99 protein-coding genes and 1 riboswitch (1 of these 100 running past the window's edge) are annotated in these 111,579 nt (G+C 67.0%); of the genes, 56 read left to right on the forward strand and 43 right to left on the reverse strand.

What is annotated here, in order from left to right:
• From glmS to HB677_RS11835, 8 genes are all read left to right on the forward strand, one after another.
• Positions 1-701: the end of a glutamine--fructose-6-phosphate transaminase (isomerizing) gene (gene glmS / locus HB677_RS11800; protein WP_213815911.1), read on the forward strand. 1,150 nt of this gene lie to the left of the window's left edge; 701 of the gene's 1,851 nt are visible here — the last part of the coding sequence; its start codon lies beyond the left edge, outside the window; its stop codon occupies positions 699-701.
• Between the two features lie 9 nt (positions 702-710).
• Positions 711-1,076, forward strand: a complete 366-nt coding sequence (locus tag HB677_RS11805) for a holo-ACP synthase (RefSeq protein WP_213815912.1) — start codon at positions 711-713, stop codon at positions 1,074-1,076.
• The gene (gene alr, locus HB677_RS11810; protein WP_213815913.1) at positions 1,073-2,197 is read left to right on the forward strand and encodes an alanine racemase; all 1,125 of its coding nucleotides are present in this window, start codon (positions 1,073-1,075) and stop codon (positions 2,195-2,197) included. The genes HB677_RS11805 and alr overlap by 4 nt, the downstream gene beginning before the upstream one ends.
• On the forward strand, positions 2,194-2,682 hold the full coding sequence (gene tsaE / locus HB677_RS11815) for a tRNA (adenosine(37)-N6)-threonylcarbamoyltransferase complex ATPase subunit type 1 TsaE (protein WP_213815914.1): 489 nt from the start codon (positions 2,194-2,196) through the stop codon (positions 2,680-2,682). The genes alr and tsaE overlap by 4 nt, the downstream gene beginning before the upstream one ends.
• Complete coding sequence (gene tsaB, locus HB677_RS11820) at positions 2,666-3,283, forward strand: tRNA (adenosine(37)-N6)-threonylcarbamoyltransferase complex dimerization subunit type 1 TsaB (RefSeq protein WP_213815915.1); 618 nt, start codon at positions 2,666-2,668, stop codon at positions 3,281-3,283. The genes tsaE and tsaB overlap by 17 nt, the downstream gene beginning before the upstream one ends.
• Entirely contained in the window at positions 3,283-3,774 is a 492-nt protein-coding gene (rimI, locus tag HB677_RS11825) for a ribosomal protein S18-alanine N-acetyltransferase (RefSeq protein ID WP_213815916.1), read from the forward strand. Before tsaB ends, rimI begins: the two co-directional genes overlap by 1 nt.
• Positions 3,771-4,835, forward strand: coding sequence for a tRNA (adenosine(37)-N6)-threonylcarbamoyltransferase complex transferase subunit TsaD (tsaD, locus tag HB677_RS11830; protein WP_307852581.1), 1,065 nt, complete (start codon positions 3,771-3,773; stop codon positions 4,833-4,835). Before rimI ends, tsaD begins: the two co-directional genes overlap by 4 nt.
• A 95-nt stretch (positions 4,836-4,930) precedes the next feature.
• Positions 4,931-5,455, forward strand: coding sequence for a DUF4190 domain-containing protein (locus HB677_RS11835; protein ID WP_213815917.1), 525 nt, complete (start codon positions 4,931-4,933; stop codon positions 5,453-5,455).
• Between the two features lie 9 nt (positions 5,456-5,464).
• On the opposite strand, the gene HB677_RS11840 is transcribed toward HB677_RS11835, so the two are convergent.
• Entirely contained in the window at positions 5,465-6,646 is a 1,182-nt protein-coding gene (locus HB677_RS11840) for a class I SAM-dependent methyltransferase (RefSeq protein ID WP_213815918.1), read from the reverse strand.
• A 155-nt stretch (positions 6,647-6,801) separates the two neighbouring features.
• On the opposite strand from HB677_RS11840, the gene groES reads away from it, so the two are divergent.
• The 3 genes from groES (at position 6,802) to HB677_RS11855 (ending at position 9,634) form a co-directional block, all read left to right on the forward strand.
• A complete protein-coding gene (groES, locus tag HB677_RS11845; RefSeq protein ID WP_130981894.1) occupies positions 6,802-7,098 on the forward strand; it encodes a co-chaperone GroES in 297 nt (98 codons plus the stop codon).
• A 106-nt stretch (positions 7,099-7,204) separates the two neighbouring features.
• The gene (gene rarD / locus HB677_RS11850; RefSeq protein WP_374193818.1) at positions 7,205-8,158 is read left to right on the forward strand and encodes an EamA family transporter RarD; all 954 of its coding nucleotides are present in this window, start codon (positions 7,205-7,207) and stop codon (positions 8,156-8,158) included.
• Between the two features lie 177 nt (positions 8,159-8,335).
• Complete coding sequence (locus HB677_RS11855) at positions 8,336-9,634, forward strand: ABC transporter substrate-binding protein (protein ID WP_213815919.1); 1,299 nt, start codon at positions 8,336-8,338, stop codon at positions 9,632-9,634.
• 74 nt (positions 9,635-9,708) lie between these two features.
• On the opposite strand, the gene HB677_RS11860 is transcribed toward HB677_RS11855, so the two are convergent.
• The 5 genes from HB677_RS11860 to HB677_RS11880 form a co-directional block, all read right to left on the reverse strand.
• A complete protein-coding gene (locus HB677_RS11860) occupies positions 9,709-10,209 on the reverse strand; it encodes a GNAT family N-acetyltransferase (RefSeq protein WP_218624663.1) in 501 nt (166 codons plus the stop codon).
• 126 nt (positions 10,210-10,335) lie between these two features.
• The gene (locus HB677_RS11865; protein WP_213815920.1) at positions 10,336-11,103 is read right to left on the reverse strand and encodes an ABC transporter ATP-binding protein; all 768 of its coding nucleotides are present in this window, start codon (positions 11,101-11,103) and stop codon (positions 10,336-10,338) included.
• Complete coding sequence (locus HB677_RS11870) at positions 11,093-12,037, reverse strand: ABC transporter ATP-binding protein (RefSeq protein ID WP_374193819.1); 945 nt, start codon at positions 12,035-12,037, stop codon at positions 11,093-11,095. The genes HB677_RS11865 and HB677_RS11870 overlap by 11 nt, the downstream gene beginning before the upstream one ends.
• Positions 12,024-12,998, reverse strand: coding sequence for a branched-chain amino acid ABC transporter permease (locus HB677_RS11875; RefSeq protein ID WP_213815921.1), 975 nt, complete (start codon positions 12,996-12,998; stop codon positions 12,024-12,026). The genes HB677_RS11870 and HB677_RS11875 overlap by 14 nt, the downstream gene beginning before the upstream one ends.
• Positions 12,999-13,011: 13 nt before the next feature.
• The gene (locus tag HB677_RS11880; RefSeq protein ID WP_307852583.1) at positions 13,012-14,391 is read right to left on the reverse strand and encodes a branched-chain amino acid ABC transporter permease; all 1,380 of its coding nucleotides are present in this window, start codon (positions 14,389-14,391) and stop codon (positions 13,012-13,014) included.
• A 222-nt stretch (positions 14,392-14,613) separates the two neighbouring features.
• Here HB677_RS11880 and guaB point away from each other — a divergent pair, with 222 nt between their 5' ends.
• Together guaB and HB677_RS11890 are read left to right on the forward strand one after the other, a co-directional pair.
• On the forward strand, positions 14,614-16,116 hold the full coding sequence (gene guaB, locus HB677_RS11885) for an IMP dehydrogenase (RefSeq protein WP_213815922.1): 1,503 nt from the start codon (positions 14,614-14,616) through the stop codon (positions 16,114-16,116).
• A gap of 320 nt (positions 16,117-16,436) precedes the next feature.
• Positions 16,437-17,375, forward strand: a complete 939-nt coding sequence (locus tag HB677_RS11890) for a hypothetical protein (RefSeq protein ID WP_213815923.1) — start codon at positions 16,437-16,439, stop codon at positions 17,373-17,375.
• 133 nt (positions 17,376-17,508) lie between these two features.
• Here HB677_RS11890 and HB677_RS11895 read toward each other — a convergent pair whose 3' ends face one another.
• Positions 17,509-18,690 (reverse strand): MalY/PatB family protein, encoded by a 1,182-nt coding sequence (locus HB677_RS11895; protein WP_213815924.1) that lies wholly within the window; start codon positions 18,688-18,690, stop codon positions 17,509-17,511.
• A 97-nt stretch (positions 18,691-18,787) separates the two neighbouring features.
• On the opposite strand from HB677_RS11895, the gene HB677_RS11900 reads away from it, so the two are divergent.
• The 10 genes from HB677_RS11900 (at position 18,788) to guaA (ending at position 33,112) form a co-directional block, all read left to right on the forward strand.
• Entirely contained in the window at positions 18,788-19,909 is a 1,122-nt protein-coding gene (locus HB677_RS11900) for a GuaB3 family IMP dehydrogenase-related protein (protein ID WP_213815925.1), read from the forward strand.
• A gap of 26 nt (positions 19,910-19,935) precedes the next feature.
• The gene (locus HB677_RS11905; RefSeq protein ID WP_213815926.1) at positions 19,936-21,666 is read left to right on the forward strand and encodes a glycerol-3-phosphate dehydrogenase/oxidase; all 1,731 of its coding nucleotides are present in this window, start codon (positions 19,936-19,938) and stop codon (positions 21,664-21,666) included.
• A gap of 143 nt (positions 21,667-21,809) precedes the next feature.
• A complete protein-coding gene (locus HB677_RS11910; protein WP_213815927.1) occupies positions 21,810-22,340 on the forward strand; it encodes a cation:proton antiporter regulatory subunit in 531 nt (176 codons plus the stop codon).
• Between the two features lie 2 nt (positions 22,341-22,342).
• A complete protein-coding gene (locus HB677_RS11915) occupies positions 22,343-23,758 on the forward strand; it encodes a cation:proton antiporter (protein WP_213815928.1) in 1,416 nt (471 codons plus the stop codon).
• A gap of 44 nt (positions 23,759-23,802) precedes the next feature.
• Positions 23,803-24,597, forward strand: coding sequence for an SURF1 family cytochrome oxidase biogenesis protein (locus HB677_RS11920; RefSeq protein ID WP_255546563.1), 795 nt, complete (start codon positions 23,803-23,805; stop codon positions 24,595-24,597).
• A gap of 58 nt (positions 24,598-24,655) precedes the next feature.
• Positions 24,656-26,965, forward strand: a complete 2,310-nt coding sequence (locus HB677_RS18860; protein ID WP_213815930.1) for a hypothetical protein — start codon at positions 24,656-24,658, stop codon at positions 26,963-26,965.
• Positions 26,956-28,803 carry a polysaccharide pyruvyl transferase family protein gene (locus HB677_RS11930; protein WP_213815931.1) on the forward strand — a complete coding sequence of 616 codons (1,848 nt, stop codon included), beginning with the start codon at positions 26,956-26,958 and terminating at the stop codon, positions 28,801-28,803. The genes HB677_RS18860 and HB677_RS11930 overlap by 10 nt, the downstream gene beginning before the upstream one ends.
• Positions 28,800-31,049 (forward strand): glycosyltransferase, encoded by a 2,250-nt coding sequence (locus HB677_RS11935; RefSeq protein ID WP_213815932.1) that lies wholly within the window; start codon positions 28,800-28,802, stop codon positions 31,047-31,049. The genes HB677_RS11930 and HB677_RS11935 overlap by 4 nt, the downstream gene beginning before the upstream one ends.
• Positions 31,050-31,107: 58 nt before the next feature.
• Positions 31,108-31,542 (forward strand): DUF3817 domain-containing protein, encoded by a 435-nt coding sequence (locus HB677_RS11940; RefSeq protein WP_213815933.1) that lies wholly within the window; start codon positions 31,108-31,110, stop codon positions 31,540-31,542.
• On the forward strand, positions 31,538-33,112 hold the full coding sequence (guaA, locus tag HB677_RS11945) for a glutamine-hydrolyzing GMP synthase (protein WP_213816008.1): 1,575 nt from the start codon (positions 31,538-31,540) through the stop codon (positions 33,110-33,112). The genes HB677_RS11940 and guaA overlap by 5 nt, the downstream gene beginning before the upstream one ends.
• Before the next feature lie 23 nt (positions 33,113-33,135).
• On the opposite strand, the gene HB677_RS11950 is transcribed toward guaA, so the two are convergent.
• Positions 33,136-34,107 (reverse strand): hypothetical protein, encoded by a 972-nt coding sequence (locus HB677_RS11950; protein ID WP_213815934.1) that lies wholly within the window; start codon positions 34,105-34,107, stop codon positions 33,136-33,138.
• A 72-nt stretch (positions 34,108-34,179) separates the two neighbouring features.
• Positions 34,180-35,253: a hypothetical protein gene (locus tag HB677_RS11955; RefSeq protein WP_213815935.1), complete on the reverse strand. Its 1,074-nt coding sequence runs from the start codon at positions 35,251-35,253 to the stop codon at positions 34,180-34,182.
• A 177-nt stretch (positions 35,254-35,430) separates the two neighbouring features.
• On the opposite strand from HB677_RS11955, the gene HB677_RS18475 reads away from it, so the two are divergent.
• Positions 35,431-35,559 (forward strand): hypothetical protein, encoded by a 129-nt coding sequence (locus tag HB677_RS18475; RefSeq protein WP_255546564.1) that lies wholly within the window; start codon positions 35,431-35,433, stop codon positions 35,557-35,559.
• 87 nt (positions 35,560-35,646) lie between these two features.
• On the opposite strand, the gene HB677_RS11960 is transcribed toward HB677_RS18475, so the two are convergent.
• Both HB677_RS11960 and HB677_RS11965 read right to left on the reverse strand, forming a co-directional pair.
• The gene (locus tag HB677_RS11960) at positions 35,647-36,447 is read right to left on the reverse strand and encodes a Bax inhibitor-1/YccA family protein (RefSeq protein WP_213815936.1); all 801 of its coding nucleotides are present in this window, start codon (positions 36,445-36,447) and stop codon (positions 35,647-35,649) included.
• An 85-nt stretch (positions 36,448-36,532) separates the two neighbouring features.
• The gene (locus HB677_RS11965) at positions 36,533-37,063 is read right to left on the reverse strand and encodes a hypothetical protein (protein ID WP_213815937.1); all 531 of its coding nucleotides are present in this window, start codon (positions 37,061-37,063) and stop codon (positions 36,533-36,535) included.
• Between the two features lie 76 nt (positions 37,064-37,139).
• Here HB677_RS11965 and HB677_RS11970 point away from each other — a divergent pair, with 76 nt between their 5' ends.
• Both HB677_RS11970 and HB677_RS11975 read left to right on the forward strand, forming a co-directional pair.
• A complete protein-coding gene (locus tag HB677_RS11970) occupies positions 37,140-38,150 on the forward strand; it encodes a glycerophosphodiester phosphodiesterase family protein (RefSeq protein ID WP_213815938.1) in 1,011 nt (336 codons plus the stop codon).
• A gap of 13 nt (positions 38,151-38,163) precedes the next feature.
• Complete coding sequence (locus HB677_RS11975) at positions 38,164-40,668, forward strand: ATP-dependent helicase (RefSeq protein WP_213815939.1); 2,505 nt, start codon at positions 38,164-38,166, stop codon at positions 40,666-40,668.
• Here HB677_RS11975 and HB677_RS11980 read toward each other — a convergent pair.
• The 4 genes from HB677_RS11980 to HB677_RS18865 are packed head-to-tail and all read right to left on the reverse strand — an operon-like array spanning position 40,665 to position 46,235.
• Positions 40,665-41,453 carry a heme ABC transporter ATP-binding protein gene (locus HB677_RS11980; RefSeq protein ID WP_307852584.1) on the reverse strand — a complete coding sequence of 263 codons (789 nt, stop codon included), beginning with the start codon at positions 41,451-41,453 and terminating at the stop codon, positions 40,665-40,667. The genes HB677_RS11975 and HB677_RS11980 overlap by 4 nt on opposite strands.
• Positions 41,450-42,529 carry an iron ABC transporter permease gene (locus HB677_RS11985; protein WP_213815940.1) on the reverse strand — a complete coding sequence of 360 codons (1,080 nt, stop codon included), beginning with the start codon at positions 42,527-42,529 and terminating at the stop codon, positions 41,450-41,452. The genes HB677_RS11980 and HB677_RS11985 overlap by 4 nt, the downstream gene beginning before the upstream one ends.
• Positions 42,526-43,674 (reverse strand): hemin ABC transporter substrate-binding protein, encoded by a 1,149-nt coding sequence (locus HB677_RS11990; protein WP_213815941.1) that lies wholly within the window; start codon positions 43,672-43,674, stop codon positions 42,526-42,528. The genes HB677_RS11985 and HB677_RS11990 overlap by 4 nt, the downstream gene beginning before the upstream one ends.
• On the reverse strand, positions 43,671-46,235 hold the full coding sequence (locus HB677_RS18865) for an HtaA domain-containing protein (protein ID WP_213815942.1): 2,565 nt from the start codon (positions 46,233-46,235) through the stop codon (positions 43,671-43,673). Before HB677_RS18865 ends, HB677_RS11990 begins: the two co-directional genes overlap by 4 nt.
• Before the next feature lie 213 nt (positions 46,236-46,448).
• Between HB677_RS18865 and HB677_RS12000 the strand changes: the two genes are divergently transcribed.
• The gene (locus HB677_RS12000; protein ID WP_213815943.1) at positions 46,449-47,120 is read left to right on the forward strand and encodes a heme oxygenase (biliverdin-producing); all 672 of its coding nucleotides are present in this window, start codon (positions 46,449-46,451) and stop codon (positions 47,118-47,120) included.
• On the opposite strand, the gene HB677_RS12005 is transcribed toward HB677_RS12000, so the two are convergent.
• Positions 47,089-47,886, reverse strand: a complete 798-nt coding sequence (locus HB677_RS12005) for an oxygenase MpaB family protein (RefSeq protein ID WP_213815944.1) — start codon at positions 47,884-47,886, stop codon at positions 47,089-47,091. The genes HB677_RS12000 and HB677_RS12005 overlap by 32 nt on opposite strands.
• Before the next feature lie 209 nt (positions 47,887-48,095).
• Between HB677_RS12005 and sucC the strand changes: the two genes are divergently transcribed.
• Complete coding sequence (gene sucC / locus HB677_RS12010; protein WP_213815945.1) at positions 48,096-49,265, forward strand: ADP-forming succinate--CoA ligase subunit beta; 1,170 nt, start codon at positions 48,096-48,098, stop codon at positions 49,263-49,265.
• A 17-nt stretch (positions 49,266-49,282) separates the two neighbouring features.
• Positions 49,283-50,170 (forward strand): succinate--CoA ligase subunit alpha, encoded by an 888-nt coding sequence (gene sucD / locus HB677_RS12015; RefSeq protein WP_213815946.1) that lies wholly within the window; start codon positions 49,283-49,285, stop codon positions 50,168-50,170.
• Positions 50,171-50,195: 25 nt separating this feature from the next.
• Here the strand turns inward: sucD and HB677_RS12020 are convergent, their stop codons facing one another.
• The 3 genes from HB677_RS12020 to HB677_RS12030 are packed head-to-tail and all read right to left on the reverse strand — an operon-like array spanning position 50,196 to position 52,089.
• Positions 50,196-50,819 carry a DUF4166 domain-containing protein gene (locus HB677_RS12020; protein ID WP_213815947.1) on the reverse strand — a complete coding sequence of 208 codons (624 nt, stop codon included), beginning with the start codon at positions 50,817-50,819 and terminating at the stop codon, positions 50,196-50,198.
• Positions 50,816-51,484 (reverse strand): DUF4166 domain-containing protein, encoded by a 669-nt coding sequence (locus HB677_RS12025; protein ID WP_213815948.1) that lies wholly within the window; start codon positions 51,482-51,484, stop codon positions 50,816-50,818. Before HB677_RS12025 ends, HB677_RS12020 begins: the two co-directional genes overlap by 4 nt.
• On the reverse strand, positions 51,481-52,089 hold the full coding sequence (locus HB677_RS12030) for an SRPBCC family protein (protein WP_213815949.1): 609 nt from the start codon (positions 52,087-52,089) through the stop codon (positions 51,481-51,483). The genes HB677_RS12025 and HB677_RS12030 overlap by 4 nt, the downstream gene beginning before the upstream one ends.
• Before the next feature lie 71 nt (positions 52,090-52,160).
• Here HB677_RS12030 and HB677_RS12035 point away from each other — a divergent pair, with 71 nt between their 5' ends.
• Complete coding sequence (locus HB677_RS12035) at positions 52,161-53,537, forward strand: DUF6350 family protein (protein WP_213815950.1); 1,377 nt, start codon at positions 52,161-52,163, stop codon at positions 53,535-53,537.
• A 31-nt stretch (positions 53,538-53,568) separates the two neighbouring features.
• Here the strand turns inward: HB677_RS12035 and HB677_RS12040 are convergent, their stop codons facing one another.
• Positions 53,569-54,015, reverse strand: a complete 447-nt coding sequence (locus HB677_RS12040; protein WP_213815951.1) for a cytidine deaminase — start codon at positions 54,013-54,015, stop codon at positions 53,569-53,571.
• Positions 54,016-54,081: 66 nt separating this feature from the next.
• On the opposite strand from HB677_RS12040, the gene purN reads away from it, so the two are divergent.
• The 5 genes from purN (at position 54,082) to HB677_RS12065 (ending at position 61,646) form a co-directional block, all read left to right on the forward strand.
• Positions 54,082-54,675: a phosphoribosylglycinamide formyltransferase gene (gene purN, locus HB677_RS12045; RefSeq protein ID WP_213815952.1), complete on the forward strand. Its 594-nt coding sequence runs from the start codon at positions 54,082-54,084 to the stop codon at positions 54,673-54,675.
• Complete coding sequence (gene purH, locus HB677_RS12050) at positions 54,672-56,294, forward strand: bifunctional phosphoribosylaminoimidazolecarboxamide formyltransferase/IMP cyclohydrolase (protein ID WP_213815953.1); 1,623 nt, start codon at positions 54,672-54,674, stop codon at positions 56,292-56,294. The genes purN and purH overlap by 4 nt, the downstream gene beginning before the upstream one ends.
• Positions 56,295-56,336: 42 nt before the next feature.
• A complete protein-coding gene (gene ddaH / locus HB677_RS18680) occupies positions 56,337-57,572 on the forward strand; it encodes a dimethylargininase (protein WP_213815954.1) in 1,236 nt (411 codons plus the stop codon).
• 418 nt (positions 57,573-57,990) lie between these two features.
• A complete protein-coding gene (locus tag HB677_RS12060) occupies positions 57,991-59,835 on the forward strand; it encodes an ABC transporter ATP-binding protein (protein ID WP_213815955.1) in 1,845 nt (614 codons plus the stop codon).
• Positions 59,832-61,646, forward strand: coding sequence for an ABC transporter ATP-binding protein (locus tag HB677_RS12065; protein ID WP_213815956.1), 1,815 nt, complete (start codon positions 59,832-59,834; stop codon positions 61,644-61,646). Before HB677_RS12060 ends, HB677_RS12065 begins: the two co-directional genes overlap by 4 nt.
• Positions 61,647-61,670: 24 nt before the next feature.
• Here the strand turns inward: HB677_RS12065 and HB677_RS12070 are convergent, their stop codons facing one another.
• The gene (locus HB677_RS12070) at positions 61,671-62,705 is read right to left on the reverse strand and encodes a LacI family DNA-binding transcriptional regulator (protein WP_213815957.1); all 1,035 of its coding nucleotides are present in this window, start codon (positions 62,703-62,705) and stop codon (positions 61,671-61,673) included.
• A complete protein-coding gene (locus HB677_RS12075; protein WP_213815958.1) occupies positions 62,705-63,448 on the reverse strand; it encodes a creatininase family protein in 744 nt (247 codons plus the stop codon). The genes HB677_RS12070 and HB677_RS12075 overlap by 1 nt, the downstream gene beginning before the upstream one ends.
• A gap of 119 nt (positions 63,449-63,567) precedes the next feature.
• Between HB677_RS12075 and HB677_RS12080 the strand changes: the two genes are divergently transcribed.
• Positions 63,568-64,815, forward strand: coding sequence for an amidohydrolase family protein (locus HB677_RS12080; protein WP_213815959.1), 1,248 nt, complete (start codon positions 63,568-63,570; stop codon positions 64,813-64,815).
• Between the two features lie 24 nt (positions 64,816-64,839).
• On the opposite strand, the gene HB677_RS12085 is transcribed toward HB677_RS12080, so the two are convergent.
• The 3 genes from HB677_RS12085 to HB677_RS12095 form a co-directional block, all read right to left on the reverse strand.
• Positions 64,840-65,265, reverse strand: a complete 426-nt coding sequence (locus HB677_RS12085) for a hypothetical protein (RefSeq protein ID WP_213815960.1) — start codon at positions 65,263-65,265, stop codon at positions 64,840-64,842.
• 107 nt (positions 65,266-65,372) lie between these two features.
• Positions 65,373-65,753, reverse strand: a complete 381-nt coding sequence (locus tag HB677_RS12090; protein ID WP_213815961.1) for an MGMT family protein — start codon at positions 65,751-65,753, stop codon at positions 65,373-65,375.
• 4 nt (positions 65,754-65,757) lie between these two features.
• A complete protein-coding gene (locus HB677_RS12095) occupies positions 65,758-66,210 on the reverse strand; it encodes a GNAT family N-acetyltransferase (RefSeq protein WP_213815962.1) in 453 nt (150 codons plus the stop codon).
• 119 nt (positions 66,211-66,329) lie between these two features.
• Here HB677_RS12095 and HB677_RS12100 point away from each other — a divergent pair, with 119 nt between their 5' ends.
• Both HB677_RS12100 and HB677_RS12105 read left to right on the forward strand, forming a co-directional pair.
• Complete coding sequence (locus HB677_RS12100; RefSeq protein WP_213815963.1) at positions 66,330-67,544, forward strand: NADP-dependent isocitrate dehydrogenase; 1,215 nt, start codon at positions 66,330-66,332, stop codon at positions 67,542-67,544.
• A 249-nt stretch (positions 67,545-67,793) separates the two neighbouring features.
• On the forward strand, positions 67,794-71,507 hold the full coding sequence (locus tag HB677_RS12105; protein WP_213815964.1) for a S8 family serine peptidase: 3,714 nt from the start codon (positions 67,794-67,796) through the stop codon (positions 71,505-71,507).
• A gap of 127 nt (positions 71,508-71,634) precedes the next feature.
• Here the strand turns inward: HB677_RS12105 and HB677_RS12110 are convergent, their stop codons facing one another.
• Positions 71,635-73,188 (reverse strand): FAD-dependent oxidoreductase, encoded by a 1,554-nt coding sequence (locus HB677_RS12110; protein WP_213815965.1) that lies wholly within the window; start codon positions 73,186-73,188, stop codon positions 71,635-71,637.
• Positions 73,185-74,117 (reverse strand): FAD:protein FMN transferase, encoded by a 933-nt coding sequence (locus HB677_RS12115; RefSeq protein ID WP_213815966.1) that lies wholly within the window; start codon positions 74,115-74,117, stop codon positions 73,185-73,187. The genes HB677_RS12110 and HB677_RS12115 overlap by 4 nt, the downstream gene beginning before the upstream one ends.
• Positions 74,118-74,322: 205 nt before the next feature.
• Here HB677_RS12115 and HB677_RS12120 point away from each other — a divergent pair, with 205 nt between their 5' ends.
• The gene (locus tag HB677_RS12120) at positions 74,323-75,855 is read left to right on the forward strand and encodes a CoA-acylating methylmalonate-semialdehyde dehydrogenase (protein ID WP_213815967.1); all 1,533 of its coding nucleotides are present in this window, start codon (positions 74,323-74,325) and stop codon (positions 75,853-75,855) included.
• 668 nt (positions 75,856-76,523) lie between these two features.
• Here HB677_RS12120 and HB677_RS12125 read toward each other — a convergent pair.
• The 4 genes from HB677_RS12125 to purU all read right to left on the reverse strand — a co-directional run bounded on the left by HB677_RS12125 (position 76,524) and on the right by purU (position 79,945).
• Positions 76,524-76,994 carry a hypothetical protein gene (locus HB677_RS12125; RefSeq protein ID WP_213815968.1) on the reverse strand — a complete coding sequence of 157 codons (471 nt, stop codon included), beginning with the start codon at positions 76,992-76,994 and terminating at the stop codon, positions 76,524-76,526.
• Between the two features lie 177 nt (positions 76,995-77,171).
• Positions 77,172-77,807, reverse strand: coding sequence for a nucleoside deaminase (locus HB677_RS12130; RefSeq protein ID WP_213815969.1), 636 nt, complete (start codon positions 77,805-77,807; stop codon positions 77,172-77,174).
• A 13-nt stretch (positions 77,808-77,820) separates the two neighbouring features.
• Complete coding sequence (gene nagA / locus HB677_RS12135; RefSeq protein ID WP_213815970.1) at positions 77,821-79,029, reverse strand: N-acetylglucosamine-6-phosphate deacetylase; 1,209 nt, start codon at positions 79,027-79,029, stop codon at positions 77,821-77,823.
• Between the two features lie 58 nt (positions 79,030-79,087).
• On the reverse strand, positions 79,088-79,945 hold the full coding sequence (gene purU / locus HB677_RS12140) for a formyltetrahydrofolate deformylase (protein WP_213815971.1): 858 nt from the start codon (positions 79,943-79,945) through the stop codon (positions 79,088-79,090).
• A gap of 116 nt (positions 79,946-80,061) precedes the next feature.
• Between purU and HB677_RS12145 the strand changes: the two genes are divergently transcribed.
• On the forward strand, positions 80,062-81,321 hold the full coding sequence (locus HB677_RS12145) for an MFS transporter (RefSeq protein ID WP_213815972.1): 1,260 nt from the start codon (positions 80,062-80,064) through the stop codon (positions 81,319-81,321).
• A gap of 10 nt (positions 81,322-81,331) precedes the next feature.
• Here HB677_RS12145 and HB677_RS12150 read toward each other — a convergent pair whose 3' ends face one another.
• Positions 81,332-82,366 carry an aminotransferase class V-fold PLP-dependent enzyme gene (locus tag HB677_RS12150; protein WP_213815973.1) on the reverse strand — a complete coding sequence of 345 codons (1,035 nt, stop codon included), beginning with the start codon at positions 82,364-82,366 and terminating at the stop codon, positions 81,332-81,334.
• 70 nt (positions 82,367-82,436) lie between these two features.
• Between HB677_RS12150 and HB677_RS12155 the strand changes: the two genes are divergently transcribed.
• The 10 genes from HB677_RS12155 (at position 82,437) to HB677_RS12200 (ending at position 92,627) form a co-directional block, all read left to right on the forward strand.
• The gene (locus HB677_RS12155) at positions 82,437-83,366 is read left to right on the forward strand and encodes a LysR family transcriptional regulator (protein WP_213815974.1); all 930 of its coding nucleotides are present in this window, start codon (positions 82,437-82,439) and stop codon (positions 83,364-83,366) included.
• Positions 83,367-83,478: 112 nt separating this feature from the next.
• Positions 83,479-84,669, forward strand: a complete 1,191-nt coding sequence (locus HB677_RS12160; RefSeq protein WP_213815975.1) for an ROK family transcriptional regulator — start codon at positions 83,479-83,481, stop codon at positions 84,667-84,669.
• On the forward strand, positions 84,670-85,584 hold the full coding sequence (locus HB677_RS12165; protein WP_255546565.1) for an ROK family protein: 915 nt from the start codon (positions 84,670-84,672) through the stop codon (positions 85,582-85,584).
• A gap of 73 nt (positions 85,585-85,657) precedes the next feature.
• Positions 85,658-86,428, forward strand: coding sequence for a glucosamine-6-phosphate deaminase (locus HB677_RS12170; protein ID WP_213815976.1), 771 nt, complete (start codon positions 85,658-85,660; stop codon positions 86,426-86,428).
• Positions 86,429-86,735: 307 nt separating this feature from the next.
• Positions 86,736-87,995 carry an ABC transporter substrate-binding protein gene (locus HB677_RS12175; RefSeq protein WP_213815977.1) on the forward strand — a complete coding sequence of 420 codons (1,260 nt, stop codon included), beginning with the start codon at positions 86,736-86,738 and terminating at the stop codon, positions 87,993-87,995.
• Positions 87,996-87,999: 4 nt separating this feature from the next.
• Positions 88,000-88,941 carry a carbohydrate ABC transporter permease gene (locus HB677_RS12180; protein WP_255546567.1) on the forward strand — a complete coding sequence of 314 codons (942 nt, stop codon included), beginning with the start codon at positions 88,000-88,002 and terminating at the stop codon, positions 88,939-88,941.
• Positions 88,938-89,834: a carbohydrate ABC transporter permease gene (locus HB677_RS12185; protein ID WP_213815978.1), complete on the forward strand. Its 897-nt coding sequence runs from the start codon at positions 88,938-88,940 to the stop codon at positions 89,832-89,834. The genes HB677_RS12180 and HB677_RS12185 overlap by 4 nt, the downstream gene beginning before the upstream one ends.
• Positions 89,835-89,878: 44 nt before the next feature.
• Positions 89,879-89,961: riboswitch (ZMP/ZTP riboswitch) on the forward strand.
• Positions 89,962-90,016: 55 nt separating this feature from the next.
• Positions 90,017-91,303, forward strand: coding sequence for a serine hydroxymethyltransferase (glyA, locus tag HB677_RS12190; protein WP_213815979.1), 1,287 nt, complete (start codon positions 90,017-90,019; stop codon positions 91,301-91,303).
• Positions 91,304-91,315: 12 nt separating this feature from the next.
• On the forward strand, positions 91,316-92,191 hold the full coding sequence (locus HB677_RS12195; RefSeq protein ID WP_213815980.1) for a bifunctional methylenetetrahydrofolate dehydrogenase/methenyltetrahydrofolate cyclohydrolase: 876 nt from the start codon (positions 91,316-91,318) through the stop codon (positions 92,189-92,191).
• Between the two features lie 4 nt (positions 92,192-92,195).
• Entirely contained in the window at positions 92,196-92,627 is a 432-nt protein-coding gene (locus HB677_RS12200) for a CHY zinc finger protein (protein ID WP_213815981.1), read from the forward strand.
• Positions 92,628-92,660: 33 nt separating this feature from the next.
• On the opposite strand, the gene HB677_RS12205 is transcribed toward HB677_RS12200, so the two are convergent.
• The 5 genes from HB677_RS12205 to HB677_RS12225 form a co-directional block, all read right to left on the reverse strand.
• Positions 92,661-93,983, reverse strand: coding sequence for an NtaA/DmoA family FMN-dependent monooxygenase (locus tag HB677_RS12205; protein ID WP_213815982.1), 1,323 nt, complete (start codon positions 93,981-93,983; stop codon positions 92,661-92,663).
• Positions 93,984-94,026: 43 nt separating this feature from the next.
• Positions 94,027-95,589, reverse strand: a complete 1,563-nt coding sequence (locus tag HB677_RS12210; RefSeq protein ID WP_213815983.1) for an ABC transporter ATP-binding protein — start codon at positions 95,587-95,589, stop codon at positions 94,027-94,029.
• Positions 95,590-95,636: 47 nt separating this feature from the next.
• Positions 95,637-96,770 (reverse strand): BMP family protein, encoded by a 1,134-nt coding sequence (locus HB677_RS12215; protein ID WP_213815984.1) that lies wholly within the window; start codon positions 96,768-96,770, stop codon positions 95,637-95,639.
• A 95-nt stretch (positions 96,771-96,865) separates the two neighbouring features.
• Positions 96,866-97,783 (reverse strand): ABC transporter permease, encoded by a 918-nt coding sequence (locus HB677_RS12220; RefSeq protein WP_213815985.1) that lies wholly within the window; start codon positions 97,781-97,783, stop codon positions 96,866-96,868.
• Positions 97,780-98,805 (reverse strand): ABC transporter permease, encoded by a 1,026-nt coding sequence (locus HB677_RS12225; RefSeq protein ID WP_213815986.1) that lies wholly within the window; start codon positions 98,803-98,805, stop codon positions 97,780-97,782. The genes HB677_RS12220 and HB677_RS12225 overlap by 4 nt, the downstream gene beginning before the upstream one ends.
• A 185-nt stretch (positions 98,806-98,990) precedes the next feature.
• Between HB677_RS12225 and HB677_RS18870 the strand changes: the two genes are divergently transcribed.
• A complete protein-coding gene (locus HB677_RS18870; RefSeq protein WP_213815987.1) occupies positions 98,991-99,656 on the forward strand; it encodes a GntR family transcriptional regulator in 666 nt (221 codons plus the stop codon).
• 13 nt (positions 99,657-99,669) lie between these two features.
• Here the strand turns inward: HB677_RS18870 and HB677_RS12235 are convergent, their stop codons facing one another.
• Together HB677_RS12235 and HB677_RS12240 are read right to left on the reverse strand one after the other, a co-directional pair.
• Positions 99,670-100,206, reverse strand: a complete 537-nt coding sequence (locus HB677_RS12235; RefSeq protein ID WP_213815988.1) for a GNAT family N-acetyltransferase — start codon at positions 100,204-100,206, stop codon at positions 99,670-99,672.
• A gap of 6 nt (positions 100,207-100,212) precedes the next feature.
• Positions 100,213-101,178 carry a sugar-binding transcriptional regulator gene (locus HB677_RS12240; RefSeq protein WP_213815989.1) on the reverse strand — a complete coding sequence of 322 codons (966 nt, stop codon included), beginning with the start codon at positions 101,176-101,178 and terminating at the stop codon, positions 100,213-100,215.
• Between the two features lie 122 nt (positions 101,179-101,300).
• On the opposite strand from HB677_RS12240, the gene HB677_RS12245 reads away from it, so the two are divergent.
• On the forward strand, positions 101,301-103,034 hold the full coding sequence (locus tag HB677_RS12245; protein WP_213815990.1) for a glycerol-3-phosphate dehydrogenase/oxidase: 1,734 nt from the start codon (positions 101,301-101,303) through the stop codon (positions 103,032-103,034).
• 94 nt (positions 103,035-103,128) lie between these two features.
• A complete protein-coding gene (deoC, locus tag HB677_RS12250) occupies positions 103,129-103,839 on the forward strand; it encodes a deoxyribose-phosphate aldolase (protein ID WP_213815991.1) in 711 nt (236 codons plus the stop codon).
• Between the two features lie 24 nt (positions 103,840-103,863).
• Here the strand turns inward: deoC and HB677_RS12255 are convergent, their stop codons facing one another.
• The 3 genes from HB677_RS12255 to galT are packed head-to-tail and all read right to left on the reverse strand — an operon-like array spanning position 103,864 to position 108,288.
• Positions 103,864-105,972 carry a DUF2207 domain-containing protein gene (locus HB677_RS12255; protein WP_213815992.1) on the reverse strand — a complete coding sequence of 703 codons (2,109 nt, stop codon included), beginning with the start codon at positions 105,970-105,972 and terminating at the stop codon, positions 103,864-103,866.
• 49 nt (positions 105,973-106,021) lie between these two features.
• Positions 106,022-107,179: a galactokinase gene (gene galK, locus HB677_RS12260; RefSeq protein ID WP_213815993.1), complete on the reverse strand. Its 1,158-nt coding sequence runs from the start codon at positions 107,177-107,179 to the stop codon at positions 106,022-106,024.
• Positions 107,176-108,288: a galactose-1-phosphate uridylyltransferase gene (gene galT, locus HB677_RS12265; RefSeq protein WP_213815994.1), complete on the reverse strand. Its 1,113-nt coding sequence runs from the start codon at positions 108,286-108,288 to the stop codon at positions 107,176-107,178. The genes galK and galT overlap by 4 nt, the downstream gene beginning before the upstream one ends.
• Before the next feature lie 65 nt (positions 108,289-108,353).
• On the opposite strand from galT, the gene HB677_RS12270 reads away from it, so the two are divergent.
• The 3 genes from HB677_RS12270 to HB677_RS12280 are packed head-to-tail and all read left to right on the forward strand — an operon-like array spanning position 108,354 to position 110,595.
• On the forward strand, positions 108,354-109,178 hold the full coding sequence (locus HB677_RS12270) for a DeoR/GlpR family DNA-binding transcription regulator (protein WP_213815995.1): 825 nt from the start codon (positions 108,354-108,356) through the stop codon (positions 109,176-109,178).
• Between the two features lie 9 nt (positions 109,179-109,187).
• On the forward strand, positions 109,188-110,105 hold the full coding sequence (locus tag HB677_RS12275) for an aldose 1-epimerase family protein (protein WP_213815996.1): 918 nt from the start codon (positions 109,188-109,190) through the stop codon (positions 110,103-110,105).
• Between the two features lie 43 nt (positions 110,106-110,148).
• Entirely contained in the window at positions 110,149-110,595 is a 447-nt protein-coding gene (locus tag HB677_RS12280) for a pilus assembly protein CpaE (protein WP_213815997.1), read from the forward strand.
• Positions 110,596-110,610: 15 nt separating this feature from the next.
• On the opposite strand, the gene HB677_RS12285 is transcribed toward HB677_RS12280, so the two are convergent.
• Positions 110,611-111,300: a hypothetical protein gene (locus HB677_RS12285; protein ID WP_213815998.1), complete on the reverse strand. Its 690-nt coding sequence runs from the start codon at positions 111,298-111,300 to the stop codon at positions 110,611-110,613.
• Positions 111,301-111,579 lie beyond the last annotated feature (279 nt).

A 111,579-nucleotide genomic window follows, 5' to 3' on the forward strand; every position in this document is an offset into this window, starting at 1 on the left:
TCCCCCGCGAGTCGGAGGCGGTCATCTACACGCACGCGGGACCTGAGGTCGCCGTGGCATCCACCAAGGCATTCGTCGCCCAGATCACCGCCCTGTACCTGCTGGGATTGCACCTCGCCCAGGTGCGCGGAACCCTCAGCGCCGAAGCAATTGCCGAGAACGTCGAAGAACTGCGCGCCGTTCCGGAGAAGATCACCGAGGTGCTCGAGGTCTCCAAGTCCATCGGCCAGCTGGCCCACTGGATGACGGACACCCAGTCGGTGCTGTTCCTCGGTCGCCACGTCGGGTACCCCATCGCGATGGAGGGTGCGCTGAAGCTCAAGGAGCTCGCGTACATCCACGCCGAGGGTTTCGCCGCCGGCGAGCTCAAGCACGGCCCGATCGCGCTCATCGAGCCCGGCCAGATCGTCTTCGTGGTTGTGCCGTCGCCGCGCGACCCCTCGTCGCTGCACCCCAAGGTCGTCTCGAACATCCAGGAGATCCGCGCCCGCGGTGCCCGGGTGATCGCGATCGCCGAGCAGGGGGACGCCGCCGTGCTGCCCTTCGCCGACGAGGTCATCCCGATCCCGCTCGCCGGGTCGTTCTTCGAGCCCTTCCTCGCGGTCGTCCCGCTCCACATCTTCAGCATGGAACTCGCCATGGCCAAGGGACTCGACGTCGACCAGCCGCGGAACCTCGCCAAGTCCGTCACCGTCGAGTAGCAGCGGATCGTGATCGTCGGCATCGGCGTTGACGTGGTCGACCTCGCGAGGTTCGAGCGCGCGGTCGATCGCACCCCCGCGCTGCGTGAACGCCTGTTCGCCCCGGCCGAGCGTGGCCTTCCGCTGCGCTCGCTCGCGGGCAGGTTCGCCGCCAAGGAAGCTCTCATCAAGGCGATCGGCGACTCCACCGGTGTCACCTGGCAGGACATGGAGATCGTCTCCGATGGCCACCGCAACCCGTCGTTCCTTCTACATAACGCCGTGAAGCGCATCGTCGCCGAGCGCGGCATCACGACCGTTCACCTCTCGATGTCCCACGACGGCGGTATCGCGATCGCCTACGTGGTTGCAGAGCACGATGAGGAGAGCGGATGACCCGCCCGACGCGCGAGGCCCGCATAGATCTCTCGGCCATCCGGCACAACATCGCGTCACTTCGCTCGGCCACGGCCCCCGCGCGGGTCATGGTGGTGGTGAAGGCGGGCGCCTACGGACACGGCGCGATCGAGGTCGCCCGGGCCGCCGTCGACGCCGGAACCGACTGGCTCGGCGTCGTGGACGTGTCGGAGGCCCTCGCGCTGCGGGACGCCGGCATCACGGCTCCGGTGCTGGCGTGGCTGCACGGGACCGAGACCGACTTCGCCCCGGCAATCGCGGCGGGCATCGACATCGGTGTGAGCTCGCTCGGGCAGCTGGAGAGCGTCGCGGCCGCGGTCACCGACACCTCGGGGAACGCCCCGTTCGCCAGCGTGCACCTCAAGCTCGACACCGGGCTCGGACGCAACGGCATCGAGGAATCCCAGTGCGCCGCCGTCTTCGCCCGCGCTTACGAGCTCGAGCGCGAGGGGCGTGTGCGCATCCGTGGAATCTTCAGCCACCTCGCCAACGCCGGCGAGGACGAGGATCTCGAGCAGGTGCGTCGGTTCGAGGCCCTCGTCGACCAGGCCACAGCAGCCGGTCTCACCCCGGAGCTGCGCCACCTCGCCGCGACGGCCGGTGCCCTGCGGGTGCCGTCGAGCCGCTATGACCTCGTGCGCCTTGGCATCGGTGTGTATGGGCTGTCACCGTTCGACGACACCACCTCCGCCGCGCTCGGCCTCCGCCCGGTGATGGAGCTGAGCGCCGAAATCGTCTCGGTGAAGCGAGTCCCCGCCGGCAGTGGCGTGTCCTATGGCTTCACCTACCGCACCGACGCGGAAACCACGCTCGTGCTTGTGCCGCTTGGATACGCCGACGGGATACCCCGCCACGCGTCATCCCGCGGTCCCGTCTTCATCAACGGCAAGACCTACCGGGTGAGCGGTCGGATCGCCATGGACCAGTTCGTCGTCGACATCGGGCAGGACACCGCTGTCGTCGGTGATCGGGCTGTGCTGTTCGGCGACCCGGCGACCGGTGTTCCCGCGGCCGACGACTGGGCGACGGCGGCCGACACCATCAACTACGAGATTGTGACCCGCATCGGGCCGCGCGTGACCCGGACCTACACGTCATGATCCACCTGACGATCGCGACACCGGATGACATGGCGCTGTTCGGTGCCCGGCTCGCGGGGCAGCTGCGCGCCGGAGACCTCGTCACGCTGAACGGCGAGCTCGGGGCGGGAAAGACCACCCTCACCCGGGGGCTCGGCGAAGCGCTCGGTGTGCGTGGCGCGGTCACCAGCCCCACGTTTGTGCTCGCCCGGACGCACCCGCGGCTGGAGGAGGGGGCGGCCCCCCTCGTGCACGTCGATGCCTACCGCCTGTCGAGCGCGGTCGAGCTGGATGACCTGGATATCGATTTCGAACGCTCCATCGTTGTGGTCGAGTGGGGTGCCGGTCTGCTCGACGGCATCACCGACACCTGGCTCTCGATCGATATCGTGCGCCCGGTCGGGGGAGTGGAGACGGACGAGGGCGTCGAACCCCGCGAGGTGACCGTCACCGGCAACGGTGACCGGTGGAAAGACTTAGGGTGGGTCGGTGCTTCTAGCGATTGATACCTCCGCGGGAACCAGTGTCGCGGTCGTTGACCGTGATCTCGGGGTTCTCGCCGAGCTGACCGAATTGGACACCCGCCGGCACGCCGAGGTGATCGGCAGCATGATCGCCGAGGCGCTGCGGCTGTCGGGTGTGGCTGTAACCGACTTGAGCGGTGTCGCCGTGGGCATGGGACCCGGCCCGTTCACGGGCCTGCGCGTCGGGATCGCCGCCGCCCGCGCCTTCGCCTTCGGTGCGCACAAGCCCGTGGTTCCCGTGGTCAGCCACGACGCCATCGCGTTCGGGGCAACCGAGCCGATCCTCGTGGTGACGGACGCCCGTCGGCGCGAGGTGTACTGGTCCGCTTATTCTGGGTCGGATGAGCAGGGGCTACCCGTGCGCACGGCGGGACCGGGGCTCGTTCGTCCCGATGACCTGCCCGGCGCGGTGGCCGGGTATGAGGGGTACCGCCGGGTCGACGCGGAAAGCGTGTCCGGGGCATCCATTGGGCTGCTCGCCGAAGGGCTGTACCTGCACAAGCGTGCGTTCGCCGGCAACGATGCTCTGTACCTGCGCTCGCCGGATATCTATGTGTCCGCCGGCCCGAAGCGGGTCAGCTGATGGCCTGGCAGTTGCGTGTGGCGGGCGTCGCCGACCTCGATGACATCATGGCGATCGAGACGCCCACGTTTGGAACGGATGCCTGGTCCGCCTCGGCGATGGCGTCGGACCTGCAGAGCGCGCACACCTATTACCTCGTCGCCTTTCACCCCGAGACGCCGACCCTCGTCGAGGGATATGCGGGGCTGTTGGCGCCGCGGCGCAGTGCTGACGCGGACATCCAGACCATTGCCGTCGCTGCATCCGCCCGCCGTCAGGGTCTCGGCCGGGTGCTCATGCAGGCGCTCATTGCCGAGGCGCGGGACCGCGGAGCGCGCTCGGTGTTTCTCGAGGTGCGCGCGGACAACCCCGGTGCCCAGAAGCTGTACGACGAGCTCGGGTTTGAGCAGATCGCCGTGCGGCCCCAGTACTACCAGCCCGACGGAGTGGACGCCCACATCATGAAGTTGACAGTCACCCCCGCGAGCCTCAGCCCGGCGGTCGGCGCGTGACCGCCGGTACCGCCGCCGAGCGGCTGGTGCTCGGCATCGAGACCAGTTGCGACGAGACTGGCATCGGCATCGTGCGCGGGTCGACGCTGCTCGCCAACGTGATTTCGTCGTCCATGGAGGAGCACGCGCGATACGGCGGTGTCGTGCCCGAGGTTGCCGCCCGCGCCCACCTCGAAGCGCTCGAACCCGCGCTCCGCGCCGCGCTGACGGAAGCGGGCGTCACCCTCGAGGAGCTCGACGCGATCGCCGTCACGAGCGGGCCGGGGCTGTCCGGCGCGCTCATGGTCGGCGTCGGGGCTGCCAAGGCGCTCGCCGTGGCCACCGGCAAGCCGCTGTACGCCGTGAACCACCTCGTCGGCCACGTCGGCGCGGACGTGCTGCGTGCCGACGGCACCGAGATCGAACTTCCCACCGTCGCCCTCCTCGTGTCCGGCGGTCACACCTCCCTGCTCCTCGTGCGCGACCTCGTGTCGGACGTCGAGTTGCTCGGTGAGACCATCGACGACGCCGCGGGCGAAGCGTTTGACAAGGTCGCCCGCCTGCTCGGGCTTCCCTATCCCGGTGGCCCCGAGATCGACCGCGCCGCCGTCGGCGGGGATCCGAAAGCCATCCGCTTCCCGCGCGGTCTCAGCCTGCGGAAAGACATGGAGAAGCACCGCTACGACTTCTCGTTCTCCGGGCTGAAGACGGCCGTGGCGCGGTGGGTCGAGCAGAAGCGCGACTCCGGAGAGGAAGTGCCGGTGGCGGATGTCGCGGCGAGCTTCCGTGAAGCCGTTGCCGACATTCTGTTGACCAAGGCCCTTGCCGCGTGCGCCGACACCGGGGTGAAGCGGCTGCTGCTCGGCGGCGGCGTGGTCGCCAACGCCCGCATCCGACAGCTCGCCACGGAGCGGTGTGCCGCCGCGGGCATCGAACTGCGCATCCCGCCCCTCGATCTGTGCACGGACAACGGTGCGATGATCGCTGCCCTCGGCGCCCAGCTCATGCAGGCGGGCCATGCGCCGTCGGGCCTCGATTTCGGGGCAGACTCCACGCTGCCGGTCACGACCATCCAGGCGTAGCCTCACCGGTTACTGACAGGCACCACTCCGGCTTGGTACCGTGGCCTCAACGCTCGCTCACAGGGTGAGAGAGCAAATCGTAGGAGGGGTATCTGATGAGCCAAGAAAACCCGGGCAACACCGACGGCACCGAAAATGGGGGAGGGCCCGCCGAGGGCACGCCAGAGATTCCCGTTCCGCCCGTTGTTCCTCCCGCGGTCCCACCGGTTGAACCACCGGTCGACGGTCCTCCCGTGACGCCGCCGCTCGCGCCGCCGCCCGCCTACACGGCACCGTCGGCATACGGGCCCCCCGGTGCACCCATCGCGCCACCGCCATACGGCTACCCCACTGCCGCTCGGGCGCCGATCCTCAGCATCCTGTCGATGGTCGCCGGCATCATCTCCACCATCGGCCTCTGGGTCGTCTTCTTCCCCCTCGGCGGAATCCCGGGACTCCTGTTCCCGGTGGCGGCGCTGGTGCTCGGCTACCTGGGCAAGAAGCGCGAACCGCAGACGGCCCGGGGGTTTTGGCTTGCGGGCATCATCATGGGATACGTCGGAGTCGCCGCCGCCATCCTGTCGATCATCGGCTGGATCCTGCTCTTTGTAATCAGCGGCACGGACAGCACCTACAACTAACCCCGGCGCCTAGAACCGCACGCGCTCGCACAGCAGTGCGACGTGACGACCCGCGACCCTCGTGAGAACGAGGGTCGCGGCGTTAGCGCCCTTGAGCGCGAGCTTCTTGCGCAGCAGGGCGGGATCCACGTCCACACCCCGTTTTTTGATTTCGAGCGTGCCGATGGACCGCGCGCTCAGTTCTTTCCTGAGCTTCTTCTCATCGAAGGCAAAGGTCTCCACGACGCGGAAGCAGCTCGCGAATGGCGTCAACACCGCGTCATCCGCCGTCAGGTACGCAATCGAGTCGCTCAGCATCCGGGCGCCGAGGCTGCGGGCGAGATCGCCGATCAACCGTGCGCGGATCACGGATCCGTCCGGCTCGTACAGGAACTCGCCGAGTTCGTCGACCTCGGCATCCTCGCTGTCGCCGTCGGAGGTGAGCTCCGCCGAGCCGTGATCGCCGATGACGAGAGCCGCGCGGGTGATGCCCGGCCGGGCGAGCTCACCGAACCACAGCCCAAGTTCGACGACGTCGTGATCGACGGACACCCACTGCGCCTCCGCGCCGGCGGGAATCAGGTCGCGATCGATGCCAGGGCCCAGCTTGACGCCCGTCGGAAGCGTCGCCCCGATGCCAAACGCGAAGTCGAGCGACGGCGACCAGTCGGCGGGGTTGCTCAGCCGGCGTGACGCGTTGCGGCGGGCCGGATCGAGGTAGACACCGTCGATGCCGGCGAGGTCAAACTCGGTGACGTCGGCGTGCTCGACGCGTGCGCTCTCCCAGGGGGCAAGGTTGTAGGAGGCGATTGCTGCCGTGACTTCGTCGCGCTCGACGGCGGTCACGGCGATGTCCAGCGCGGCGATGGCCAGGGCGTCGGCACCGATGCCGCACCCGAGGTCGGCGATGTGCGTCAGTCCCGCCCGCTGAAAACGGCCTGCGTGCTGCGCGGCGACGGGGAGCCGTGTCGCCTGCTCGAGGCCAGCCTCGGTGAAGAGCATGCGCGAGGCGAACGGCCCGAACTTGCCGACCGCCTTCGCCCGCAGCCGTGACTGGCTGAGAACCGCGGCGACGAGTTCGGGCGAGTGTCCGGCCTTGCGCAGGTCGGCGACCGCGCGCACGGGGTCATCGCCCGCCTCATAGGTAGGGAGCGAATCGAGTAGCCGCAGTCCCTCCGGGGAAAGAAGCTGGAGAAGTTCTGCCGTGTGCATCCGCCAATCCTCCCGCACTATGGGCGGTTCAGGAGGCACGGATGCCTCGACAATTGGCACTCGGATTGAATGAGTGCCAACGTCCGGCGTATAGTTGCTCTGGCACTCTCATAGGGAGTGTGCCAACCAGTTCTTTAAGAAAGTAGAGGTCAACCGTGTCGGTCTCCATCAAGCCGCTCGAGGATCGCATCGTCATCAAGCAGGTCGAGGCAGAAACGACCACTGCTTCCGGACTTGTCATTCCTGACACCGCGAAGGAAAAGCCCCAGGAGGGCGAGGTTGTAGCTGTAGGCCCCGGCCGCATCGACGACAACGGTAACCGCATCCCCCTCGACATCGTCGTGGGCGACAAGGTCATTTACTCCAAGTACGGCGGAACCGAGGTCAAGTACGGCGGAGAGGACCTTCTCGTTCTCTCGGCTCGCGACGTCCTCGCGGTAGTCGTTCGCTAACACCCCCGCAGCCAAAGTCGTCCTCATCGACGACTTTCTGCCGAAAGGCCTCGTGGTTCTGCCACGGGGCCTTTCTCCGTTAAACACCGCCGCTAGGCTGGCGTTCGTGTCAGCTCCCGAGACCCCCACCGTGCCCGCCCGCTCCCGCGAAAGCCGCACCGGCGCGGGGATCGCGTACGCGGTCGGCGCCTACGGACTCTGGGGCCTCCTGCCCGCATTCTTCCTCCTGCTCGCGCCCGCCGGAGCGGCCGAGATCGTGGCCTGGCGCATCCTGTTCTCCCTCGTGTTCTGTGCGCTGCTGCTCACCGTCACCCGGGGATGGGGGCGATTCATCGCCATCCTCCGCGACCGCCGCACCCTGCTGACGCTCGGGCTCGCGGGCATCCTGATCCTCATCAACTGGTCGACCTATATCTTCGCGACACTGAACGGGCAGGTGGTCGAGGCGGCGCTCGGGTACTTCACCAATCCGATCGTGACGGTGCTGCTGGGCGTCTTCGTGCTGCGGGAGCGCCTGCGGGTGCTGCAGTGGACCTCGATCGTCATCAGTGCCGTCGCGGTCCTGGTGCTGGCGCTGAACTACGGCGCATTCCCGTGGGTGGCGCTGATCCTCGCGTTCTCCTTCGGTACCTACGGGCTGATCAAGAAGACCGTGGGCGGCCGTGTCGACGCGATCAGCGGCCTGACCATCGAAACTATGTGGCTTGCTCCCATCGCCGCCGCCGCTCTCATCGCCGTGTCGGTGACCACCGGCCTGACGATCGGCACCATCAGCGCCGGCCACACCCTTGCGCTGCTGAGCACCGGTGTCGTGACTGCTGTGCCACTACTGTTTTTTGCCGCGGCCGCCGGCCGACTTCCGCTGACCTACCTCGGGCTCACGCAGTACCTCGCACCGATCCTGCAGTTCCTCATCGGCGTATTCCTGCTGAAAGAAGACATGCCGCCTGCGCGCTGGGCGGGCTTCGCGCTCATCTGGGTGGCCCTTATCGTGCTCACGGTCGACATGTTCGTGTCATCTCGTGCATCGCGCCGGTTGACGCTCAATCCCGTTGCCTGAGATCGGATCCGCAACGATATCCGCAGGACTTTTGCAGCTAGATCACAGAATGTAACGATTGCGTCGCGTTACACGCCCGTAACACCGATGTATTGTGCCGGTTGTCTGGGCCGCCTAAGTTGGCAGCACGCACACAGCAAATCTGCGTGCCTTCCCTTTCACATTCCAAGGAGCAACATGGGTGCATTCTCCCGGACCAAGTCCGCCATTGGCGCACGGTCAGTCAAATCGGCAATCAGTGCCCTCGCCCTCGTCGGCGCCGGCGCACTGATCCTCAGCGGCTGCGCATCCACCCCGAGCGACTCGTCGAGCGGCGACGCCTCGAAGGACCTCACGCTGAAGCTCGGCACGATCCTGCCGCAGACCGGTTCCCTCGCAGTCCTCGGCCCGCCCGAGTTCGCGGGTGTAGACCTCGCCATCCAGGACATCAACGCTGCCAAGGCCGGCATCACCGTTGGCGTAACTCACACGGACTCCGGTGACACGAAGACCAACATCGCGACGCAGTCGGCGACCAAGCTCCTGAGCGAGGGCGTCAGCGCCATCATCGGTGCTGCATCGTCCAGCGTTTCGCTGACCTTCATCGACCAGGTCACCAAGGCCGGCGTTGTGCAGATCTCCCCGGCCAACACCTCGCCCGACTTCACGTCCTACAAGGACAACGGCTTCTACTGGCGCACCGCCCCCTCGGACGTTCTCCAGGGACGCGTTCTCGGCCAGAAGGTTCTCAAGGATGGCGCGCTCAACGTGTCGATCTTGTACCAGAACGACTCCTACGGACAGGGCCTCGACGACAACGTCAAGAAGGCACTGGAAGACGGCGGCGCTACCGTCGGCGAGAACGTCGCGTTCGACCCGGCTGCCACCAGCTTCGCCTCGGAGGTCACCTCGGTTCTCTCCTCGAAGCCCGACGCCCTCGTAGTCATCTCCTTCGACCAGCTGAAGGCCATCGCGCCTGAGCTCAAGAAGAACGGCTTCGACTTCAAGAAGTTCTACGGAACTGACGGAAACTACGGCGTCATCACCGACGCGTACACGGACGTCGACATCGCCGGCGCTCAGTTCACCAACCCCGGTGTCAACGCTTCGGCCGACTTCCAGACCAAGCTGCAGGCTCTCGTCAAGGAGCAGGGTAACCCCGCGCTCTCTGTCTTCAGCTACGCACCTGAGTCGTACGACGCCACCACGCTTGTTGCTCTCGCTGCCCTCGCCGGCGGCGCGACGGACGGCGCGACCATCAAGGCAAACCTGAAGGCTGTTTCCGAGGGCGGCACGAAGTGCGAGAGCTTCGCTGACTGCGCCAAGCTCCTCACGGACGACCCCAAGGCTGACATCAACTACGACGGACTCTCCGGTCCGATCACGTTCGATGACAATGGCGACCCGTCGCAGGCCTACATCTCGATCTACAAGTACCTCGCTGGTAACAAGACCGAGTACGAGTCCGCCGAGTTCGGTGACCTCTCCAACGGCTAATCCCCGTTACTAGAAAGACCCCGGTTCTCCTCGTGAGAACCGGGGTCTTTTTTGTTCGTCGGCGTAGTGAGGAATCAGGATGCCTCGAGCCGCAGCATCATCGCGTCTGAGCCGCCAACCCTCCCGACCACGATGAACCCGACCGACTCGTAGAGCCGGCGGGCGCGGGTGTTGCCGTCCTCCACGCTGAGGCTGACCGCCCGGAGTCCCCGGCTCGCGGCATCCGCTATCGACCGCTGCAGCAGCGTGCGGCCGACACCTGCTCCCTGGTGTCCGTCGTCGACTGCCAGGCCGAGCTCTGGCACATCGTCGCTGATGTAGCCGAAGCCCGGGTCTGACGCGGGGAGCTGACGAGCCCACACCGCTCCGATTGCGCGCTCGCCCTCGACGGCGATGGTGCCGAAGTCGCCGGGGCGCATCCAGCCATCGAGATAGTGCCAGATCTCGGGCATGCCGCGGATCTGGTCGAGCGTGTACGTGTCGGTGCCGCGCCAGTTCATCGTGGCGAGCAGCTGGCTCTCGAGAACGGGCAGGTCGCCCGCGGTGGCATCGCGGAAGGTGATGGGCGCAGTCATGACTTCGATACTGCCCGATGCGCGCGCGGCCGTATACGCGCCCCTGCCGCGGTGGCACAACGAAAAGGGGGTCCGGCCGAAGCCGAACCCCCTGGTGTCGTGGTGCCCCGCAGGGCGCCGCGGCGCTTAGCCGCCCTGGGTGGGCGTGCTGTGCGTCGCCGTGTGGTCGGTCGCGAGCGTACCGAGGTACAGCTCGATAACCTTCGGGTCGTTCATCAGCGTGCGGCCGGTGCCGCTGTAGGCGTCACGGCCCTGGTCGAGCACGTACCCGCGGTCACAAATCTGCAATGCGCGGCGGGCGTTCTGCTCGACGATCATCACCGAGACTCCGGCGCGGTTGATCTGCGCCACGTTGATGAAGGTCTCGTCCTGACGCACGGGGGACAGGCCGGCGCTCGGCTCATCCAGCAGCAGCACGGACGGGTCCATCATGAGCGCGCGCGACATGGCGACCATCTGGCGCTCGCCACCGGAGAGCGAACCCGCACGCTGCTTGAGGCGCTTGCCGAGCTCCGGGAAGAGGGACGTCACGAAATCGACGCGCTCCTTGAACTTCTTCGGCTTCTGGTACGCGCCCATCTGCAGGTTTTCCTCGATGGTGAGGCTGGGGAACACGTTGTTGTTTTGCGGCACCATGCCGACACCCTTGGAGACGAGCTTGTCGGCCTTGAGGCCGGTGATCTCTTCCCCACCGAGGATGACGGAGCCTTCGCGAATGTTCACCTGGCCGAAGATCGCCTTGAGCAGCGTGGACTTTCCCGCGCCGTTCGGACCAATGATGCCGACAAGTTCGCCCTTGGCGACGTAGACGTTGCACCCGTTGAGGATGTTGACGCCGGGCAGGTATCCCGCGACCAGGTCCTTGGTCTCGAGGACGATTTCGCTACTTGGCATCGGGGGTCTCCTCCGCGATTTCTTCGATGATGTCGCCCGTGAGGGGCGAGCCGATGTCTTCGGCAACCTCGAGCTGGCCGGTGAGCGAGCCGAGGTCGGTGTCGTGGTGGGCGCCGAGGTACGCGTCGATCACGGCGGGGTCAGCCATCACCGTGGCGGGGTAGCCCTCGGCAACGATCTTGCCTTCGGCCATCACGATGACCCAGTCGGCGATGGTCTGCACCATGTGCATGTCGTGCTCGACGAACAGAACCGTGGTTCCGTCGTTCTTGAGGTTCAGCACGTGCCCGAGGAGCGACTGCGTGAGGGCCGGGTTGACGCCGGCCATCGGTTCATCCAGCATCACCAGGCGCGGCTTGCTCATGAGGGCCCGCGCCATTTCCAGAAGCTTGCGCTGGCCGCCGGAGAGGCTTGCCGCGTAGTCATCCTTCTTGGTGTCGAGTTTGAACCGCGCGAGGAGCTCGAGCGCCTGGTCGGTGATCTCGGTCTCGCGCTTGCGCCAGAGACCGGTGATCAGCGCCGGAAGGAAGCGCTCTCCGCCCTGGCGGGTGGCTCCCAGCCGCATGTTCTCCATGACGGTGAGAAGGCTGAGGGCCTTCGTCAGCTGGAACGTGCGCACCATGCCGCGGCGCGCGACCTTGTAGGCGGGGACTCCGGAGAGGCTGTCGCCGTCAAGGGACCACGTGCCCGTGTCCGGCTTGTCGAATCCGGTGAGGAGGTTGAAGAACGTGGTCTTGCCGGCACCGTTGGGGCCGATGAGAGCCGTGATCTTTCCACGGGGAATCTCGACGTGCGCGACATCCACCGCCGTCATGCCACCGAAGGTGCGGGTGACGCTGTCGACGATAAGGATCGGGTCTTTCTTGGGAACACCGGGGCCGGGCTCGCCGACCTGCAGCTGCTCGACCTGTGTGGATGACTCAGGCACTGAAATGCGCCTCCCTCTTGTTGCCGAATATGCCCTGCGGACGGAAGATCACCAGGAGCATCAGGGCGATGCCGACGATGATGAATCGGATCGGACCCTGCTGGATCGAGGTGATCGGTATCAGGTGGTTGCTGACGAGGAGCGACAGAATGCCATCGGAGAGTGACAGCACCACCCAGAAGATGATCGAACCGACGATTGGACCGAGCACCGTTGTGGCGCCACCGAGCAGGATGATCGTATAGAGGAAGAACGTGGTCTGGGTGCCGTAGTTATCCGGCTGCAGCGACGTCGGGATGATGACGATGACGGTGGCAAGACCACCGAGCACACCACCAAGGATGAGCGACTGCATCTTGTACCAGGTGACGTTCTTGCCGAGCGAGCGCACGGCGTCCTCGTCTTCACGGATGCCCTTGACGATGCGACCCCAGGGGCTGCGCATCAGCTGGCGGATGACCAGCGCGGCAACGATAACCACGACCCATCCGACGATCCGGATCCACAGCTGTTCCTTGTTATAGGTACCGATGCCGAGGTGGTACTGGATGTCGGGCAGCGGGTTGAGCGCGTTGAAGGTGTCGGATGACCCGTTGATGCCGTCAGAACCACCGGTGATGGGGCTGATGTCCGGGGTCTTGACCGTGTATCTCACGATTTCTGCGGCCGCGATGGTCACGATGCTGAGGTAGTCAGCACGCAGTCGCAGCGTCGGGATACCGAGGATCAGCGCGAAGATGATCGACCCGACCACACAGGCGGCAAGGGCCGCCCAGAGGGGCCACCCAAACTGCGTGGTGGTGATGGCGAACGAGTAGCCACCGACGGCCATGAAGCCGGCCTGGCCGAAGTTCAGAAGACCGGTGAACCCGAAGTGCACGGCGAGGCCGAGCGCTGCGAGCGCGTATCCGATGGTCTGCGGCTCGAGAATCTGGCTGAGGGCCAGGGTGATGAAGTTGAAGTCCATAATCTAAACCGCCCTAACCGATTCTGCTCTTGCGACCGAGGATGCCCTGTGGTCTGAAGATCAGGATGATGATCATGACAAGGAGGGCCGCGACGAACTTCATGTTCGACGGGATGAAAATCGTCGACAGGTCAACGAGCAGACCAATGACGAGCGATCCGATGAGGGCACCGAACGTCGTGCCGAGACCACCGAGTGTCACCGCGGCGAAGATGAGCAGCAGGATGCTGGCGCCCGTCTCCCAGTTGACCGGCTGGTAGTACCCGATCAGCGCACCGGCAAGCCCGGCGAGTGCACCACCGGCGACCCAGACGATGCGGATGACCTGTTCGACGTTGATTCCCGATGCCGCGGCGAGCGAGCGGTTGTCGGCAACGGCGCGCGTTGCCTTTCCGATGCGCGTGCGGACGAGAAGGAAGGCCACGAGGAGCAGTACGAGGATGCAGATGATCGGGCTCGAGACATCCGTCGATCGCAAACTCACCGGACCCAGCTTCAGGAACGCGCTGCTGTCGTTCGGGGTGACCAGCAGGCCCGGTCCGAAGATGAACTGGTACAGGTAGCGCAGGGCCAGCGAGAGGCCGATGCTCACGATCATGAGCGGGATCAGGGCGACGCCGCGCTTGCGCAGCGGTTTCCAGAGGCCGAGATCCTGCACGTAGCCGAAGGCGCCACCGGCAAGCAGTGCGGCGATGATGCCGACCCAGCCCGGGAGGTGTGCGACGCCGGAGACCATGTAGCCAACGAGTCCACCGAAGGTCACAAGCTCGCCGTGGGCGAAGTTGTTGAGGCCGGTGGTGCCGTAGATCAGCGAGACGCCGATGGCGGCGAGCGCCAGCAGCAGACCGAAGATGAGGCCGGTGGCGACGCGGGGAAGGATGATCTCCGCGAGGGTGGGCCCGCCGTCGCTGTTGCTCGACTGGCCGGGGGAGTTGGTATCACCCGGGGTCGGCGTCGCGGCGACGTTGCTGAGGATGAAGTAGGCAGGCACTGCCTTGTTGTCGGCGCTCACCGCTACAACACGTGGGTTGACGCCCTTGAGGGCACCCTGTGCTGCGGGGATCGTTGCGACGTCCACCTCGACGGTGTAGCTGCCGGGGTTGGCGATCCCGACGAGCGCGTGCCCGTCGTCCCCGGTCGTCACGGTCTGGGAGAAGCCGCCGGGGCCGGTGACTGTCGCACCAATTCCAGCAACGTTGCTGCGATCTGCCTGTTGGCGGATCCAGATGTCGATGCTCTGTGGTGCGTCGGCGGGGCTCACCGCCGCTGCCGAGAGAGTTCCCGGGGTCGCGGACGCTGCTGACGCGCCCCCGATTACGAGAGCGCCTAAAACGAATCCGAACAGCGCGAGAAGCGCTGTCGCCCGTCGTGGTTTGTACCTGAGTGCCTTCACTATGGCAAACCTCCATGCCTGGACGAGTCACGGCGGGTGAGTTGCCTGGTCGTCGGTGATCACGCTACTAACCGTTTGTTGCCCTTTTGTTTCAGGAAAGACACCAAATGGTCTCGCTATTATGCGGGGCGGAATAGGTGGGCGTCGAATTGGTTAATATGTACTACCGGGATTCGACGCTGCATCCGGGCTCGATCTCGACGTATTTATCTAAGGGAAGTTATGGAACAGCCTGACCCGTTTGGCTTCATCGGACTCACGTATGACGACGTCATGCTGCTTCCGGGACACACCGATGTCATTCCCAGCGAGGCTGATACCTCGTCACGGTTGACCCGACGGATTACCGTCGCCTCCCCGTTGCTGTCCGCCGCGATGGACACGGTTACCGAGGCACGAATGGCAATCGCCATGGCCCGTAACGGCGGTATTGGCATCCTTCACCGCAATCTTTCGATCGAAGATCAGGCCGCACAGGTCGACAAGGTCAAGCGCTCGGAGTCGGGCATGATCACCAACCCCGTGACCACCACCCCCGACGCGACCGTTGCAGAGGTGGACGCCCTGTGCGGACAGTTCCGCGTTTCCGGCCTGCCCGTCATTGAAGCGGATGGCACGCTGGTCGGCATCATCACGAACCGTGACATGCGCTTCGTCTCCGACTTTGAGAAGAACACGCTGCTCGTGCGCGACGTCATGACGACGGACGGGCTGATCACTGCCCCCGTCGGCGTCAGCCCCGACGCGGCGATCGCGATCTTCGCGCAGCACAAGATCGAGAAGCTCCCCCTGGTGGACGAGAACGGGATTCTCCGCGGCCTCATCACCGTCAAGGACTTCGACAAGAGCGAGAAGTACCCCAACGCAACCAAGGACAGCGAGGGTCGCCTGCGTGTGGGCGCCGCGCTCGGATTCTTCGGAGACGCGTGGGACCGCGCCGTTGCCCTCAACGAGGCCGGCGTCGACGTACTCGTTGTCGACACCGCCAACGGTGACTCCGCCGGCGTGATCGACATCATCAAGCGTCTGAAGGCCGACCCCAGCTTCGACCACATCGACATCATCGGTGGCAACGTCGCGACGCGCTCCGGCGCGCAGGCGCTCATCGACGCAGGAGTCGACGCCGTCAAGGTCGGCGTCGGACCCGGATCGATCTGCACCACCCGCGTTGTTGCCGGAGTCGGCGTTCCGCAGGTGACCGCGGTCTACGAGGCATCCCTCGCCGCGCGCGAGCACGGCATCCCCGTGATCGCCGATGGTGGCCTGCAGTACTCCGGTGACATCGCGAAGGCACTCGTTGCCGGCGCGGACACCGTGATGCTGGGCTCCCTGCTCGCTGGCTGCGACGAGAGCCCCGGGGACCTCGTGTTCCTCAACGGCAAGCAGTTCAAGGCCTACCGCGGAATGGGTTCGCTCGGCGCACTCCAGACCCGTGGACAGAAGACCTCGTACTCGCGTGACCGCTACTTCCAGGCCGACGTCCCCAGCGATGAGGCACTGATCGCCGAGGGCATCGAGGGACAGGTTCCCTACCGCGGCCCGCTCGCGTCGGTCGCCTACCAGCTGCTCGGAGGACTGCGCCAGTCGATGTTCTACACCGGCGCGCGCACCATCGCGGAGCTCAAGCAGAAGGGCAAGTTCGTGCGCATCACGGCTGCCGGACTGAAGGAATCCCACCCGCACGACATTCAGATGGTCGTCGAGGCACCGAACTACCGCCGCTAACCAGCAGCGCTGCTCGTCTTTTCCGTTTGGCGGGAGAACGCGCAGGTTTTGGCGGGAAAAGCTGACAAGCGGCGGGAGCTATAGCTCCCGCCGCTTGCTTTTTTCTCCCGCCGCCCTGCTGGGCGGCGCCTGCAGGCGTAGTCCAGGCGCTGTAGCGGCGTGCCGGCGGCTCGTGGCCCGCTTCCTCGCTGCCCGCGCATCCGCAAGTCGCGGGCGCATTGTCTCCGGTAGCCGGGTCGTCCCGCCGTTCACAGGTGGGATCTCTCCACAGCCGTCGAATGTGCCAGCTCGCGAGGCATCCGTTCGCCCACTCTGGTCCTATGGACGATGCAGTCGATCACGGACTTATCTACGCGAGGAACCTCACGCGACTTATCGACGACCCACGCTCCCTCCGGCGGGATGTCGAACGCGGGCGCCTGGTACGCCTGAGGCGTGGGGTCTACGTGCCGCGCGAGCGGTGGGCGGCTTCCACATCGCGGGAGCAGCACATCATGCGTATTCACGCCGTCATCGCGTCGGCCGAGCGGCCGGTGCTGGTCGCCGGGCCGTCTGCGGCGGCGCTGTGGGGGATGCCGATAGCTGGAGCGTGGCCTCGGGATGTCACGGTGCTGGACCAATGGCGAGGAGGCGGCCGATCCGAACCGGGCGTTCGCCGGGTCACCTCCGGCCACGCCACCGCCGCGAGTGTGACTATCGGCGGCGTGGCTGCGACATCCCTTCCGCGGACTGCCCTGGACGTCGCGCGCCGCAAATCACTGGTGGACGCAATCGGTTCGGTTGACTGGGCGCTCTGGCGTAACAATCCTCACGCCGTCGATCGGGCCGACCTTCTGGAAGAGTGCGCCCGCGTGAGCGTGCACGCCGGACGTCGCGCGCTCGAATCAGTGGTGGCCTTCGCGACTCACCTTTCCGATTCGTTTGGGGAGTCTGCCAGTCGGGCGGCGATGCACGGGCTGGGATTCCAGATTCCGGAACTACAGGTCGTCTTTCGCGATGCGGAGGGCAAGATCATCCTCGACTACTACTGGCGGGGTGTGAACGTCGGGGGCGAGTTCGACGGCAAGGTCAAGTTCACGCGGAATGAGTTCACCGGGGGCGATCCGGGAGAGGTCGCGTGGCGGGAGAAAAAGCGGGAGGACCGGGTGCGACGCCAAGTGGCAGGGGTGGTGAGGATCCTCGACCACGATGTGCGCAATCCCCATCGGCTTGAGGCGCTGTTGCGGGAAGCGGGCATCCCGCGGGTTGACGGCAGGTAGACGGTCGTCGCAGCCGACCCGGATGGAGAAACTGGCAAGCGGCGGGAGACGTAACTCCCGCCGCTTGCTACGTTCCCCCGCCGAAACCTGCGTTTTCCCCCGCCGTGCGGAAATGCGGCAATTCGGGAGCGATCTACACCCGCACGGTCGTGGGGTTCCGCGCGTGCGTCGCGGCGACACCCGCCAGGCGGTCGATGGCCTCGGTGAGCACCTCGGGCGCGCAGGCGAAATTCAGCCGCACGAAGCCGCGACCCTGGGTGCCGAACGCCGGTCCCGGCATCAGGGCAACCCGTGCCGACTCGAGCGCTACGACGCTGGGGTCATCGCCCCAGCCGAGGGCGGAAAAGTCGAGCCAGGCGAGATAGCCGGCCTGCGGTTCGCGGTAGACCACGCCGGGTAGGCGATCGGCGAGCAGCGCGCGCAACAGGTCGCGATTGGACTCGAGCGCCGCGAGAACACCATCGAGCCACGGGCCGCCCTCGTCGTACGCCGCGACGCTGCCGTGCAGACCGAGAATGCTGGTGCGGAACCCGACCTCCTCCGACATCCCGTCGAGCACGTCACGGCCCCTGTCGCTGCCGGCGACCATGATCGCGCACTTCACGCCGGCGAGGTTCCACGCCTTGCTCGCCGAAGTGACGGTGATTCCCTGCTCCCGCGCGGCGTCCGACACGGCGAGGAACGGCGTAAACGTCACGCCTCCGTGCAGCAGCGGCGCGTGGATTTCGTCGCTCACCACGGTGACGTCGTACCGGGCCGCCAGTTCTGCGACGCGTTCGAGCGTGGAGAAATGGTGCACCAGACCCAGGGGGTTGTGCGGGCTGCACAGCAGCAGCGCCCGGGCGCCAGCAGCGAACGCCCGCTCCAGGCCATCGAGATCGAGAGAATACGACTGGCCGTCGTCGGTCAGGGGCACCTCGACGAGCGTCCCGCCCGCCTCACCGACCATCTCGAAGAAGGGAGGGTAAACCGGTGGCGTGATGACGACGCCGTCGCCGGGGCGGATGACCCGTCGCAGCGTCTCCACGATCGCGACACTCACATCGGTGGTGGTGCGAACCATCCCGGGGTCGACCGTCCAGCCCCACACGCGGGAGGCGTAGCTGGCAAACGCGGGGGCGAGCGGTCCCGGGTTGAGCACGTACCCCGTGTCGCTGACGCTGATGCGCCCGATCATGGCCGCGGCGACCGGCGGCGCGAGGGGATAGTCCATCTCGGCGACGAACAGCGGCAGCACATCGGGCGGGTAAGCAACCCATTTCTCGCTCGTTCGTGCGCGCAACAGGGCCAGGGGATCAGCGTGCACTTCAGGCATGAAACCAGAATGCCCGAGCAGCCCGGGTCAGCGCGACTTCCACGTGCGACCACAACCCCCGGGGGACTCAACCCGTGCCCAACGGTAGGCTGGTGCGGTGAGTGACATCGAGATCGGCCGTGCCAAGCGCGCCCGCCGCGCATACGCCTTTGACGACATAGCTATCGTGCCGAGCAGGCGCACGCGTGACCCACGGGACGTATCCGTCAGCTGGACCATCGACGCGTACACCTTCGAGATCCCCGTGATCGCCGCCCCCATGGACTCCGTGGTGAGCCCGGCAACCGCCATCGCAATGGGCAAGTTCGGCGGCCTCGGAGTGCTCGACCTCGAGGGCGTGTGGACGCGCTACGAGAACCCCGAGCCCCTGCTGCTCGAAATCCAGGGCCTCACGCCCGCCGAGGCCACCCGCCGCATGCAGGAGATCTACTCCGAGCCGATCAAGCCCGAGCTCATCACCGCCCGCCTCGCCGAGATTCGCGCGGCCGGCGTGCCCGTTGCCGGCGCCCTCAGCCCGCAGCGTACGCAGGAGTTCTACCAGACCGTCGTCGACGCCGGCGTGGACATGTTCGTGATCCGCGGCACCACCGTGAGCGCCGAGCACGTCTCCAAAAGCACCGAGCCCCTCAACCTCAAGAAGTTCATCTACGAACTCGACGTTCCCGTCATCGTCGGAGGCGCCGCCACCTACACGGCCGCCCTCCACCTCATGCGTACAGGCGCGGCCGGCGTGCTCGTGGGCTTCGGCGGCGGCGCTGCCTCCACCACCCGTGCAACGCTCGGCATCCATGCGCCGATGGCGACAGCGGTGTCGGATGTCGCGGCCGCACGTCGCGACTACATGGACGAGTCCGGCGGGCGGTACGTACACGTCATCGCCGACGGCGGCCTCGGAACCAGCGGTGACATCGTCAAGGCGATCTCCATGGGAGCGGACGCCGTGATGCTGGGAAGCACCCTCGCCCGCGCCACGGATGCGCCCGGTGGCGGATGGCACTGGGGCACAGAGGCCCACCACGGCGAGCTGCCCCGCGGACACCGTGTCGAGGTCGGCACGCTCGCACCGCTCGAGCAGATCCTCAACGGACCGTCCACGTCACCCGACGGCCGGGTCAACATCATCGGCGCTTTGCGCCGCTCGATGGCGACGACCGGCTACTCGGACCTCAAGGAGTTCCAGCGCGTCGAAGTAGTTGTCGCGCCGTATCACCAGGGGTAGCTTGGAGAGCCAAGGAGGCTCTTCCAATGACGCAGACCAACTCGGTAACCCGTTCCTCTAAGCTCGGCCCCGAGGAGCGTGCGGCGGCCATTACGGCGCTTCGCGACAAGGAGTTGGACATCCTCGTGGTCGGCGGCGGCATCGTCGGAACAGGCGCCGCGTTGGATGCCGTCACCCGGGGGCTCAGCGTCGGCATGGTCGAGGCCCGGGACTGGGCAAGTGGTACTTCGAGTCGCTCGTCGAAGCTCGTGCACGGAGGCATCCGCTACCTGGAGCAATTGGACTTCCGTCTCGTTCGCGAGGCACTCATCGAGCGCGGCCTGCTGCTGCAGCGCATCGCGCCCCATCTGGTCAAGCCGGTCAAGTTTCTCTACCCGCTGACCAAGGGCTTCATCGAGCGCTGCTACATCGGCGCCGGCATGATGCTCTACGACATCTTCAGCTACACGGGCGGCCGCCCTCCGGGGGTGCCGCACCACCGTCACATGACCAAGGGCCAGATCCAGCGCGCGATCCCGAGCCTCGCCAACGATGCCTTCACCGGGGGAATCGCCTACTACGACGCCCAGGTTGACGACGCCCGCTACGTGGCGAGCCTCGCGCGAACTGCCTCGTTCTACGGAGCGCACGTCGCGAGCCGGGTGCGCGTGGAGGGCTTCCTCAAGGTCGGCCAGCGCGTGGTGGGCGTCCACGCCCTCGACGTGGAGACCGGCGAACGGTTCGACATTCGCGCGCGCCAGGTGGTCAATGCCACGGGTGTGTGGACGGATGACACGCAGGCAATGGTCGGCGAACGCGGACAGTTCAAGGTGCGGGCGTCCAAGGGCGTACACCTCGTGGTGCCGCGCGACCGGTTCCAGTCGAAGATCGGCCTGCTGCTGCGCACCGAGAAGAGCGTGCTGTTCGTCATTCCCTGGGGACGGCACTGGCTGATCGGCACGACCGACACCGACTGGCACCTCGACAAGGCACACCCGGCCGCGACCGCCGCCGACATCGACTACATCCTCGAGCACGTGAACCAGGTGCTCGCGGTGCCGCTCACGCGGGACGACGTCGAGGGCGTCTACGCGGGACTGCGGCCCCTTCTCGCCGGGGAATCCGACCAGACGTCGAAGCTGAGCCGCGAGCACATCGTCGCGCACAGCGTTCCCGGCCTCGTGGTCGTCGCCGGCGGCAAGTGGACGACCTACCGCATCATGGCAAAGGACGCCGTCGACGAGGCGGCCGCGGCGCTGGATGGCAAGGTTCCCGACAGCGTCACCCAAGACATCTCGCTGCTCGGCGCCGAGGGCTACCAGGCCGCGTGGAACAAGCGCGGCAAGATCGCCCGGGCGTTCGGGCTGCACCGCGTGCGGGTCGAGCACTTCCTCAACAGGTACGGCGTGCTCACCGACGAACTGCTTGACCTCATCAAGTCCCGTCCCGAGCTGGCCGAGCCGCTTCCGGGAGCCGACGACTACGTGGGTGCCGAGGTCGTGTATGCCGCCACCCACGAAGGCGCGCTGCACCTGGAGGACGTGCTCGCACGTCGCACGCGCGTGAGTATCGAGGCGTGGGACCGCGGCGTCTCTGCGGCTCCCGTCGCTGCGGCCCTCATGGGGGAGGCCCTCGGCTGGGACGAGGAACGGATTCAGAACGAGGTCAACAATTACCTCAAGCGCGTTGCGGCCGAACGGGCCAGCCAGGAAGAGCCCGACGACGCATCCGCCGACCGGGTTCGGCTCGAAGCGCCCGACATCGTTGCCGCGAGCTGAGTTCCGCCCGTAGCAGTTGGCCCCGAGCGAACACCGGGAGCCCGCCGAGAGCTCTCCGGTAGACTTGAGTCTGCGGTGAACAAGCCGTACGCCGCGTAGCGACGGGCAAGTCTCGCGCGGCACACCACTGAAGGAGTTCGCTCATGGTTGATGTCCGACGGGTAAAGCTACCCGGTGTCGGGGTGCTGCACACCTTCGTCACCGACGATGGCGGCAAGCTCGGTGTAATCACCCACCGCTCGGGTCACAGCGACCTGATCGCGTTCGCCGACGCCGAAGACCACTCGGACAACGCCAAGGTGTCGCTGCGACTCGACGAAGACGAAGCGCACACCCTCGCCGAACTCCTGGGCGGAACCCGTATCACCGAGTCGCTCTCGAGCCTCGACCAGATACCAGGACTCTCAATCGACTGGTTCACCGTCGATTACGAAGACCACATTGCAGGACAGCCGCTCGGTGACCTCGCCACCCGTGGCGTCGTCGGCCTCACGGTCGTTGCAGTCGTCCGCGGGGACTCCGCGAACCCCGCACCCGCCGACGACTTCAAGGTCTACCCCGGTGACACGCTCGTCGTGGCCGGGTCTCCCGAAAAGGTAGCGAAGGCTTTCAACTTCTATCGCACGGGCGAGACGAAGCCGAAGTCGTCCGTTGACGCGCCACCCGGAGGCTAACCGTGCATCTGGGTGGTGAACTCCTCACGCTGGGCATCCTGTTCGTGCTCGCCTACGGCCTCGGCCGTCTTGGCAAGCTCATCGGATTGCCCGCCATCCCGATCTACATGTTGGTCGGCCTCGTGGCCAGCCCGCATTCCAACTGGTTTGGACTGCTGAATTTCGAGCAACACTACGTCGAACTGATCGCGGTCTTTGGGCTCATCCTGCTTCTCTTCAACCTCGGGTTGGAGTTCGACCAGGACGAGTTCTTCGGCAACGTTGGAAAACTGCTGATCTCGGGTGGCACATACATCCTCTTCAACATGGCGGCCGGACTCGCGTTCGGTTTCATGGTCGGCTGGGGCAGCCGCGAGGCTCTCGTGATCGCGGGTATCACCGCGACATCCTCGAGCGCCATCGTGACGAAACTCCTCATCGAGCTCAATCGCCTCGCCAACCGCGAAACCCCGATGATCCTGGGTGTCACGGTGGTCGAGGACATCTTCATCGCGATCTACCTGGCGATCGTCTCCGTCGTGCTCAGCGGCGAGACCGCCGTCTGGCCGGTGGTCGGCAAGCTCGGTATTGCGTTCCTCTTCCTCATCGTGATGTTCACCATCGCGCGCTGGGGAGGCAAATACGTCTCCAAGCTGTTCCGCACCAAGGACGACGAACTCTTCACCATCCTGTTCTTCGGCCTCGCGGTCGCCTTCGGTGGCATCGGTGAGCTCCTCGGGGTCACCGACGCGATCGGCGCGTTCCTGATCGGGCTCGTGCTCGGCGCCACCAAGTACCGGGCGCGCATCGAACACCTGTCTCTGCCCATGCGGGATGTCTTCGGCGCCTTCTTCTTCCTGAACTTCGGCCTCGGGCTCGACACCTCCACATTCGGCACGGTGCTGCTGCCCGTCGGCGGCGCAATCCTCATGACGCTCGTGCTCAACATCATCGCCGGGCAGTTCGTATCGTGGCTCAACAAGCTGGGGCCGCAGGCGGGTATCAACACGGCGTTCATCCTGCAGAACCGCGGGGAGTTCGCGCTGATCCTCGCGACCCTGTCGCTTGCGGCAACGCCTGCCCTTGACGAGCGCATCACGCCGTTCGCCGGTCTCTATGTGCTCGTCATGTCGATCATCGGCCCGATCCTCGCGGTGAACTCCGAGAAGATCGGATCGGTGGTGCTCGGCACCAAGCGCAAGCGCGTCAAGCAGAAGGAACGCGACCGCATGCAGGCCGAGGCCATCGCCCTTGTCGAGGCGGCCGAGAACGACGAGTTCCCCGAGTTCGATGAAGCGGATGGCTCGGAGTTCGGCACCGTCCACGGACCCGACGACGACGTCCTCGTGCACGGCGACGACACCGTCGAACGTCTCATTCAGCAAGCCATGGAACAATCGGACGAGCAAAGCGAACGCAAGCTGGATCCGGAGTACTAAACGTGTGGAGTGTTGCCCGACGTCCGCGCTGGATAGGCGCCCTGTTGCTTGCCCTCGCGGTTGCGGCAGGCTTCGCCGCGCTCAGCCAGTGGCAGCTCGCCCGAAGCGTTCACCAGAGCACCGACCAGCCCGCTTCTGAGGTCGCGGTCGCGCTCGACACCATCGCGGACCCACAGTCCCCCGTGACATCCACCGCCGCCTACCGCATCGTCACCTTCCAGGGCACCAACGTTCCCGGCGACGCGAGTGTCGTGAGCGGCCGCCTCAACGGTGGCGTGTCCGGGTACTGGGTGCTGAACCACGTCGTGGTGGAGAACGGCGCAAGCATCGCGATCGCCACCGGCTGGACGCAGTCGAAGAAGGACGCGGATGCCGCGGCCGCCGGCGACATCGGAATCACCGCCCTCAGCACGTACGAGGGTCGCTACCAGCCGACCGAATCACCCCAGGAGTCCCACTTCGAGCAGGGGGAGCGCGACACCGTCTCGGTCTCCGCTCTCATCAACGAGTGGAAGACTCCGCCCACCAGCGTGTACGGCGGCTACGTCGTGCTCTCGAAGGCGCCCACGGGTCTCACCACCATCGATTCCCCGAAGCCGTCCGACGAGGTGACGGTCAACTGGCTCAACATCTTCTACGCCGTGGAGTGGGTCGTGTTCGCCGGCTTCGCCGTCTTCCTCTGGTACCGCCTCGTGCGCGACGCCTGGGAGCGCGAGCAGGAAGAGGCCGCCGAGGCCGAGGCCGCGACCGCGCTGACCGGCGCCGAACAGGGCGCCCCCGACATCGAAACACCGCAGAAAACACCCGCCGAACCGGCCGATAGCGATGCGCGGGTATAGCAATAGCCGCTGGGTAGACTGAATCGTCCCGCGCCCGCTGGGGCCACGAGAGGTTGTAGTGACAGATCCTGATCGCGTGGTGAAGGTCGGCACCATCATCGCGTCCAACTACGCTGCCCAGGCCAGCGTCCTCCATGGATCCTTTGTCGCCGTGCACCCCGAGATCGAATTCGTCACCCTCATCGTCGACGGCGACGATGCCGTGCGCGACATTCCCAACGTCGGCCGCGTCATGACGCTCGGCGAACTGGACATTGCTCCCGCCGACCTCCACGCGATGATGGCGATGTACGACGTGCTCGAGTTCGCGACAGCGCTCAAGCCGTTCCTGCTGCAGCGCCTGCTCGCCGAGGGCGTCGACGCTGCCATGTATCTCGATCCCGACATCTTTGTCTATGAGCGCCTCGACGACCTGTTCGACTCCGCCATCGAGTACGGCGTGTGCATGACTCCCCACACGACCGCCCCGTTCCCGAACGACGGCAAGATCATCACCGAACAGATGCTCATGTGGGCCGGTATGTATAACCTCGGATTCATCGCTGTCTCGCAGGCGGGCAAACCGATCGCCGACTGGTGGGCGTCGAAGCTCATGCGCTACGGCATCTCCGACCCGCGCAACGCCCTGTTCGCCGACCAGCGCTGGATGGACTGGGTGCCCTCGCTGTCGACGGTGCACCTCGAGCGCAATCCCGGCTACAACGTCGCCCACTGGAACATCCATGAGCGTCCCCTGACGAAGACGGCGACGGGATGGCTCGCCCGCGGCGAAACCCTCAGGTTCCTGCATTTCAGCGGCTACGACCCCGAGCTGCCGTGGCTCTTCTCGAAGCACACCTCCGGTGACCCCCGCGTGATCCTCAGTGAGAGCCCCGAACTGCGGGAACTCTCGGACGCGTACGGCGAGCTGCTGCGCGAAGCGGGACATCCCGTCAGTCGTCGCGCGCCGTACAGCTGGAACCAGCTGCCGACCGGGGTGCGCCTGCACGCCGCCATCCGCCGCTTCTACCGCGACGTTCTCATCGGTGACATCACGGGTGCAACCATGCCGCCCGACCCGTTTGCCCACCCGCGGCAGTTCGAACGGTGGTTACACCTGCGCCAGTTCGGCACGAAGGTAGACCCGCTCAGCGGGTTCGAGTACGCCTTCTGGGCGGTCCGTGGCGACCTGCGAAAGGTCTTCCCCGACCCGACCGGGCACGATGCGCGCGCGTACCTGGCATGGTTCGCGGCCGACGGCTCCGCCGCCGACTGGATGGCATCCCTCGGGCTCGCCACCACCATCGTTTCGCCTCCCGTGCCCAACGCCCAGTCGGACGGCCTTGGCTGGGTGGTCATGAGCGGCGACCCTGCCGGAAGTGACGACCGGCGCCTCGCCGATGCCCTCGTGGACACGCTTGCCGCCGCCGGCGTGACGACCCGTCTGGTCGATGCCGCACAGATCGGACCGGGCGACGAGCTCGTTACCTCCGCGCCCATCGTGGCCTCCACCGCCGTCTTCGTGGTGTCGCCGTCGCAGGTCAGCGACAACGGGCTGCGCTTTCCGCTGCCGGACGGCATCCGCACGGTCGCCCTCGTGGTCTGCGACCCTCGCCTTCTCTCCTACCCCATCGGCGTCGCTCTCAGCGCGAGCGCCGAGATCTGGGCCCCGACGGCGGCAATCGCCGACTCGCTCATCGAGCTCGGCTACCAGAACGTCAGGCGAATCCTGCTGCCGGCGGCGCCCGCCAACCCGGGCCACGGGTTCATCACGCGTGAGTCGCTCGGGCTACCCGCTGCGGGCTTCCTCTTCCTGACCGAACCGCAGCCGACGCCGCACGACCCGGGCGGCGCCATCACCACGGTCGTCGATGCGTACTGTGAGGCCGTCGAACCCGGCTCGGGCACGAGCCTCGTCGTCGTCACGGCGCCCCTGCGCACGGCGGAAATCGAGTGGCTGCGCACGCGAGCGCGGACCCGCCCCGACGTGATCCTGATCCCCAGCTTTGACGACGACACCGTCGATGCGCTCCGCGACTTCGCCGACTGCTGGGTGTCGCTGGACGCCCCGGGCCGCTTCACCCTCGCCGTCGCCGATGTCATCGCGCTCTCGACCCCGGTCATCGTGGCCGAGGGTTCCCAGAGCGCCGAGTACGTCGTTCCCACGGGCAGCGACCTCATTCCGGCCGTCGCAGGATCGGGTGCGGCCGACCCCGCCTACGCCGTCCGTGCGATGCGGGCAATGGTCGCGTATCCGTCCCGCGGCGCGAGGCTCGCGGCCACGGCGTCGCGGTCCCTCGCGCACTCCCATTCTCTGCAGGCAGCGGCCGCTGCGCTGACACACATCTTTACCCCCGTATCTACCCAGGAGGAGCCTCCGTGCGACTAGTACTCATCGGAGACGTTGGCGCAGACGTCGACTTTCACATTGGTGACGAAGCCATGCTCGAGAGCGCGCTGGTGGAACTGCGGGCGCGTGTCGAGGCGAGCTACACCGTCGTTTCCGCGAGCCCCGGCGCCACCGCCGCGCGATACGGCGTCGACGCCGTGCTGCGGATCGGATTTGACCCCTCGATCGCGGGCAGTCGAGCGGCACGCGACATCCGCCTCGCCAACGTCCTTGCCGCCGCACAGGGCGAGACCGCGCGTCTTGCCGCGGATGACCGGGCCTGGGCCGTCATCGACACCGTCGCCGACAGCGACGCCGTGATCATCGCCGGCGGCGGAACCCTGGCGACCAAGCACAGCCAGCACATCTACGAGCGCGCTGCCCTCGCTGGCATCGCCCGCATCTACGACAAGCCGCTCGTGCTCACGGGGCAGTCGTTCGGGCCGTCCCTCGTCACACGCGACGCCGAGCTTGTCGCGCAGATACTCGGGGGTGCGACCCTCGTCGGCGTGCGTGAAGAGTTCTCGGCGCAGACAGCGCGTGACCTCGGGGCATCGGCATCCACTCTCGCGCACACCGTCGACGACGCGAGCTTCCTTGAGGGCAGCGACACCGTCGCGGTGCTCCCATCGCTGGAGCTGACGGCCGGGCAGTACAGCGTGGTCAGCTTCCCCGACTACGCCGGGGTCGATACTGTCGAGACCCTCGGCCGCGAACTCGACGCGCTGATCGCCCACGTGCGCAGCATCACCGGGCTGCCGGTCGTGCTCGTTCCCCACCAGGGGTCGCTGGGCGGCGGGGGATCAACCCACGATGACGCCATGATTGCGCGCCTCGCGCGCACGCCCGGCGTCGTTGTCGCACCGGTGTTGCCGGTGCGGGACGTGGTGACCCTCACCGCGTCGGCCGCACTGTCGGTCTCCAGCCGATACCACTCGACGGTGTTCGCGCTCGCCGCGGGCGTGCCCACGGTCGGCGTCTGGTTTGGGCTGCACACCCGCAGGAAGATCGTCGGATCGCTCACCAACTTCGGCGTCGAGGCCTGGGCGGTGCCGTCCAGCCTGCTGCACACCGACCTCGCCGACCGGCTTGTCGAGGAAACCTGGGATCGCCGTGCGGACATCACCGCCCACCTGATCGAGGTGGCCGCCGTGCGCAAGACCGAATCCGCCCTTTGGTGGGATGCCGTCGCCTCAACCCTGACCACCGGAACGGCTCCCGCGCTCGCCCCGCGCAGCGCCTCCGCGACGCTCGCCGTGAGCCCCGTCCTCGCGGAGGAGATCACCGACCTCAGCGGATGGACGTCCCTCGTGCTCGAGGCCAACGTCGAGTTGACCGCATCACTGGGTGAGGCAACCGACGAGGTAGCTGTTCTGGCCGAAACGGCAACGGCCCTCGAGGCCGAGGTCGCGTCGCTGCAGACGAGCATCGAGGTAGCCGAGGGCGGCGTGCTCGTCGCGCCGGAACTCGCGTCCCTGCAGGCCGAGAACCAGGCGCTCAACTGGCAGATCGAAGCGCTCGAACAGCGGATGTGGGAACGGGAGCGTCTGCTCGCCGCCCGCGCCCGGGAAGCCGTCGCCCTGCGTCGGGGTGTCGGCGTGGCGAAGGCGGAGACCGAGAAGGTCCGTCGCGAGGTCACGAGTGCCCGCACCGAACTGAAGACCGCCCGCGTCGAGAGTGACGTCGCCCGCCGCCAGGTGAGCAACGCCAACCTCATGGCCGCACAGGCACGCGGTCAGGTCAGCGAGCTGCTCGGCAGCACCTCGTGGAAGCTGAGCATGCCGCTGCGATTCATGCGTCGACCCGGCCCTTACCTGCGAAAGCTGCTCGGACGATGAGCGGCACAGCACCCAAGGACACCGTGGCCAGTGCTCCCGTCGAGCGTCGCGGCATCTGCGTGATCGGTCGCACCGGCTTCCAGTCCGGCATCGGCACCGTCACCGCTGCCGCGGCCGAATTGTTGTCGCGTCGATACGACGTCTCGATTTACGAGCCGCGCGCTCCCGCCGCCGATGGGGGATCCGCAGTCGAGCTGCCCTCCGGCCGTGTGGTGCCGCTTGTCTCCCGCCCGGATGACTTCGCCGTATACTTCTTTACCGACGTGCTCTGGAACGGCTTTTCCGACACCAACTACCAGTCGGTGCCGGAGGGTGGATTCCGTATCGCGCATATGGCGTACGACTCGGACATACTCCCCGAGGAATGGGTGCGGATCCTCAACGAGCGGTTCGACCTCGCACTGTTCTCCAGCGAATACCTGCTGGGTGTCGCCGCCGCGTCCGGCGTCACGATCCCGACTGCCTTCCTTCCCATCGGTCTCGACCTGGAACCGATGCTCGCACGTCGCTACCGGGCGCCCATGCCGAACGTGACGCGTTTCGGCACGATCTCGGCCTTCCACACACGCAAGGGACTGGACCTGCTCGTCGAGGCCTTCCTGCGTGAGTTCGGCGGCGACCCGTCGGCGGAACTCGTCATCCACTCGAACCTCGCGTTCGGTGACGTCTACGCGCGGGTGAAGTCGCTCATGGTGAGCGCCGGCGCCACCAACGTGCACGTGCAGAACAGCGACCTGAGCGTCGAGGCGAAGAACGATCTCATCGACAGCTTCGACGTGTACGTCAACGTCTCCGTGGGCGAGGGGTACTCCATCGGGCCACGCGAGGCACTCGCGCTCGGCAAGTCACTCGTGCTCAGCAACATCGCCGCCCACGAAGACATGCAGGGCCTTCCTGGTGTCTTCGCGATCGAGCCCATCGGCTACCAGCCGGCGGTCTATCCCGAGATCGAGAACCGCATCATGGGGCGGCAGTCGCTGCTCGATGTTGCCAGCATCCAAAAGTCGCTGCGCCTGGCCAAGGGCTTCGCGTCCTCCCCGGAGATCGCGACGACCTCCGCGGTGCGCCGCCGCCGCGCGGGAGCCTTCAGCTTCACCACCCTCGAGTCCGAGTACGCCGCCTTTGTGGATCCCGACAGTGCCTGGGCAGCCAAGCTCGCGGCTGCGTCGCACACTGAGGAAGTGGATGTCGCGACATCCACTCTCACCGACGATCTTGTCGACCCGATCGCAGCCACCGCCGCGGTTCCCCGCGCGCGTGCCTTCGCCGGCCGCCACGGCACCAAGCTCGGCGCCCGCAAGATCGTGGTTCCCGCGCACGACGGCGGGTTCTTCTCGGTGTTCAACACCTACTTCACCCACCTGGTGTGGGGAACGATCGACAACGAGGCAGCCCTCGTGCTGCCCGACTGGCGTGCCGAGGGTGTCATCGAGCGCGCGAAGGGCGAGCCCGTCGTCAGCTATTGCTACGGCAAGCCGTACGACGGCAACGTCTGGCTGAAGATGTTCGAGCCCGTGTTCGACCTGTCGGCCGACGAGCTCAACGACCCGGAACGGCTCTACGCCGGCGCCGAGTTGCCGGAGCCGCCCTTCAACCACGTGCGCGAGCCGAACCTCACCTACGTGAACGCGCACAACCTCTACACGGCGCACGATTTCTACCGGTTCCGCAAGCAGTACAACACCGTGCTCGACCGCCACGTTCGGCTCGTGCCCGAGTACCGCTCGGAGATCGACACCTTCGTGAACGACCAGATCAGCGGTCGGTTCACCATCGGCGTGCACGTCAAACACCCCAGCCACGCGGTCGAGCAGGTCGGCGGCGCGATGGCCGACCGCTTCGCCTACGTGACGCGTGTGCGCGATGAGCTCGCCCGGCGCGGCATCAACCCGTCCGACGAGGGGTGGGCAGTCTTCGTCGCCACCGACCAGGAGCGCGTGACGCAGCTCTTCCACGAGGAGTTCGGCAACCACGTCGTCGCGTTCAACGACGTGGTGCGGTCGTCGAGCGAGACCGATGACGAGTTCGACCTGCTCTCGGACGACGAGAAACTGCAGGACGGCCACCAGCTGCAGCACCAGATGGCCGCGAACACCAAGAACTGGTCGCACCGGCTCGCCTGGGAGGTGTGGCGGGATGCGGAAGCCCTCGCAGCCTCGGACGTGGTCATCCACGCCGTGAGCAATGTGGCGACAGCGGTGGCGTACATGAACCCGAATAACGAGATGCGGTACTTCGCCGGTTGAGGCCGGGAGCCCGCACACCGTGCGGGTTCCATCAGCTTCGCCGAACTAAACTAGGCCCATGCCCCTCAAGCCCAAACCGTCCGATGCGCCGCGCATTCGGAGCGCCCTGAAGCTCTACCGCGTCACCTCGATCATCACCGGCACGTTCCTGCTTCTGCTGTGTCTGATGATGGTGTTCCGGTACATCTTCGGCGTGGACATCGAGATGGGTGGGCCGTTCGGGTTCCTGTACCTCACGCCCAAGGCCGAGATCACCGGCACCAACCTGTCGCAGATCATCCTCATCGTTCACGGCTGGTTCTACGTGCTCTACCTGTACAGCGACTTCCGCCTGTGGAGCCTGATGCGCTGGGAGTTCCCGCGCTTCCTGCTCATCGCCCTCGGCGGCATTGTTCCGTTCCTTTCCTTCTTCCTCGAGCGCAACATCCACCGCGACACCTACGCGGTGGTAGAACAGCTCGAAAACACCCAGCCAGTGGAGGCAACCCATTAGCGAGACCGAACAGAGGCCAGTACTCGTCGTCGACTTCGGCGCCCAGTACGCCCAGCTGATTGCGCGCCGCGTGCGCGAGGCCAGCGTCTACAGCGAGATCGTGCCGCACACGATCACCGCAGCCGAAGTGGCAGCGATGAACCCCCGCGGCATCGTTCTGAGCGGTGGCCCATCCAGCGTGTACGAGGAGGGCTCACCCACTCTCGACCCGGGAATCCTCCAGCTCGGCATCCCGACCCTCGGCATTTGCTACGGGTTCCAGGTCATGGCGCAGCAGCTCGGCGGCGAGGTCGCGAATACGGGCCTGCGCGAGTACGGCTCCACCGCCGTGGTGCTTGCCCCCGGGGCATCCACTCTCCTCGGCGAACAGCCGACCGACCAGACCACCTGGATGAGCCACGGTGACTCGGTCTCGAAGGCTCCCGAGGGCTTCACGGTTCTCGCCTCGAGCACGTCGACGCCGGTCGCGGCCTTCGCCAGCGACGAGAAAAAGATGTACGGCGTGCAGTGGCACCCCGAGGTGAAGCACTCGGAGTACGGCCAGGCCGTCATCGAGAACTTCCTGCACGGTGCCGCGGGCATTGCCGCGGACTGGAACAGCGGAAGCGTCATCGCCGAGCAGGTCGCGCGCATCCAGGAGCAGGTCGGCACCTCGAAGGTCATCGTTGGCCTGTCGGGTGGCGTGGACTCCGCGGTTGCCGCTGCCATCGTGCACAAGGCCGTCGGTGACCAGCTCACCGCGATCTTCGTCGACCACGGACTGCTGCGCCAGGATGAGCGTCGCCAGGTGGAAGAGGACTACGTCGCCTCCACCGGTGTGCGTCTCATCACCGTCGACGCCGTCGACCAGTTCCTCGACGCACTGGCCGGAGTCACCGACCCCGAGCAGAAGCGCAAGATCATCGGCCGCGAGTTCATCCGCAGCTTCGAGGCGGCCGCCGAGGCGCTCGTGCTCGAGGCGCAGGGGGATGGCGCGACCATCGACTTCCTCGTGCAGGGAACCCTGTACCCGGACGTCGTGGAGAGCGGTGGCGGAACCGGCACCGCCAACATCAAGAGCCACCACAACGTGGGCGGACTCCCCGAGGACCTGCAGTTCAAGCTCGTCGAGCCGCTGCGTGCCCTCTTCAAGGACGAGGTGCGCGCCATCGGCCGCGAGCTCGGGCTTCCCGAGGTCATCGTGAGCCGCCAGCCGTTTCCGGGGCCTGGCCTCGGGATCCGCATCGTGGGCGAGGTTACCCGTGAGCGTCTCGAGCTGCTCCGTAAGGCGGACGCGATCGCCCGCGAAGAGCTGACCGCCGCGGGTCTGGACAACGAGATCTGGCAGTGCCCGGTGGTTCTTCTCGCCGATGTGCGCTCGGTCGGTGTGCAGGGGGACGGTCGCACGTACGGTCATCCGATCGTGCTTCGCCCCGTGTCATCCGAAGATGCAATGACGGCCGACTGGACCCGCCTGCCGTACGACGTGCTCGCGCGGATCTCCAACCGCATCACCAACGAGGTCGCCGGCGTCAACCGCGTCGTGCTCGACGTCACATCGAAGCCGCCGGGAACGATCGAGTGGGAGTAGTCGCCTAAGACCCGGTCTGCGGGTCAGCCGGTGGCGGTGGTCTTGCCGCCGCCGGTCGACAGGCTTTTCTCGGCGCTCGTGCTGCTGAGCGTGAACGCGCGGGCGGTCCACGACACCGAGCCGAGGGATTCGCCGGTGGCGGCATCGACGGTGTCGGTCGTGAGGCCGGAGACGATGAAGTCCGCGACGGTGGTGCACGCCATCGACGTGTTGCCCGGCCCGGGCATCGCTGTCAGCAGGCAGAAGTCGTTGGCGTTGTTTCTCGCGATCCAGTAGCGCAGTCCGGCGGTGTCGCTGTGCATCAGCCGGGTCGAGTTGGGCACGAGCCCGGTGTACCGGATTGTCGTGCGGTCGTTGGCGGTCTGCGGCGCGCTGAACCATTTCTCGGATGCGCGGAGGCTGCTGGCAGCGATCGTGCCCGTGTAGTCGTCGGTGTAACTGCCCACCCTGCCGTCGACAAAGCCGTCCCCATTGGCATCGAGCGGTTCGGGCGTCGACACGGTGAACGGCGCGCCCGTCGCACTGGGTTGCACGCGGTTGTCCACCCCGGATCCGTCGCTGTTGGTCGGCACGAAGCGCACGGTCGTCGGCCGGGTCGCGGCGAACGTGGCGCTGGCCACGGCTCCGATGAGGAACGCTGCCGCAACAACCACGAGCCAGCGACCGCGGCCCCAGGGCGCGCGATGCGCCGTGGGACGGTCTCCAGCGACGACGAGCACGTCGGACACCACACCCTCGGGTTCGCCGTCCCCGGTGAGCGTCGCGTCGGACGCGCCCGGCAGGTTGGGGCCGGGGGATGCGGATGCCACGTCGGCGCGCGGTTGCTCGTCGGAGGGTGCCGGCGGTTGCCCCGCACGCTCAAGCTCGTCCAGCTGACGACGGGCGTCGGCAGCGGCCCGCTCGTCCGCGGGGGATTCGGTTCTGCCAAAGGCGATGCGACGGAGGTCGTTCAGGTCGCGGCCTCCCGGAGCGCTTGCGCCCGGGTCATCCATCATGTGCCAGATCGTACATCTTTGTTATTCGTAGGCACGGGGCAATCGGATTGATCTGCTGCGAGGGCGGCGGCCCTACCCAGGACCGAAGGACACGGTGATGTCGGTGCCCGTCCAGACGGCGGTCAATGGGGCTTCGGCGGGCACAGGGCTCGGGTACACGAGCTGCAGACCAACGGAGGTGAAGTCCACCGCGTTGGCGCAGCTGGTTCCCCAGGAGCGTTCCTCGGCGTTGCCGATGATCAGACAGAATGTGTTGACGAGGCTCGGCGTGCCCATGGCGACCCACACGCTCGCGACGGACGTCGTCTGCACCAGTCGCGTCGACGCGGGATCCACGGGAACGCCCTTACTCGACACCAGCGGACCAATGCCGGTGGTCTTGTCGGCCTCCGTCTGCTTGCCGTCGAACCATTTCAGCGCGGCGCGCGCATCCCCGGCGCGGGTGACGGCGCCTTCCGTCGGCTGCGCGTCGGGCTCGCCGCCGGGGCCGACAGCCTCCTGGCCGTTCTGGTCGGCGTCGAAGCCGGGAGTGCTGCGGGTGGGAGAGGCCGAGGGGGCGGATGTCACGGCGCCGGCGTCTGGCCGCAGGCTCGCGATTCCCGCGCTGGCGATCGCACCCAACACGAAGGCGCCTACAACGACGACGGCGAGGTTACGGCGGCGACGCAGGGGCCACCACGGTCGGGACGCGTCCTCATCCTGCACTGGCGGGACCGTCGTCAGGGTGACGACGGGCGCTCCCGATTGCCGTGGTCTGCCGCCTTCCGTCAATGAGGCCGTGCCGGACGACGGCGCGGCGGCCTGTGCCGGCTCTGCCGGGGACAACAGCGCCCGTGCGGCGACGAGGGCGGCAGCGTCATCCGCTTCCCTCCGCTCAATGGTCTCCAGCTCGTCGCGGGCTGTCGCCGCCAGCTCTTCTTCCTCGGGAGACAGCGTGCGGCTGAAGGCGGCGCGCAGCAGCTCGTCCACGCGCGCGGCGCTATCGCGGGTGGGTGGAACCTGCTGCTCGGCGATGCGGCGCAGCACATCGACGCCATCGCGCTCGCCGGTGTAGGCGGCCCGGAACCTCAGGAGGGCATCAGCGCTGCGCGTGATCTCTGCGAGTGCTTCAGCGGCGGTTCGCGCCTGATTGTTGTCCACGTGCATCCCCCGACGGTATGCGGCGAGCGTACCGGATGGGTCGGCGTCGGTGCCGCGCGATCTGTTCCGGCGCGGCCGGGCTTAGTCAAGCCTCCGGCAAGATCGACAGAAATCCCGGTTGCGGGGTACCGTGGCAGGGCGAACGGACAGTTGGCACTCCAGCTTTTGACGAAGGGAATCTCGATGACGAGCGACAAGCGCGACGGCGACGAGCGGGACGGCGAATACACCGACAAGGATCTGGAGACTCAGCCCAAGGGCGAAGAAGAGTCCGGTGAATACACCGACTCGGAGATCCCCGGAGACGAGTAACCTCTCTCACCACAAAATCGCCCCCGTCCTGCCGCTGTAGCGGTGGACGGGGGCGATTTTTTGTGAAGCGGATGCCTCGGGCGATGCTTACTGGCGGAACAGCGAGATCATGCGCAGGAACTCGGTGTACAGCCACACGATGGTGACGACGAGGCCGAACGCCGCGCGCCATCCGAGGATGCGCGGGGCTCCGGTGCGGACGCCCTCCTGGATCGCGGTGAAGTCGAGCACCAGGGAGTACGCGGCCATCAGGATCACGATCGGGCCGATGAGCAGGCCGAGCGGGATGCCGAAGAGGGTGGGCGAGCTGAACAGGCCCCACGCGTCATTGTTGACTCCGGTGAGCTGCAGACCGAGGTTCACGAGCGAGAACAGCGCATACGAGATGCCAGCGATCATGAAGATCTTGGTCGCCCGCTTGGAGGCGCGCACCTTGCCGTTGGCGAAGAGCGCGAGCGTCACAACGAACACGACGGCCGTCGCGATGATGGCCTGGAAGGCGATGCCGGGGAAGCGCATCTCCAGGATCGTCGAGAGCCCACCAATGAAGATTCCCTGGGCGACTCCGTACGCCAGCACCAGGGGAGCGGAGGGCTTCTTCTTGAAGATGTTGACCAGTGCCAGGCCGAAGCCCACAAAGGCGAACGGGAGGTAGAGGCCGGGAAGGAAGAATCCGACGGCCGCACCGGCGAGCACGAAGACCAACGTGATCACGGTCTTCATGATGACGTCGTCGTAGCTCATGCGGTCGGTCTCGGCGGGGCCAGCGGCCGGGCGGCTGTACAGCTCGTCGAGCTGCTGTGCAGTCATACCGGGCGTGGCAACTGCCTTCTCGCCACTGTTCTTGAACGCACCGTTCGTGAACGCGGGATTGGAGGAGAGTGCCATGGGGTCCTTATCTCTGTGAGGAACGTTTTCTATGAGAAATGTGAAACGTTTCTGAGAGCAAGTGTATTCGGCGGAGCCCGCTCAATTACTGGGCATTCGCCCTAAGCGGACGGGGAATTCGGGGCGCGCGGCCGATGCCGGCGATCCACCGCGCCAGCCACGCACTGCCGATCACTGCCACCGCCATGAGGCCGAGCGCGTAGGGCATCCCGCGGTACTCCTGGAAGACGTGCGAGACGACCCAGCCCATCGCCAGTACAGGCAGAACGGCAAGGTAACTCAGGGCCGGACGCTGGCGTATGAGCAGCCAGCAGAGGAAGGGAACGACGAGAGCCCAGGTGGTTCCGGGTCCGGTGAGCAGGATCCAGACGACCGCGACGTTGGGCGCCACCACCCAGGCCCGTCGGGGTCCCCGGGCGGGCAACACAATCCAGCCGGCCGCGTGCGCGAGGGTCGACAGGCCGAGAAGGAACAGCGTGTACGTGTTCGCGCCCTGCAGTCCCACCGTGCTGGAGATCAGCAGTGCCAGGCCCGCGACATACCTGCTGGGGTAGTAGCCCCAGTGCAGCGGAAGCAGGGAGGCGGGCTCCACGCGAACGCTTCGGGTTGTCGTCATGATCGACAGCCTATAAACAGTCGGGACACGACAAAGCACAAAGAAACACTCAGGGCGTTTGCCGTACCTTGGTGGGGTGACTAAACGACCGCTCGTGATCGCGCACCGTGGGGCCAGTGGCTACCGACCCGAACACTCGAGGGCAGCCTACGAGCTGGCGATCGAGCTGGGCGCCGATGCGCTCGAGCCCGACATCGTCTCCACGCGTGACGGCGTCCTCGTGCTGCGTCACGACAACGAGATCTCGGGCACCACCGACATCGCCACGAACCCCAAGTTTGCCGACCGCAAGACAACGAAGGTTGTCGACGGCGTCGAGCTCACCGGATGGTTCATCGAGGACTTCACCTGGGATGAGCTCGCCAAGGTACGCACCATGGAGCGTCTGCCCAAGCTGCGCCGGGGCAGCACGACATTCATCGGCGGCGGAGGCATCCTGCGTCTCACCGACCTCCTCGAGCTGATTGACGCGGCAGACCGCCCCATCATGCTGGTTGCCGAGATCAAGCACCCCACCTACTTTGCCTCGATCGGACTGCATCTCGACGAGATGTTCGCGGCCGTGATGGCCGACTGGGCGACTCCCACCAACCTCGTGGTCGAGTCGTTCGAGCAGTCGGTGCTCGGCAAGATTCGTGCGCGCGGCATCCCGGGTCACTACGTCTTCCTCGCGGATGATGAGGGATCGCCCGCGGACCTCGTCGCGGCCATGGGAGCGAAGGCACCCAGCTATGCCGAACACCTCACGAACGAGGGCCTCGCCCGCCTCGCGCTCAGCGTCGACGGCGTGAGCGTCGCCAAGTCCCTGATTTTGAAGACGGATGACGAGGGCCACGTCATCGGTACGACCGACCTCGTTGCCCGTGCTCACGCACTCGGTCTCACCGCCTGGACGTTCACCCTGCGCGCTGAGAACCACTTCCTGGCTCCGAACCTGCGCAAGGGCAAGGCGGACAACATGTACGGCGACTGGCGCCGGGAGTTCCGGCTGATCATGGATACCGGAATCGACGGGGTCTTCGCGGACCAGCCCGACCTCGCCCTGCAGGCCCGTGACACGGAACCGACTGTCGTAGGTCCCGCCTAGAATTACTCAGGCCATGACCTTTGTCTTAGACCCCTTTGAGTCCGAACCGTCCAAGTTCGGCCCGCCGCAAATTCAGGGGCAGACATCTGCCGGGGGTCGCGGTTCCGGTCAGCAGGGTGGGCACACGTTCACCGATGCGCTGCTCGACGGGTTGAACCCGCAGCAGCGCGAAGCAGTGCTGTACCGGGGTCCCTCGCTGCTGATCGTGGCCGGGGCCGGTTCCGGTAAGACCAGCGTGCTCACCCGCCGCATCGCCGGGCTCCTCGAGAGCCGCGAGGCGTGGCCGAGCCAGATTCTCGCGATCACGTTCACCAACAAGGCCGCCGCCGAGATGCGCGAACGTGTGCAGCAGCTGGTCGGCCGCCAGCAGGCCGAGGGAATGTGGATCTCCACCTTCCACTCCGCGTGCGTGCGAATCCTCCGTCGCGAGGCCGAGAACTTCGGGTTCACCAAGAGCTTCACGATTTATGATTCCGCCGACAGCAGGGCACTTCTCAAGAGGATCATCAAGGAGCTGAACGCCGACACGCTGGGGTTCACCGTCAGCCAGGCATCCGGCAAAATCTCCAAGCTCAAGAACGAGCTGCAAGACGTCGAGTCGTACGCCCGCGGGGCGAATTTCAACGACCCGAACGAGGCGATGTTCCTTGAGATCTTCCGCCAGTACACGCGGTCACTGGCCAGCGCCAATGCCTTCGACTTCGATGACCTCATCGGTCAGACCGTCTACCTGTTCCGTGCGTTCCCGCAGGTGGCCGCGCTCTACCAGCGCCGATTCCGTCACATCCTCGTCGACGAGTACCAGGACACGAACCACGCGCAGTACGCGCTCATCCGCGAACTGACCCGTCCGGTCAACCAGGGCGACCTTCCGCTCGACCTGCAGGGCAAGGGCCACCTCGACGCGGCATCCCTCACCGTCGTCGGTGACAGCGACCAGTCGATCTACGCGTTCCGCGGTGCCGACATCCGCAACATCGTGGAATTCGAGCGCGACTTCCCGAACTCCAGCGTCATCCTGCTCGAGCAGAACTACCGCTCGACGCAGAACATTCTCGACGCCGCCAACTCGGTGATCTCGAACAACTTCGACCGCAAAGACAAGAAGCTGTTCACGACCGTCGGCTCCGGCGAGAAGATCGTCGGCTTCACCGGGTACTCCGGTCACGATGAGGCGCAGTTCGTCGCGGACGAGATCACCGCGTTGCACGAGCAGGGTGTTGCGTACAAAGACATCGCCGTCTTCTACCGCACGAACGCGCAGACGCGTGCGCTCGAAGACATCTTCATCCGCTCGGCGCTTCCCTACCGGGTGCTCGGCGGCACCAAGTTCTACGAGCGCGCCGAGATCAAGGACGCCATGGCGTACCTGATCACGATCGCCAACCCGCAGGACCCGATGGCACTGCGCCGCGTGATGAACACGCCCAAGCGCGGCATCGGCCCCGCCACCGAGGCCGCGCTGCAGAACTTCGCGGACAACCACGACACCACCCTGCGCGACGCGATGCGCAACGCCGACGCCCTCGGCCTCGGCCCCAAGGTCACCGGCGCGATCATGTCGCTCGCGGCCATGCTCGACGAGGTCAGTGCGACAGTCGATGTGCCCGAAGGCACCGTGTCGGCCTCGGCGGCCGACGTGCTGAAGACACTGCTCGACCGCACGGGCTTCATCGAGTCGCTGCGGGCATCCCGCGACCCGCAAGACGAGGCCCGCGCCGAGAACGTCGAGGAGCTCCTGTCGGTGACGAAGGAGTTCCAGAAGAACAACCCGACCGGCACGCTGCTCGACTTCCTGACCGAGGTCTCGCTCGTTGCCGCAGCGGACGATCTGGATGACACGAGCGGAACCGTCTCGCTCATGACCCTGCACACCGCCAAGGGCCTCGAGTACGAGGCGGTGTTCCTCACGGGCATCGAGGAAGACCTTCTGCCCCACCGCATGTCCGCGGGTGAGCCGGGCGGTCCCGCAGAGGAGCGGCGCCTGTTCTACGTGGGCATCACGCGGGCCCGCAAGCGCCTGTACCTGTCGCTCGCCATGACGCGCGCGCAGTTCGGTGAGGTCAACGTCGCGATGCCCAGCCGCTACCTGCAGGAGATTCCGCCGGAGCTCATCGACTGGCGCCAGTCGCCGGGCGAGGCCACGAGTCGCGGTGGCACCCAGCCCCGTGCGCTCAACGCCCGCCGCGGTGCGTTCGGGGCCGAGGCCACCGGCATCACCGGTACCGGCTCGGGTTACGAGTTCGGCTCCAGCGGCCCCAGCGCCACGGCTCTCGCCCGCGCCGCCCGCAAGGAGGCCGCATCCAAGGTCGAGTGGGCGAACAAGGTCACCGGAACCGTGCGCGACAACGGCGACCTCACTCTCACGACCGGCGACCGCGTGCGGCACATCGACTTCGGCGATGGCCGCGTCACCGCCGTCACTGGCGAGGGTGCCAAGCGCGTTGCCGAGGTGCAGTTCGACACGGCGGGACGCAAGCGCCTGCTCATCAAGATCGCGCCGATCGAAAAGATCTAGCGGGCGAAGCGCGTGCGCGCCGGGATGACGAGTGGATGCCCCGTGGTCGGGTGCTCCACGACGTCGATCGCGTGTGCGTAGACCCGACTCAGGATCTCGCTCGTCATGACGTCGGCGGGTGGGCCGGCGGCAACCACGCGCCCGCGCTCGAGGATCACCACGTGGTCGGCGTGGGTCGCGGCGGCGTCCAGATCGTGCATGACGATGGCGACCGCGCCACCGGCGGCGGCGAGTTCGCCCGCCAGCTCAAGCACGCGTTCCTGGTGGGCGATGTCGAGTGCCGCGGTGGGCTCGTCGAGCAGCACGATCGGGGAGCGCTGGGCGATAACCCGGGCGAGGGCCGCACGGGCCTGCTCCCCGCCGGAGAGCGTCGTCACATCCCGCCCGGCCAGCTGCACGATGTCGGTCTGCTCGAGGGCCGACTCCACGATCGCCTCATCGTCGGCCGCGTCATCCGTCGACCGCCAGGCGGAACGTCCCATGGTCACGACCTCCCGCACCGTGTAGGAAAACGCGACCGCCGACTGCTGCAGCAGCACGCTGCGCCTGCGGGCAAGGTCGGCCACGGAGATGGAGCCGAGCGCGTCGGCCCCAAGCCCCACGCTGCCCGTGGTCGGCTGGATGTCCCCGGCGAGGATGCCGAGCAGCGTGGACTTGCCGGCGCCGTTCGGACCGATGATGGCGGTAACGGAACCGGATGCCACGGAGATATCGACATCGTCGAGCAGGCGCATCCCGCGCACGGCGTAAGAGATTCCCGTGGCGTGCAGAGCCGGCCGGGTCACGACAGGCCCGATCCGGACCGGAGGGACTTGCGCATGAGGATGAAGAAGACGGGGCCGCCGACGAGGGCCGTGAACATGCCGATGGGCAGGTCGGCGAAGGGAACGAGCGTGCGGGCAAGCACGTCCGAGAGGCTGATGAGTACTGCACCGCCGAGCGCGCTCGCCGGGATCAGCGCACGGTGCGAGGGGCCGACGATCAGGCGGAGCAGGTGGGGGATGATGAGCCCCACGAACGCGATGATGCCCGCGTAGGCGACTGCCGCCGACGTGAGGATCGCCACACACACGATCGACAGGATGCGCAGGCGTTCGACGTTGACGCCGAGGTGACGTGCCTGGCGCTCGCCGAGGGCGAGCAGGTCGAGCTTGCGGGCAGCGAACAGCGCGCCGCCGAGGCCCACCACGAGGAACGGGAGGGTCGTGCCGACCGCCAGCCAGGAGGCGCCGTTGAGCGAGCCGAGTTGCCAGAACACGATCTGTTCACGGCTGGCGGTGTCGGCGAGGAAGACGCACAGCGCGATGAGTGCGTTCGCGACGGCGTTGACCGCGATGCCGGTGAGCACGAGCGTGAGGATCTGGGTGCGTCCGGTGGAGCGGGACAGGTAGTAGACGAGAAACGTGGTCAGTAGGCCGAATACGAAGGCCATGACCGGAACGGTGGCGCCGCCGAGGAACTCGAGGTGGAACACGATCGCCGAGCAGGCGCCGACGGCACACCCGGCGGAGACGCCGATAACGCCGGGCTCGGCAAGCGGATTGCCGAAGGTGCCCTGCATGATCGTGCCGGCGACGCCGAGCGCAGCACCCACGATGGCCCCGAGCAGGATGCGCGGGAAGCGCACGTTCCACAGGGCGCCGTCGGCAAACCGGTCGGCATCGGTGACGGGAACGAGCCCGATGCGGCGTCCGATCGACGCGAGGATTTCCGACGGTGCGAGCGGGAACTGCCCGACGGTGGCCGACACCGTGATCGTGGCGATGAACAGGATCGCCAGCACCACCACGGTGATGGCGAGTCGCCGCCCCTGCGATCTCACGACCGGCGCCCGCGTGGGCGCCGGTGCCGCTACCGTCACGGGCGCAGCTCGGTCGGGGCGTAGATCGCCTGGGCGAGCGATCGCAGAACGGCACCGGTGGTCGGTCCGAATGACAGGATCTGTCCGTCGCTCATGTCGACGACGCGGTGGTTGTTGCCTGCCGTGGTGTCGCTGACACCGGGCCGCGCGAGCAGGCCCTTCAGCCCACCGGTCGACTCGACGCCACCGGTCATCGTGAGGATCAGGTCGGGATTGATCGCGAGCAGTGCCTCGCTGTTGGCCGGACGGGCGCCCGTTATGCCCGCCTCCGTGGCGACGTCGATCGCGCCGAGCGAATCGATGAGGTCATCCGCCCCCTCGCCCTTGCCGAGGATGAAGAAGATAGAGCCGGCGCCCCGCACGTAGAGGAACGCGATCCGCAGCTTCTTGGCCGGGTCCGACGGCGCCATGGCGGCGATGTCCGCTTTCGCGTCGGTGATTTCCTGCTCCGAGCGGTCGGCGAGCTGCTGGGCCGCGGTGTCAACACCGAGCGCGTGGCCGACGGCGAGGATCTGCTCGCCCACGGTCGCGAGGCTGCGGCTGCCATCGAAGAAGACGACGGCGACACCGGCATCCCGCAACTGGTCCTGCACTTCGCGTGGTCCGATGCTCTTGTCGGTGAGGATGACCGTCGGCTTCAGCTTCAGGATCGCCTCGCCGTTGAGCTCGTGGCCGTCCTGGGTGACGAGCGGAAGGTCGGCCATGCTCGCCATGGTGTTCGAGACGGTGCGCCCGACGAGCTTGTCGGCGAGCCCCAGGCCGACGACGGTTTCGGCGAGGGTGCCGTACAGGTCGAGCGCCAGGATGCGCGACGTGTCCGTGATGGTGACCTTCGTGCCCTCCTCGTCGGTGACGGTGACCGGCAGCACGGACGTGACGTCCGTCGCAATCGGAACGACATCGCTGATGGATGCCGCGGTCGAGGCACCCGTCAGCGAATGCGGGTCCGGAAGGGGCGTGCCGGTCGTCGTCGGGGTGGAGGTTGACGCCGGCGCCGCGGTCGAACCGGCTGCATCGGACGGCGTTGCCGCCTGGCATCCCGCGAGCAGACCGACGGTGAGGACGGCGACGGCGAGAATCAGCGGGCCGCGGGCCCCCGCGGAACTACCGCGCGGGGCTCGCGAGCGGGGAAGGCCGCGGCTCATGACTCGGTCGAGCCGGACGCTGCCGCGCGAACGCGACGGCGACGCACGATCGACAGCATGCCGATGCCGGCGAGCATCAGCGCGCTGGCGCCGAGCAGGCTCACGTCCGGGCTGCCGGTTCCGGTGAGCGCGAGCGACGAGAACGTCGCGGAGTCACACTCGACCGATGCGCCGAGCGGAGCCGACAGGGTCAGTGGCGCGAGCGCCTGGCCGGTCGGGTAGAAGCCGCCGAACGCGGTCGCACCGTTCGCGGTCAGGGTGGTCGAGGCATCCGTCAATCGCAGTGTCGAGGATCCGACGGACGTGCCGCCCGCGGCGATCGTGGCGAACGGAACGTTGCTCATCGAGGTGCGCGTGCCGTCGAGCCCGAGCGTGTTGAAGGAGGCGATGACCGAGGCGGAGCCGGCCGAGGAGAGGCGAACGGACATGTCACTGATAGTGATATCCAGGGCGCCGTCGTGACCGGTGAAGTGCAGGGTGCCCGGGAAGCGCACGATTCCCTTGTCCGCGGTCGTGTTGTAGCTGCCGGTGCCGTTCGACCAGACGAAGCGTCCATCTTCGTCGCCGATGCCTGACAGGCTCCACGAGCCGTTGGCAATGCTGCCGCTGATGTAGGAACGGAACGACGTCTTGATTGCCCAGTCGAGGCTCGCACCGGAGACGGCGCGGGCGACGCACTTCGGTGCCTCCTCCGCGGCGGCCGCGGGCGTCGTCGTCGCCGCCGCGGCGACATACGTCAGGGGAGCGAGAGCGTTCTGCGAGGAATCGAGGCTGCCGACACCAGAGGCCAGCGACGTGTAGATCGCGTATGACTTGCCGTTCGGCGCGGGCAGCGCGACCGTGACCGAGAAGGATCCGTCGGCGTTCAGGCGTGCGGTGCGGGGCACTGTCGGGCCGGCGGCGGTGACGGATGCCCCGGCGGTGACGGTTCCGGACGCTGTCTTGTTGATCGCGATCCAGATCGTCTGGCTCGTGATGAGCGCGCCGGCGCGGCTCGCGGAGTAGTAACCGTCGTAGCCGGCGACGCCGACTCCGAGGTAGATGCCGGGGGACTGCGCGGAGAAGTTCTTACCTGTCACCGTGACGGTTCCGCCGCGGGCGGGGATCTTGCTCACCGAGAGCGAGGGGGCGGGTGCGTCCGGGACCGCGGGGGTCACCGGTGCGGTGGGATCCACGGTCGGCGGCACCACGACGGGCTGGCCGACGTAGCTGAGCTGAGTCACGGTGTTCTGCGACGTGTTGGTGGTGCCAAGGCCGTGGGCCTTCGAGGTGTAGACCGCGTAGGTGATACCCGACTTGGCGGGAAGGGTGACGGTGACCGAGAAGGTTCCCTTTGCGGTCATCGGTGCCGTGCGGCCGAGTGCGGTCGTGCTGTCCGTGTTGTCGATGTCGATCCAGATGGTCTCCGAATCGATGAGCTTGTCCGTCGAGCCGTAGATGCCGGAAAGACCGACGGGTCCGACTCCGAGGTAGATGCCGGGGGAGGTAGCGCTGAAGCCCGTGCCGGTCAGCGTGACCTTGCCGCCCGCGGTGGGGATCTGCGTCGCGGTGATCGACGGGCCCGTGGGCGACGTCGGAGTGGTGGTGGGCGGTGCCGTCGGGGTCGACGTCGGGGGAGTGGTGGGGGTGCCCGTCGGCGTGGTGGTCGGCGGGGTGACGGGTGTTGCGTAGGTGAGCGGTGCGCTCGTGTTCTGGGTGGTGTCGCGACCGGCTCCCTGTCCCTCACCCTTGGAGGCGTAGACCGACCAGGTGGTGACGCCGTCATCGGCGGGAAGGGTCAGCGTTGCGGTGAAGCTGCCGTCGCTATTCATCGGTGCGGTGTTGGCGCCGACGGTGTTGCCGACCTTGATCTGCACGGCCTTGCTGGCGTCCAGTCCCGGTGCGACGTAGAGGTTCGCGGCACCCGAGTGGCCGGCGGCGATGTAGATACCGGGGTCGGTGGTGGAGAAGCCCGTGCCGGAGACGGTCACAATGCCGCCGCCCGCTGGGATCTGCGAGACGGTCAGGGCCGGGGTGGGCGGCGTCGGGGTGCCGGTGGGCGCGCTCGTCGGGGTATCGGTGGGAGAGACCGTGGGTGGCGTGGTGGGCGTTTCCGACGGGGTCGGTGTGGCGGTGGGCGTCTCTACCGGTGCCTCGGCGTAGCTCAGGTTCGTCGTGACGTTCTGGGTGAAGTCGGCGTACGCGCCAAGGCCGTGGGCCTTGGAAGAGAAGACTGCGTACGAAGAATCGGTTCCGGCGGGCGCCGTGATGGTGAAGCTGAAGGTGCCCTGCGCCGACATGGGTTCGGTGCGCGCACCGCTGGATCCGCCCGAGGTGTTGGCAGTGTCCACCCACACTGTTTCGCTGCCGACGAGGGTCGCCGAGTAGAAGCCCGTGGCGGACTGGTTGCCGAGTCCGACGTAGATGCCGGGGTCGGTCGTGTCAAAGCCACTGCCCGTGATGGTGACGGGTCCGCCGCCGTCGGGTGCTTCGCTGACGGTGATTGAGGGGGCTGGTGCCGCCTGCGCGATTGCCCCGCCGCCGACCACCATGGCCGCTGCCAACAAGGCCGTTGTGGCCACACCGAGAATCTTCGTGCCGAAACGTCGCCGGTCCGGGGACGGGCGTGTGGAAATTGACAACGAAGTTCTCCCTGCTGTGGAACGCGGCTCTAGACTGTGAGCCACCGGGTTAGGATGACCTCAATAAGGCTTACCTTATTAAGGCTTACCTAACTTAGCCGCAACCGCGTCGATCGTGCCAGTCCGATCGGTGACCTACTCAAGGAGCACCCGATGTCCGTACCAGCTGCCCCCGCCGAGACCGCCGCCGTGACGAGCTTCGCCGCCCAGGTTCGCGAACGTTCGCAGGGTGCGCACACGCGCGCCGAGAACGCCGGCTTCATGAGTCGTCTCATGGGTGGCGAGGGAACGATCGCCGGCTACACCGCGCTGACCTCGCAGTACTACTTCATCTACGACGCCCTCGAGCGCGTGGGAGAGACCTGGCGCGACGACGCCATCGGCAGCATGTTCGTGGACGACGCCCTGCTGCGCCGCACCGCGCTCGAAGCCGACCTCGAATACTTCCTCGGTGCCGACTGGCGCGAGACCATCGTCGCGTCGGCCCCGACCCAGGCCTACGTCGAACGCCTCGAGACGATCGCTGCCCGCAGCTCCGCCGAGTTCGTCGCGCACCACTACATCCGGTACCTCGGTGACCTCTCTGGTGGGCAGATCATCCGCGTCATGGTGCAGCGTCACTACGGCATCCCGGACGAGGGCCTCAACTTCCTCAACTTCCCGCTGATCCCGAAGCCGAAGCCGTTCAAGGACGACTATCGGGCTGCCCTCGAGAACGCACCGTGGACCGCAGAGGAGCGTGCGGCACTCATCGCCGAGGTCGAGGTCGCCTATGGCCTCAACTTCGACCTGTTCACCGAGCTGGGTCGCTCGCAGGAGCAGTAGCGGGCAGCTTCTTCAGCAGGTGGTTCTTCGGCCACTGCCGCAGCGCGTTGGGCAATAGCGGGTAGATGTGGGCCGCGGCACGCATCATCCGCTCGAACCGGCGCTCTTTCGCGTCGTCCCACGCTAAGCCGAAATCGTGGCGGACGGCGGATGGCAGCAGGCCGATCGTGAGCCAGCGGGCGAGGGGCATCGCTGCCCTCAACCACACAGGGCCAACCCGCGGCCAGAGCAGCTGGCGGGCGACGCCCCGCGTCACGTCGTCCACGACGAGGCCGTCGATGGCCGCATCCCAGTACTGACGGAACGCCGCGATATCGCGCGGCCACAGCTCGCGCGGCATCTGCAGGCCGACCCCGATCTCGGCGTAGTCCTGGTAAATCGCTTCGGCGTCCGCCGGGCCGAGGGCACCGAAGATGCGCTCGTGCATCACGATGGCCGAGTCGTACAGGGTGGCGGTGACCCAGAGCTGCAGCTGCGGATCGACGGCGGTGTAGGCGGGACCGCCGGTCGCGCCACCACCCTCGGAGACGACGGGCGCGTGCGCGCGGTTGACCATGGCGGTGACGAAGCGCGCCTGCCCCTCGGTTCCCCAGAGCAGCGCGTACACATAGGTGAGGGTGTGGCGCAGCCGCCGGGTCGGGTCGGTTGCAAAACTCGAGTGCTCGGCGACGGCATGGCCAACAGCGGGGTTGCCCAGCTGCAGCAGGATCGCGCGGCCGCCGGCGCCCAACAGCACGGCCTCGGATCCCATGTCGCGTAGTCGCATGCACCGATTCTCTCGCGTGCCGCTGTGCCTGCCATGGACGGATGCCCCGGCCCGGGGCATCCACTCGCCGCCGCGTCCCAGTGTCGGGGCGGGGTCCAGCGGGAAACGGGTAGAGTTTCACGTGGTTCAGGTGTCTCGATGACGAGTTAAGTCGCTGTCGGGATGGTGTGCCGCGTCCGAGTAAGCCCGCCACGGATTGGAATTGCAGCGTGGATCTTTTCGAGTACCAGGCCAGGGACCTCTTCGAGTCCTATGGCGTACCTGTACTAGCCGGAATCACGGCCGACACCCCGGACGAGGTGAGGGCAGCCGCCGAGAAGTTGGGCGGCGTTGTCGTCGTCAAGGCCCAGGTGAAGGTCGGCGGTCGCGGAAAGGCGGGCGGCGTCAAGGTCGCCAAGACTCCGGATGAGGCGTTCGCCGCGGCGGAGTCCATCCTCGGACTCGACATCAAGGGCCACGTCGTCAAGCGCGTGATGGTCGCCGCCGGTGCCCGCATCGCCCAGGAGTTCTACTTCTCGGTGCTGCTCGACCGCTCCAACCGCACCTTCCTGTCGATGGCCAGCGTCGAGGGCGGCATGGAGATCGAGATTCTCGCCGTCGAGAAGCCCGAGGCCCTCGCCCGCCTCCAGATCGACCCGCTCGAAGGCATCGACGAGGCCAAGGCACTCGAGATCGCCCGCGCCGCCGGCTTCCCCGAGGAGCTGCTCGGCAAGATCTCGCCCGTCATCGCCCGCCTGTGGAACGTCTTCAAGGGAGAGGATGCCACGCTCGTCGAGGTCAACCCGCTGGTGCTCACCGAGACCGGCGAGATCATCGCCCTCGATGGCAAGATCACCATCGACGAGAACGCGGCGTTCCGTCACCCCAACCACCACGCACTCGAAGAGGCCGGTGACATCGACCCGCTGGAGGCGAAGGCCAAGGCCTCGAACCTCAACTACGTGAAGCTCGACGGTGAGGTCGGAATCATCGGCAATGGCGCGGGACTCGTGATGTCCACCCTCGACGTTGTCTCCTACGCGGGAGAGAAGCACGGCAACGTGCGTCCGGCGAACTTCCTCGACATCGGAGGTGGAGCGTCGGCCGAGGTCATGGCCGCGGGGCTCGACGTCATCCTCGGTGACGAGCAGGTCAAGAGCGTCTTCGTCAACGTCTTCGGTGGCATCACCGCCTGCGACGCGGTCGCCAACGGCATCGTCGGCGCCCTCGAGAAGCTTGGCGACACGGCAACGAAGCCCCTCGTGGTGCGCCTGGACGGCAACAACGTCGTCGAGGGCCGCCAGATTCTTGCCGACGCCGCTCACCCGCTGGTGACCGTTGTCGACACCATGGACGAGGCCGCCGACAAGGCAGCCGAACTCGCGTACGCAGCTCGCTAGGGAAAAGGAACAGCACAATGTCGATCTTTCTCGACGAGAACTCCGTAATCATCGTCCAGGGACTCACCGGGTCCGAGGGCACCAAGCACGCGGGCCGCATGCTCGCGTCGGGCTCGAAGATCGTCGGCGGGGTGAACCCGCGCAAGGCGGGAACGACCGTCGAGATCGAGGGCACCGAGCTGCCGATCTTCGGCACCGTTGCCGAGGCGATGAGCTCCACCGGCGCCAACGTGTCCGTCATCTTCGTTCCCCCGGCCCTCGCCAAGGGCGCGGTCCTCGAGGCGATCGACGCGGCAATCCCGCTTGCCATCGTGATCACCGAGGGCATTCCCGTGCACGACTCCGCGGAGTTCTGGGCCTACGCCATCTCCAAGGGCAACACCACCCAGATCATCGGCCCGAACTGCCCCGGCATCATCAGCCCCGGCAAGTCGAACGCGGGCATCATCCCGTCGACGATCACCGAGGCGGGACCCATCGGACTCGTCTCCAAGTCGGGCACGCTGACCTACCAGATGATGTTCGAGCTGCGTGATCTCGGATTCTCCACCGCCATCGGCATCGGCGGCGACCCCATCATCGGCACCACCCACATCGACGCCCTCAAGGCGTTCGAGGCGGACCCCGAGACCCGGGCGATCGTCATGATCGGCGAGATCGGTGGCGACGCCGAAGAGCGTGCGGCCGCATTCATCCAGGAGCACGTGACTAAGCCGGTCGTGGCCTACGTCGCGGGTTTCACCGCTCCCGAGGGAAAGACCATGGGCCACGCGGGCGCGATCGTCTCCGACGGAGCCGGCACCGCCCAGGGCAAGAAGGAGGCCCTGGAGGCCGCCGGTGTGCGCGTCGGCAAGACCCCGTCCGAGACCGCAGCGATCCTGCGTGAGGTCTACGCGGCGCTGTAACTCTCCGCACCACACGAGGGCGCGATCAACTCCGGTTGGTCGCGTCCTCGTCGGTTAACGCGTGCCGGAAGGTGAAGCTCCCGCGGTACTCGAAGATCTCGCCCAGCAGCGGATTGCGCATCCGCACGCTCACGTGCTGCGCGTCGCCGTCCCAGCATTCGGTGAGGGTGACGCGTGCCGACAGCACGGCGGGGACGGGCAGGCGCAGACGCCGGAGGTGGAGCCAGACGCCATCGGACTGCATCGCAAGCGCGCCATCCACTATCCGCACCCTCAGGCGCACCTCGAGGCCGCGCCGCCGCCCCAGGAAGTCGTGGAGCCGGCCATCGATGACGTGCATGGTGTCTTCCATGATTCGCGTTCGCCCGGCGAACTGGAACAGCCGGCGGGCGCTCAACCCGTCGCCGGGGCCGGGCACGTTGAGGACCTCGAAGGGGATTGCCGTGCCGTACTCGGGAAATAGGATGTGGCGCCAGGCGAGGTAGGTGAAGACGGGGCGCAGCCATCGGTGGCGCGATCCGGCGACCTCGTACACGCCGGTGCCCACGCCGACGGAGCCGGCCGGCGGGCGTTCGAAGTAGGAGCGCAGCTCGGGAGCGAGGGCCGCGAAGTCGTCTCCGAGAACGCGCTGGTACACCGAGTCGGTCACGTGCGGATCTCGTGTCGCACGGGCTTCAGCCGGGCGGGTGCGTCCTGGGCCGCGGTGAAGGTGCAATCGAAGGTGCCCTCGTAGCCGAACAGAAACCCGAACACCCGGTTATGCACCTCGAGGTTGATCGAATACTTTCCGAGCTCGTCGTTGTACGCCTCCCGCAGTGTCGCGCGCCCGCTGAACAGCATCGGGAAACGGAACGCAAGGGGCCCCTCGTAGAAACGCTGCTCGCCCGATCGCAGCAGCAGCGAGCCGTCGGGCTCGACCGTGAGATCGAGGTCAACGGCCAGGTGCTGGTGCGTGCCCAGGTAGTCGAGAACGACGCCGTCATGCAGCACCATGGTGGCGTCGAACCGGCTCGGGGTCGCGCGCACGCTGTACTCGCGCACGAACGTCACCGTCTCGCGGCCGAAGGGATCGCGGTACGGAAAGTTCTCGATCGTGAAGGGCACGTTCTCCCCGGTGTCCGGGATGAGAATGTTGCGCACCTTGCCGAGGTACAGGAACGGCAGGGTCCACCAGGGGCCGCGCCGCACCCGGGACATCACGCCGGTGCCCACACACGCGTAGCCAGCGTCGAGCCCCACGCCGAAGCGCTTCTGCAACTGCGGGTGGAGTCGGGCGAAGTCCTCGCCGAGTGCCCGTTCGAAGATTGAGGTCACGGGGTCTCCAGAGCGCTCAGGGTGGTCGGCGCGTCATCCATGGCGCGGCCCGAGCGCGGGGTGCGTTGGCAGCGCGCGGCGCGCGGTCGATCGGGCTTCCAGAATGCGAGGACGGATGCCACGGGCCACCGTTCCGGCTCGACGCCGGTCTCAGCCCAGATCCGCAGCCGCTCGAAACTCCACGCCGTCATCCATCCGATGAAGCGGCGCATCACCAGCCGGTCGATGGTCGAGCCCCAGCCCGGCGCATAGTCGTAGCCGGTGATGAACCGCACCCCGTCGGGCGTCGGGACGTATCGCCAGTATCCGCGGCCATCGCCCAACGGTGACAGCCGGTCCGCGGTGGTGAACCGCAACGCGGACGTGCGCGTGCCGTCGGGACGGTCGCGCTCGCCGAGGGAGGTTCCCGTGCCGGCAATCGTGTGGAGGGGTAGCCGCAGCTTGTACAAAAATCGGTATCCGCCGCTCGGCAGCGACTCCTGCGGGGTAATGCTGCTGAATCGCAGATCCCACCGCGGATGCAGCGTCGGCTCCTGGGTGAGGCGCCACACCGTGTCGAGGTCCGCGCGAATGAGCGTCTCGACGTAGATCGGGTGTGCGCGCATGGCCCCATCCTGTCATCACGGCGGCGAGGCACAGCGAGCATCAGTCATGGCGCGGGTAGGGTTCGAGCGGTATGAATCGCTCGCTCACCTCCCTGTTCGCCGCGTTCGAGGCTCTGCTGGTCGTTGCGATCGGCATCGGGATCCCGCTCGCGCCCCTCACCGTGCTCTGGGCACTGCAGTTCGGGTTCGCTCCCGACTGGACCGACTTCTGGCGTTCCTCCGTCGACATCTGGCTGATTGGCCACGGCGTCGACGTCACGTTCACCCTCGATGCCGCCACCGTGAAGTCGCTTGGACTCGACGGAGCCGGTACTCCCTTCATCGTTACCGCCGCCGCCCTCGGGATCGCCCTTCTCACCATCGTTCTGGGAGCTCGTGCCGGCCGCCGCATCGCCCAGACCGACTACCGCCTGATCGGCAACGCGGTCGCGATCGGCGTCTTCGCGCTCTGCGCCGCGGGGGTCACCCTGTCCGCCAGGGCTGCGGGGGCGTCGCCGTCGCTGCCCCAGGGGATCATCCTTCCCTCCCTCATCTTTGCGCTCGGCGTCACCATCGGTTCCCTGCGGACGCAGCGGGCCGCGACGGATGCCACGGGCAGTTCCATTCGCGACTGGATCGCCGATTGGCAACCGACGACCCGCGCCGCCGTCGCCACGGCGCTCCGGGGCGGAACCGCCGCGGCCGCGGCCGTTGTCGCCGCGGGATCGGTCATCGTCGCCGTTCTCATCTTCAGCAGTTATGCCGAAATCATCACCCTCTACGAAGGCCTGCACACCGAGGGTCTCGGGGGTTTCGCGCTGACGTTGGCGCAGCTGGCGTTCCTGCCCAACCTCGTGATCTGGGGTGTCTCGTGGCTCGTGGGTCCCGGGTTCGCGATCGGCGTCGGGTCATCCGTCAGTCCGCTCGGCACGAGCCTCGGTCCGATCCCGGCGGTACCGGTGCTCGGCGCATTGCCCCTGGGGGACTCGAGCTTCGGGTACATCGGCCTTCTCGTTCCGATCGTCGCCGCATTCGTCTGCGCAGCCCTCCTGCGGGGGCGACTGCTCGCCGTGACCGGCGGCCCCACGGGCGCTCGTGGCATGTCGCGCACGGCCCCGGCCCGGCGGCGTGTTCCTGCGGGTAGCGACAACGACCTGACGCAGCCACTCGACCTGGGCGACAACGATCTGACGCAGCCGCTGAACTTCGACGAACGGCCCACTCCAAACGCGGGCATCATTCCCCGCCTGCTGGCTACGGGCCTCGGCATGGGCGTCGTGGGTGGCGCGCTGCTCGGGCTTCTCGCCTGGGCATCCTCCGGCGCTGCCGGCCCCGGCCGCCTGCACCAGGTGGGACCCGACCCCCTCGTGGTCGGCCTGTGGGCAGCGCTCGAAATCGGCGTCGCCGCGGTGCTTGGTCTGCTCGCTGCCGGCCACCTGCCCTCCCGCGAACGCGCTCCCCGGTCGTAACCACCCTCCGGCTGTGCCGCGTCAGGGCTGCTTAGCCGGCATGCTGCTGGATCGACGGCCAGATGCCGCCCTCGGCGAATACTGTCGCCCAGTAGAACGGATTCAGCTCGACCAGTGACCGGCTTGACCATCCCTCAGGCTGGTCAGGGTCGCTGACCCCCACGCGAACATCCGGTCCCCACAGCGCGAGCCTTTCCTGGCATGCGCCACACGGGGCGAGAACTGTGACGCCTTCCCGCCCGTCTTCGCGGCTCACGCAGATGGACGCGATGATGCGTCGTCCCGCGGTGTAGGCCTCGCAGATCGGCCCGGTCTCCGCGCACAGGCTCATGGCGGCGTTGAAGTTATCGAGAGCGATCCCGGTGAGAATCGACCCATCGTCCAGACGAACGGCGGCGGCGACTGCCTCCTGTGCATCCGGCCACCGACGGCGCATCTGGTCAACAGCGTGATCGAACAGTTCCTGGTCAGCGTCCATGGCACGAGTCTTTCAGAGTTCGCCGACGCCGCCCGATACCAAAGCGCCGCCCGATATGCTTGGCCAGTGCTTTCGCTGGTTGTGCTCATATCAGGGGGCGGCTCTAACCTCCGCGCGCTCCTCGAAGCGTCGCAGGACGCCGAATTCCCTGCCCGCGTCATTGCCGTCGGCGCCGATCGCGATGCGGACGGCTTCGAACACGCCGAGGCGTTCGGCATCCCGACCTTCGCGGTCGCGCTGTCGAACTACCCGGACCGTGAGGCATGGGGCGACGCGCTCGTCGAGCAGATCCAGGTGTGGCAGCCCGACCTCGTCGTCCTCAGCGGGTTCATGAAGCTCCTGCCGCCGCGGGTCGTGGACGCCCTCGGTCCCAACCTGATCAACACCCACCCGGCATACCTGCCCGAGTTTCCGGGGGCGCACGGCGTTCGCGACGCGCTCGCCGCGGGTGTCAGCGAAACCGGGGCGAGTGTCATCCTCGTCGACAACGGCGTGGACAGCGGACCCATTCTTTCCCAGCGCCGAATTCCCGTGTTGCCGGATGACACGGAGTCGAGCCTTCACGAACGCATCAAGCCGGTCGAGCGGGAGTTGCTGATTCAGGCAGTGCTCGACATCGCCAACGGACACATCAACCTCAAGGAGCTGGCCACCACATGAGCGGACCAACACACGACCCGTCCCTGTACCGTCCCCGCGACGTCATCCAGATCCGCCGTGCGCTCGTTTCGGTGAGTGACAAGTCGGGGCTCGTCGAGCTCGCGACGGCTCTGAACGCTGCCGGTGTCGAGATCGTGTCCACCGGTTCCACGGCGAAGACGATCGCGGCGGCCGGGATCCCGGTCACCGAGGTTGCCTCCGTCACCGGCTACCCCGAGTCGCTCGACGGACGCGTGCGCACCCTGCATCCCGCCATCCACTCAGGTCTTCTCGCCGATCTTCGCCTCGAGTCGCACGAGCGCGAGCTCGCCGAGCAGGGCATCGAGCCATTCGAGCTCGTCGTCTCCAACCTGTACCCGTTCGTGGAGACCATCGCCGCCGGCGTTACGGGCGATGCCGCCGTCGAGCAGATCGACATCGGGGGCCCCGCCATGGTGCGTGCCTCCGCCAAGAACCACGCAAACGTCGCGATTGTCACCTCGCCGGCCAGCTACCCGCAGGTGCTCAAGTCGCTGTCCATCGGGGGAACCACCCTGTCGCAGCGCCGTCGCCTCGCCGCCGAGGCCTTCGCGCACACCGCCGCGTACGACACCGCCGTCGCCGCCTGGTTTGCCACGGAGGTCGCCGAGCACTCGCCCGCGTTCGCGCAGGTCGTGAAAGCGGATGACGCGCCGGCCGAGTCCATCGCAATCGAGGCGACTCTCAAGCAGGTGCTCCGTTACGGCGAGAACAGCCACCAGTCGGCCGCCCTGTATGTGCGTGCCGATGGCCGGGGGATCGCCCAGGCCGTGCAGCTGCACGGCAAGGAGATGTCGTACAACAACTTCGTCGACGCCGATGCAGCAGTGCGCGCCGCCTACGACTTCGCCCAGCCCGCTGTCGCGATCATCAAGCACGCAAACCCCTGCGGTATCGCCGTCGCCAGCGGTGACGGGGACCCGATCGCCAGCGCCCACCGCCGCGCCCACGAGTGCGACCCGGTGTCGGCGTTCGGTGGCGTCATCGCCGCCAACCGCCCGATCACCCTCGAGGCAGCGCAGTCGATCAAGGACATCTTCACCGAGGTCGTCGTCGCTCCCGGATTCGAGCCCGAGGCCCTCGAGGTTCTGCAGGCCAAGAAGAACATCCGCCTGTTGCAGCTTCCGCAGAACTTCCTGCGCGAGAACACCGAGATCAAGCAGATCTCGGGAGGCGAGCTGGTGCAGACCGCCGACGCGCAGTTCGCCCCGTTCGACCAGTGGACACTCGTTGCCGGAGACGCGGTCGACGCCGGCACGCAGGCCGACCTCGAGTTCGCCTGGACCGCCGTGCGCGCGGTCAAGTCCAACGCCATCCTGCTGGCCCACGAGGGTGCGTCCGTGGGGGTCGGCATGGGCCAGGTCAACCGCGTGGACTCCTGCCACCTCGCCGTCGATCGTGCCGGTGACCGCGCAAGGAGCAGCGTCGCCGCATCGGATGCCTTCTTCCCCTTCGCCGACGGACTCGAAGTGCTGCTCGAAGCCGGCGTTCGCGCCGTCGTGCAGCCGGGTGGATCCATCCGTGACGACGAAGTGATCGCCGCGGCCAACGCCGCCGGCGTCACGATGTACTTCACCGGGGAGCGCCACTTCTTCCACTAGGTCGCAGGTGGTTCATAGAAACCCCCCAGTAGGGTTCGAGACATGACTACACGAGTTCCCATGCTGCGCCGTCTGACTGCCGCCCTGGTATCCGCGTTCGCGGTCGCCGCGGCGACGTACCTGACGACGATCATCATCTTCGTGCCGCTGAGCATCGCGACGCAGTCGACGCTGTCCGCGTTCAGCGATTACTTCCTGCCGACGGCGCTCGTGTTCTTCATCCTGAGCGCGATCGCCGCGGCGGTCTCGGTCTACTGGCGCTGGTGGACGGCGCTGGTGGGCGCGATCATCGTCACGGTGCTTGCCATCCTGGTCGGCAGTACCTACACCTTCGTCACCGCCGGCAACGCGTTCAGCGGCGAAGTGGTGAAGGCCGTATTCGGCACGCTCATCGCCGAGAACTTCGTCTTCGGGATACTGGGCGTTGTCGCCACCATCACCCTCGGTCGTTACGTGTACCGCCGCGTCATCGCCGTTCCTGGCGCTCCGGTCGTCACGGGTCGCACGCCCAAAATCCAGCCCGTCGCCTTCGTACGCTCGCCCGCATCCACCCTCGCCGACGGCGAACTGACGCACCTGGACCGGGTGCCGGTGGACGTGGAACTCGCCGATGCGCAGTGGGAGAAGTACGTATCGGTGCTGGAGGGCGAAGGCTTCCGCATCATCGAGGTCGAAGCGGCGGACAGCCATCCCGACTCCGTCTTTATTGAGGACACCGTCGTGATCCTTGGACGCACCGCCGTCATCACGAGCCCCGGCGCCGAGTCGCGTCGCGGGGAGCCGGCCGCGGTCGAGACCGACGTGGCGCGTCACGGCCTCGCCGTTGCCCGGATCTCGCTTCCCGGAACCCTCGACGGAGGCGACGTGCTCAAGGTCGGCACCACCGTCTACGTCGGTCGGGGCGGCCGCACCAACGCGGAGGGTATCCGCCAGTTCCGCGCCATCGCCGGGCCCCTTGGCTTCACCGTCGTCGCGGTACCGGTGAGCCGCGTGCTGCACCTCAAGAGCGCCGTCACCGCGCTGCCCGACGGCACGGTCATCGGTCACGCGCCGTTGGTCGAACACCCCGCGCTGTTCGAGCGCTTCCTCGCGGTGCCCGAGGAGTCCGGTGCCGCCGTCGTAGTGCTGTCGGATGACGCGGTGTTGATGTCTGCGTCCGCCCCGCTCACTGCCGTGCTGTTCGAGGACCTCGGGTACCGCGTCGTCACGGTGGACATCAGCGAATTCGAAAAGCTCGAGGGCTGCGTCACCTGCCTGTCGGTCCGCGTCCGCGGCTAACCGGTCACCGCCGGCCCCGTACTCCGGCGCAGTTTGAGAAAACGTTTGCCTTCGGGTCTTTCGCTGCCCTATTCTGGAAGGCTGCCCGGGCGGTCGAGATCTATCCGATGTCGACGTGGTCCGGACGGCGAGACACATCCGTCGCAGACCAGGAGGACGTCATGACAACGACGAAGACAGCTAACGCGATCCGCCCATTCCGTGGGTTTGGCGCCGCCCGCGCCGCCGCGTTTACTGCCCTCCTTCCGCTGCGGTAGCACCATCACCGACTTCGCCGGATAACGGCTGATACAACCCGGGTCTCGGGCGTGGGAACTTACGCGCCCATCTCCGATCGCGATTTTCTCGCGGTCACACTCTCACCACACTCTTCGCCCACCTCGCACCGGGCGCGCACCACAATTCAGGGGCTTTACTTATGTCGTCGTCACCTCCCACTCCGGGAATTCCACCCACCGAGCCATCCGCTTCTCCCGAGGCGGAGCCGAAACGCCAGGGCACCTTCCGCGCCCTCGCGCGTCTGTACCCGTACGCCAAACCAGCGCTGCCCCGCATCTACCTGGGCATGGTCTCGGCGCTCATCGCCGGTGTCGTCGCGCTGCTGATCCCACAGGTGCTGCGCCAGCTGGTGGATGGCCCGCTGCAGACGGGTGACTCCGCGCAGATCTGGCCGGCATTCTTCGTGGTGCTGGGGCTCGGCGTGCTCGAGGCGATCATGATCGCCCTGCGCCGCTGGTTCGTGCTCGCGCCCGGTACCCACATCGAAGCGCGCATGCGCAACGGTTTGTACGCCCAGCTGCAAGACCTGCCGGTGAGCTTCCACGACCGCTGGCCCTCCGGTCAGCTGCTGTCGCGCGCCGTCAGCGACCTCAACCTGATCCGCCGCTGGATCTCGTTCGGTCTCGTACTGCTCGTCGTCAACATCGTCACGATCTTCGTCGGGTTCGTCTTCCTCGTGAACATCTCGTGGGAGCTCGGCGTGCTGTTCATGGTCTGCTCGATCCCGCTGTGGATCTACGGCTACCTCTTCGAGAGCAAGTACTCGGTCGTCGCCCGCCGCAGCCAGGACCAGGCCGGCGACCTCGCGACCACGGTCGAGGAGTCGGTACACGGAATCCGGGTGCTCAAGGCGTTCGGCCGCGGCAAGTACGCGCTGGAGAACTTCGCAGTGCAGGCGGAAGACCTGCGCGGCACCGAGATCGAGAAGGCCAAGGCAATCGCCGGCATCTGGCTCTGGCTCGTATTGGTTCCGGATGTCACGTTCGCGCTGTCCCTTCTCGGTGGCGTGTGGCTCGCAGCACAGGGGCAGATCACCGCGGGCGAGCTCGTCGCGTTTTTCGCCACGGCTACCGTGCTGCGCTTCCCTGTGGAATCGATCGGCTTCCTGCTGTCGATGACCTACGACGCCCGCACGGCGGTCGACCGTTTCTTCGAAGTTCTCGACACCGAAAACACGATCAAGGACCCCGAGCGCCCGAAGACCATCACCGATCCGAAGGGCAAGCTCGTCTTTGACGACGTGCACTTCCGCTACCAGGACGCAGCGCTCACCAACCCCGACCTCGTCGATGGTGTCGAACTGACCCTGGAGCCGGGCGAGACCATGGCGCTGGTCGGGCTCACCGGCTCGGGTAAGTCGACGCTCACCGCGCTGACGACCCGCATGTACGACGTGACCGGCGGGGCCATCACCCTCGATGGCATCGACATCCGCGATCTCACCCGCGTCGAACTGCGCGCACACATCGCGATGGCCTTCGAAGACGCGATCCTCTTCTCGGCCACCGTGCGCGAGAACGTGCTGCTCGGACGCCCCGAGGCCACCGAGGCCGACCTGGCCGAGGCGCTCGAGATCGCCCAGGCCGCGTTCGTGTACGACCTGCCCATGGGACTGGATACCAAGATAGGTGAAGAGGGGCTGAGCCTCTCCGGTGGTCAGCGTCAGCGTCTGGCGCTGGCGCGGGCGGTCGCGGCCAAGCCGTCGGTGTTGGTTCTGGATGACCCGCTGTCGGCGCTCGACGTCGACACCGAGTCACTGGTGACCGAGGCGCTGCGCCGATCGCTCTCCACCACCACGGCTCTCATCGTGGCGCACCGCCCGTCCACGGTCATGCTGGCGGATCGGGTAGCCCTCATGGAAAACGGCCGCATCACTGCGGTCGGCACCCACTCCGGACTCCTCGAGTCCAACGATCACTACCGGTTCGTGATTTCGAGCCTCGAAGACGAACTGAAGCGCGAAAGAACGGAGGCCGCACGATGAGCAACGTCAGTGTGTCCGGTGTTGAGGGTGAAGAGCGCGACGACTTCACCACGGGGGAGAGCAAGCAGATTCGTGCGCGATCGCTGAAGCTCCTATCATCCCTCGTCCGTCCCCTGAAGGGCAAGATCGCACTGACCCTCGTGGTCGTCGTGATCAGCACCCTCGCGCAGGTCGCGGGACCGGCGCTGATCGCGATCGGTATCGACCGCGGGCTGCCCGCCCTGCTCAAGCTGGACTGGATGCCGCTGTCGCTGACGGTGGTCGCCTATCTCGTCACCGCGGTCGTTGGTGCCTCGCTCATCGCCTGGTACACGATCCTCACCGCGCGCATCAGCCAGGCGATCCTCATCGACCTGCGCAAGCGCGTGTTCCTGCAGACGCAGAACCTCAGCCTCGACTTTCACGAGAGCTACACCTCGGGTCGGATCATCTCCCGCCAGACGAGCGACCTCGACGCCATTCGCGAGCTGCTCGACTCCGGGCTGAACCAGCTGGTGCAGGGCGCTCTCTACATGGTGTTCATCGCTGCGGCGATGTTCTCGCTCGACTGGGTCAGCGGCGTGGTGCTGTTCATCGCGCTCGTGCCGCTGTGGTTCCTGACCCGCTGGTTCCAGCGTCGGTCGCAGAAACTGTTCCGCCAGTCGCGGGTTGCCTCCGCGCGCCTGATCGTGCAGTTCGTCGAGACCATGACGGGCATCCGCGCGGTCAAGGCGTTCCGTAAGGAGAAGCGCAACGAGGAGGAGTTCGGCGAGCTCGTCGAGGACTACCGGGATGTCAACGGCCGGGTCATCCAACTCTTCGGAATCTTCGACCCGGGACTCGTTCTCATCGGCAACGTGACCCTCGCGGTCGTGCTGCTGGTCGGCGGCCTGCGGGTCGCCGAGGGACAGGTGGCGATCGGTGCGCTGCTCGCGGTGCTGTTGTACACGCGCCAGTTCTTCGCGCCCGCGCAGGAGATGGCGATGTTCTACAACTCGTACCAGTCGGCCGCGGCCGCGCTGGAGAAAATCTCGGGCGTGCTCGAGGAGAAGCCGACGGTCGCCGACCCGACGCGTCCGATCGACCTGTGGCAGGCGAAGGGCCACGTCGTGTTCGACGACGTGACATTCGCCTACAACGAGGACCGCGTGGTGCTGCCGAGCTTCAGTCTCGACATGCCCGCCGGTCAGACGATCGCGCTTGTCGGATCGACCGGTGCGGGAAAGTCCACGCTGGCCAAGCTGATGTCGCGGTTCTACGACCCGACGATCGGAACCGTCTCGCTCGACGACGTCGACCTGCGCCGCCTTCATCCGAAGGACCTGCGGCGCGCGATCGTGATGGTGACGCAGGAGGCCTACCTGTTCTCGGGCACGGTTGCCGACAACATCGCCCTCGGCAAGCCCGACGCCACCCGTGAGGAGATCGTGCGGGCGGCCAAGGCGGTGGGTGCGCACGACTTCATCCAGACGTTGCCCGGTGGCTACGACACGGACGTGAACAAGCGCGGCGGCCGGGTGTCTGCCGGCCAGCGCCAGTTGCTCTCGTTCGCGCGGGCGTTCCTGGCCGACCCCGTTGTGCTGATTCTCGACGAGGCGACGGCGTCTCTGGACATCCCGAGCGAGCGTCTGGTGCAGGAGGGACTGCAAACCCTGCTGTCCGACCGCACCGCGATCATCATCGCGCACCGCCTGTCGACGGTCGCGATCGCCGACCGCGTGCTGGTGATGGAGCACGGAAAGATCGTCGAGGACGGAACCCCCGGTGACCTCATCGCCGGTACCGGCCGCTTCGCGCAACTGCACGCAGCCTGGCGCGAGTCGCTGGTCTAGGTTCGCGGATGACCCGGGCGTGCGTCACGCCCGGGTCGAGGCGCCCACGATCAGCTGTGGGGCAAGGCTGACGCGCCGGGTGACCCCGTCGCGGTCGGACGCGCGCGCGTCCATCAGCAGCCGCACTGCTTCGCGGCCCATGGCCGACCACGGGTGGCGCAGCGTCGTGATGGCGACGTCGTCCTCGGCGAGGGAGACGTCGAGCAGGCTCGCCACCTGCACGTCCTCCGGCACCCGCACGCCGCGCATGCGCAGCACGGCAATGGCTCCGGCTGCCACGTCATCGTTGGCGCAGACGAGGGTGTCCCAGTCGCGGGTCGACGGAGCGGATCCCGCGCCGTCGGTCCAGACGGCCAGCAGTAGTTCGGCGGCGTCGATTCCGCCTTGCAGGGTTGCCCGCACCGGGTCGGCGATGCGCACGCGGATGCCCGAGTGCTCGCCGGCGAGACGCAGCGCATCCAGTCGCCGGGCGTCGGCCGGGATGATCGGGTCGAGTCCCACCGCCACGATCGACGTTGCCCGTGTGGTGGCGAGGTGCGCGACCAGCAGGGCGGTGGCGCGGCTCTCGTCGAGACCGACCGAGTCCGTGGCATCCGGATCCACAAAGCGACCCACCTGCACGACCGGCGTGCTGCCGGCCAACGCGATGGACTCGCGGCTCGCCTCCTCCGACGGAGGGCACAGGATGATGCCGTCGACCCGGCGCGCCAGCAGTGACTCGATGTTGTCGCGGTCGTGGCGCGCGTCCGGCGCCGAGTAGCGCAGCACGAGTGAGACGCCCTCGCGCTCGAGTCCCGCGCTCGCTGACTCGATCAGCGCGGAGAGGAACGCGGTCGAGTAGCGCGGCAGCACGAACCCGACGGTCTCGGTGCGCTGGCTGCGCAGCGCGCTCGCGACCGCGTTGTGGCGGTATCGCAGCGCGCGGCTCGCCTCCTGCACGCGTTTTTCGCGCTCGCTCGACACCTGCCGGCTTCCCGACAACACGCGGGAGGCCGTCGCGACCGATACCCCGGCGTGCCGGGCGACGTCCGCGAGGGTCGGGGCTGGCGCGTCGCTCACTACGCTCGTCCGAGCGCGGCGATGAAGTCGACGAGGACGGCGGCGGATGCCTCGACCGTCGCGTCCAGGATTGCCTGGCCCTTCTCGGCCGTCGCGGTGGTCGGGTCGCCGAACACACCGCTCTTCGAGAAGGTGTGCAGTTGCATGGGGCGCGTTCCGTAGTCGCTGGGGAAGCTGGGGTAGCTCGCAGCGTACCGCTCGCGCCGCACGTCGTCGGGGGAGATGGCGAGCATGATCGAGGTCTCGATCTCCTCGGCGTGGTTGAGGCCCGGAGCGGCCGGCGCACTCTCGCGCACCGCGGTGATCGCCTCGTCCATCCCGGGATAGTCGAGGGCGATTGCCGGGATGATGCCCTCATCGTTGAGTATGCGCATTGCGGCATACAGGGGCATGCGGTTACCCCAGTCGCCGTTGACGACGACGAAGCCGCGGGCTCCCGAGGCCGCGACGGAGCGGCCGATGTCGACGGTGAGGGCGGTGACCGTGGCCGGGGAGATCGAGATCGTGCCGGGGTAGCCGGCGTTGTTCCAGGTGTCGCCGTAGTGGATAGGAGGAAGCAGCAGCGCGTCGAGCCGGTCGGCCAGCGCGCGGGCGACGTGGGCCGCGGTCGCGGTGTCCGTGCCGAGGGGCAGCTGGGGCCCGTGCTGTTCGAGGGCACCGAACGGCAGGATGGCGAGCCCGGTCGACTCGCGCAGGTGCTCGGCCACATCTGTCCAGGGGGTGTGGAAGGCGTCAATACTCACGGTGTGTACTCCTGAATGCTGCGATTACCGGCAATGTCACCAGACTCCCACGAATTACCGCCAGAATGTAATCGATTACATTTGCCGCGTCCCGCGGCCCCGAACGTACCGAGGTCCCCGTGCACTCCGAACCCGCCACTTCCCTCCGCAACGTCGACCTCTGGGACGGGTCGTCCGCCCGCGGCCTCTCCACCCTCCGGTGGTCATTCACCGGCACCGACGCGGTCGTCGAGTCGGTCGAGCCGGCGACAAGCGGATCAGCGGATGCCTCGGGCGACGCTGCCGCCCCCACCTACTCGGTCATCCCGGGGCTGATCGACACCCACGTGCACCTCGTCGGGTACGCCGGTTCCGGGCAGAAGCCCGACTTTCTCACCTGGCCCCTCGTCACCCGTCCCGAGGAACAGGCGCTGCACGGGCTGTCGAACGCGCGCAAGGGTCTGCTCGGCGGAGTGACGACCATGCGCGACCTGTCCGCGGACGAGATCCAGTTCTCGCTGCGCCGCGCCATCGACGCCGGCATTGTCGACGGCCCCCGGCTGCAGGCGCACGGCATGGTCAGCATGACCGCCGGCCACGGCGACATGTTCATTCCCGCCGCGTTCGAGCACCGCAAGCCCACGGCCGACGGAGTGGACGAGTGCCGCAAGCTCGTGCGCCACTGGGCACGGGCCGGCGCCGACGGTGTCAAGATCGCCACCAGCGGCGGAGTTCTCTCCGAGGGCGACAAGGCGTCATGGCGCAATCACACGCCCGAGGAGATCGCCGCCATCGTCGATGAGGCTCACGCCCTCGGCATGCGGGTCGCCGCCCACGCGCACACCGCCGCGGGTATCGACGTTGCCCTGGAGGCAGGCGTCGACTCCATCGAGCACGCGACGCTCATCACCACCGCGCAGGCGACGGCGGCCGCGAAGGCCGGCATCACCCTCGCCCCCACCATCCTCATTAACGATGCGATCGCGGCCGGTCTCGCCGGGGTGTCCGCCGAGCAGTCCGAGAAGGCGAAGGAGCTCGTGGTGAAGCGGGACGCACTCATGCGTGCCGCGGCCGACGTCGGAGCCGACTTCGTGCTGGGCACCGACGCCAACGGTCACCACGTTGCCTTCGGCGACCAGATGACCGAGATCCGGCGCATGGCCGCCGTCTTCGGCTGGACCGCGGAGCGCACCCTTCAGTCCGCCACCTCGCGCGCCTCGGCGGCGATCGGCCGGGAGAAGAACCTCGGTTCCCTCGCGCCGGGCTACCTTGCCGACTTCCTCGTCGTGCGCGGCCGCCCGTGGGACGACATCGCCGACCTCGCCGTGGAAAACATCGTGGCGGTCGTTTCCCGCGGTCGCGTCGTCGCGGGCACCCTCCCGCAGTAACGGGTTGGCCGAAGGAACTGCGCCCTACGCTCCCGGGGTGTCGTCGTGCCACGCAAAGGTGGTTCCGGACGTCTGGAATGCCTGCCACCCCGCACCGCACTGGGCACCGTTCTTCGGGGTGATCTCCGGCCACCACGACGCGACGATCCCCGGGGTTCCCTGCAACGGACCCCGGGCGCAGCTCGCCGCGTCCAGCGGCGTCGGGCTCGCGTACCGCAGCAGCTCGCCCTTGCCGTCGAGCGATACCCGGATCCGCAGGTGCACGGCGTCGGCTGGCACAAACGCGGGCATCACCAGCAGCGCGGTCGGGCTTGCCGCCGCCTGCGCCCGGGTGTCGAAGACCTGCTCCTTCTCGCGCGACGAGAGCAGGTTCGTGAAGGCGCATCCCGAGAGCAACGACACGACGAGCAGGAGGACGGGGACGGCGACGAGCGCACGCGGATGGGGCATGCATCCAGCCAACCGTCCGGCGTACGGTGCGTCGTCACCCAAACGGATGAAACCGTGTCACCTCCGCGGATGACTCTCGTGCCCGCGCCGTCGGGATGACCTGGGGCTCACGCCTGCGGTTCGTCGGTGCCATTCGGGTCGAAGCGGGCTGCCGCGAGGTCCACCCGAAACACTCCGGACGCGGACCACTTGAGCGGGGTCGATTCCGCCCGGTAGTACTCCAGCGCGCGTGGCTCGTGGTTCACCGCGGGGTGCCCGCTGGAGCGCACGACCCGCCACCACGGGACATCCGCCCCGTAATACGCCATGGTCTGCCCGACAGCGCGCGCGGCCCGCGAGCCGAACGCCGCCGCGACGTCGCCGTAGGTCATGACCCGACCGGGCGGGATCGTGCCGACAACGTCGAGCACGCGCGACACGAAGTCGTCGCCGAGACTGGGCGCGCCGGGCGCGAGCGCTGCGCCGGGATCGTGAGGGGTGGATGCCACGGGGCTAGAGCTTCAGTGCGCCGAGGTTTTCGCCGTACTGCGTCTGACCGATGATGGTGAACCCGAGGTGCAGGAAGAACGACTCGGGGCCGTCCTCGCCCGGTTCCCAGATGACGGTGAGCTGTTCGAAGCCGCGATTGCGGGCCTCGTCGGCCAGGCCCATCACGGCGAACTTGCCAACGCCGCGGCCCTGCGCATCTGCGGACACGTTGATGCGCCAGATGCAGCTGCGGAATTCCTCGTGCTCGGCATCCGGATCGAAGTTGCCACGGATGAATCCGACGACCTCGTCGTCATCGAGCACCACGCGCGACCAGGTCGTGCCGGGGTCGATGACCGCATCCGCGATCGAGTACGAGACGGGGGTCACAAATTGCTCCTGCCCCGGACGGAGCGTGAGACTGTTCGCGGCAACGATTGTCTTTGCCGACAGTTCTTCGAGTCTTAGCTCAGCCATGCCACACAGGTTAACGCCCGAAGCCTGACAGAAGGTAGAGATATCTCGACATCGAGATACTTCGCCCACCGAGTAAGCTGACTTCGGGCCCGTCCGGGCAGTGTTGATAGGAGATTCACTTGGCGAAGATCACAGTTGAAGGCACGGTTGTCGAGCTTGATGGCGACGAGATGACCCGCATTATTTGGCAGAAGATCAAGGACACCTTGATCCACCCGTACCTCGACATCAACCTCGAGTACTACGACCTCGGAATCGAGAACCGCGACGCGACGGACGACCAGGTCACGATCGATGCCGCGCATGCAATCCAGAAGCACGGCGTTGGCGTCAAGTGCGCGACCATCACGCCCGACGAGGCGCGCGTCGAAGAGTTCGGCCTGAAGAAGATGTGGAGGAGCCCGAACGGCACCATCCGCAACATCCTCGGCGGCGTCATCTTCCGCGAGCCGATCATCATCTCGAACATCCCGCGCCTGGTGCCGGGCTGGAACAAGCCGATCATCATCGGTCGTCACGCGTTCGGCGACCAGTACCGCGCCACCGACTTCCTGTTCAAGGGCAAGGGCAAGCTCACTGTCGAGTTCACGCCGGAAGACGGCTCCGAGCCGCTGAAGTTCGAGGTCTTCGACGCCCCCGGCGATGGCATCGCGCAGGTGCAGTACAACCTGGATGCGTCGATCATCGACTTCGCCCGTGCCTCGCTCAACTACGGCCTGTCGCGCAACTACCCGGTGTACCTGTCGACGAAGAACACCATCCTCAAGGCCTACGACGGTCGCTTCAAGGACATCTTTGAGGAGATCTTCCAGGCCGAGTTCAAGGAGAAGTTCGACGCGGCCGGCCTCACCTACGAGCACCGTCTGATCGACGACATGGTGGCCTCCGCCATGAAGTGGGAGGGCGGCTACGTCTGGGCCACCAAGAACTACGACGGTGACGTGCAGTCCGACACCGTGGCCCAAGGCTTCGGCTCGCTCGGCCTCATGACGAGCGTGCTCTCCGTTCCGGACGGCAGTGTCGTCGAGGCGGAGGCCGCGCACGGCACCGTCACGCGTCACTATCGCCAGCACCAGGCGGGCAAGCCCACCAGCACGAACCCGATCGCGTCGATCTACGCGTGGACCCGTGGGCTGTCGCACCGCGCGAAGCTGGATGACAACCCGGCGCTCGCCGAGTTCGCCGCAACGCTCGAGGACGTCGTCATCAAGTCGGTCGAGGCTGGCCACATGACGAAGGACCTCGCTGCCCTCGTTGGCCCCGAGCAGAAGTGGGAAACCACCGAGGAGTTCCTCGACACGCTCGACAAGAACCTCGCGGCGCGTCTGGCGTAGTTCCTTCCCTGCGGCGGGAGATCGCGCAGGTTTCGGCGGGAGAAGCTGGCGGGTGGCGGGAGATCTATCTCCCTCCACTCGCCGGTTTCTCCCGCCGCGTTCGTTAACGCGCGCACGAATTCGTCGCCGCGCGCAAAATTCGTGTTTTCCTCGACCACCCCTATTCGGGGGTAGAACATGTGTGTACCCTGAGTGAATTCGCGTGTCTCGCGAGGAATTATCGGACTTCGACTTTCCTAGGGGTGTTTTTTGCGTTCTTTCTCTCGTGCTTCATCGTCAGCCCATCGAGAGGGACGCAGGCCCCTCGCTGCGGTCTCCCTCGGCGCTGGCATCGCGCTGCTGGCGGGTCTCATTTCGGCTCCCGCGGCGATGGCCGCGCCATCCGCTTCTCCGACAACGTCGCCGGACACGACCGTCTCCGTTCCCAAGATCGGGTCATCGGCCGTCGACCGGGCGCTGAAGTCCAAGTACCCGGCGGGCAAGTACATTGTCACGCTGAAGGATGACCCGGCCGCCACCTACGGCGGAGGGATCAGCGGGTACGCCGCCACGAAGCCGGCCGCGGGGCGCCAGCTCAACGCGAAGGCCACGGAGGTCTCGCGCTACACGAAGCTGCTCGGCGACAAGCAGAAGTCCCTGGAGACCCAGGTCGGGGTGAAGGCGCTGTACAACTACACGCTCGCCTACAACGGGTTTGCCGCCAACCTCACCTCGGTCGAGGCGGCACGGCTCGCGAAGAGCGACGCCGTGGCATCCGTCGTCCCCAACAAGCTCCTGAAGATTCAGGAGGCGCAGAGCTCCATCGACTACCTGAAGATCAGCACCCCCGGCGGGGTGTGGGACTCGATCGGCGGGGTGCAGAACGCGGGCAAGGGCGTGGTCGTCGGTGACCTCGACACCGGCATCGCACCGGAGAACCCGTCGTTCGCGGGCGACCCGCTCGGCACCGCTGCCTCGACGACTAAGCCGTGGCTCGATGGCAACGTGATCCACTTCGCGAAGAACGACGGCACCACGTTCAGCAGCACCCGGCAGACGGGTGTTGGCTTCGACAACGACGACTACAGCACGAAGATCATCGGCGCGCACTACTACGTCGACGGTTTCGGCGCGAGCCAGATCGGTGGAGCCGCGCAGGGTGAGTACCTGTCGCCCCGGGACGGCGACTCGCACGGATCGCACACCGCGAGCACCGCGGCCGGCAACGCCGGTGTGAAGGCAACCGTGTCGGGCAACGACTTCGGAACCATCGCCGGTGTCGCTCCCGCGGCGAAGATCGCGGCCTACAAGGTGTGCTGGTCGGGCAAGGATCTCGACCCGAACGTCACCACCGACGACGGCTGTGCCACGACCGACATCGTCGCGGCCATCGACCAGTCCGTGAAGGACGGCGTGGACGTCATCAACTTCTCCATCGGTGGCGGCGCGGCCTCGTCCGTGTACTCGCCGAGTGACCAGGCGTTCCTCAACGCGGCGTCGGCCGGAATTTTCGTCTCGGCGTCCGCGGGTAACTCGGGCCCCGCGTCATCCACTCTCGACAACGCATCCCCGTGGATCACGACCGTCGCAGCCACCACGATCCCCAGCTACGAGGCCACCGCGGTTCTCGGCAATGGCGCGAAGTACGCCGGCGCATCGATCACCGTGCACAGTGAGCTGACCGCTCCGCTCGTGCTCGCCAGCAGCATCCCGGCAACGGGGGCGACGGCCGACGACGCGAACCTCTGTCTGGCCGGAACGATAGATCCGGCGCAGGCGGCGGGCAAGATCGTGGTCTGTGAGCGCGGCAACAACGGTCGCCTCGAGAAGTCGGCGGCGGTCAAGGCCGCGGGCGGCGTGGGAATGATCCTGCTCAACGTCGACGCCGGTGACACCATCACCGACGACCACACGATCCCGTCGATCCACATCGATGCGCCCTACCGCGAAGCGATTCGCGCGTACGCGGCGACCCCGGGCGCGACCGCGACCCTGGTGCCCGGCAACACCACCGGCAAGGTCACCCCGGTTCCCCAGCTCGCGGGATTCTCCAGCCGCGGACCGGTGCAAGCTGCCGGCAGCGACGTGCTGAAGCCGGACATTTCGGCTCCCGGTGTCTCGATCCTCGCCGCCGGTGCCAACGCGCCGGGTGAGGCCCCGACCTACGAGTTCCTCTCGGGAACCTCGATGGCGGCGCCGCACGTGACAGGTCTGGGCGCGCTGTACCTCGGCGTGCATCCCCTCGCCACCCCGGCCGAGATCCAGTCGGCGCTCATGACCACCGCCTCCGACACGGTCGACAACGACAACGTGCCCACCCTTGACCCGTTCGGGCAGGGTGCCGGCGAGGTCAAGCCGACCGCCTACCTCAACCCGGGGCTGCTGTACCTCGCCACCCCGGCGGACTGGAAGCGGTACCTGGTGGGAACCGGCGAGGCGACCTTTCCGGGCGTCACGGCCATCGATCCGAGCGACCTCAACCTGGCGTCGATCGCGATTGGCGACCTGTCTGGCACACAGAAGATCACCCGCACCGTCACCTCGCAGGGGGCCGGTACCTATAAGGGATCGGTCAGCGTCGCGGGCCTCAAGGTGAAGCTCTCGCCGTCGACCCTGAAGTTCACGGCCGCCGGGCAGACGAAGAAGTTCACCGTCACCTTCACCCGCACCACGGCGCCGCTCGATGAGTACGCCACCGGATTCCTGACCTGGAAGAAGACCAGCGGCAAGAGCACCACCGCCGCAACGGTGCGCAGCCCCATCGCGATCCATCCGACCCGGGTCAAGGTTCCCGCGGTCGTCAACGGTGAGGGAACGAGCGGAAGCGTGACGGTTCCCGTGCTGCCCGGTGTCGACGGCAAGATCAAGGTCACCCCGGCCGGTCTCGCCCAGGGCAACGTCACGCCGAACGCGACGGATGCGAGCCTGCCGTACACCGACAAGCTCGCGACCGGCGAGAACGGACAGTACGTGCACCAGGTGCTGCCGGGAACGTCGTTCGCCCGCTTCGATGTGCAACCGATCGAGGACAACCCCGCGACCGACCTCGACCTGTACGTGTTCTACGCGGCAACCGAGAACGACACCCCGAAGGTGATCGCGCAATCCGCGACCGGTGACGCCGGCGAAACCGTCGACCTCGTCGATCCGGAGCCCGGCATCTACATCACCTTCGTGGACGTCTTCTCCGCTCCGGTCGGTGGCGCCGCATTCACCGACAAGGCGTACCTGCTGAACCCGGCGACCGACGTGGGTAACCTCACCGCCGTGCCCTCGGTAATCAAGGGCAAGACCGGCGTAGCGACCAGCTACGTGCTGCGCTGGGGCGGTCTCGACCCGTACAGCTCGTTCCTCGGTTTCGTGCACTACAGCGGCTCGGACGTGGTGACCGACGTGTACGTCGACACGGCCGAAGCGCTGCCGCCGGTGGCGCTGACGAAGCCCACGGTGAACGGTGCCGCGGAGGTGGGCAAGGTCGTCACGGCGAAGCCCGGCACGTGGGACGCCGACACGAAGGCTCTGACGATCAGCTACCAGTGGCTGCTCGATGGTGAGGCCATCGCCGGCGCGACGGGCACGAGCTACCGCATCCCCGCCCTCGCGGTCGGACACGCCCTGAGCGTGCTGGTGACGGCGAAGGTCGGCACCGGCCCGGCGACACTCGTGTCGTCCGCAGCGGTGACGGTCGTGGCATCCAGCACCACGTCCTTCACCCTCGACCGCAGCACGATCACCTCGCGGGATCGCGCGGTCGTGACCGTGAAGGTCACCACGCTGCCGGTCGGCAATGCGATTGGCAAGGTCACCGTGAAATACGGATCGAAGACAGTGACGCTGCGCCTGACCGCCACCTCGAAGGGAACCGTCAAGGTTGCACTGCCGAAGCTGAGCCCGAAGAAGTACGCCATCACGGCCTTCTTTGAGGGGTCGGATGTCGCGGGGCCGTCGATCTCCGCGGCGAAGACGCTCACCGTGAAGAAGTAGCAGGCACTCCCGCCGCCCACACCGGTGGCGGGAGTTAACGCAGGCCTCGGCGGGAGAAGATCGCGCGGGGCGGGAGTTGTAGCTCCCGCCGCGTGCTTTCTTCTCCCGCCGAACTGTTTGCGCGGGTTTAGTAGCCCGAGAAGTAGTCCGATTTCACGCGCTTGACGCCGGCGCGACGCAGGGCTGACTTCAGCGAGGTAACCAGCTGCGGGGCGCCCGAGACGTAGGCATCCCGCGAGACGGCGTCGGGAACCGCGCGCAGCAGCATCTCGCCGGTGAGCGGCCCGGCGCCGAGGTAGGTCCAGTTGCTCGGGAGTTCGTCGGGCACCGAGGGCGAGACGAGCAGCACGCGGTGGCCGCCCATGCCGAGCCGCTCGGCGTACGCGATCTCGTCGGGGCGCGAGCTGGAGTAGACCACCACGATGTCGCGTTTGGTTCCCGTCGCCTCGACCTCGCCGAGGTGGCTGATGTAGGGCGTGATGCCGATGCCGCCGGCGACCATGAGCAGCGGGCGTGACGGGTCCTTTGGCAGCAGGAAGTCGCCACCGATCGATGTCGCTGTCACGATCTCGCCGGGCTCGAGCGCCAGCATGTGCGTCTTGAAGCTGCTGGAGCGGTCGGCGACGCGCAGCCCGAAGCGCACGACATCCGTCTCCGACGGTGCGGACGCGATGCTGAACACCCGGCGGTAGCCCCGCTGGTCGGCGCCCTTATGGGCGAGCGTGATCTCCATGAACTGCCCGGCGGAGAAGGCCAGCGGCCGCTGCGGCCGGAACTCGAACTCCCAGCTGGTCGGCGTGAGCGCCCGGCGGCCCAGGAAATCGAGGCGGATGCCCCGGCGCTGACCCACCGCGAAGGCGAGCAGGTTACCGACGACGAGCGCCAACTGCGGGGTGTTGTAGAAGGGCGGGAAGTTGAACGGCACCGACGCGATGACCGCGACGATCGCCGCTAGAGCCAGCTGCTGCCACCGGCGCGGGGGAAGGGTGAGCGGTTCGCTCAGCATGAAGCCCGCGAAGAACACGATTGGGTACGACAGGAACGCGGTGGAGACGGCGGTGCCGAACTCCACCCCGTTGCTCACGCCGTACGAGATCACGATCGCGGCGGCAACCACGATGTAGACCAGCGCCACGGTGATGCGGCGGGTGCGATACAGCACGAGGAAGGCAGTCAGCGCTGTCAGCGGGAGCATCCATCCTGTCGCAACCCACCAGGTCACGAAGTTCAGCTGCAGCAGCGTCATCACGAGCGCGGCCAGCGCGGCAGGGTTGAAGATGTGGCGGCGACGGATCGCGAGCAGGTACTTCGAGGCGCTGGCGATGAGGGCGGCAAGGGCGAGTGTCCAGAGGTCGGCGGTCTCGAGCGACGGCTGGAACAGGAACAGGATTAAGAGCCCGGTGATGATGGATGACTCGGGGTGTGCCCGCGTGCGGAACAGCAGGGCAAACCCGATGCCGGTCAACCACGTCACCCCGACGGCGACGACCGCGCTCGCCAGGATGGCGGGCGCCGTGTAGAACAGCTGGCCCGTCGCGCCGAGGATCAGGGCCTCCACGAGCAGCGCCAGGAGGCAGATCACGACGAGACGGTACATGGTGACCCTGCCGGTCACCCGGTCGAGCCATTGCCGCGCGCTGAAGCCCGCGGCGCTGGTGGTTGGTGCGCTGATGGCGCTCATGTGAACATCTCCCCGTTGAGGTTCCGCGAGTATTCGACGGAACCGGTGGCAAACATGCGGACGTACTGGAAGTCGGTGGTCGCCGTACTGGTGCTGATGCTGCTCGTGCTGGGATCGGCCACGGCCTCGGCTGGCGCGTCGGCGGCGAACACCGCGGCGCCCCGGAAGAAGAGCCCGGTCGCGAGCCCATCGGCGACGAGGGTTGTGGGCGCGATGGCCCAGGCGGCGATCACCGAGGCGGTGGGAACCCCGGTGATGCCGTCGATGATGTGATGCAGCCCGTTGCCCCAGGCCCGGCGGTTGGACGCCGATGCGCACAGCGCAGCGTTCTGCAGTTCGTAGACGCCGATGGCGCGGGTGGCATCGCGTGGGTCCTCGAGTGCAACACTCAGCGGCGCGTCTCCCCGGTGCAGCAGGTCACCGCTCGCGTCGACCACGAAGCTCCCGATGCCGTGATCCAGCAGGATGCCCGCCACGATGTCGACGAGGTATCCCTTGCCGGCCGCGCCCACATCGAGCAACACCGGCCGCACGGTCGTGAGCGTCTCGCCGTCCCAGGAGATGGCGTCATCCCAGCTCGGAACCCGGACCGAGGTAGTCCGCGGGGTCAGCGAGTAGGCGCTGTCGTAGCCGAGGTTCTCCATGCGCTCGCCGACGAGGGGACTGACGGCGCCATCGGTGCGCTCATACAGCCAGCGATAGAGATTGAGCAGCGCAGGGGCATCCGCTGGCAACGTCCAGACGCCGGGAGTGGTGTTGATGCGCGTGACGAGAGAGTCGGGGCGGAACCGGGAGTAGGTGCGGTCGAACTCGTCGATGCGGGCGTTGATGGCCTGGACGATGTTCGCGCTGAGGGGCTCCGCGGTGTCGATGCGCCACGGGGCGCCGATCGCATCGAAGCGATAGACGGCGGAATCGGGCTGGGTCACGTGGGGTCCCCGTCCCTTCGTTGGCCGAATTAGTTGTCGGTACAAGAACCACGAAACACCACTTAACTATGAATTGGCTTGGAGTGCACTGCGGCGGGGACAGCAGACTGCGGTGATCGCTGCCGTGGCCCGGGTACTAGGCGCGGGTGGGTCGACGGTCGTAGCCTGCTGTCACTGCCAAACACGAATCGGGAAAGTGATACCAATGACGTTTACCGCTACTTCCGCCACACCGGAATCGGACACTGGGCTGCCGACCGTCAGCCACTGGATTGATGGCGCCCTGCGCGCCGGAACCAGTGGACGCACGGCACCCGTCTATGACCCGGCGTTGGGCGTCGTGACGAAGAACGTCGCGCTCGCCGACCAGGCCGAGGTGGACGCGGCCGTCGCCTCCGCGAAGGCGGCATTTCCGGGCTGGCGGGACACCTCGATCACGCGGCGCCAGCAGATCATGTTCAGGTTTCGCGAGCTGCTCAACGAGCGCAAGGGCGAGCTGGCCGACATCCTGACCTCCGAGCACGGGAAGGTGCTCAGCGATGCGCTGGGCGAGATCACCCGGGGCCTCGAGGTCGTGGAACTCGCCACCGGCTTCCCGCACCTCATCAAGGGCGAGTACTCGCAGCAGGTGTCCACCGGCGTCGACGTGTACTCGACGAAGCAGCCGCTCGGCGTCGTCGGAGTCATCAGCCCGTTCAACTTTCCGGCGATGGTGCCGATGTGGTTCTTCCCGATCGCGATCGCCGTCGGCAACACGGTCGTCCTCAAGCCCAGCGAGAAGGATCCGTCCGCCGCGAACTGGCTCGCGGCGCTGTTCGCCGAGGCCGGCCTTCCGGACGGCGTCTTCACCGTTCTGCACGGTGACAAGGTCGCGGTGGACGGGCTGTTGAATCATCCCGATATTAAGTCCATCTCGTTTGTGGGCTCGACGCCGATCGCCCGGTACATCTACGAGACGGCATCGCGTGCCGGCAAGCGGGTGCAGGCCCTGGGAGGCGCGAAGAACCACATGCTCGTGCTGCCCGACGCGGACCTCGACCTGGTCGCTGACTCCGCGGTCAATGCGGGCTTCGGTTCGGCGGGGGAGCGCTGCATGGCGATCAGTGTTGTCGTCGCGGTCGAGCCGGTCGCCGATGAGCTGATCGGCAAGATCCGCTCGCGCATGACGGCGCTCACCGTCGGCGATGGGCGCCGGTCCTGCGACATGGGACCCCTTGTCACGCGGCAGCACCGCGACAAGGTCGCGTCCTACATCGATATTGCGCTGGAGGACGGGGCTGACGTCGTCGTCGACGGACGCGGTGTGGACGTGGATGGCGCGGCCGACGGGTTTTGGCTCGGCCCGACCCTCATCGACCGGGTGCCCCTCGACTCCCGGGTGTACACGGAGGAGATCTTCGGCCCCGTGCTGTCGGTCGTGCGCGTCGCTTCGTACGAAGACGGCGTCGAACTGATCAACGCCGGCGCCTTCGGCAACGGGACCGCGATCTTCACCAACGATGGGGGTGCGGCCCGCCGGTTCCAGAATGAGATCGAGGTGGGGATGATCGGCATCAACGTGCCCATCCCGGTGCCGGTGGCCTACTACTCCTTCGGCGGCTTCAAGAACTCCATCTTCGGCGACTCGAAGGCGTACGGGCTGCAGGGCTTCCACTTCTTCACCACGGAGAAGGCCGTCACCTCGCGCTGGCTCGACCCGAGCCACGGCGGCATCAACCTGGGCTTCCCGCAGAACTAGGCAGCCGCTGCGTTCTGCGCTGCTCGCATCCTGCTCTCGCGTCCCGTGCTGCGCGCCGCACCCCTCGCTGCTCGCGCGTCTCGTGCTGCGCGCCGCACCCCTCGCTGCTCTCGGGTCTCGTGCCGCGCCTTGTGTTCCAGAGCTCCCCATCGGTGCGCGGCAGCGCAACTCGCCCGCGTCTCGCTGCTCGCGCGTCCGCGCCGCGCCGTTTGCTCATCGAAAGGGTAAAAACGGACGCATTCCGCGCCTTTTGCCGCAATTTTTACCCTTTCGATGCTGTTTCGGCGCGCTTTCTTGACATAACGGAATCGAAGGAGCAGAGATGGTCGCCAAAGCAATCCGGCGACGACCATCTCTGCTCCTTCGATGAAAGGCGGGGCCGTCGGGCCGGCAAAGAGGGCCGTCGCGCCAGAAACGTCGGCCAATCGGGGCGAGTTGGGGTCGCGGCAGCGGGAGACGAGGGGCGGATGACCCGGGCGCAGGCCAGCGGTCCTTGCGGGTAACTGCGTGGGACGACAACGGCCCCGGCAGGTGACTGCCGGGGCCGCTGTGTTTCGTGCCGCCGCGTGGGGTGGCGGTGGGCCGCCAATCGCGAGGTACGGGTGGTGCCGCCGCGGGGGTGGCGGTGGGCCGCCGGTCGCGAAGTGACGCTAGGTGTCGGGGAGCGACTAGCTCGTGGCATCCGCCTTGATCTTGTCGACGGCGTCGTTGAAGCCGCCGCTGGTGAGCGACGAACCCGCAACACGGGAAACGGTGAGGTCGCTGAGCTGCTTGCCCACGACTTCCGCGGAGATGCCGCCGGCGAATTCGGTCTGGTAGCGGGTGGCGGTCGGGTCGGTCGCCTCGGGGGTGACGGTGACCGCGGTGACGGCACCGCTCGCGATGGTCAGTTCGACCTTGACGGTCTGGTTGCCACCCGGGGAGACGTAGGAGCCTTCCTCGGTGTAGCTGCCGTCCTTGAAGGAGGTGGCCGAGCCGGTGCTCGTGGTCGTGTCGGACGACGACGAACTGCTGTCGCTGGGCGTGGTGGAGCCGGAGGACGCGGCCTCGGTGGTCGAGCTGCAGCCGGCGAGGACGGTGACGAGCGAGAGGCCGGCGAAGGTGCCGACGACGTACTTGGAGCGGAGAAGGGGTGTCATGAGATACCTCGGTGTCTAATGTCGTGGCGAACGATTATTTGTTGTTACAAGTAACTGTGGCCGCGGTTTCTTGGAAAAGCATGAGTGTCCGCAGGAAAGTGCGCGGCACTCTCCCCAGTGTTTGCCCGGAGGAGGGCAGTCCGGAGCCGAGCGAGCGCCAGCAGCCGCGCCCGCGCCCTAGTCGAGCGCGATGGCTCCCGCGCCGCGTGCGTTGTAGACCAGCACGTCGGCCTCGCCATATTCGCGGAACACCCGCAACGCGTCATCCCGACCCACACCCTCGGTCACGCTGATACCGCGTGCCTCGAACTGCGCCGCCCAGTCTTCGCGCATGGGACCCTCGTCGAACCCGCTGAGGCGCTCGAGCTCGGGTCCGGAGCCGGCAACGACGAGGTGGCGCACGCCTGACCACATGGTCGATCCGTAACACATCACGCAGGGTCGCCAGTTGACGACGAGCTCGAGTTCGCGCTCGGGGTCGGCGCCGAGGTCCCAGGACCCGAGGGCGACCTGCGCGAGCGAGATCGCGGTGACCTCGGCGTGCATGGACGACAGACCAGTGCTCAGCACAACGTTCACGCCGACGGAGATGACCTCGCCCGTCACGTGATCGACGACGATCGCGGCGAACGGGCCGCCGTTGCCCTCGCGCCAGTTGCGGTCCGCGAGGTAGTTGACGAGCTCCATGCGCTCTTCCGGCGTCACGCGCGGGGTCGAGACGGCGGTGAGTTCGCCCTGCAGCCAAGCGGGCAGCTGCGCAGAGAAGCCGGTGGCAAGGCCTGAGGTGCGGGAGTCGTCGGGTGACTGCGTCATGCGGGGTGTTCTCCTAGTACAAACGGGTGGTGGAAATGGATGTCGCTCCGCCGATGGTTCTGTTGACCTCGGTGTCGATCGCGCTGCCGTTGGCCCAGACGCGCTGCACGGTCCAGTTGGCATCGAGCGCGACGACGTCGGCCGCGTACCCGGTCTCGAGCAGGCCGAAGCGGTGGTCGAGTCCGAGGGCCTTTGCCGGTGTCAGGGTGAGGGCGCCGACCGCATCGCGCGGGGCGACGCCGGTGCGGGTGATCGCGATCTGCAGGGCGACATCCTGCGTCAACGTGGAACCGGCGATGGTCGTGGTTCCGCGCAGCAGGGCGAGTCCGTCACGTACTGCCACGGTAAGTGTGCCGAGGTTGTAGTCGCCGTCCTGGTACCCGGCGGCGGCCATGGCGTCGGTGATGAGCGCCACGCGTCCGGGCGCCGAACGGAAGGCGAGCGCCGCAACATCCGGGTGCACGTGCTGTCCGTCGAGGATCAGCTCGATGGTGACACGGTCGTCCTCGAACGCGGCGACAACGGGGCCGGGGGCGCGGTGGTGAATTCCCGGCATCGCGTTGAACGCGTGCGTGAGGATGCGCGCTCCGCGGTCGAAGGCGCCCTGCGCCATCTCGAAGCTGAGGTCGCTGTGTCCGATGGCTACGGCGACACCGGCGGCCACCAGGATGTCGATGGCCTCCATCGCTCCCGGAAGCTCCGGCGCCAGGGTGATCTGGCGCAGGGTGTCGCGCCCGGCGGCGATCAGCTCGTCGACGTGCACGGCTTCGGGATCACGCAGGTACTCGACGTTGTGCGCGCCGCGGTAGTGGGGCGAGAGGAACGGTCCCTCGAGGTGCGACCCGAGAATCAGGGGGTCGACCTCGACGAGGTCGGCAATCTGCCCGAGGCTGGTGCGCAGCTCGGCCATGGGGTTGGCGACAAGACTGATTACCGAGCGCGTGGTGCCGTGGGCACGATGGGTCGCCAGCCCCTCGATGATCTCGGCCGGGCCGTTGTCGAAGGAGTGCCCGCCGCCGCCGTGGCTGTGCAGGTCGATGAACCCGGGGGTGAGCCACGAGCCGTGCAGGTCAATTGCCTGTTCTGCGTCGGGATGACCCGGGCCGGAGCCCGTCGCGGTGATGGTCGTGCCCTCGATCACCATCCAGAAATCGTCCACCTGTCCGCGGGCATCGAGCTTGCGGGCGCCGAACAAAACGGTGCCCTTGGTGACAGTGCTCATGGTCGTGTCCATCCTCTGATGCTGACCTGTACGTTCAGGGTAGAGCAGTGCTGCGGGATTACTTGAAGATGATTGTGCGCGTCTGATCCAGGAGCACACGATCTTCCGCGAACCACTTCACGGCCTGGGTGAGGGTGCGGGATTCCTCGTCCTGGCCGATGGCCACGAGCTCGGCCGGGGTGCGGGAGTGATCCACACGCACGACGTTCTGCTCGATGATCGGGCCCTCGTCGAGATCGCTTGTCACGAAGTGCGCGGTGGCACCGATGAGCTTGACGCCGCGGGCGTGTGCCTGCTTGTACGGGTTGGCGCCCTTGAATCCCGGCAGGAACGAGTGGTGGATGTTGATGAGGCGTCCCTCGAGCTTCGCGCACAGCTCGGGGGAGATGATCTGCATGTACCGGGCGAGCACGACGAGCTCGATGTCGTGCTCCTCGACGACCTCGAGAACCCGGCGTTCGAACGCGGCCTTCTGCTCGGCGCCCGCGACGGCGTGCGCCTCGAACGGCACGTCGTAGAACTCGGCGAGCGGTGCAAGGTCGGGGTGGTTGGCCATGACGAGGGGGATGTCGACGCTCAACTGACCCGCGCGCTGGCGGTACAGCATGTCGTTGAGGCAGTGCCCCGCCTTGGACACGAGAACGAGGGTGCGCAGCGGGCGGCCCACCACGTCCAGCCGCCAGGTCATGCCGTACTGCTCCGACACCGGGGCGAGGGCGTCTTCGAATGCCTCGCGGGTGGATGCGGAGACTACCTGCAGGCGCATGAAGAAGGTGCCGGTCTCGGCGCTGGAGAACTGTTGGGACTCCGTGATGTTTCCGTTCGCCTGCACGACGGCGCCGCTGATCGCGTGGACGATTCCGGGACGGTCTTCGCAGACGAGGGTCAGGATCCAGTGTGTCGAGGCGTCAGTCACGAAACCAAGAGTACGGGCAGCGGAGGTGCCCGCTAATCTGGAGGGGATCCCGCACCCACCGCGGCATCCCGCGGGCGGCGAACGCACCACCTCTTCACGAATCAGGAATACCGCCGTTGTCTGCGTCTGCACCGCCCTCCTCCGCACTGCCCTCCACGACACCCACCTCCGCGTTCCCCTGGGTCGGGCTCCTCGTTCTCGCCGGCGCGATCTTCGTGTCCGTCACAAGTGAGTTCCTGCCCACGGGGCTGCTGCCCGATATGGCGCGGGAACTGAACGTCTCCGAATCCCGCATCGGGCTGCTCGTCACGATTTTTGCCGGCACCGTCGTGCTGTCGACCACCCCGCTCGCGGCCCTCACCCGCCGCTACTCACGGAAGTACCTCGTTGTCGCGGTGCTCCTCGTTGTCGCGACGGGAAACATCATCGCCGCCCTTGCCCCGAGCTACGAGGTACTCGTGGGTGCCCGCGTCATCGGTGGTCTGGCCCACGGCCTGTTCTGGGCCGTCGTCGGCGCCTACTCCGCCCACCTGGTGCCCAAGCACCAGATCGGCCGGGCCGTCGCCATCACCAGCGGGGGCGGCACCGCTGCCTTCGTCCTGGGCGTTCCGCTCGGCACTGCCCTCGGCCACGCCCTCGGATGGCGTCTCGCCTTCACCGTTATCGGCGTGATCGTGCTGGTGCTCGCCGCGCTCGTGCTGCGGTTCCTGCCCGCCGTCGACCACCGCGTCACACTCAAGACCGGCGAAATACCGTTGCCCCTGCACAAGGACCGCAGCATCCCGGCGGTCATCATCCTGTGCCTGATCATCGTGACGATCATGCTCGGCCACAACCTCTTCTATACGTACGTCGCACCCTGGCTGATCCACGTCGGCGGATTCCCCGAGGACTCGATCGCAATCCTCCTGTTCCTGTTCGGGGGCGCCGGCGCACTCGGGCTCGTGCTCGCCGGCCTCGTGAGCGACCGCTATCCCCGTGCAGGCCTGATCCTGGCGACAACGCTCGTGATGCTCTCGGTGTTCGTGCTCGCGCTGTTCTCGTCCTCGAGCGTTGTGGTCATCGTCGCCCTCGTGGTGTGGGGCGTCGCGTTCGGCGGCCTCCCGGCCATGCTGCAGACGCGCATGCTGCACGCGGCATCCGCTCGCCTGCGCGACCTCGCCGCCGCGTTATTCACCACCTCGTTCAACCTCGCTATCGGCCTGGGCGCGCTGCTTGGTGGCATCCTGCTCGACCAGATCGACCTGTCGGTGCTGCCCTTCGTGGACGTCGCGATCCTCTGCGTCGGCATCGTGCTGATGATCCTCACCAACGTCTGGCTGGCACGGCGGGCACGCAAGCCGCGCCCGCCGCGCGTCGCCGACTACGCGATCTAGGAGACACGGCTCAGCGCAGGGCGCCCAGCACCGCGGCGACGTCCGACTCGTCGTTCCACAGGTGGAAGGCCGCGCGAAGCCGCCCTGCCCGCCCGGATGCCGTCACGCCCGCCGCGGACAGCCGCGCCAGGTCGCGTCCGTCGGCGTCGGCCCACGTCACGATAGCCTGACCCTGCCGGTCAATCCCCAGCCCGTCGCACAGCAGGTCCCCGAGCGTCACGCTGCGGCGCCAGATCTCCGCGATATCGAGAGTCGCGAACATGTCGATGGATGCCTCGGCCCCCACCCACGCCTGCCACGCGGGTGACACGTCGAAACGACGGGCGTCCTGCGCGAGCTGCATCGTCGGCCCGTAACAGGACGACCACACCTGCTCACCCGCGTACCAGCCGGCGTGCACCGGTCGCAGTTGTTCCTGCAGCGCCGTCGACACCGTGAGGAATGCGACGCCGCGCGGCGAGCAGAGCCACTTGTAGGCGTGGCAGACGGTCGCGTCGAACAGCGTGGCATCCACGGGGCATACGCCCACCGACTGGGTGGTGTCGCAGAACGTGCGAGCCCCGAACCGCAGGGCCGCGGCGGTCACCGCGTCCACATCGGCGACGCGTCCGTTCGAGGACTGCACGTGCGAGAAGGCGACCAGCCAGGTGGTGGGGCCGATGGATGCGGCGAGGTCCTCCAGCGCGACCGAGCGCACAGAGATGTCGGGACGTTGGAGAAAGGGGAAGACCATGGAACTGAAGTCGCCGAGCACGCAGAGCACTTCTGCGCCGGGCGGAACGGCGCTCGCCAGGACGCTCGCGAGCACCGAGGTCTGCGAGCCGATCGCCACCCGGTCGACGCCGATTCCCACAAGGCTGGCGTAGTGACCCCGGGTGCGGGCCACGACACCGTCGTAGTCCTTCGGGTTGCACGTGCCCGACTGCCAGCCGTCGAGGTCACGCCGAAGAGCGGCGATCGTCTGCCGCGGAGGCAGGCCCATGGTCGCCGCGGCGAGATACCCCCGCGGGTTATCGAACGAGGCAATGGCGGCAGCGAGGCTCATGTCTCCAGCCTCCCGCCGTCAAACCTATGCAACAAGGCCATGCTTCGTATGCGACCTATAATCGGGCGTTATGAGTGACCTGGACCTGCATTCCCTCCGCATCGTGCGCGCGATCGCCGACACGGGATCGATCACGGCCGCCGCCCGTGCCCTCGGCTTCAGCCAACCCGCCGTGAGCCAGCACCTCCAGCGGGTCGAGATCCGGCTCGGTGTACCGCTGATCACCCGGGTTGGTCGCGGCGTGCGGCTTACGGAGGCGGGCGCCGTCCTCGCGCGCCACGCGGTCACCGTCACCACGGCACTGGATGCCGCGAGCGGGGAGCTCGCCGAGCTGGCCGGCCTCCAGTCCGGATCGGTGCGCGTCGCCGCGTTTCCCACCGCGTCGTCCACCCTCGTTCCCCGGCTGTTCGCCGCGATGCGCGAGCGTCATCCGGGCATCACGGTCGGCTACGTCGAAGCGGAGCCTCCCGAGGCGGAGACGCTGTTGCGTGACGGCGCCGTCGATCTCGCCATCACCTTCAGCTACGCCGGCGATGGGTCATCCGTCGGCACGGGGCTCACGTCCACCACCCTCTTCACCGAGCGCACCGTCGTGGTTCTCCCCGCGACGCACGCCCTCGCGGGTGCCTCTACGGCGCCCGTCGACCTCGCTGATCTCGCCGCAGAGCGATGGATTGCGGGATGTCCCCGCTGCCGCGGCCACCTACTCACGGTGTGTGCGACCGCCGGGTTCGAGCCGGCTATTTCTCTCGAGACCGACAACGCCGCTGCCGTGCTCAGCATGGTGGCGAGCGGTCTCGGCGTGGCAATGCTGCCGCGGCTCGCGCTCGCCACGGCGACCATTCCGGCCGGTGTCGTCATTCGCGAGCACACCCCGGAAAGCATCCGCAGCATCCACCTGCTGACGAACGACGGAGGGCGACGGGTGCCGAGCATCGCCGCCACATCCGCCGCCCTCGCCGCACTCGATGGCGCGGATTTTGGTCTGGACCATGCGTGACCGACGGGCCAGCCCCGCACCGGGGGTCGCGCCACCGGGAGTGCTGCGGTGGACTGCTGTCAGTGACGCGAAAAGCTTGCACACAGCGAGTTCGTAAGCTTTACTAACAAACATGGCTGAAGTTGAGGAACCTCGCGAACAGGTTTCCGCGTTCCCCTCGCGGCGGTCGCCCGGCTTCCCTACGGGCCGTGCCCTCCGGCCGAGCGCCAAGGTGCTCCCCGAGCACGCCCGCGGCCACAACAGGTCCCTCGTTCTGCAGCTGCTCTACCGCGCGGGAACGCAGTCCCGGGCCGACGTCGCCCGCGGCACGGGACTAACCCGGGTCACGGTCTCCGACCTCATCGCCGAGCTGATGTCCGAGGGCCTCGTCATCGAGACCGGCGAGCGGGAGAGCCCCCGCCCCGGCAAACCGGGCACCCTGCTCGACATCAACAGGAGCGCCTTCCACATCGTCGGCGTCGACCTCAGTGCCTTCGCCGTCTTCCGCGGCGCAATCCTCGATCTCGACGGGCGCATCATCACGAGCGCCGAGATCCCCCTGGCGAACAGTGTGGGGGCGGATGCCTCGGATAAGGTGCTCGCCCTCGTCGACGAGCTCGTGGCGGGCGCAACGGCACCGCTGCTCGGCATCGGCGTCGGGTCCCCGGGTGTCGTGGACCGCGAGGGTGTCATCCTCAGCGCGCCCAACCTCGGGTGGACGGGTCTTCCCCTGCAGGACATGCTCGCGGAACGCTTCTCGCTGCCCACCTTTGTCATCAACGATGCCAACGCCGCGGTGCTGGCAGAGCACAGCTTCGGCGACGCCAACGGTGACATCATGCTCGTCAAGATCGGGCACGGTGTGGGCGCCGGGCTGCTGGTGGGCGGCAGCCCCCTGTACGGAAGCCGTTACGCCGCGGGGGAGATCGGCCACGTCGTCGTCGGCACCGATGGCGGGGCTGAGTGCTCCTGTGGAAAATACGGCTGCCTCGAAACATGGCTCGCGACACCGCGGCTGGATGCGCGACTGGAGCGGGCACGGACATCCGCTGATCGCGAAGATATTCTGCGCCAGGCCGGGCATCGCCTGGGCATCGCGCTCGCTCCCGTCGTGGGTGCCCTCGACCTCGCCGAGATCGTGCTGAGTGGACCCGTCGAGCTGCTCGATGGCCCGCTGAGCCAGGCAACGCTCGACACGCTGCGGTCGCGCACGATGGAGGAATTCCACGGCCACGTGGTGCTGCGCATGACCGAACTCGGCGACGACATCGTGCTGCGCGGTGCCGCGGTGGCAGTGCTGTCCAGCCAGCTCGGGTTCTCGTAGATGACGTCTCTGACGGTCGGCGTCGACATCGGCGGCACCAAGACCCACGCTGTGGTGGTGAATGACTCGGGGCACATCCTCGAGCAGCTGCGGCTGCCCACGGGCTTCGGTCCGGCCGAGGTCGTGGCGAGCGCCGCATCGGCCGTGATCCAGCTCGCCGGGCGCCTGGGCATCGCGACCGGCGACTTTGCGTCGATAGGAATCGGCATCCCCGGCTCCGTCGATGCCACCACGGGGCGGGTCGCGCACGCCGTGAATCTCGGTCTCGAAGACCTCGACCTCGGCGACCAGCTGAGCGCACGCCTCGGCGTGCCCGTGCGGCTGGAGAACGACGTCAACGCGGCGGCGCTCGGGGCACACAGGCTGCTCGGCGACGGCGTGACCTCGCTCGCCTATCTCAACCTCGGCACGGGACTTGCGGCCGGGTTTGTGTTGCGCGGAGAGCTGTGGCGCGGTGCCCGGGGTAATGCCGGCGAGATCGGCCACATCCCCGTCGATCCGAATGGGCTGTTGTGCCCGTGTGGGCAACGCGGATGCCTCGAGACCGTGGCGTCGGGATCCGCGGTCGCGCGGCAGTGGCCCACGGATCATCCGCTTCCCGTCCTCGCCCTCTTCGAGGCCGCCGACCGGGGCGAGCCCGCCGCGATCGAGGTGCGGGACAGGCTGATCGTCAACGTTGCCGCCGCCGTACGTCTGCTGGTGCTGACGGCCGATGTCGACACCGTGATGATTGGCGGGGGCATCAGCGCCCTCGGCGAGCCCCTAATCTCGCGCGTGCGCACGGCCCTCGACGCGTGGGCGCTGCAATCCCCATTCATCGCCTCGCTGGGCCTGGCCGAGCGAGTGCAACTGGTGCCGCCGGGATTCCCCGCCGCCGCCGTGGGCGCCGCGCTCGTGGGTGAGCGGGCGCACTGACCAAACGCGACCGTGCCGCGGCCGCGCACCGACCACCCGCCGCGAGCGGAGCAACCCCAGGAGAGTGTTCGTCATGGCCGAAATCGTGATTGTGTCCGACATGGCGGCGGCGGGGGAGCTGGCGGCCGACGCCATCCTCGCGCTGGTCGCGCAGAAACCCGATGCGGTGCTGGGACTCGCCACGGGATCCACGCCGCTGGCGGTGTACCGCGCGCTCGCCGCGAAGGGCGCGGACCTGTCGCGGGTGCGTGGCTTCGCCCTCGACGAATACGTGGGGCTGCCGCCCGGGCATCCGGAGAGCTACCGCGCCGTCATCACGCGTGACGTCGTCGAGCCGCTCGGACTCGACCCCGCGCTGGTGCGCGTGCCGGGCGACCGCGGTCCTCTCGAGACGGCCGGAGCGGATTACGAGCGTGCCATCATCGAGGCCGGCGGCATCGACCTGCAGATACTCGGCATCGGAACCGACGGACATATCGGGTTCAACGAGCCCGGGTCATCCTTCGCGTCCCTCACGCGCGTCAAGACGCTGACGGCGCAGACGCGAGAAGACAACGCCCGATTTTTCGATTCGCCGGCGGATGTCCCGGTGCACTGCATCACGCAGGGGCTCGGCACCATCCAGCGGGCGCGGCACCTCGTGCTGCTCGCCTTCGGTGAGGGAAAGGCCGCCGCGATCGCCGCCGCCGTGGAGGGCCCGATCACCGCGTCGTCGCCCGGATCCGCCATTCAGCTGCACGCTCACGTGAGTGTTCTTGTCGACGAGGCGGCGGCATCCAGACTCGCCAACGTCGACTACTACCGGCACGCCTGGGCCAACCGTCTGCCGTGGGAAACCCTGTAGCTGCGGGCGCGGTCCCACGATTTCGCCTTTGGCGGGAGTTAACGCAGCTTTTGGCGGGAGATCCTGGCAATTGGCGGGAGCTATAGCTCCCGCCGGGCGCTTTTTTCTCCCTCCGGGTGGATCGGGGAGGGGCGGATGCCTCGCGGCGCGGGCAGCTCCCGAAACGCGCGCTCGCCGCAATGTTTGTGTGTAAACGTCACATTACAAGTTTGTAAGGAGTCTTGACGTAACTCCGGAATCGGTACAGGATTCAACCAATCGCCGAACGCTGGTGAAACAGCGCACCAACCAAGAGTGAGGGAAATCGATGAAGAAATCTTTGAGGTTTGTGGGGCTTGCCGCCATTGCGGCGATCGCCTCGATGACGCTCGCGTCCTGCGGCGCCAGCACGAATGACGCCTCCAGCGGAGCAGACGTCAAGTCGATCAAGGTGGTTATCGCGGAGTACAGCCCCGACCACACCAGCGAGTTCTGGAAGGCATTCGCCACCAAGTACGAGAAGAAGACGGGCGTCAAGCTCAACCTGCAGATCATCAGCTGGAACGACCTCGACCAGCAGAGCAGCACGATGGTGCAGAGCGGCAACCTGCCGGACATCCTCAACCAGAACGCGTACGCGAGCTACGCAGCCGACGACCTCCTCTATAACTCGGACGAGGTTCTCGACGCGGCGACGAAGGCCGACATCATCCCCGCCTTCGTAAAGAGCGGCACCTACGACGGCAAGTTCTACGGTATGCCCGACCTCTCGTCGGCCCGTGCCCTGTTCTACAACACCGACCTCTTCACGAAGGCCGGCATCACCGCCGCTCCCGCCACGTGGGACGAATTCACCGCGGACGCGAAAAAGGTACAGGCTCTCGGCAATGGCGCCGTCGGCTACGCGCAGCCCCTCGGCCCCGAAGAAGCACAGGCGGAGTTCGCCATCTGGCTGTTCAACAACGGCGGTGACTTCAAGGCAGACGGCAAGTGGACCCTGAACTCGCCGGAGAACATCAAGACACTCGAGTACATGAAGTCACTCTCGGTCACCGAGAAGGTCACCCAGAACAACCCGGGTCACACCAATCGCACCGACGGCGCCTTCTCGCTCTTCGAGCAGGGCAAGGCCGGCATGGTCGTGGGCTTCAGCCCACTGCAGAGCGCGCTCGACACCGACTTCACCTCGGTCAAGTACGCGATCGCCCCGATGCCCTCGGGTGACGGCGCGGCGGCGCAGACCTACGGTGTGACCGACTACCTCATGTCGTTCAAGAAGCCGGGCAACCAGGACGCCGTCAAGGAGTTCTACAAGATGTACTACGCGCCCGACGAGATCAACACCTGGATCAAGGCCGAGGGCTTCCTGCCGGTCACGACCTCGGGTCTTGCGGAGTTCTCCTCCGACCCGAAGCTGAAGGTCTACCTCGACACGCTTCCGAACATCCACCTGACGCCGACCGACGACCCGGAGTGGGACAAGATCAAGCTCACCATCCAGCAGAACATCGGCCTGGCGGTAGCGCCCAACGGAGACCCGAAGAAGTTCCTTGACGACCTGCAGGCGCAGGCAGAGGCGGGTAAGTAGCACCATGACCCCAGTTGATGTCGCGGCCCGGCCCGTACTCCGGCGCCGGCGCCGCGACTTCGGCTCGGCCAGCATGGGGGAGGCCCTGCTCTGGCTGGGCCCCGCCCTCGTTCTCATCCTCGGTGTCGTGGTCTACCCCGCGATCACCCTGTTCGCCACGTCGTTCGGTACCTACTCGATCACCGGACTGCGCAAGGGCAGTGCCGGCTTCGACAACTACGTGAACTTCCTCACGAGTCCCGACCTCGGGCAGGTGATGTGGAACACGCTCGTGTGGGTCGTTGTCGTCGTGGTCCTCACGATCGTCATCGGTCTTGGGCTCGCGCAGTTCCTCTCCAAGAGCTTCTTCGGCCGCCGCTTCGTGCGCTGGGCGGTCATCGTGCCGTGGGCCGCGGCCCTCGTCATCAGCAGCCAGCTCTTCCGCCTGATGTACGACTACTACCACGGCATCATCAACCACGTGCTGCTCGCATTGGGGATCATCCACACCCCCATCGACTGGCTCGGGGACAGCCGGTTCGTGATGCCGTCGATGATCCTGGTCGGTGTCTTCGTATCGCTGCCGTTCACCGCGTACCTCTTTGTTGCGGGCCTGAACGCGATCCCCGCCGACGTCTACGAGGCCGCGCGTATCGACGGCGCCACCCCGTGGCAGACCTATCGCACGATCACGCTGCCGCTGCTGCGGCCCGCCATCCTCATCGGCGTCGTGCTCAACATGATCTACGTCTTCAACTCGTTCCCCGTCATCTGGATCCTCAACGGATCCAACCCGGGTGTGGGCAACGACACGATGATCACCTACATGTACAAGCTCGCGTTCAAGAGCGGCGACCACGACATCGGTATGTCCGCTGCGGCCGGCATCTTCAACGTGCTCATCATCCTGATCGCGGTCGGCATCTACCTGCGGTTCGTGAACTGGCGTCAAGGAGACAAAGCATGACGACGAGCTCGAGCACCCGCCCCTCCGTCCTGGCCTCCGCCCGGGTCATCCCGCGCCGTCGTCTTCGTGGCTGGGCGAACGCCCGCCGCTTCGTGTTGCCGCTCGGTGGGCTTGCTGTCATCCTCGTGTTCGTCTCGCCGTACCTCGTGATGCTGCTGGACGCGCTGCGACCCAACGGCGAGGTGCTGGCCACGCCGCCGGCGGTGCTGCCGAAGACGTGGACCTTCGACGCGTTCGTTGCGGTGATCGGCGACACCGATTTCCAGAACTGGCTCAAGACCTCGCTGATCGTGGCGCTGTCGGCCACGGTCATCGTGATCCTCGTGGCGATCCCAGCGGCGTACTTCACGGCGCGCTTCAGCTTCCGCGGGCGGGTTATCTTTCTCGGCCTCGTGGTCGTCACGCAGATGTTCGCGCCGACAAGCCTCGTCGTCGGTATCTACCGCGAGTTCTACGACCTCGGCCTGATCAACACCTACGGCGCCCTCATCCTCACCGATGCCGCGTTCAACATCGCGTTTGCCCTGTGGATCCTGCAGGGGTTCTTCGCCGCGATCCCCAAAGAGATCGAGGAAGCCGCCGCCCTCGACGGCAGCGGCAGGTTCGGCACGCTCATGCGGGTGATGCTGCCGCTGACCCTTCCCGGCATCGTGACCGCCGTCACCTTCACCTTCATCGCCGCGTGGAACGAGTACGTGGTCGCGCTGACGCTGATTCAGGATGACGCGCTGAAGCCGCTCACCGTCGGTATCAACTCCTACGTCACGGCGTACGAGCAGAACTGGGCGGAGATGTTCGCGGCGTCGCTCATCGCAATCGTGCCCGTGGTGATCCTGTTCGCCCTCATCGAGAAGCACCTCGTCGGCGGGCTGACGGCCGGGGCCGTCAAGTAATCACCCGTTATTCACCCACGACCGGCGACCTCCGGCTGGTATGCTTCACGGGTCGCAACTGGCGTTGAGATGGGCAACCATCGGGGAGCGACTGACATCGATTTGGCCGTACGCCTGGGCCAAACGGATAGCAGTACGCCGTGCAAGCGGCGCAATCAATCCACCGATCGTCAGGAGCGCCCATGTCCTCTACCTTCAACTCCCCTCTCTCTGAGGTTGACCCGGAGATCGCCGCGGTACTCGCCAGCGAACTCGGCCGCCAGCGCGGCACCCTTGAGATGATCGCCAGCGAGAACTTCGTTCCGCGCGCCGTGCTCGAAGCCCAGGGCTCCGTGCTCACCAACAAGTACGCCGAGGGCTACCCGGGACGCCGCTACTACGGTGGCTGCGAATTTGTGGATGTCGCAGAGACCCTGGCCATCTCCCGCGCGAAGAGCCTGTTCGGTGCCGCGTACGCCAACGTGCAGCCCCATTCCGGGGCATCCGCCAACGCCGCCGTCCTGTCGGCGATCGCGCAGCCGGGCGACCGGATTCTCGGACTCGAGCTGGCCCACGGCGGTCACCTCACCCACGGCATGAAACTCAACTTCTCGGGCAAGCTCTACGAGGCGCACGCCTACGGAGTGGATCCCGAGACGTTCCGCGTCGACATGGACGTCGTGCGCGCCAAGGCCCTCGAGGTTCGCCCGCAGGTGCTCATCGCCGGATGGTCGGCATACTCGCGCCAGCTCGACTTCGCCGCGTTCCGTGCGATCGCCGACGAGGTCGGCGCGGTTCTCTGGGTCGACATGGCCCACTTCGCCGGACTCGTCGCGGCCGGCCTGCACCCGAACCCGGTGCCGTACGCGCACGTCACGTCGTCCACCGTGCACAAGACCATCGGTGGACCGCGTTCGGGCTTTATCCTGACCAACGACCTCGACCTGCAGAAGAAGCTCAACTCGAACGTCTTCCCGGGCCAGCAGGGCGGACCGCTCATGCACGTGATCGCCGCGAAGGCGACGGCGTTCAAGCTCGCCGCCGAGCCCGAGTTCAAGGACCGCCAGGAGCGCACCATCCGTGGCGCGCAGATTCTGGCCGACCGCCTGATGGCGACCGACGCGCGTGCCGCGGGCGTCGACGTACTCACCGGAGGAACCGACGTGCACCTGGTGCTCGTCGACCTGCGCACCGCCGCCATCCACGGCCAGGATGCCGAAGACATCCTGCACGAGGTCGGCATCACCGTGAACCGCAACTCGGTTCCGTTCGACCCGCGCCCCCCGATGACCCCCTCGGGCGTGCGCATCGGCACCCCGGCGCTGGCCACGCGTGGCTTCGGCGATGCCGAGTTCACCGAGGTCGCCGACATCATCGCCAACGCGCTGATGCCCTCCCCGGATGTCGCCGCGCTCCGCTCGCGCGTGCTGCGCCTCACCGATGGCTACCCGCTGTACCCGAACCTGGTTTCTCCCGGGACCTGGTCGTAAGGGGATTCGCAGATGACAGCAGTAGTTCTCGACGGGGTCGCCACCGCGACCGCCGTGAAGAAGGAACTCACCACCCGCATCCAGGCGCTCAAGGCGCGGGGAATCACCCCGGGCCTCGGCACGCTGCTCGTGGGCTCCGACCCCGGCTCGCTCTCCTACGTCGCGGGCAAGCACCGCGACTGCGCCGAGGTGGGCATCGAGTCCATCCGGGTTGACCTGCCCGAGACGGCGACCGCCGACGAGGTGCGCGAGGCCATCGCCGAGCTCAACGCCGACCCCCGCGTCACCGGCTACATCATCCAGCTGCCGCTTCCCGCCGGACTCGACGAGAACGCCATGCTCGAACTGATGGATCCCGCGAAGGACGCCGACGGCCTGCACCCGACGAACCTCGGGCGCCTCGTCCTCGGCGTCGGCGGCCCGCTGAAGTCGCCGCTGCCGTGCACCCCGGCCGGCATCGTCGAGATGCTCACGCGGTACCACGTGACGATCCCCGGCAAGAAGGTCGTGGTCGTCGGTCGCGGCCTCACCGTCGGTCGCCCGCTCGGCCTCCTCCTCACCCGCAAGGGCCTGGACGCCACCGTCACGCTGACCCACTCCCGCACCCTCGACCTCGAGGCGGAAGTGCGCAGCGCGGACATCCTCGTCGCCGCCGTCGGCGTGGCCGGGCTCATCAAGCCCGACTGGATCAAGCCCGGCGCCGCGGTACTCGACGTCGGCATCACGCGGGTCGTGAACGCCGAGACCGGCAAGGCACGACTGGTCGGCGACGTCGACCCCGCTGCGTCGGCCGTCGCCGGTTTCCTCTCCCCGGTTCCCGGTGGAGTAGGCCCGATGACGCGCGCCATGCTGCTGAAGAACGTCGTCGACGCCGCCGAGCGTCTTTAAGCGGATGCCACGGGCCGAGGTCACGGGCGCCGGCAGCGAGAGTCCTCTCGCCGCCGGCGGCCCCTCGACCCCGCCCATCTTCAGTAACGGGCACCCCGTCTACGGCAGTGCCGTGGACGCACAGACCCGGTGCGTGCACTGGCACGGCGAGACGGACGTGGTGGCCCTGAAGTTCCTCTGCTGCGACCGCTACTACCCGTGCTTCGACTGCCACGAGGAGGACGCCCACCGGGGCGAGGGCGCGCACGAGTCATCCCGCTGGCCCGTCGCGCGGTGGGACGAACCCACCGCGGTGCTGTGTGGTGTCTGCGGCACCGAGCTCAGTGTGAACGCATACCTCGCAACCGAGGACTGCCCGAGTTGCACGGCCGTCTTCAACCCCGGCTGCGCCCTGCACGCGCACCTCTACTTCGAGACTCCGCAGCGCACGCGCTGACCCCGCCCGCGTGGTGCGGGCGGGGCCGGTGCGCTACGCCTCGAGGTTGGCGCGCAGGGTCGAACCCGCGTACTCCTTCTTGCTGAGACCGCGGCGCTGGAGCTCGGGAACCACGTTCTCCACGAACTCGCGCAGCTCATCGGGGGCAGCGATGCAGCCCTCGAGGATGATGCCACCGTTCTCCCCGGTGGCCTCGTGGATCTCTTCGATCTTGTCGACGATCTGCTTCGGGGTACCGACGACCTTGATGGCCTGGTCGGTGAGGTAGATGCGTCCGAACTGCTCGACGGTCATGTCGGGACCTGACGTCTCGACGGCGTCCTGGAAGAAGCCAAAGTGACCCTGCTGCTCACGCACGCGCTCGACCATTTCCGACAGCGGGGTGCGACCGTCGACCGTCGAGAAGTCGACACCGAGCAGGTTCGACAGCATGATCATGCCGGCCTGCGGCGGCAGTGACTCGACGAACTTGCGGTCGCGCTCTTCGGCCTCGGCGGGGCTGCAGACCTGCGCGCGGATGGACCACAGCACACCGCAGTCGCGGGGGCTGCGTCCGTGGCGGGCCAGTGCCGCGTCGAGGTCGGTGCGGTGCTTCTTCATGCTCTCGATGGTGCGGTTGATCGCGAACTGCATCTCGGCGTGCTTACCCGCGAGGTCGAGGCCACGCCCCGACTGGCCGGCCTGGATGACGACCGGTCGGCCCTGCGGCGAGGGCAACACCGGCAGTGGACCCTTGACCTTGAAGTGCTCGCCCACGTGGTTGATGAGGTGCACCTTCGAGGGGTCCGCGAACTCGCCCGACACCTGGTCGTAGATGAGCGCGTCCTGTTCGACGCTTCCCCAGAGCTTTGCGACGACCTCCATGTGTTCGTCGGCCATGTCGTACCGCACGTCCTTGGGCAGGATCGGGTCGTAGCCCCAGTTGGCGGCTTCGTTCTTGTAGCCGGATGTCACGGAGTTCCAGGCCATCCGGCCGCCGGTGATCCAGTCCATGGAGGAGAACAGCCGAGCCACGTGGAACGGGTTGTGGTATGTCGTCGACATCGTCATGCCGAAGCCGATGTTCTCGGCCACGCGTGCCATCAGGGGGATCATCGGCGTCATGTCGTGCTTGGGCCAGCGCATGCCCCACTTGACGGAGGCGTCGTGGTTGCCGCCGTAGTTCTCGGGAGTCTCTGCCGCCTCGCCAAAGAAGAGCATGTCGAACACACCGCGAGCCGCGAGGCGGGCGATGTCTTCGTAGAACTCGGGCCCCAGGTACTGGTGACCCTGCCAGCCGCCCGGCGACCGCCAGACAAAGTCGGTGTGATAAAACGACAGGTCGGCAGCGAGGTGGATGCTTCGTGATTCAGTCATGGGAGATCCTTACGTTCGGTAGTTGCGTTGACAATCACGGCGCTCAGCCGCCGATCATCGCCAGGGAAAGCTTTTCGAGATCGACGTCGGCACGATCGACCTCCAGCACAATGCGACCGCGGTACATCACGAGGATGCGGTCGGCGAGGGCGAGAACTTCGTCGAGGTCGAGGGATTGCAGCAGCACGGCGCATCCCTCGTCCCGCGCCTCGCGGATGCGGCTGTGCACGTCGGACACGGCCCCCACATCGAGGCCCCAGGTGGGACTCGCGGCCAGCAAAGCGGAGGGCTTGGCGTGCAACTCGCGGGCAACGACGAGTTTCTGCATATTGCCACCGGAAAGCGAGCCGGCGAGGGCGTCGATGTCGGCGGGACGGATGTCGTATTTTTCGACGAGGGTGCGGGCGGTCGAGCGGATGCCGCTGCGCCCGAGGAATCCGCTCCGGCTGGAGCGACCGAGCGCGATGGACGACAGGGCGAGGTTGTCGGCGATGGACATGGCGCCGATGACGCCCCACGCGCGACGGTCGGCGGGCACGATGCCCAGACCCGCTTCACGCATGGCCTTGGGGTGACCGCCGGAGACGTCCACGCCGCCGAGCGTGATGCTGCCGCTGGACGAAGTGAGCCCGCTCAGGGCTTCGACGAGCTCGTGCTGGCCGTTTCCCTCGACGCCGGCGATGGCGACGATCTCGCCGGGACGCACGGAGAAGGTGACGTCGTCGACCGCGGGCGTGCCGGTGTCGCCGGCGACCGTGAGACCCGAAACGCTGAACTTCGCTGGAGTCGCCGCCGGTACCGGAATGCCGGGGGAGGACCGCGGGGTGAGGTCTCCGTCGCGGCCGGTCATGGCGCGGGCGAGTGACGCCTCGTCGAACTCGCCGCGGACGAAGACGTCGCCGGTGCGACCGTGCCGGATGACGGTGACGCGGTCGGCGGCGGATGCCACTTCCCGAAGTTTGTGGGTGACGAGCACGATCGCGTCGCCGCGCGCCCGGAGGGTCTCGACGGTCTCGAGCAGGGAGTCGATTTCGGGTGGGGCGAGCAGGGCGGTCGGCTCGTCCAGCAGCAGGACGGTGGCGCCGCGGTACAGCAGCTTGAGGATCTCGACGCGCTGTTGGCCGGAGACCGCGAGGTCGCCGGTCATCTTACGCACGTCGAACGACCAGCCGAGCCGGTCGGCAACGTCCTGCACCGACCGCTCGATGGCGCGGGTGTTGAGTACGCCCGGGCGACCTTCGGCGCCGAGTACGACGTTCTGGGCGACCGAGAATGACGGCACGAGGCTGAAGTGCTGGTGCACCATGCCGATCCCGGCCGCGAGGGCGTCGGAGGGGGAGTGGAAGCGGCGGGCGGTTCCACCGACGAGGATTGCCCCGGCGTCCGGCTGAAGGTGCCCGTAGACCACGTTCATCAGTGTGGACTTGCCGGCGCCGTTCTCCCCGAGGAGTACGTGCACTTCACCCTTGCCCACCGCGAAGTCGACGGAATCGTTGGCCACCACGGCGCCGAAGCGCTTGGTGATTCCCCGCAGCTCGAGCGCTGGGGCTCCGGCCGGAGCGGATGTCGTGGTGTCCGCAGCTGCGGTTACCGGTATCGACGTCACGATGATTCCTGTCTTTTCGGTGGGCAAGGGTGAATGTGCGGGTGGAGCTAGCAGCCGATGCTGGCCGGGTCGATGGTCGATCCGGCGCCTTCGACGGAGAGCGGGGCGTCCGCTCCCTTCTCGTCCGGAACGACGATGTCGCCGCTGCGCAGCTTGGCCTCGATCGCCTCGAGCTTGGACTGGATGTCAGCCGTGACGACGTCGGTGCGGTCGTGGAAGTCCGCGAGCTCGCCGACCTTCAGGTTGGCGTAGGTGTACGGGATGTACTCCTTGGCCGTGATCTTGCCCTGCGCCGCGCGCTGGATCAGGTCAGCGGTGATGCCGTTGAGGTTGTAAAGAACGCTGGTGAGGACGACCTTGGGCGCCCGCTCGTAGCTGTCGAAGTACGACGGGATGACGTACGTCGTCTGCGGGGCTCCCTCGGCCGCGCTGTACAGACCCTTCACCGCGCCATCCACTGCCGACAGAATGACGTCGGCTCCTGCCGAGACCTGGGTCTGTGCGGCGGCCTGGGCGGCGGCCACGTCACTGAAGCTGTTGATGTACTTCGTATCGATGGTCACGTCCGGGTTGACGCAGCGCGCACCGAGGATGAATCCCTCGGGCTGGCGGATGACGGCGGGGAACTCACCACCGGCGACCGAGGCCACCTTGTTGGTCTTGGTCACGAGACCGGCGAGGACACCGGCGAGGAAGGTGCCGTCCTGCTGCTTGAGGTTCCAGGCGCAGAAGTTGGAGGGGAACGCGGCGATCTCGGCCTCGGTGGGGGAGATCGGGCCCTGGCAGACGGTCACGTCGGGGAACGACTTGGCGAGCTGAATCGCCGACGCCGTCTGGGCACCGTTGGTGATCAGGATCATCTTGTAGCCCTGCGACGCGTACGCCGAACCCTGCTGGACGTACTCGTCCGGGGTGCTGAGCGGGCCGACGAAGTCGGTCTTGACGTTCACGGACTTGTCGATCTCCGACAGGCCGTCGAAGACCGAGTTGGACCAGGACTGGTCGTTCTTCGGTCCATCGGTGAGAACGACGGCCTTGAAGGCATCCGCCGACGCGGCGGTGGAGCCGCTGCCGGACGTGCTCGCGGTGGTCGTGCATCCGGCGAGCAGCAGACCGGCGGTGACGGCCGCTGCGGTGATTGCAACGAGTCGGCCAGGCCGACGAAGGTGGGTGATTCGCATGGTCGTGGTTCTCCTAATGGTGTGGGCTGATGCGCGGGCTGTGGTGCGGACGGGAAGTGGAGCGGAAGAGAAAGACGTGGGTGGCTACAGCGACGTCAGTGACGCGACCAGGGGACGCCAACGGTGGGCGCGAACCGCGTACTGCGTGCCGCGGCCACGGCAACGATGGCCACGATGTAGGGCACGGCCAGCCAGACGTCGTTGGGAACGTCGGACAACGGTCCAAAGGATTGCGCCTGGAACTGCAGGGCCTTGAGCAAGCCGAAGACGACCGTGGTGAGGAGGGCGACGAGAGGGTTCCAGCGGGCGAGAATCACCACACCCAGGGCAATGAAGCCCGTGCCCGCCGTCATGTTGGCCACGAATCCGCCGGAGGCCGACGTCACCACGAGGCACGCGCCGCCGAGGCCGGCGAGGCAGGTGCCCGTAATGAGCCCGGATGTGCGAACCCGCCGCACGCTGACACCGGCGGAGTCGAGGGCGCTCGGCTGCTCGCCCGCTGCCCGCAGGCGCAGTCCCCAGCGGGTGCGACGGATGAGAGCAAATACGGCGGGCGCGGCGAGGATTGCGAGATAGACGGTGGCGTTCTGCGAGAAGAGCGCGGTGCCAATAAAGGGGATGTCGCTGAGCAGGGGCACCGTGAGGGTGGGCGCGTTGACTCCCACCGCGGTTCCCTGCAGCACTGCCCACATCGCTGTCGTGAAGCCGAGGGCAAAGAGGTTGACCATGATCCCGCCGACGATCTGGTCGACGCGGCGCCAGATGTAGAGGACTGACATGACCAGTCCAACAATCGCTCCGACTCCGATTCCGGCGAGGCAGGCGACAAGCGGGCTGGCACCGAAGCTGATGGCCGTTGCCGTCGCCCACGCGCCCAGGAGCATCGTTCCCTCGGCGCCGATGTTCAGAACACCAGAGCGTTCCGAAATGATCTCGCCGAGGGTGACCCACAGGAGGGGCGCCGCCATCTGAACGGTGATGACAAGCAGGACGGTGATGGCTGCGATGGTCATGCTGCGGCTCCTCGCTGGCGAATGCGGATGACGTGGACGGCGAGAAGCACAATGACGAGCACCGCGACGAGTACGGAACCGAGATCCTTGGGAAGCCCGACGGCCACCTGCAGGCTGTTGCTGCCGACGCTCAGTGCGCCAAAGAACAGCGCGCTCGGAATGACGAAGATCGGACGCAACCCGGCGACCAGGGCAACGGCAACGCCGATGAAGCCGTAGTTGGCGGAGAAGCCGGTGCTGAGGTGACCGCTCGTGCCGAGCACGAGAACGGCGCCGGCGAGACCCGCGACGCCACCGGCGATTGCAAACGTCGCGATGGAGGTGGAGCGGTCGCCGAACCCGGCGAGGCGTGCCGCCCTGGCGTTCAGTCCCGCCGCCCGCACCGCGAAGCCGAAGCGCGTGGAGCCGAGCATTACGCCGATGGCGATGACCACGAGAATCGTGAAGATCACTCCGAGGTTCACCGAGCCGGCGGTCCAGAGCACGGGAAGCTGCGCGTTCGGCGTCACCGTGCGGGTGGACTGTCCGCTCGAGTCAGGGAAGATGCGGGTGATCACGTAGTTGGCAGCGAGGAGGGCCAGGAAGTTCATCAGCAACGAGACAATCATTTCGCTCGCACCCCAGACGGTGCGAAGAATTCCGGGGACGAGACCCCAGACAGCGCCGCTGGCGATTCCCGCGAGGACCGAGCAGATGAGGGTGAGGGTGCCGGGACCGGAGCCCATGGTGAGGGCGACGCTGACGCTTCCGATGGCACCCGCGTATAACTGTCCCTCGGCGCCGACGTTCCACAGCTGCGCGGTGAACGGCACGAGGGCCGAGATTGCGGTGAGCGCGAGCACACTGGCGATGGTGATGGTCTGGCCGATGGTGAACGGCGAACCCACGACACCGTTCCAGAGGGCGATCGCGGTTGCGGTCGGGTTGGCGCCGAAGACGGCGATCAGTCCCGCGAGCACCACGACTGCCAGCACGAGCGCGCCGACTACGGGCAGCACCCGGCGCCGCAGACGGTCGGTCATTTGCCTCACGAGAACTCCAGTCGAACGATTATTTTTTATGCATAATGCATTTTGTGTTCCTATACTCATCCATGGGCGCCGGTGATTTTCACCAGATCGGCATTCCGAAACATGCTTTTTACAAAGGGGACACAGTCGCTTCGCCGCGCCCGTAACCTGAGAGAAATGCTCGAGAAAGGGGATTCGTGGTCAACTCAACGCAGAGTGGTCTCGCCGAAACCACCGAACACCGGATCGTCGAATTGCTGCGCGCCCGCATCCTTGAAGGCCAGCTGGCCATTGGCGAGCGCCTGCGGCAGGACGTCATCAGCGCGGAGCTTGGCGTCTCGTCGACGCCCGTTCGCGAGGCCTTCCGGCGCCTGTCCGCCGAGGGACTGCTGACAATCGCCAACCACAAGGGCGCCACCGTGCGGGACCTCAGCCTCGACGAGCGCATCGAGGTGCTCGACATGCTGCGACTCATCGAATCGCACAACATCGCGACCGCCGTGCCGCTCGCGGGCCGGGACGTCATCGCCCGCGCCGCAGAGATCCAGGCGCAGATGCGCGCGGCAGGAGACAACGCGGGGCAGTGGGCGACGCTCAACCGCGACTTTCACTGGGCGCTCGCGCAACCGTCGGCGCGCCCGCGTGCGCTGCGGATGATGGGGGAGTTGCTCAACCTGTCCGCGCTGCACGTGCGGGATGACATTCACGCCAGCACCTTTCGCCGCGAGCAGGCGCTGGACGAACACGACACGATCCTCGCCGCCTACGCGGCCGGGGATGTCGAGGCGACGATGGCTGCCTGCTACGCGCACTCGACCAATGCGCTGACCCGCATGGCGACGACGACCGCGGACGAGGCGTAGGCGCGAGAGCCAATCATTCCGACGGTGGCAGCGCGAGTGCGTAAACCGCGACATCGAGCCGGACGTTACCGACGGGGAACGCCGCCGGCAGCACCCGTTCGTGCGTGAACCCGAGTCGTTCGGCAACGCGGCGGCTGCGTACGTTGCCGGTCGCCGCACGGATCTCGACGCGCGACATCCCCTCGGCGGCGGCATGACCGATGAGAGCCGTGCACGCCCGGGTGACGAGCCCCTGCCCCTCGAAGCCGGCGTCGATCCAGTAGCCGAGCTCCGCCGAACCGTTCGCGCGGTCGAGCCGCATCGAGACCGATCCGACCGCAACCTCGCCGTCGTACAGCACCGCCGGTACCGCCGTGCCCCGGGCGTACTGGTCGAGCTGCAGTTGCGTGTACAGCCGGGTGCCGGCGAGCGTCGGGTCCTCCTGCGCCCACGGCTCCCAGCGCCGCAGCCGGGCGATGTTCTTCTCGGTCAGGGCGAGCATCTCCGGCACGGTCTCGAGGGTGCGCAGGCCGAGCCAGAATCCGTCGCCCAGGTCGAACAGGTGGTGCATGGGGCGCTACTCCACCAGGGCCCGGGCGGTTCCCTCATCGATGATGAGGTCCGTCACGAGACGGGCGGCGAGGGCACCGCGCAGGGCCTCGAGCTTCGAAATGCCAGAGCTCACACAGACCCGGCGGGCGACCTGCCGCAGAGCGGCGAAGTCGGGCCCGGTCGCGCGCGCGTTGAGGGAGATGTCGGTGGATGACCCGTCCGCACGCAGGAAGACGGTGGCGACGTCCCCAACCACGTTCTGCTCGCGCAGTACCGCGAAGTCCTCCTCGTCGAGATAGCCGCTCGTGTACACGTGGCTGGGAACCTCGGCCGTCGGGCTCCCGATACCAAACAGCGCGACATCCATTCGTCCCTGAATCTCCAGAACCCGCTGGGTGCTGCGCTCGCGCCAGAGGGCGAGCTTGGTGTTCGGGTCATCGAAGAACGCGGGAACGGGGAAGTGCTGCACCGAGGCGCCGTAGGCATCCCCGAACCTGCGCAGGATCTCGCTGGCGTAGTTGATACCGGTGGTCTGCGTGTTCCCGGCGCCGTTGAGCTGCACGATCTGGGCGTTGTGAGTCGGCTTGCGCACCAGGTGGCGGCTGACGGCGCTCACCGTAGAGCCCCACGCGATGCCCATCGTCATGTTCGAGTCGAAAAAGGTGCCGAGAATTCGTGCAGCCGACAGGGCAACCCGCTCGAGCCGGTCGACCTCGCTGGTGTGGTCAGGCACCGGCACGACGTGGGCGGCGACGCCGAAGCGGGAGTGGATGTCCCGCTGCACGCGTGAAATCTGGTCGAGGGGCGACTTGATCTGAATGTCCACGAGGCCCGTCGACCGGGCGAAACTCAGCAGCCGGGACACGGATGACCGGGACGTATGCAGCTCGCGTGCGATCGCGTCCATGGTGAGGTCTTGCAGGTAATACAGGTGTGCCGCCTGAAGTGCGTCGCGCACCTTCTCGGGCGCGCTGCTCGTGGGATCCGTCATTGGCTTGCCTCTCGGTGCACATATGTGCAGGTGGGTTGAGCATTTGTGTGACCAGGGCCACACTGTATTCATACACATACATTGCGTGGACGCAATGAAACTTGGGAAAAGGTCAGAAATACATGGTTACGCAGTCAAAGACGACCGGAGAACTTCGGGACAACGTTGCGGGAATTGTCGAGCGTCCGTCCGCTCAAGTATTGATCATCGGCGGTGGCATCAACGGCCTCGCGAGCTTCCGCGACCTCACGCTCCAGGGCGTCGACGTCGTGCTGGTTGAGCGCGGCGACTACGTCTCCGGCGCGTCATCCGCGTCCTCCCACATGATCCACGGTGGCATCCGTTACCTCGAGAACGGCGAGTTCCGTCTCGTCCGCGAGTCCGTGCAGGAGCGCAACGGTCTGCTCAAGACCGCGCCCCACTACGTGAAGCCCCTGAAGACGACCATCCCGATCTTCTCGACCGTCTCCGGCATCCTGAACGCGCCGATCCGCCTGCTGACGCACAAGCAGCGCAGCACCAAGGAGCGCGGTGCCGCGCTGATCAAGATCGGCCTGACCCTGTATGACTCCTTCAGCCGCGACGGTGGAACCGTTCCGCGCCACGAGTTCAAGGGCCGCCGCGAGTCCCTCAAGGCGCTGCCCAAGCTGAACCCGGGCATCAAGTACACGGCCACCTACTACGACGCCTCCATGCACGACCCGGAGCGCCTCGCGCTCGACGTGCTCCACGACGGGCTGCAGACCGGTTCCAAGGCCCGCGCCGCCAACTACGTCGAGGCCATCGCGCTGACCGCCGAGGGTGTGCTGGTGCGCGACACCGTCAGTGGCACCGAGTTCACGATTGCCTCCGAGGTCGTCGTCAACACCTCCGGCCCCTGGACCGACGTCACCAACGAGAACCTCGGCATGCCGACCCAGTACATGGGTGGCACCAAGGGATCGCATATCGTCGTCGAGAACGAGGAAATGCTCACCGAGCTTGCCGGTCGCGAGCTGTTCTTCGAGAACAACGACGGCCGCATCGTGCTGATCTACCCGCTCAAGGGCAAGGTCATGATCGGTACGACGGACCTGGAAGCGGATGTCCGTGAGCCGGTCGTTGCCACCGAAGACGAGATCGACTACTTCTTCGATCTCGTCAAGCACGTGCTTCCGACCGTGAAGCTCGACCGCTCGCAGATTGTCTACAGCTTCGCCGGCATCCGCCCGCTGCCCAAGCACGACGACGAGACCCCCGGTTTCGTCTCGCGTGACTACCGCATCGAGAAGACCCCCATCACCGAGCGCCCGGGCAGCACGCTCGTCAGCCTCGTCGGTGGAAAGTGGACCACGTTCCGTGCGCTCTCCGAGCACATGTCGAACGAGGTTCTTGGGCTTCTCGGACTCGAGCGCACCGTCAGCACCGTCGGCCGCGCCATCGGTGGAGGCAAGGGCTTCCCGCTGACCGAGGCCGCCACCGCGAAGTGGGTTGCGGCGAACGCCGGAACTCTTCCGGCCGCCCGCGTCGACGAGCTGCTGCAGCGCTACGGAACCCGCGCGACGGAGTTCATCGCCTTCCTCGGTGAGAACGACGACGAGCCGCTCGCCTCGAACGCGCACTACTCGCGTGCCGAGATCGAGTACCTGGTCACGCACGAGTACGTCGTGAACATGGCCGATGTCCTGCTGCGCCGCACGAGCCTCGCCTTCACCGGACAGCTCACCGGAGACCTGCTCGAGGAGATCGCGTCAATCATGACCGACGCCCTCGGCTGGACCGCCGAGCAGCGCGCGACCGAACTCGCCGACACCCGCGCGATGCTCAAGTTCGCTCACGGTGTGACGGTCTCCGAGCCCGCTTCGGTCACGAAGTAACCCCTTTCCGCCGTGCTCGCTGCACGCCGTGGTGGCAGCAGCGAGCGCGGCGGAGATTTCACGCCCCGAGGTCAGAGGCCGCACAATAAGAGGCATGACCACCATCGAATTGCCCGCTGACGCAGCCTCCCTCGCCCGTTACATCGACCACACGCTGCTGAAGCCCGAGGCCACGGCCGCCGACGTCACCGCGCTCATCGCGGAAGCCGTCGAGCTCGGCACCTACTCGGTCTGCGTGTCGCCATCGATGCTCCCGCTGGAGATCCCCACCGGCTCTGACCTCAAGGTCGCCGTGGTCTGCGGTTTCCCCAGTGGCAAGCACCACTCCAGCATCAAGGCGGCAGAAGCAGCCCTCTCCGTCGAGCAGGGCGCCGACGAGGTTGACATGGTCATCGACGTCGGAGCGGCCAAGGCCGGTCTGTTTGACGCCGTCGAGGCGGACATCGCCGCGGTGCGCGCCGTCATCCCCGCTCCCCGAGTGCTCAAGGTAATCATCGAGTCCGCACTGCTCAGCGATGATGAGATCGTCGGCGTGTGCCGCGCGGCCGTCGCCGCCGGGGCCGACTTCGTCAAGACCTCCACCGGCTTCGGATCATCGGGCGGCGCCACCGTGCACGCGGTGCGCCTGATGGCCCACACCGTCGACGGAAAGCTGGGCGTCAAGGCGTCGGGCGGGGTCCGCAGCTACGAAGACGCGATCGCCATGATCGAGGCCGGCGCCACGCGCCTGGGAGTCTCGGGCACCGCAGCCCTGCTGTCCGGAGCCGCGGCCAGCGCGGCCGAGGGCTCCGGCAGCTCCTACTAGGCCCGCGGGCGCGCGACTGACGAGCTAGCGGCCGCCACCGCCGCCACCGCCTCCTCCGCCACCGGAGAAGCCGCCGCCTCCCGAGCCGCCCGAGAAGCTTCCGCCGCCGCTGCCGCTCCACGAGGAGCTCGGCGGCGGGGGTGTCGGTGTCGCGCTCGTCTGCACGGAGTTGCCGAACCCGGAGATCGCGTTGAGTAGGAGCAGGCTGCTGAAGGTGTTGTCGGTACCGATGAACCAGGCCGGGGAGTTCGAGGTCGTGTCGTAGTAGGCAGCGAGCTCCTTTGCCCACTCCTTCTCCACGCCCCAGAGCACCGCGAACGGCAGCAGCTTCTCGTACAGCTTGACGACCTCGGCCTGGTCGCCGACGTTGATCCGCTCGGCGCCGTCGGGGCTCTGGAGCATGCGGAACCGGTTGGCCTCGGCGAGCTGCAGATACTCGCGCATACCGATGAGGTAGTCACGCATCTCCGCACCGGCGTCCGTCAGCACGGGTCCGCGGCTCGAGAGTGAGAACGAGACGAACAGCCCGAAGAAACTCACCACGAGCGCGGCGATCAACCAGGGGCTGAAGATGCCGGCGACACCGGTAATGATTGCCACGAGAATGCTCACCACGAGAAGAGCCACGATGCCCACGGCGATGAGCACGCCCCCGCGCGAGCTGCCGGACTTGCGGAGACCGCGAGCCTCGAGCTGCTTGCCCGCCGAGATGCGCAGCGACGAGAAGGCGGTGGCCAACGGGTCATCCGTCACGCCAATCTCCCGCACGGCACCCGGTTCGAGCCGCGTGCCGAAGAGGCTGCCGAGCATCCACTTCTCCATCACGTCGACGTTGTTGGCGTGGACGAGCTGCAGCGTGAATTCGGCGCCGCTCGCGGTCACCGGGTAGTCGAGGATCCGGATGTTGCCGCGAACGGCGAAGCTCACCAGCTGGGCCGAGATGCCGCTGTTCGCGCGGCGTTCCAGAAGGGCTCCCGCCTCGATCAGGTTGATGCCTTTCGGCACGCTGTACTGCGGAATGATGATGCCTCGACCCTTGGCGTCCTTCGGACCGAGGGCGACCCGGTAGACGATGGAGAAGAGCACGCCGGCGGCGCTGAGGATTGCGAGGATCAGGGCGAGCACCGTCGACCAGATGGGCACGTCCTCGCCGAACGCCGGGGCTTCGGAACCCGTGCCCGCCGACCCGTCGCCGCTCGTGCCGCCGTCGAAGTTGGCGGGCACCTGCTCGAACGTTCCGAGGGTGAAGCCGATCGCGACGGTGAGGTTTTCGCCGGCGGTGAGGTTGACGACCGTTGCGGTGATGAGTGCCTCGTCGCCGGGAGTCGCCGGAGTGGTCGGGGTCGCGCCCGGGTCGGTGGTCGCCGGCGCGCTCGGCGCGGAGCTGGAGACGCCCGCCTGGCGAATCTCGCAGGTGTCGCTGGAGCCCTGTGCGCCGTAGTAGCAGGCCATCTTGCCGGTGAGGGCGGGAACCAGCGTCGGGTCGACGTGAACGCGGGCAGTCACGCGGCCGAATGGCTGCTCGAAGCCGGTTCCGTTGGTGTCCCAGTACAGCTCGTCGTCGTTGGTGTCCGTGAACGCCCGCACCACGTTGTCCTGCGTGTAGGTGATCGTGTACGTGACGTTGCCATGCACGTAGTCGTCGGTGCCGAGTTCGATCGTCGTGAAGTCACCATCGGTGTCGACGCTGTACGGCTTGGTGTTGCCCTCGGAGTCCGACACCGACTCGAGCGTGGTGTTCAGCGGGACCCCGTCGTAATCGTTCGGGATCGCCCGCACCATTCCCTTGTTCTGGTCGGTCTCAGGGAACGTGGCGACGAAGGTCTCGACCGTCCGCATGGTCGAGCGTCCGTCGGTGTGGCGGGAGAGGTAGTAGTCACCGGTGAAGGACGAGAACTCAAAGTCCGAGGTGTCCGCCCGCACAGGTCCAATGCGAGGGGATGCCACGCCCGCCGCGATTCCGGATGCTGACGTGAGTCCAGCCGACGCCGGGGCGACGACGGGAGCCGCGGTCGCGGACGCCGCAGGCAGCACCGCGGAGCCGAGTCCGGCGAGCAACAGAGCTCCCGCGGACAGGGCGCGGAGTGCGCCGGAGAACCGTGGACGAGAGGCCGTGCTGTGCTTCGAGGTCACGCCCCGAGCCTAGGGTACGGCCCCGAAATCCCCGAGTGCCGGCGACGGGCTACTCGCGGATCGCACCGTCCGACGCGTTCACGACGAAGGAGACAGGCTGGCCGAAGCCGTGCTCGGCGAAGGCACCGTCGATCGCGACCTGCAGGCGGGAGACGTCGTCCGACCGGATGAGCGCGATCGCCGCACCGCCGAAGCCGCCGCCGGTCATGCGAGCGCCGATGGCGCCGTTGGCCTGCGCGGTCTCGACGGCGAGGTCGAGCTCCGGCACGGAGATCTCGAAGTCGTCGCGCATGGACCGGTGCGAAGCATCCAGCAGATCACCGATCGCCGAGGGACCGCTCTCGCGCAGCACACGCACGGTGTCGAGCACGCGCTGGTTTTCGGTGATCACGTGGCGGACGCGGCGGAAGGTCTCGTCGTCGAGGATCTCGCGGGCCCGGGGAAGGTCGTCGACCGAGAGGTGACGGAGTGACGGGACGCCGAAAGCGGCGGCACCCGCCTCGCAGGAGGCGCGGCGGGCCGCGTATCCGCCGGTGGCGTGGTCGTGGCTGACGCCGGTGTCGATGATGAGCAGCTCGAGCCCGGCCTCGGCGAATCCGAGGTCGATGATCTGCGATTCGAGGCTCTGGCAGTCGAGGAACACCGCTGCATCGCGCTTGCCGAGCAGCGATGCGGACTGGTCCATGATGCCGGTGGGGGCACCCACGACCTTGTTCTCGGCGAGCTGGCCGACCTTGGCGAGCGTGGGCCGGTCGAATCCGAGCTGCCAGGCGTCGTTGAGGGCCAGGGCGACGGCGCTCTCGATGGCGGCGGACGAGGACAGCCCCGCGCCCACGGGCACCGTCGACTCGAGGTAGATGTCCACGCCGGGAACGGCGGCAAGGTCAGCCCCGAACTGTCCAAGCGCCCACACCACGCCGAGGGGATACGCCGACCATCCGCTGAGCTGGTTGGGGGAAAGACCGTCGAGGGCGATCTCGACGACCTCGTCGGCGAAGGCACTGCTGACACGGATCATCCGGTCGTCCCTCGTTCCCAGGGCGAGAACTGTGCGCAGGTTGATGGCAAACGGCAGCACGAAGCCCTCGTTGTAGTCGGTGTGTTCACCGATGAGGTTCACGCGTCCTGGCGCGGACCACAGGCCGTTGGGCTCGTGTCCGTAGAGGCTGGTGAAGGCCGCAAAGACCTCGTCGCGGATGTCGCTCATGCTCGGCTGATTCCTTCTCTGATGAAAGCTGCTGTGGTTTCGGGCAACACGTCGCCGATGAAGGCGCCCATGGCTGCCTCCGAGCCGGCGAGGTACTTGAGTTTGTTGGCGGCGCGACGCGGGGACGTGATCTGCAACATCAGCCGCACGTCGTTTCTTCCGACGTTGACCGGTGCCTGGTGCCAGGCGGCGATGTACGGCGTGGGGGTGTCGTACAACTTATCGATGCCGCGCAGCAGCGTGAGGTACAGGGTCGCGAGCTCGTCGCGTTCCTCGTCGTTGGTCGCCGCGAAGTCGGGGATGTGGCGGTGCGGAAGCATGTGCACCTCGATGGGCCAGCGTGCGGCGAAGGGCACGTAGGCCGTCCAGTGAGTGCCGGAGAGCACGACCCGCTCGGAGGCGCGCTCGCTGTCGAGGATCTGCTGGAACAGGTCGGGTCCGACTTTTTCGATCGACTCGAGCAGCCGCGTGGTGCGCGGGGTGACGTACGGGTAGGAGTAGATCTGCCCGTGCGGGTGCTGCAGTGTGACGCCGATCTCCTCGCCGCGGTTCTCGAACGGGAACACCTGCTCGATGCCGGGCATCGCCGACAGCGCCGCCGTGCGGTCAGCCCACGCCTCGATGACGGTGCGGGCGCGCGACGGCGAGAGGCTGCCGAACGACCCCTCGTGCTCCGGGCTGAAGCAGACGACCTCGCAGCGACCGACAGAGGCGAAACTGCGGTTCAGGCCGACCTCGCGCAACGCGTCGAGTCCGCCGGGAGCGTTCGCGTCGTCACCCAGCGCAGGCCCAAACGACGGCGACTTGTTCTCGAACACCGCAACGTCGTAGTTGGCAGGCACCTCGGTCGCGTTGTCCGGGGTCGTCGGAGCAAGAGGGTCCTGGTTCGCCGGCGGCAGGAACACGCGATTCTGCCGAGCCGCCGCGATCGAGATCCACTCGCCGGTCAGCACGTCCTGTCGCATCACGGCGGTGTCAGGCCGCGGGTCGAGGTGTCGCGCGTCGGCGGTGCGCTCGGGCGGCAACGTCGTGTCTGCGTCGTCGAAGTAGATCAATTCACGTCCGTCGGCCAGCACAGTGGCGCGTTTGACGATTCCGCTGGAAGTCATGAGTATTACGATATCGAAATACTAAGCTTTCGATAACGAAACTTTGCAGAGATTGGATCGAGTGGATGCCCCGCGACACGAGCACCGCCGCACGCCGCGAGAAACTGGCAGCCCTCGTGTCCGAGCGCGGGTTTCTTCGTGTGACCGACGCGGGGGAACTGCTCGGGGTCAGTGAGGTCACCGTACGGGGAGACCTCACGGCCCTCGAGCGCGATCTCGTGGTGGTCCGCACTCACGGCGGCGCGATGCCGCGCAGTGCCGTGCCCCGCGAGCCGACCTTCGAGCAAGCGGTCACCGTCGACGCCGAATCGAAGCGGGCCATCGGCGAGCTCGCCGCGTCCCTCGTCTCCAGCGGACAGAGCGTCATCCTCGACGTCGGGTCGACCGCGCTCGCCGTGGCGCACGCCCTCGTGCGCCGCACCGACCTCCACGATGTTGCGATCATCACCAACGGACTCTCGATCGCCCTCGCCCTGGAGGAGGGCATGCCCCGCTTCACGGTCGTCGTGACCGGCGGCACCCTCCGCCCGCTGCAGCACTCGCTCGTCAACCCGTCGGCCTCCGGGTTCTTCGACTCTGTGCACGCCGACATCGCCTTCATCGGCTGCAACGGCATCGACCCCGACAACGGCGTCACGAATATCAACTTCCCGGAGGCGGAGATTAAGCGACGGATGATCCAGGCCGCCGCACACCGGGTGCTGATCGCCGACCGGAGCAAGCTGGGCCGCGCCCACCTCGGCGTGATCGGCGCCGTCGGGGACTTTCACCGACTCGTGACCGGGGGCGACGGGTCATCCGCCGTCCTGACGCAGTTGCGTGCCGCGGGGCTTGACGTGCTCATCGCCGACGACGGGCGCAGTGATTCCAGCGCCGGCGGGCAGGAATAGGCTGTCGTCATGCGTGCTCCCACCGGTGAACAGTTCGTCCTCACTCGCTCGACTCCGCTCGGCGATGCCACAGCGATCATCACGGAGGTTGCAGCATCGTTGCGCACCCTCCAGATCGGTGGCATCGACCTGACGCAGCCGTACCCCGAGTCATCCATCCCGCTGTTCGGCGACGGCATCGTGCTCGTGCCCTGGCCCAACCGCATCGAGGACGGCGAGTGGGAGCTGAACGGCGTGACGCAGCGCCTGGACATCACCGAGCCGAAGCTGCACAACGCCATTCACGGGCTGCTGCGCAACGCGCCGTACACCTTGGTCGAGCGCACGGAGAGCTCGGTGACCCTGGCCGCGACCGTCTTCCCGCAGCATGGGTACCCGTTCCTGCTCGACACGACCGTGCGCTACGAGCTGGTGGACGACGGGCTCAAGGTCACCCACGAGATCGTCAACGCCTCCGAGGCCGCGGCGCCCGTCGCGATCGGCACCCACCCCTTCTTCCAGATCGGCGACGTCGACACCGCCGACCTGACGCTCACCGTGCACGCCTCCACCCGGTTCCCGGTGAACGAGCGTCTCGTTCCCAGCAGCGAGATCCCGGTCGATGGTGACTACGACCTGCGGACCGGTCGCAAGGTGGGTGAGCTGACGCTGGATGACGCGTTCGGTGAGCTTGCTCCGGTCGACGGTGTCGTGGCGCAACTTGCCGCGGACGACGGTCGCACGATCGCGCTGTGGCAGGACGAGAACTTCCCCTACGCCCAGGTGTTCATCACACGCATCTTCCCGCTCGGTGACGACGTCACCCTTGCCATTGCGATGGAGCCGATGACGGCGCCGGCCAACGCGTTCAACACCGGGCAGTCGCTGCGCTGGCTTGAGCCGGGCGAATCGTGGACCGCCAGCTGGGGCATCCGCTACACCGTCTGATTCTTTCTAGACCGTTCCCGGACAACCCGCGCATAATGGCGGGATGATCTCGACCGAACTGGCACGGGCACTGCGGGACTCCGGACTCACCTGGCATCCGGGCGTGGGTGATGCGTTCTGCATCGACAGGGTCGAGGTCGACGGGGAGATTTTCATTCTCAGCGACATGACGGTGGAGGCGCACGAATTTTCCACCGGAACTGTGCTGGGCTTCAACGGCACGACCGAGTGGGCGCTGGACTCCGTCTCGCTCGACGATGCGCTGTGGCTGCCGCGCGAGGGACAACTGCGCGATCTGCTGCGCGCAACGTTCAGGTCGCTCGAGGCGATCGACGGTGGCTTCCGGGTATCGGTGGTCTTCGACGGGAAACTGCAGTCGTTCGAGGCCCCGGGCGCGGCCGATGCGTACGCCCGGGCGCTCATCACGCTGATCGACGATTCGCTGGGTGACCCGTTCCCCGATCTGGAGGACGAGCTCCCCACCGTGTGAGCCGTGCGGTCGCTGTTAGTGGGGGAGGATCGCGACCGGAACCGGGATGTGGATGGTTTGGCTCGAGTAGTCGCCGGTGCCCTTGCTCGTCTCGGCGTGGATGACCATCGCGAAGTCGAGCGTCACGCCGTAGGTGTCGGACGCGAGCTGGCCGATGCGGTTGTCCTCGAGCTGGAAGCCGCCCTTGGGAGAGGTCACCAGCAGTCCGCTCTTGGAGCGCAGCGCCTCGGGGTCGAGGGTCACCGCCAGCGGGTTGGTGTCAAGCACAAAGGGGGAGGTGGATGCCCCGCTGCTGGTGGTCGTCTTTGCCGCGACCGAGATGCGCGACATGTACACCTTGCGCTTGTTCGCGAAGGCCGCTTCGGGTGAGACGCTCTGATCGAACACGTTGATGACGAACGAGAACGCCTTGTCGCTGTCGGGGAACCACTCGTGCGTCTTCTGTTCGGTCCACACGTCGAGCTCGAGTTCGAGCTGATCGGCGATCATCACCTTGCTGTGCACGGACCCCATGTCGGTGAACACCGAGTTGAAGACGAGGGGCGTCTTCGTGGCGGTGGGTACCGGCGTCGAGTCGACGGCGGTCAGGGCGGCCGACTGCGGCTGGGGGCCCAGGATGCTGCTGAGCGAGCATCCGGTCAGACCGACCATGGCCGAGAGGGCGATGGCGGAGGCGGCAAGGGCAAAGCGGGTGCGAATCGGCATGGGAGACCTTCGGGGGTCGGGAAAAAGGGGCTGTATGCAGGGCAGCAACAGCAAAGTTTGACACACCGTCGCGTCTCCGGGACCGCCGATCCCCACAACTGGGGGCAAAACTCGTCACCGTGCACATGTGTCCCGTGGCGGGAGAAAACGCAGGCAGCGGCGGGAGAAAAAAGCGCGCGGCGGGGGGCGTAGCTCCCGCCCACCAGCACATTCCTTCGCCTCCCAAAAATGTGCGGGCGCGACGAACCAAAGCTCAGGCCTAATTTTCCTGAAGAGCCC

It is taken from the genome of Glaciihabitans sp. dw_435 (assembly GCF_018449675.1).
Lineage (GTDB): Bacteria > Actinomycetota > Actinomycetes > Actinomycetales > Microbacteriaceae > Glaciihabitans.

What these genes read in the sequence shown, in the direction of transcription:
- HB677_RS12240 (WP_213815989.1), bottom strand. Translation starts at nt 101,178, where the DNA reads ATGACGGATCCCACGAGCAGCGCGCCCGAGAAGGTGCGCGACGCACTT.
- HB677_RS12275 (WP_213815996.1), top strand. Translation starts at nt 109,188, where the DNA reads ATGCGTGCTCCCACCGGTGAACAGTTCGTCCTCACTCGCTCGACTCCG.
- HB677_RS12170 (WP_213815976.1), top strand. Translation starts at nt 85,658, where the DNA reads ATGGCCGAAATCGTGATTGTGTCCGACATGGCGGCGGCGGGGGAGCTG.
- HB677_RS12165 (WP_255546565.1), top strand. Translation starts at nt 84,670, where the DNA reads ATGACGTCTCTGACGGTCGGCGTCGACATCGGCGGCACCAAGACCCAC.
- HB677_RS12065 (WP_213815956.1), top strand. Translation starts at nt 59,832, where the DNA reads ATGAGCAACGTCAGTGTGTCCGGTGTTGAGGGTGAAGAGCGCGACGAC.
- ddaH (WP_213815954.1), top strand. Translation starts at nt 56,337, where the DNA reads ATGACTACACGAGTTCCCATGCTGCGCCGTCTGACTGCCGCCCTGGTA.
- alr (WP_213815913.1), top strand. Translation starts at nt 1,073, where the DNA reads ATGACCCGCCCGACGCGCGAGGCCCGCATAGATCTCTCGGCCATCCGG.
- HB677_RS12185 (WP_213815978.1), top strand. Translation starts at nt 88,938, where the DNA reads ATGACGACGAGCTCGAGCACCCGCCCCTCCGTCCTGGCCTCCGCCCGG.
- HB677_RS11895 (WP_213815924.1), bottom strand. Translation starts at nt 18,690, where the DNA reads ATGCCTGAAGTGCACGCTGATCCCCTGGCCCTGTTGCGCGCACGAACG.
- galT (WP_213815994.1), bottom strand. Translation starts at nt 108,288, where the DNA reads ATGACTTCCAGCGGAATCGTCAAACGCGCCACTGTGCTGGCCGACGGA.
- HB677_RS11965 (WP_213815937.1), bottom strand. Translation starts at nt 37,063, where the DNA reads ATGACGACAACCCGAAGCGTTCGCGTGGAGCCCGCCTCCCTGCTTCCG.
- HB677_RS11905 (WP_213815926.1), top strand. Translation starts at nt 19,936, where the DNA reads ATGACGCAGACCAACTCGGTAACCCGTTCCTCTAAGCTCGGCCCCGAG.
- HB677_RS12120 (WP_213815967.1), top strand. Translation starts at nt 74,323, where the DNA reads ATGACGTTTACCGCTACTTCCGCCACACCGGAATCGGACACTGGGCTG.
- purH (WP_213815953.1), top strand. Translation starts at nt 54,672, where the DNA reads ATGAGCGGACCAACACACGACCCGTCCCTGTACCGTCCCCGCGACGTC.
- HB677_RS11955 (WP_213815935.1), bottom strand. Translation starts at nt 35,253, where the DNA reads ATGCACGTGGACAACAATCAGGCGCGAACCGCCGCTGAAGCACTCGCA.
- galK (WP_213815993.1), bottom strand. Translation starts at nt 107,179, where the DNA reads ATGAGCGACATCCGCGACGAGGTCTTTGCGGCCTTCACCAGCCTCTAC.
- HB677_RS12005 (WP_213815944.1), bottom strand. Translation starts at nt 47,886, where the DNA reads ATGCGACTACGCGACATGGGATCCGAGGCCGTGCTGTTGGGCGCCGGC.
- HB677_RS12060 (WP_213815955.1), top strand. Translation starts at nt 57,991, where the DNA reads ATGTCGTCGTCACCTCCCACTCCGGGAATTCCACCCACCGAGCCATCC.
- HB677_RS12285 (WP_213815998.1), bottom strand. Translation starts at nt 111,300, where the DNA reads ATGCCGATTCGCACCCGCTTTGCCCTTGCCGCCTCCGCCATCGCCCTC.
- HB677_RS12195 (WP_213815980.1), top strand. Translation starts at nt 91,316, where the DNA reads ATGACAGCAGTAGTTCTCGACGGGGTCGCCACCGCGACCGCCGTGAAG.
- HB677_RS11865 (WP_213815920.1), bottom strand. Translation starts at nt 11,103, where the DNA reads ATGCCAAGTAGCGAAATCGTCCTCGAGACCAAGGACCTGGTCGCGGGA.
- HB677_RS12160 (WP_213815975.1), top strand. Translation starts at nt 83,479, where the DNA reads ATGGCTGAAGTTGAGGAACCTCGCGAACAGGTTTCCGCGTTCCCCTCG.
- HB677_RS11840 (WP_213815918.1), bottom strand. Translation starts at nt 6,646, where the DNA reads ATGCACACGGCAGAACTTCTCCAGCTTCTTTCCCCGGAGGGACTGCGG.
- HB677_RS11960 (WP_213815936.1), bottom strand. Translation starts at nt 36,447, where the DNA reads ATGGCACTCTCCTCCAATCCCGCGTTCACGAACGGTGCGTTCAAGAAC.
- HB677_RS12245 (WP_213815990.1), top strand. Translation starts at nt 101,301, where the DNA reads ATGGTTACGCAGTCAAAGACGACCGGAGAACTTCGGGACAACGTTGCG.
- deoC (WP_213815991.1), top strand. Translation starts at nt 103,129, where the DNA reads ATGACCACCATCGAATTGCCCGCTGACGCAGCCTCCCTCGCCCGTTAC.
- HB677_RS12035 (WP_213815950.1), top strand. Translation starts at nt 52,161, where the DNA reads ATGAATCGCTCGCTCACCTCCCTGTTCGCCGCGTTCGAGGCTCTGCTG.
- HB677_RS11855 (WP_213815919.1), top strand. Translation starts at nt 8,336, where the DNA reads ATGGGTGCATTCTCCCGGACCAAGTCCGCCATTGGCGCACGGTCAGTC.
- nagA (WP_213815970.1), bottom strand. Translation starts at nt 79,029, where the DNA reads ATGAGCACTGTCACCAAGGGCACCGTTTTGTTCGGCGCCCGCAAGCTC.
- HB677_RS12085 (WP_213815960.1), bottom strand. Translation starts at nt 65,265, where the DNA reads ATGCCCCATCCGCGTGCGCTCGTCGCCGTCCCCGTCCTCCTGCTCGTC.
- HB677_RS12220 (WP_213815985.1), bottom strand. Translation starts at nt 97,783, where the DNA reads ATGACCATCGCAGCCATCACCGTCCTGCTTGTCATCACCGTTCAGATG.
- glyA (WP_213815979.1), top strand. Translation starts at nt 90,017, where the DNA reads ATGTCCTCTACCTTCAACTCCCCTCTCTCTGAGGTTGACCCGGAGATC.
- rimI (WP_213815916.1), top strand. Translation starts at nt 3,283, where the DNA reads ATGGCCTGGCAGTTGCGTGTGGCGGGCGTCGCCGACCTCGATGACATC.
- HB677_RS12155 (WP_213815974.1), top strand. Translation starts at nt 82,437, where the DNA reads ATGAGTGACCTGGACCTGCATTCCCTCCGCATCGTGCGCGCGATCGCC.
- HB677_RS11860 (WP_218624663.1), bottom strand. Translation starts at nt 10,209, where the DNA reads ATGACTGCGCCCATCACCTTCCGCGATGCCACCGCGGGCGACCTGCCC.
- tsaE (WP_213815914.1), top strand. Translation starts at nt 2,194, where the DNA reads ATGATCCACCTGACGATCGCGACACCGGATGACATGGCGCTGTTCGGT.
- HB677_RS12040 (WP_213815951.1), bottom strand. Translation starts at nt 54,015, where the DNA reads ATGGACGCTGACCAGGAACTGTTCGATCACGCTGTTGACCAGATGCGC.
- HB677_RS12150 (WP_213815973.1), bottom strand. Translation starts at nt 82,366, where the DNA reads ATGAGCCTCGCTGCCGCCATTGCCTCGTTCGATAACCCGCGGGGGTAT.
- HB677_RS11940 (WP_213815933.1), top strand. Translation starts at nt 31,108, where the DNA reads ATGCCCCTCAAGCCCAAACCGTCCGATGCGCCGCGCATTCGGAGCGCC.
- HB677_RS12235 (WP_213815988.1), bottom strand. Translation starts at nt 100,206, where the DNA reads ATGCACCACCTGTTCGACCTGGGCGACGGATTCTGGCTCGGCCTGCGC.
- sucD (WP_213815946.1), top strand. Translation starts at nt 49,283, where the DNA reads ATGTCGATCTTTCTCGACGAGAACTCCGTAATCATCGTCCAGGGACTC.
- HB677_RS18475 (WP_255546564.1), top strand. Translation starts at nt 35,431, where the DNA reads ATGACGAGCGACAAGCGCGACGGCGACGAGCGGGACGGCGAATACACC.
- HB677_RS11950 (WP_213815934.1), bottom strand. Translation starts at nt 34,107, where the DNA reads ATGATGGATGACCCGGGCGCAAGCGCTCCGGGAGGCCGCGACCTGAAC.
- HB677_RS11890 (WP_213815923.1), top strand. Translation starts at nt 16,437, where the DNA reads ATGGACGATGCAGTCGATCACGGACTTATCTACGCGAGGAACCTCACG.
- HB677_RS12030 (WP_213815949.1), bottom strand. Translation starts at nt 52,089, where the DNA reads ATGCGCGCACACCCGATCTACGTCGAGACGCTCATTCGCGCGGACCTC.
- HB677_RS12200 (WP_213815981.1), top strand. Translation starts at nt 92,196, where the DNA reads ATGCCACGGGCCGAGGTCACGGGCGCCGGCAGCGAGAGTCCTCTCGCC.
- HB677_RS12280 (WP_213815997.1), top strand. Translation starts at nt 110,149, where the DNA reads ATGATCTCGACCGAACTGGCACGGGCACTGCGGGACTCCGGACTCACC.
- HB677_RS12000 (WP_213815943.1), top strand. Translation starts at nt 46,449, where the DNA reads ATGTCCGTACCAGCTGCCCCCGCCGAGACCGCCGCCGTGACGAGCTTC.
- HB677_RS11935 (WP_213815932.1), top strand. Translation starts at nt 28,800, where the DNA reads ATGAGCGGCACAGCACCCAAGGACACCGTGGCCAGTGCTCCCGTCGAG.
- HB677_RS11835 (WP_213815917.1), top strand. Translation starts at nt 4,931, where the DNA reads ATGAGCCAAGAAAACCCGGGCAACACCGACGGCACCGAAAATGGGGGA.
- HB677_RS11910 (WP_213815927.1), top strand. Translation starts at nt 21,810, where the DNA reads ATGGTTGATGTCCGACGGGTAAAGCTACCCGGTGTCGGGGTGCTGCAC.
- HB677_RS11875 (WP_213815921.1), bottom strand. Translation starts at nt 12,998, where the DNA reads ATGGACTTCAACTTCATCACCCTGGCCCTCAGCCAGATTCTCGAGCCG.
- HB677_RS12270 (WP_213815995.1), top strand. Translation starts at nt 108,354, where the DNA reads ATGCCCCGCGACACGAGCACCGCCGCACGCCGCGAGAAACTGGCAGCC.
- HB677_RS12125 (WP_213815968.1), bottom strand. Translation starts at nt 76,994, where the DNA reads ATGACACCCCTTCTCCGCTCCAAGTACGTCGTCGGCACCTTCGCCGGC.
- HB677_RS11990 (WP_213815941.1), bottom strand. Translation starts at nt 43,674, where the DNA reads ATGAGCCGCGGCCTTCCCCGCTCGCGAGCCCCGCGCGGTAGTTCCGCG.
- HB677_RS12095 (WP_213815962.1), bottom strand. Translation starts at nt 66,210, where the DNA reads ATGGCTGAGCTAAGACTCGAAGAACTGTCGGCAAAGACAATCGTTGCC.
- HB677_RS12180 (WP_255546567.1), top strand. Translation starts at nt 88,000, where the DNA reads ATGACCCCAGTTGATGTCGCGGCCCGGCCCGTACTCCGGCGCCGGCGC.
- HB677_RS12110 (WP_213815965.1), bottom strand. Translation starts at nt 73,188, where the DNA reads ATGAGCGCCATCAGCGCACCAACCACCAGCGCCGCGGGCTTCAGCGCG.
- HB677_RS12205 (WP_213815982.1), bottom strand. Translation starts at nt 93,983, where the DNA reads ATGACTGAATCACGAAGCATCCACCTCGCTGCCGACCTGTCGTTTTAT.
- HB677_RS12130 (WP_213815969.1), bottom strand. Translation starts at nt 77,807, where the DNA reads ATGACGCAGTCACCCGACGACTCCCGCACCTCAGGCCTTGCCACCGGC.
- HB677_RS12215 (WP_213815984.1), bottom strand. Translation starts at nt 96,770, where the DNA reads ATGCGAATCACCCACCTTCGTCGGCCTGGCCGACTCGTTGCAATCACC.
- guaB (WP_213815922.1), top strand. Translation starts at nt 14,614, where the DNA reads ATGGAACAGCCTGACCCGTTTGGCTTCATCGGACTCACGTATGACGAC.
- HB677_RS12175 (WP_213815977.1), top strand. Translation starts at nt 86,736, where the DNA reads ATGAAGAAATCTTTGAGGTTTGTGGGGCTTGCCGCCATTGCGGCGATC.
- HB677_RS12225 (WP_213815986.1), bottom strand. Translation starts at nt 98,805, where the DNA reads ATGACCGACCGTCTGCGGCGCCGGGTGCTGCCCGTAGTCGGCGCGCTC.
- HB677_RS11975 (WP_213815939.1), top strand. Translation starts at nt 38,164, where the DNA reads ATGACCTTTGTCTTAGACCCCTTTGAGTCCGAACCGTCCAAGTTCGGC.